This window comes from Ramlibacter rhizophilus, assembly GCF_004681965.1.
Classification (GTDB): domain Bacteria; phylum Pseudomonadota; class Gammaproteobacteria; order Burkholderiales; family Burkholderiaceae_C; genus Ramlibacter; species Ramlibacter rhizophilus.
In genome coordinates, this window is record NZ_SMLL01000003.1 from 218,961 (window position 1) to 328,094 (window position 109,134).

The window sequence follows — 109,134 nt, forward strand, 5'->3', positions numbered from 1 at the left end:
GGCAAGATGGGCCGCAGCGGCTGCACCGGTTCGGGCGGCCGCATCTGCGTCCGGGGTTCGGCGGCGCCGGCGCCCATGGCCGAGGACGACGCACCCGCGGGCTGCCCGGCTTCCGAAGCCGCCGGCGCGGGCACGAGGTACTCGTACTCGCGCAGCAGCCCGCCGCCGGTCACGCTACCGGTGATCTCGCCCAGGCCCATGACCCGGCCGCGGCAGGCCAGCACGTCCTCCTGTTCGCGGTAGATGTTGCATCGGGCCAGTGCGTTGGCCGCGTACTGCCCGTAGGTGTCGATGCGGCCCTGGCTGCGTGCAGCCTGCGCCGCCTGCACTTCGGCCATGCAGCGCTCGCGATCCTGGTAGGTTGCGCCACTGCGGCACGCGGCCATCTGCTCGCGATGCGTCATGGTGCCGCTGCTGGTGACCTGGGCCGTGGCGGCAACCGCCAGCAGGGCGGTCGCACCGAAGGCGATGAAGCCGCGATGCTTGGGGGTCAGGCGGAGGCGATTCATAGAGGAGCTCCCGGTTCGTTGCGCGGGCCGCGACCCGCTCGTCGTCAATGACCAGAGCTTAGGGATGCGCTGCCTGTGCGCTGCGACGGAGAGTGTTGTGGCCGCCCCTGCGAATCGGCCGATGCGCCCGTAGGACAAGGGCGACCGCTGGTGACAGGGGAGCGGGCCTCGAGGTTACAAGGCCCAACCGCGCGGCGGGTTGGCCGGCAGCTCCCAGAGCGATTCGCGCCAGGCTGCTCGAATGCTGCGCATGAGGTTCATGGCCGGCTCCACCAGTGGCGCGAGGGCGCGCACGACCAGCACGCGCGGCTGCGGCGCGGTCGCGCCGGCCAGCCCGCGCAGCGCGCTGGCCTCGATGAGCTCGCGGGCGCGGTCCAACGCCAGTTCGCGCCGTTCACGGGGAATGTCGCTGCCGCAGGCGAAGAACAAGGTGGCCAGGCAGCGGTGGCCCGCCAGGCCCAGCGGCCCGTCCATGAGGAGGCTGTCCTGCGCGTCGATGAGTCCACGCTCCAGCCAGTGGCCCTCCAGCGCCAGGTGCTGCTGCAGCCGGCCGCTGCGAAAAGGCTGCCCGGCTTCGGGCAGGCCCAGCGCGGCGACGTCCCAGCCGATCAGCTCTGCGCCCGGCGCGAGATCCATCACCAGCTGGTTGTGCGCCTGGCATCCGCTGTAGTAGAGGGCTTCCAGGGGCAGCCATTCGAGCCGGGCATCGGCTTCCAGGGCGATCCGCGTGCGCTGCGCGGCCAGGGCGCCCTCGCTGCGGTAGAAGCGCGTCGCGCCCGGCGTGGTGATGAGGCCGTGGGCGCCGGCGTCCACCCGCACCTGGATGTCCAGCACGTCGCCGCCCACCAGCCCGCTGGGCGGATGCACCAGCACGTTGTGGCACACGGACTCGCCTTCGGGCCAGAGGCTTTGCAGGATGCGCAAGGGACCTTCGTGGCGATGGCGCGCGACGGTGCGCGCGGATGCGCGCGAATAGTGCAGGTCGAGTCGGGCGTGCCAGCTCATGGGGCGTGGATGCGCGGGATTGGTGCGTTGGGTGTTTACTCCTCCCCCCTCTCAGGGGAGGCAGGGAGGGGGGCTGCGCGCACCGACCAACCATCGGCGCGCGTGGCCCCCACCCCAGCCCTCCCCCAGTGGGGGAGGGAGTTTTCTGCGCTCACACGTTCTGCGAACCCCGGTGGGCCCAGCCCGTGGTGTGCTTTTCCACGTAGCTGAAAAGCTCGTACATGGCCATGGCCATGGCGCCCACCACCACCAGGCCGGCGAAGGCCAGGCCCATCTGCATGGCCGAGCCGGCCGAGATGAGGAGGTAGCCGATGCCCTCGTTGGCGGCGGTCATCTCCGAGACCGTGGTGCCGACGAAGGCCAGGGTGATCGCCACCTTGAGCGAGCCGAAGAAGTAGGGCATGGACCGGGGCAGGCCCACCTTGACCAGCACGTCCCAGCGCTTGGCGCCCAGCACCCGCAGCACGTCCTCCAGCTCGGGCTCCAGCGTGGCCAGGCCGGTGGCGATGTTGACCATGATGGGGAAGAAGGAGATGAGGAAGGCCGTGAGGATGGCCGGGCCGATGCCGATGCCGAACCACACCACCAGGATCGGCACGAAGGCCGCCTTGGGCAGGGCGTTGAAGGCGGTCATGAGCGGGTACACCGCCGCATAGGCCAGGCGCGAGCTTCCGATGAGGAAGCCCAGGAGAACGCCCACCACGATCGCGATGCCGAAGCCCGCCATGGTCACCCAGTAGGTTCGCCACGCGTGCGCCGCGATGACGCCGCGGAACTCCACCAGCTGGCTCCAGATGCGCGCGGGGCTGGGGAAGATGAACTCCGAGACGTTCAGGGCGCTGCACAGCACCTGCCAGACGATGATCGTGAGCAGCAGCAGCACCCAGGGCGACCAGCGCTCCAGGTGCCGGCGCGAGGCCGCGGACGTCATTGGGCCACCTCCGCGCCCGTGCCGTGCCGCCGCAGGGCGCCGATGTGGCCGCGCAGCTCGTGGACGATGTCGGTGAATTCCTTGGTGTAGGTGATCTCCAGCTCGCGCGGCTGCGGCAGGTCGATCTCGCGCCGCACGACGAAGCGGCCCGGGCTCTTGCTCATGACGTAGATGGTGTCGGCCAGGAAGACGGATTCACGCAGGTCGTGCGTGACCAGGATGACGTTGAAGCGCTGCTCGGTCCAGAGGTCGCGCAGGATGCACCACAGCTCCTCGCGCGTGAAGGCGTCGAGCGCGCCGAAGGGCTCGTCCAGCAGCAGCATCTTGGGCTCGTGGATCAGGGCGCGGCAGATGCTGGCGCGCTGCTGCATGCCGCCCGAGAGCTGCCAGGGGAACTTGTCCTCGTAGCCGGCCAGGCCCACCTTGCGCAGCAGGGCGCAGGCACGCTCGCGGTACTCGGCCTTCTTCTGCTTGAACTGGCTGCGATAGGGCTCCACGATCTCCAGCGGCAGCAGCACGTTGTCAACCGTCGTGCGCCAGGGCAGGAGCGACGGCGCCTGGAACGCCATGCCCGAGATCTTCAGCGGCCCGGCGACCGGCTGGCCGTCGATCAGGATGCGTCCGTGCGATGGCATGCGCAGGCCCGTGGCCAGCTTCATGAAGGTGGACTTGCCGCAGCCCGAGGGGCCCACGATGGCGATGAACTCGCCCTGGCGCACCTGCAGGTCGATGGCCTCGACCGCGTACTGGCCCTGCTGCAGCAGCTCGTCGTTGTAGGCGAGCCAGACGTCCTTGAAGTCCACGAAAAGCGGGGGCTCGGCCCCCGCGGCGTCCCGCTCAGGCCTCATCGCTTGGCGGGGGGCAGCACGTTGAGTTCGGCCTTGGCGGGCAGGAAGGAGCCGTTCCACACCACGTCCGGGTTGACGCGGGTCTTGGTGCCGAAGGCATCCGACACCTGCGAGGCCATCAGCGACAGGCGGCCCGGATTGAGCTGGCCGAAGCCTTCGGCGCGCGCGTCGGGGCTGGCGATGACGGAGTCGATGGCCAGCTTCAGGCGGCGCGTCTCCAGCTCGGTGTTGATGATGCCGTCACGCTGCTTGACGTACTGGATGGCCGCCTCGGGGTTGGCCATGACGTCCTTGGCGCCCTTGGCGAAGGCCGAGAGGAAGGCTTTGACGGCCTGCGGCTTCTCCTGCAGGAACTTGGGGTTGGCAATGATGACGTTGCCGTACAGCTTCACGCCGTACTCGGGGTAGGGCAGCACCACCACGTCCTGCGGCTTGACGCCGCGCGCCTCCAGGTTCAGGAGCGAGGTGAAGGTGAAGCCAGTGATGGCGTCCACGTCGCCACGGGCCAGCATGGTCTCGCGCAGCGGCGGGTCCATGGCGGTCCAGGTCACGTTGCCGATGTTGTTGGCCTTCTGGAAGATGGGGAACGCGCGGCGGCCGGCGTCGAACACCGGCGCGCCCATCTTCTTGCCGGCCAGGTCGCCCGGCTTGGTGATGCCGGACTTCTTCAGCGCCATCACGGAGGCGGGCGTGTTGTTGTAGACCACCATGACGGCCACCGGCTTGTTCGGTGCGTCGGGGTTGTTGGCGTGGAACTCCATCAGCGCGGCCAGGTCCGCGAAGCCCATGTCGTAGGTGCCGGAGGCCACGCGCGTGACGGCGCCGCCCGAGCCGTTGCCGGCGTCCACCGTCACGTCCAGGCCGGCATCCTTGAAGTAGCCCTTGGCCACGGGGGTGAGGAACAAGGCCGCGGGACCCTCGAAGCGCCAGTCGAGCTGGAACTTCACGGGGGTGAGCGACTGGGCATGGGCCAGGCCCAGCCCGGTGGTGAGGGCCAGGGCGGCGGCGGTCTTGAGGAAGGTCCTCTTGGTCATGTAGGGATCTCCAGGGTGTCCAAAGTTGTACGGGGTGCCGGAAGCAAGATCGGTGCCGCCTGCGCGGCCGTAGAGCGGGCCGGCCGATTCTCGCCGCTGTGCCGCCAGGGCGCACCCGAGGAACCCCCGATCCCGTGCGCCGGGTCGGCAGCAGGCCGCTGCGCGCCGCAGCGGGCAGGTCCGCCGCAGAGGTAGGGCCTATCTGACGGTGCCACGAGCCAAGCGCGCACGGTGAGCCCTTGCCCCCGACTACGCCCGCGCTTGGACCGCAAAACCATATTGCTTCCACCGGCTGCCGGTTCAGGCGGCGGGGGGTCGGGGCGCCGGGCCCTGGCAGCTCTCAGCAACGACACGCCATTGGCGTAACAAGGAGTGTGACGATGAATTTTCTTATCTGGCTCATCATCGGTGGCATCGTGGGTTGGCTCGCCAGCCTCATCATGCGAACGGATGCCAATCAGGGCATCCTGCTGAACGTGGTCGTCGGCATCGTCGGCGCGTTCATCGGCGGCTTGGTCATCTCGCCGTTGGTGGGCGTGGGCACGATCAACGATGGCATCAGCATCGCCTCGGTGCTCGTGTCGCTGGTTGGCGCCATCATCCTGCTGGCCATCGTCAACCTGTTCCGCCGCGGTCGCGTCCGCTAAGACAGCGGACGCACGGCGCCCGCGCGCCGGGTGAGGCACGCGGGTCTGCCACCGCCTGCGCCCTCCCCCCGGGGCGCGGGCGTTTGCCTTGGTCCCGGTGACACAGGATCGGCGCCCTCGCGGGCGCCGATCCTGTTTTCAGCTTCGATTTCAGGAGAGCAGGTCCCGCAAGGCGCGCGCAATGACCCGGGTCGCGCGCCGCAGGTCGTCGAGTTCGAGCCGCTCGTCGGCGCGCTTGGCGTGCGACTCCAGCACCGTCCGTGGCCCGGCGCCGTAGATTACGCCGGGAATGCCCGCTTCCCCGTAGAGCCGAACGTCCGTGTAAAGCGGCGTCCCCATGGCGGGGATCGGCTGGCCGAAGACCTGCTGCCCGTGCCGCTGCAGCGCCTCCACCAGCGGCCGGTTGCCGTCCAGCGGCTTGAGGGCACGCGCCAGCAGCAGGCGCTTGACCTCCACCCGGATGCCCGCCTGCGCACCAGCGGCATCGTCGATGACGCGGCGGATCTCGGCCTCCACCTGCACCGGGTCCTCCTCGGGGATCATGCGGCGGTCCAGCTTGAACACGACCTTGCCCGGCACGACGTTGGTGTTGGTGCCGCCTTCGATGCGGCCCACGTTGAGGTAAGGGTGCTTGATACCCGGCACTTGCGAGAGCACCTGCCGGTAGCGCACGTTCTGCGCATACAGCGCGTTGAGGATGCCCACGGCGCCCTGCATCGCGTCGATGCCGGTGTCGGGCACCGCCGCGTGCGCCATGCGGCCGTGCACCGTCACCTCCATCTGCAGGCAGCCGTTGTGCGCGGTGACCACCTCGTAGCTGAAGCCGGCCGCGATCATCAGGTCGGGTTTCGTGAGGCCCTGGCGCAGCAGCCAGCCGGGACCGAGCTCGCCACCGAATTCCTCGTCGTAGGTGAAATGCAGTTCCACCCCGCCGCGCAGGGGCGCGCCCAGGGCGTCCAGCGCCCGCAGCGCGAAGGTGAAGCTGGCGAAGTCGCTCTTGCTCACGGCGGCGGCGCGGCCGTACAGGCGCCCGTCCTCGATGTCGGCGCCGTAGGGGTCGTGCGTCCAGCCTTCGCCGGGCGGCACCACGTCGCCGTGGGCATTGAGCGCGATGACGGGGCCCTCGCCCCAGCGGCGGCGCACGATCAGGTTGGTGATGGACTCCATGCCCGCGGCGCGCACCTCGGCCTCGGGCACGGGGTGCTTCTCGGCCACGAGGCCCATGCCTTCGAGCAGTTGCGCGGTGCGCTCGGCGTGCGGCGCGTTGTTGCCCGGAGGCGTGTCGGTGGGAACGCGCACCAGCTCCTGCAGGAAGCGCACTTCCTCGTCGAAATGGGCGTCGATCCAGGCGTCCAGGCGCTCGGGGTCGGGGGTGCTCGGGTTCACGCGGCCTTCTCCTCCAGGTGGTCCAGCAAGTGCGCGAAGGCGCGCACCGCCAGTTCGATGTCGTCGCTGGTGGTGCTCTCCAGCGGGTTGTGGCTGATGCCCGAGTTCTGCCCGCGCACGAAGAGCATGGCCTGCGGCATCACTTCGTGCAGCTTCATCGCGTCGTGCCCGGCCCCGCTGGGCATGCGGTGCAGCGGCACGCCCAGGGCCTGCACCGCGCGCTCCCAGCGCGCCTGCCAGGCGGGGGCGCTGGGCGCGGCGGCCGCGCGCATGCTTTCCTCGTGCGTGCAGCGCGTGCCGCGGCGGGCGCAGATGGCGCCGATCTCGGACAGCACGTCGGCCAGCAGCGCGTCGCGCTGCGCGTCCTTCGGCGCGCGCAGGTCGAGCGAAAAGCTGCAGCGCCCCGGCACCACGTTGATCGAGCCGCCCGGCACCTGCAGCAGGCCCACCGTGCCCACCGAGTCGCCGTCGCGCGCGGCGCGCCGTTCCACGTAGGTGATGACCTCGGCGACGGCGACGGCCGCGTCCTGGCGCCGGTCCATGGGCGTGGTGCCGGCGTGGCTGGCCATGCCGCGCATCTCGCACAGGAGCCGCACGCCGCCGTTGATGGAGGTGACCACGCCCAGCGGAACGTCCAGCTCGCTCAGCACCGGGCCCTGCTCGATGTGCACTTCCACGAAGCCCAGGTAGCGGGCCGGATCGCGCCGCAGCGCGCCGATGGCTTCCAGCGTGGCCGGCAGGCCCGCCGCGCGCATGGCCTCGCGCATGGTGATGCCGTCCGCGTCCTTCTGGTCCAGCCAGGCGGGGTCGAACTGCCCGATCAGCGAGCCCGAGCCGAGGAAGGTGGCCTTGTAGCGTTGGCCCTCTTCCTCCGCGAAGGCCACCACCTCGATGCCGTGGCGCAGGCGCCGGCCCGCGCGCGCGAGTTCGCCCACGCAGGCCATGGGCACGAAGATGCCCAGGCGGCCGTCGTAGCGGCCGCCGTTGCGCACGGTGTCGTAGTGCGAGCCGGTGAGAAGGCGGGGCGCGTCGGCGTCGCTGCCGTGGTAGATGCCCACGACGTTGCCGACCGCATCGATGCTCACTTCGTCGAAGCCGCAGGCGCGCATCTCGCGCTGGATGAAGGCAGCGGCCTGGCGGTGCGCCTCGGTCAGGTAGGTGACGGTGAGTTGTCCCTGCTCCTTGAAGCCCGGGTCGCTGAACTGCGCGAGCGCCTCCTGCCAGTCCCACACCCGCTCCCCCAGCGCAGGGGCGACGCCGAACTTGTCGTTCAGCCGGATCTCGGCGATGCGGTGGATGTTGCGCAGGCACTCGGCGCGTTCGAAGTCAGGCGGGTTCTCCAGCCGGCGCTCGAAGGCCTCGATGATCTGTGTGCGGGTCAGGCCCGTGCCGCGCGGGCCGCGCACGGCCAGGATGAAGGGGAAGCCGAACTTCGCGTTGTAGGCGGTGTTCAGCCGCTGCAGCGTGTCGAACTCCTCGGGCGTGCAGTTCGTCAGGCCCGCGCGGCTCTGTTCGTCGGTCGACTCGGCCGTGAGGCTCTTGCTCACCATCGCCTTGCCGGCCAGTTCCGGGTGGGCGCGGATCAGTGCCAGTTGCCGGTCCACGTCCGCCTCGGCCACCACCCGGGCGGCCGCGTGCTTGAGCGCGGCCAGCGAAGCGAAGGGCCGCTGCGCCATAGCGGTCTCCACGATCCAGGGCGAGTGCTCGTAGAGGCCATCGAGCAGGCGGGCCGCCTCCTCGGGCGGGGCGGCGTTGAGTTGCTCCAGGGTCAGGGGCATGGCGTTCATCCGGTGTAGGGGTGGACTTGCTTCCAGTGGCGCGCGATGTCGATGCGCCGGCACACCCACACGCGGTCGTGGCGAGCGATGTGGTCCAGGAAGCGCTGCAGCGCGACGATGCGGCCCGGCCGCCCGAGCAGGCGGCAATGCATGCCCACGCTCATCATCTTCGGGGCTTGGTCGCCTTCGGCGTAGAGCGCATCGAAGCTGTCGCGCAGGTACTCGAAGAAGGGATCGGCGTGCGAGAAGCCCTGGGGCAGGGAAAAGCGCATGTCGTTGCAGTCGAGCGTGTAGGGCACCACCAGGTGGGGCACGACCTGGCCGTCGGTGCGGCGCACCTTCATCCAGAAGGGGAGGTCGTCGCCGTAGTAGTCGCTGTCGTACTCGAAGCCGCCGTGGTCCACCACCAGGCGGCGCGTGTTGGGGCTGTCGCGGCCCGTGTACCAGCCCAGCGGCCGCTCGCCGGTGAGCTCCTCGATGATCTGCATGCCGATGCGCAGGTGCTCGCGCTCGGTGGCCTCGTCCATGTTCTGGTAGTGGATCCAGCGCCAGCCGTGGCAAGCGATCTCGTGGCCGGCTTCCTTGAACGCGGCGCTGAGTTCGGGATGGCGCTGCAGGGCCATGGACACGCCGAAGACGGTGAGCGGCAGGCCGCGCCGCTCGAACTCGCGCAGCAGGCGCCACACGCCCACGCGCGAGCCGTACTCGTAGATGCCTTCCATGCTCAGGTGCCGGTCCGGGTAGCTGGCCGGGTTGAACATCTCCGACAGGAACTGCTCGGATCCCGCGTCGCCGTGCAGGACGGCGTTCTCGCCGCCTTCCTCGTAATTGAGCACGAACTGGACCGCCACGCGGGCATTGCCGGGCCACTGCGCGTGGGGCGGATTGCGGCCGTAGCCGACGAGGTCGCGAGGGTAGGGGGCGGTGCTGTCGTAGGTCATGGTCTCAGGCGGCCAGGGCGTGGGCGATGTCGGAGGCGGGCTGGGGACGGTCGAAGTCCAGGCTGTCTTCCACGTGCCGCAGGTGCTCCACCATCAGGGCGGCGGCGCGCTCCTCGTCGCGCGCGGCCAGCGCACGCACGATCTGCGCGTGTTCCTCCTGGGAATGCTCGGCGGCGCCGGCGCGCTGGTACATGAGCGAGATGAGCGAGCTGCGCGACGCCAGCTCGCGCAGGATCTGCGCCAGCACCTCGTTGCCGAGCAACTCGGCCATGCGCACGTGGAAGTCGCCCAGGAGTTCGTTGCGCCCGGCCAGGTCACCCTCTTCGGCCGCCGCCTTCTCCCGGGCCATGTGCTCGCGCAGGGCCTTGATGCGCGACGGCGTGGCCTCGCGCGCGAAAGTGCGGGCCAGCTCCCCCTCCAGCATGCGGCGCACCGCGAAGACTTCGCGCGCCTCCTGCACCGTGGGGGCCGCGACGAAGGCGCCGCGCGCGGGCTCCAGGGTGACCAGCCGGTTCTGCGAGAGCTGGAACAGCGCCTGCCGCACCAGCGTGCGCGAGACGCCGAAATGGTCCGCCAGCTTCTGCTCGACCAGCTTGGTGCCCGGCAGCAGCCGGTGTGCCGCGATGGCCCGCGTCAGGGCCTGGGCGATCGTGCTGGTGGTGGACTCCATGCACGAAGTGTATACACTTCTGTCCACCAAACCACCACGGGAGAAGCCATGGGATTGAGCACGCACGTGCTGGACACGATGCACGGTACGCCGGCCGCGGGCATGGGCGTGGAACTCTGGGACCTCGGCGGGGCGCAGCCCCGCCAGCTCAAGCGCTTCACCCTCAACATGGACGGACGCAATCCCGACGGCCCGCTGTTCGACAACGCGAGCCTGCAGCGCGGGACCTACCGGCTGGTCTTCGACGTGGCGGCCTACTTCCGTTCGCGCGGCGTTGAGCTGCCCGATCCGCCCTTCCTCGACCGGGTCAGCCTGGACTTCGGCGTGGCGGACACCTCGCAGCACTACCACGTTCCGCTCCTGTGCACCCCGTGGAGCTATTCGACGTACCGGGGCTCTTAGGGACCCCCACCGAACTCCGTTCGGGCTGAGCCTGTCGAAGCCCCCGCGCGGTTTCCCTAATCCTGTCCCTCCGTCAACGTATCCAGCTGGAAGCGGCCGCTCTTGTCCCACAACCACGTGTCCGTGTACGTCACCCGCCCCAGCCGCAGCGGCGTGGGGAAGGGCGCGGCCGCGCGCACCATGCGCTCGATCTCGGCCACCACTTCGGGTGCGTGGCGTGGCGCGCGCAGCCAGTTCAGGCGCAGCGGCTGTCCGCGGGCATCCAGGTCCACCTCCAGCACGCCCACGGCATACAGCATGGGCGGCAGGCGGCCCTTGAAGATGCGCTCGGGCTGCAGGCTGTACAGATGCGTCGCCGCATCGCGGCGGTACTCGCGCGGCGTGCGGGCAACCGAAGGTCCGGGCGGGCCGGGACGCACGGGGGTGCCGGAAGGCGGTCCGACGGGCGCGACCTGGGCCGGGCTCGTCGGTGCCGGCGGGGGCGGGGGCACCGGTGTGGCCACGCTGCCACGCTGCACGGCGGGCGGGGCGCAGGCGGCCAGCAGGCTGGCCAGGGCGCTGGCCAGCAGGGTGTGGAGGCGCCTGGGTCGGCCGGCTTGTTCCATGATGTCTCCTGTTGGCCGCGAGCATAGCCGCGGCAACGCGTTCGCATGACCCCGCTGCATCTCTCCTTCGTCGCCGAGCGCCTCGCGCGCGAGCCCGCCGTGCTCGTCACCGTGGAGCGCAGCGAAGGCTCCGTTCCGCGCGAGGCCGGCACGCACATGGTCGTCTTCGCCGGCGAGGTCGTCGGCACCATCGGCGGCGGGCAGCTCGAATACCAGGCCATCGCGCAGGCGAAAAGCCGGATCGGCGCCGCCGACGCGCAGGTGCTGCGCTATCCGCTCGGCCCCACCCTGGGGCAATGCTGCGGAGGGGTGGTCTGGCTGCGCTTCGAGCGGCTGGATGCCGTGGCCCTCGGGGCCTTGTCCGCGCAACTGCGGGAGGCGTTGCAACCCCTGGCGCTCTTCGGCGGCGGCCATGTCGGCCGCGCCCTGGTGGATGCCCTCGCGCCGCTGCCGTACGCCGTCACCTGGATCGACAGCCGCGAGGCCATCTTCCCCGCCGAGGTGCCGGCGCACGTGGCCTGCGAACACTCCGACCCGGTGCAGGCGGCCGTGCCCCAGCTCGCGCCGGGCTCGCAGGTGCTGGTCATGAGCTTCAGCCACGCCGAGGACCTGGACATCGTCGCGGCCTGCCTGCGACGCCGGCGCGAACGCGCCGACCTGCCCTTCATCGGCCTGATCGGAAGCCGCACCAAATGGCAGACCTTCCGCCACCGGCTGGAGCAGCGCGGGTTCACGCCGGCCGAGCTCGCGCAGGTGACCTGCCCGATCGGCATCCTGGGCATCACCGGCAAGGAGCCGGCGGTGATCGCGGCCAGCGTGGCCGCGCAGTTGCTGCTGCTGCGGCCTGCGCGCTGAGGGCGGGCGCACAACTTGCATACACTTTCCTTCGTCGGTCGCAGCGGCGCCTCTTTCGGTTCGCGGCCTTTTCATTCTGCTCAGAGCGCCCGCCGTGGTGAGCAGGCCTGAGATCAGTGCATCCATGGAAAGCTACTTCCTCGACTGGGCCAACCTGCTGCTGCGGTGGCTGCACGTCATCACCGCCATCGCCTGGATCGGCTCGTCCTTCTACTTCGTCTTCCTGGATTCCAGCCTCACCCCGCCCGAGGACGAGGACCTGAAGAAGCAGGGCGTCTCCGGTGAACTCTGGGCCGTCCACGGCGGCGGCTTCTACCACCCGGTGAAGTTCGCCGTGGCGCCGCCCACGCTGCCCAAGCACCTGCACTGGTTCTACTGGGAGGCCTACACCACCTGGATGTCGGGCTTCGCGCTGCTGGTGGTGCTGTACTTCTGGAACGCGCGCGCCTACCTGATCGATCCGTCCCGCATGGACTGGTCACCCGGCGTGGCCATCACCGTGGCCCTGGGCTTCCTTGTGGTGTTCTGGGTGCTCTACGACCTCATCTGCCGTGTCTTCGAAAGCCACAAGAAGGCCGACACCATCGTCGGCGCGCTGGTGGCCGTGCTGGTGGTCGCGGCCTCGTGGCTGGCCTGCCAGTGGTTCGCCGGCCGCGCGGCCTTCCTGCTCGTGGGCGCCATGCTGGCCACCGCCATGAGCGCCAATGTGGCGCACTGGATCATCCCGGGCCAGCGCAAGATGGTCGCGGCCATGAAGGAAGGCAAGCCGGTGGACCCCATCCACGGCAAGCGTGGCAAGCAGCGCAGCGTGCACAACACCTACTTCACGCTGCCGGTGCTCTTTGCCATGCTGTCCAACCACTACAGCTTCCTCTGGAGCCGCGAGGACAATTGGCTGGTGCTGGTGCTGATGATGGCCGCCGGGGCGGCGATCCGGCAGTTCTTCGTGCTGCGCCACGGCTGGAAGCTGGGGCGCAACGGCAACCCGGCCCCCTACGCACTGGTGGGCGTGGCGGTGATCGCGGCCACGCTGGTGTGGATGCAGCCGGCGCCCCGCGCGCCGCTGGCTTCCACCCCGGCCGGCGCACCGGCCGCGCCTGCAGCAGCAGCTGCCACCGGCGCCGCGCCCACGATGGCCGCCGTGCAGCAGGTCATGGCGCAGCGCTGCGTGATGTGCCATGGCGAGCAGATGCAGATGAAGAACATCCGCCTGGATTCGCCCGAGGCGCTCAAGCAGCACGCGCAGTCGATCTACCAGCAGGCGGTGGTGACGCGGCTCATGCCGATGAACAACGCCACCGGCATGACCGACGAGGAGCGCGGGGTGGTGAAGGCGTGGTTTGAGGCGGGGGCGAACTGACCGGCGGCATGACCGCCGGTTCAGATGAGCGAACCCTCGATCACTCGCACAGGCGCCGGATCCGCTCCGGCACCTCGAAGGCGTACCAGCTGCCGTCTTCGCGGCGGCCGCCGAAGATGCGCACCTCCTCGCATTCCATGATCGGCGTGTCCCCGCGCCGGCAGTGGTAGCGCTGCACGAAGCTCTTGCGCCGCCACTCGGGCACGTGCACGTCGATCTGCAGCTCGTCGCCGTAGCTTGCGGTCTTCATGAAGCGGGCCTTCGTGTCCACGATCGGCGTGCCGACGATCCCCGTTTCCTTCTCGATCTCCCGCCAGGGCGGCACGCCGCACTGGATGAAGAAGTTGCGCGAGGCGGCATCGATCCAGCGGAAGAAATTGGGAAACCAGACGATGCCGGCCGGGTCGCAGTCGCCGAACTCGACGCGAAGGGAGTAGGTGATGGTCTTGTGGGGGGTGCTCATGGGAGAGTGGCGCGCTGCCGCTGGTTCACTCGGCGGCGATCTTGCGCTCGCGGATGATCGCACCGAAGCGCTTGGAGTCCTCGGCCGCGCGCGCGCCGAACTCGGCGGGGCTGAGCGGCAGGGCCTCGCCGCCCAGGGCCACGATGCGGTCCTGGATGGCCTTGGTGGCCAGGACCTTGTTGATCTCGCGGTTCAGGCGCTCCACCACCGCGGGCGGCGTGCCGGCGGGCGCGTAGAAGCCGAAGACGCTGTCGGCGTCGAAGCCCTTGAGGCCCGCTTCATGCAGCGTGGGCACGTCCGGGAACAGCGGCGAGCGCTTGGGGCTGCCCACGGCCAGGAGCTTCAGGCGGCCCGAGCGCGCGTGCTGCAGGCCGATGCCCGGATCGAAATGGAAGTCGATCTGCCCGGCCAGCAGGTCCTGCAGCGCGGGGGCCGCGCCCCGATAGGGAACGTGCACGGCGAAGAGGTTGGCCTGGCTCTTCATCATCTCGGCGGCCAGGTGCGGCGAGCTGCCGTTGCCCGGCGAACCGAAGGACAGCTTGCCAGGGTTGGCCTTGGCGTACTGGATGAATTCCTGCACGTTGCTCGCCGGCAGCTGCGGCTTGGCCATGAGGTACACCGCCACCCGCGCGGCCGAGGCCACGGGCACCAGGTCCTTGGCCGGGTCGAAGGACATCTTGGCGTACAGGTGCGGGTTGATCGACACCATGCCGCCCGAGCTCATGAGGAGGGTGTAGCCGTCGGCCGGCGCGCGCGCGACCGCCTCGCCGCCGATGTTGCCGTTGGCGCCGCCCCGGTTCTCGATCACGACCGGCTGGCCCAGCGCCTCCGACAGCGGCTGCCCGATGGCGCGGGCCAGCGTGTCGGCCGCGCCGCCGGCCGGGAAGTTCACGACCACGCGCACCGGCTTGTTCGGGTAGCCGTCCTGGGCGAAGGCGCCAAGGCTGGCCAGACCCGTGGCGGCCAGCGCGGCGGCCAGCAGGGTGCGGCGGAGAACGGAACGGTTGTGGGGATTCATGGCGTGGGTCTCCTGGGATGATTTCTTGTCGTCAAGCGGCCTGCCCGGCGGCGGCCTTGGGTTTGCGCACGAAGCGGATGGGTTGCTCCTTGACCGGTCGCGGCGGCGCGCCGTGGCGCACCAGCGCGGCATCGAGCTGCGTGCCCGCTTCGTCCGCCAGCGCGGCCTGGCGCGCCTCGGCGATGGCCGTGGCGCTCTCCTGCGGCGACGCGCCGCGCGCCAGATGGTCCAGCACGTGCAGCAGGTTTTCCTTGCCGCGCTCGTTGGTCGCGCCGTAGCCCTTGATGAGGCGGCCGCACAGGGCGATCTCGTGGCCCAGGCGCCAGTCGCGGCGCGTGCCCTCGACCACGCCCTGCAGCCAGCGCTCGATCATCTGCTGCTCCATCGCGAAGCGGCTGCCGCGCACGCGCAGCCACTTGCAGGAGGCGAGCGCGCGCAGCGACACCATGCCCATGACCGAATGCGTGCCCACCTTCAGCGGCAGCGCCCAGGGTAGCTTGCCGGCGGCAATGCGCTTGCGGTCCCATTGCGTCAGGCGCTGCGCCAGCGCGGGCGGCAGCAGGGCCGCGAACTCCGGAATGCCCGGCTTGAAGTGGTCCCACACCTGCAGCAGGTCCTCGTCCGTGGCCTTGACCTCGCCTCGCACGCGCGCCCAGCGGCTCGCGCGGCTCTTGAGGTCGGCCACGCGCACGATGTCGTCGAAGGCCATCCACAAGGCCAGCCAGCGGGCCATCTCGGTGGTGGTTTCGAAGCCGCGTTCGCCCGAGGGGTCGGCGATCCGCTCGGCTTCCAGCACCTGCGTCAGGCGGTGCACGTACAACTCGGCGTAGTCGCGGCCCTGGTAGTCCACGAGACGGGCATGGCCCAGCGCGAACATCTCGCGAACCGGCGCGGGGAAGCGCTGGACCAGTGCGGCGTCGGGCGCGCCGGGCGCGGACGCCTGCGGCCCGTCCCGGACCGGGGCGGGGGGTGACAGCAGCGCGTCCACGAACGCGGCCTGCTGCTGCGCCTGCCCCACGATCTCGAAGCCCCGCGCGAAGCCGCGCAGGCTGGCCTTGGCGGTGGCGGCGCCGCCTTCCTGGATGGCGGCCTCGTAGTCCTCGCGCTTGAACGGGAACAGGCCGCTGCCCGCGATGGCGCCCAGCATCACGGCGCTCACGATCGTGCCGCACTCCTTGGCCACGGCCGACATGTCGAACACATGGTGCTCGCGGCTGAAGGACTTCACCAGCGCGAGCAGCTCCTGCGCGTCCACGCGGCCGTCGCCCATCTGCATGCGCTCCATGGTGGTGAAGGCGCGGCTGGTGCTGGTGATCACGCGCGTGCGACCCGGCGCGGTCATGCCGTTGCCGATCTGGCGCGCCGTCTCCAGCAGTTCGGAGGAGACCAGCGCGTCCAGCGCCCCGGGCACCGGGTTCAGGCTGAAGATCGGACGGCGGCCGTTCAGCTCCGCGATGGAACGCGGGAACACTTCCAGGTAGTAGGTGGTCGCGCCGGTGCGCTGCGCGACGCCAGGGATGGACGTGCTCTGCGCCGGGTAGCCGGCGATGCGCGCGGTCTCGACCAGCCATTCGGTGAGCACGCCGCCGCCTTCGCCGCCTAGGGCGCAGACGAGGAGGGTGATCGCTTTGTCTTGGGGCATCTTGTCATCCTTCGGGTTTGTAGTCGGGCTCAGAGGGCGAGGAATGGGAGCGCCGATGAACAGGCCAGGGTCACCGCGGAACCGGCTTTGCCGGGCCGCTGGTGGCGCCCCCTGAGGGGGACGCGCCGAAGGCGCTTCGGGGGGGTCATTTACGCCGGCTGGAGTGCGCGGACGATGCCGCTGCGCACGCCGGCCCATAGCCGCTCGTGCCACTTGGGGTTCTGGATCACCTCGGCGCGGTAGAAGCTCGGGCACAGCGTGGCGGCGTGCGCGTTGGCGCCGCACAGGCCGCAGCCCACGCAGCCGTCGATGACCGTGGCCACCGGGTCGACCTTCAGCGGATCGGGGTTGTCCTTGAGCGTGAGCGTGGGACAGCCCGAGAGGCGGATGCAGGCGTGGTCGCCGTTGCACACGTCCTCGTCCACGCCGTACTTCACGCGCACCACGCGCTTGCCCTTCTTCAGGAGGCTGGAGATCCAGGGCTTGATGCGGCGCTGGCGCTCCAGCTGGCACTCGCCCTCGGCCACGATCACCTTCAGCCCGTCGAAGGGCGAGGTGAAGGCCTCCTTGAGCGTCTCGCGCATGGTGCTCACCTCGTAGGTGTGCACGGTGCGCAGCCACTGCACGCCCAGGCCCTTGAGCGTGGATTCGATGGTCTGGTTGGTGTGCACCAGGCTCTGCCCCTTGTCGGCAGCCGCTGCCCGCGCCTGGTCCTGCGGCGTGGAGATGATCTCCTGCGTGCCGGTGGCCGATGAGTAGCCGTTCTTGAAGATCAGCAGCACCGCGTCGTCGCCGTTGAAGAGGGCCGACTGCACGCCCGTGAGCAGGCCGTTGTGCCAGAAGCCGCCGTCGCCCATGATGGCCAGGGTGCGCCGCTGCATCATGGGCGAGACGCCCGCGCGGCTCGCCAGGCTCATGCCGTAGCCGAGGATGGAGTGCCCGGTGTGGAAAGGCTCGAAGGTGCCCAGCGCGTGGCAACCGATGTCCGCGGCCACGTGGACGGGGCCGATGTCCTGCTGCGCGAGCTTGAGCGCCGCGAACACCGGGCGCTCGGGGCAGCCGACGCAGAAGCTGGGCGGGCGGGCGGGGAGGGGCTTGTCCAGGGTGGCGGCGACGGTGCTGCGGCGCTGGCCGATGGCGTCGAGCCATTGGCGGGCCTGGGTGAGGGAGGAGGGTGGGCGGCGCCCTTCGACAGGCTCAGGGTGAACGGAGGGGCTTGGCACAGGGCGAACGGAGTTGATATCCGTTCGGGCTGAGCCTGTCGAAGCCCCTCCCCCGAGATACTGCTGCGCAAATCCCAGCATCGCTGTCGCCAGCACCTCCACGCTGTACTCCCCGCCCTGCGGCAGCAGGTCCTTGCCGTGCAGCCGCGTCTGGATGTCCCTGCGCCGAAGCAGCGTGGCGATCTCCTGCTCGATGTACTCCGGCTGGCCTTCCTCCACCACGATCACCGCGCGCTTGCCCACGCAGAAGTCCGCCACCTGCTCGGGCACCAGCGGGTAGGTGACGTTGAGCACCAGCAGCGGGATGTCGCTTTCGCCGAAGGCGTTGGCCAGGCCCAGCTCCTGCAGGCTGCGCAGCAGCGCGTTGTACAGGCCGCCCTGGACGATGATGCCCAGGTCCGCATGCTCACCATCCATCAGCTCGTTGAGCTGGTTCTCCAGGATGTAGCGCCGCGCGGCGGGGATGCGTTTCTCGTGCTTGAGCTTCTCGTGCGGGAAGGTGACCGGCGGGTGCGCCAGGCGCATGTAGTCGAACTTGGCCGGGTTGGCCATGAGCTGGCGCGTGGACACCGCGGGCGGCTGGTTGTCGCGGGTCTTGAAGCTGCCGCGCACGTGGCATGCGCGGATGCGCAGCTCCAGGATGGCCGGCATGTTGGAGGCCTCCGAGAGGCGGAAGGCGTGCTCCACCATGTCCACCATCACCGGCAGGTCGGGTCGCGGGTCCAGCAGGCACATGGTGGACTTGAGCGCGAACGCATGCGTGCGCTCCTGGATCACCGAGGCGCCCTCGCCGTAGTCCTCGCCCACCACGATCAGCGCGCCGCCCACCACGCCGGGCGAGGACAGGTTGGACAGCGCGTCCGAGGCGACGTTGGTGCCGACGATGGACTTCCAGGTCACGGCCCCGCGCAGCGGGTAGTGGATGGAGGCGCCCAGCATGGCGGCCGCGGACGCCTCGTTGGAGCAGGCCTCCACGTGCACGCCGAGCTCGTCCATGTAGGGCTTGGCCTGGACCATCACGTCCAGCAGGTGCGACACCGGCGCGCCCTGGTAGCCGCCCACGTAGGCCACGCCGGACTGCAGCAGCCCTTTGGTGATGGCGAGGATGCCTTCGCCGTGGAAGGTCTCGCCCTCCCCCTTGCGCAGCGCCTCGATCTCGCGGCTGAATGAAACTTCCACGGCTTGTCTCCCGGTCTGAATCGCCGGAGTGTCGGCTGCGCGGCGTCATCAATCAATAAAATGATCCGACTAAGCGAGATAAGAATCGTGCATATCAACGAGATCGACCTCAACCTGCTGCGGCTCTTCGACGCCGTGCACCGTCACCGCAGCGTCAGCCGCGCCGCCGAGCAGCTCGACCTGACCCAGCCCGCGGCCAGCCAGGGCCTCACGCGCCTGCGCGGCCTGCTGAACGATCCGCTCTTCATGCGCGCGCCCGGTGGCGTGCAGCCCACACCGCGCGCCGAGCGCCTGGCCGAGCCGGTGCGCCAGGCGCTGGCCACGCTGGAGGGGGCCCTGGCCGACTCGCGCGAGTTCGAGCCGCTGCGCTCGCGCCGCACCTTCCAGCTGCACATGAGCGACATCGGCGAAAGCCGCTTCCTGCCCCCGCTGATGGCCGCCCTGCGCGAGCAGGCGCCCGGCGTGCGGGTGGAGGTGCGGCCCTGGCCGCGCGACGAGATCTCCGACGCCCTGCACGCCGGCCGCATCGACTTCGCTTTCGGCTTCCTGCCCATGGTCAAGGACAGCCAGCGGCTGGCGCTGCTGGACGACCGCTACGTGCTGGTGCTGCGGCGCGACCATCCCTTCCTGCGCCGCCGCCGCAGCGCGAAGGCCCAGCTCGCGGCGCTGGGCGAACTGGACTTCGTGGCCGTGCGCACCCACACCGACACGCGCCGCATCCTGCAACTGCTGGAGCTGGAGGAGCGCCTGCGCCTGGTGACCGAGCACTTCCTGGTGCTGCCGGCCATCGTGCAGTCCAGCGACCTCGCGGCGCTGGTGCCGCGCGACATCGCCGAGGGCTTCGGCGAGGGCCACGCCATCGTCGAGCCCGAGTTCCCCCTGCGCGACTTCACCGTCTCGCTGCACTGGAGCCGCCGCTTCGAGGCCGAGCCCGGGCACCGGTGGCTGCGCGAGGTCATCGAGCAGGTTTTCCGGCGCAAACGCTGACAATCCCCCTTTTTCGACCGCAACCCGGAGGACCCCCGCGATGGCATCGCCCCGCCCGCTCGAACTCGTCGTCATCGACGTCAAACCCGGCGCCGCCATGGAAAGCCAGTCGGGCCTGGCCCTGCTGCGACCGCGCATCTACGGCGCCTGGATGCAGCCGGCCGGCCCGAAGAAGGTGGCCGCCATCGTCATGCACCCCACGAGCAACTTCATGGGCCACTACCTCATCGAGCCATTGGCGCGCCGGGGCGTGGCCTGCATGGGCCTGAACACGCGCTATGCCGGCAACGACACGCTCCTCGTCATGGAGCGCGCCATCCAGGACTTGGGCGCCGGCGTGAAATTCCTGCGCGGGCAGGGCTACGAGAAGGTGGTGCTGATCGGCAATTCCGGCGGCGCGGCGCTGGCCGCGCTCTACCAGGCGCAGGCCGAGGAACTCACCATCGACACGCTGCTGGACGGCGACCCGGCCAACCTGGTTGCGGGCGACCTGCCGCCCGTCCAGGGCCTGGCGCTGTGCGGCGCGCACGAGGGCCGCTCACGCCTCATGCGCCGCTGGATCGATCCGTCCGTCACCGACGAACATGACCCGCTGTCGGTCGACCCCGCGCTGGACATGTACGACCCGGCCAACGGCCCGCCGTACTCGGCGGAGTTCCTCGCGCGCTTCGACGCGGCGCAGGAAGCGCGGCTCGGACGCATCGACCGCTGGGTGCACGAGCGCCTCGCGCTGCTTCGCAGCCTGAAGGCGCCGGGCAGCCCGCGCGACCAGACCTTCATCATCCACCGCACGCATGCCGACCCGCGCTGCCTGGATCTCTCGCTCGATGCCAACGACCGCGCGGTCGGAAGCGTCTGGGGCAGCGGCGCCGCCGGAGCGCGGGCGGTGAACTACGCGGCCAGCCAGATGGGCCGCATCACCTCGCTCACCGCCTTTCTTTCGCAGTGGTCACCGCACAGCCGCGCCGACGGCCCGGACAACCTCGCGCGCACGAGCGTTCCGGTGCTGCTGTTCACGTACACCGCGGACCAGTCCACCTTCCCGAGCACGCGCGAGGCGTGGCTGGAAGCGGGCGGCGCGCGCATCCGCAACGTGGACGTGGTGGGGGGCAACCACTACCTGGCGGGGCAGCCGCAGCTGGTGGAGCAGGTGGCGGACGAGATGGCCGGCTGGATGCTGGGCTTGTAGTGTTCACTCCTTCCCCCTCTGGGGGAAGGCCGGGATGGGGGCCGCGCGGGAAGTGGCGTGGTCGGCGCGCGCAGCCCCCACCCCGACCCTCCCCCAGAGGGGGAGGGGGCGTCCGCTTCAAATGTTGTAGAAGTCCACCAAGGTCGGAATCAGGTCGTTCTGCAGGATGGTCTTCTTGCGCGCATACCGCCACGCGTCGCCGGCCTCCTGCACGATCTCGAATTCATAGCGCCCGAACAGCACGTCGTTGCGGCGCAGGCGCGGATGGTGCTCATGCACGATGAAGGACGCGGCCGCCACGATGCGGCCCGGCTCGGCCGACTCCACCAGCACGTTGCTCGTGCTGTGCGTGGTGCGCGGAAGCGGCATGGCCGTGACCGACTTGCGCGAGCGGATGCGCACCACCCGGTCGAGCAGCTCGTCACGCCGCGTATGCCACACCAGCGAGACCTGCCGGCGCACGTCGGTGGTGAGCGTGTCCTCGTCGATCCAGCCGGGCACCCAGTAAACCGCGTCCTCGCGGTACAGGTCCAGCCAGGCGTCCCAGTCCAGGCGGTCCAGCAGCAGGCCCTCGCGCGCGAGGTGGTCCTGGGCGATGAAGTGGGCTTCCGTGCGGTTCATCGCGCGGCTCCCTTCGCCAAACCCCGGTCCATCAGGCGCTTCCACTCGCGCCAGCCGGCCTGCAGGCAGGTCTCGTCGCCGAAGCTCACCGGGCCGTAGGCCCAGCCATCGGGCTGGATGCGCAGCTCCTGTGCGTACGGATCGCGGGGCGCCGCGGGCGCCATGCCGCGCAGGTAGCCCTGCGTCTCGCCGGCCGACGTGGCGGCGTAGCCGGCCTGGCAGTACTCGTAGATCACGTTGTCGTCGGAGCTTCCGAGCCCGGTGGGATTGAAGAAGTCCTCATAGTGGCGGATGCGCATCTCGCGCGCCTCGTCGCTCTCGCCGACGGGCGCCAGGCAGTGCGACTCCATCTCGGTGAGGTCGGGCGCGAGCGGGCGCCACACGCGCAGCTGCAGCGAGCTGATGTCCACCACCTGCAGGTTGGGGAAGATGGTGAGGTTGCGCTGGCGCAGCATCCACTTGTAGTCGTCGGGGCCGACCCGCGACTGCACCTCGGCGCGGCTGGCCGGGTCCTCCGCGATGGGGCGCACGTGCACGCGTCCCTGCTTGCGGATGGCATACATCAGCGCATGCCCGTGCGCGAAGGTGTAGCTGCCCACGGCCTCGGGCGTGGCCTCGTCCTCGTAGGTGCGGGGCACGGGCATCTGTCCGCTCTTCATGCGGTGGTTCAGCACGTCCACGTAGCCCGCGTGCGTGCTGGCGAAGTGGTAGAAGTCCAGCCCGTTCTCGAACTGGAACTTCCAGTTGGCGCCGAAGGTGTAGCGCACCTCGCCCGGCACGTACTCCATGCCCTGCGGGCCCTGGTCGGCCACGATGTCCAGCAGCCGCCGCGCGTCGCCCAGGTGCTCCTGGAGCGTGGGCACGTCGGGCGAGAGGCTGGCGAACACGAAGCCGCGGTAGCTGCCCAGGCGTGCCACCGGCTGCAGGTCGTGCGACATCTGCCCGAACTCGGGCCGGTACTGGCCGTCGCGCTCCTGGGACACGGCCACGTTGCGCCCGGCACTGTCATAGGTCCAGCCGTGATAGCGGCACACGTGCAGCTTGCGCGTGCCGGCGCGCTGCGGCGCCACAATGGCGCCGCGGTGCCGGCAGGAGTTGAAGAAGCAGTGCAGGCTGCCGTCGGCCGCGCGCGAGAGCACCACCGGCTGGCGGCCGATGTACGTCGTCACATAGTCGTGCGGATTGCGAACCTGGCTTTCCAGGCCGACGAACACCCAGGTGGATTCGAAGACGTGGCGCATCTCCAGCTCGAAGATCTCGGCGCTGGTGAAGGTTTCGCGGTGGATGCGGAAGACACCCTCCTCGGGGCGGTCGTCGACCCACCGGGCGGCGGGCGATTCGGTGGCAGCAGGCATGGGACTCCTCGGCTGGGCGTGAACCGCCAAGTCTCGTCCCGCGGCCCCGGCGGCACAATCCCCACCGTCGCGCGGATGGCTTTCGCGAACCGAGAAAGGCCGGCCTTGCGCCGGCTTTCAGGACACCAGCGCCAGATCCTTCACCATGGACACCCTCGACAACCTCCGCGCCTTCGCGCTCACCGCCCGCGCCGGCAGCTTCTCGGCCGCCGCCCGCCAGCTCGACGTGGCCACGTCGGTGGTGACCAAGCGCATCGGCCAGCTCGAGCACCGCGTGAAGGCGCGGCTCTTCAACCGTTCCACCCGCGGCCTGCAGCTCACCGAGGAAGGCCGGCAGCACCTGGCCGCCGTCGAGCGCCTGCTGGGCGAGGCCGAGGGCCTGCTCTCGGCCATGGGGCAGGCGCCGGCACGGCTGCAGGGGCGGCTGCGGATCAAGGTGCCCTCCACCTTCTCGGCGCTGGTGCTCGGCGACCTGCTGCTGCGCTTCCAGAAGAAGCACCCGGAACTGGCCCTGGAGGTCGCCGCCTTCGACCGCCCCGTCAATCCGCTGGAGGAGGGCTACGACCTTGCGCTCACCATGTCGCCGCTGAGCTATGCCGCCGTGGCCGAGCATCCGCTGGCCGCGCTGGAGCGCGTGATAGTCGCCGCGCCGCGGTACCTCCGAAAGCGCGGCACGCCACGCCACCCGCGCGACCTGCTGGGCCACGACATCCTCAACTACCAGCCCATGGGCAATGCCTGGTCCTTCGAAGGCCCGGAGGGCACTGTGTCGGTGGAGCTCTCGCCGCGCCTGGCCAGCAACGACGGCCAGCTGCTGCTGCGCGGCGCGATCGAAGGCCTGGGCATCACCGCCCTGTCCGGATTCCTGCCCGCCAGCGCGACGGCCGAGGGGCTGCTGCAGCCGCTGCTGCCGGCCTGGCGCGCGCCGGTGTTCACGCTCAAGGCGCTGGTGCCGCAGACCCGGGCCGACAGCCGCGCCGTGGCCGCGCTGGTGAGCTGGCTGCGCAGCGAACTGCCGGTCCGGCTGACGCAGGGCGCGTGAGCACTTTTGCCTGATCGAGAAAGCTGGCTGGGCACTTCCCCGGGTGTCCGGCGCGCGGGGGGCTGGTAGGCTCGGTGCTTCCGTGAGCGGTCCGGCTCCCTGCCGGCACGCTTCGAGCATCACCCGCATTCCAGGAGACTTCTTCATGCGCCAAGCCCAAGGATTCACCCGCCGCGCCACGCTCGCTGCCATCGCCTGCCTGTCGGCGGTCGCGCTGCCGGCCCTTGCCCAGCAAGGCGAAGGCAGCGGCTGGCCGCGCCAAGTGGTGAAGCTGATCGTCGGCTACCCGGCCGGCACCTCGCCCGACCTGGTCGCGCGCGCCATCTCCGATCCGCTGTCACAGCGCCTGGGCCAGCCGGTCATCATCGAGAACCGGCCGGGCGCCGGCGGCAACATCGGCGTGGACCTGGTCGCCAAGGCCCGCGACAACCACACCTTCGGCATCACCACCAACGGGCCGCTCACCACCGCGCCCAAGCTGTATCCCAACCTGCCGTACGACGTGAAGAAGGACATCCAGCCCTTGTCGCTCACGGCCACCAGCCCGCTGGTGCTGGTCACCGGCACGCAGGTGCCGGCGGACAACCTCAAGGACTTCATCGCCATGGCCAAGGCCAAGCCGGGGTCCGTCACCTACGGCTCCATCGGCGTGGGCTCGGGCTCGCACCTGACCATGGAGCTGTTCGCCAACCGCGCCGGCATCGAGGCGCTGCACGTGCCCTACCAGGGCTTCCCGGCGGTGACCAGCGCGATCCTGGGTGGGCAGATCCAGTCCGGCTTCATGGCCCCTTCCGGCGCCCTGGCGCAGGCCCGCGCCGGCAAGGTAAAGCTGCTGGGCATCACCTCGCCCTCGCGCTCCACGCTCGCGCCCGAGGTGCCGTCCATCGCCGAGGCCGGCAACATGCCCGGCTTCAGCGCCGAGCTGTGGACCGCCGCCATCGCCCCGGCCAGCATGCCGCGCCCGATCGCGCAGCGCCTGTCGCGCGAGATCACCGAGATCCTGCGCCTGCCCGAGGTGCGCCAGCGCCTCTTCGAGCAGGGCTGGCAACCGGTGGGCACGGCGCCCGAGGGCCTCACCAACCGCATCGCGGCCGACACCAAGGTCTGGAACGACGTCATCACCAAGGCCAACGTGAAGGTGAACTGAGCCTGGCAATCGGCACGCTTCTCCTTGCCGCGGCCAAGGCCTCGATGAACGGCATGCCGATCAAACACATCCGTTCGCCCTGAGCCTGTCGAAGGGCTCGCGTGGTGAGTCTCGCGCGATGGGCTTCGACAAGCTCAGCCCGAACGGTGGGACCCGACGGAGTCCGTGGATTCGCTGTTTGTTTGTTGAGAGCCCGAACGGTTGGGGCCCGCATGTCATGCCGTGCGATCGGCCACCGCTAAGCTCGCGCGCATGGACTCCCTCATCGTCGCCGCAGCGCGTGCCCTTGCGGGTGGCGACACCCTCGGTGCTCTCAAGCGCGTGGCGCTGCGCGGCGATCCGCCGGCGCTCGCGCTGCGGGGTGTTGCCATGGCGCGGCTCGGCGAGCATGGTCGCGCGCGCGAACTCCTGCGCGAGGCGGCGCGGGGCTTCGGGCGGCACGAGGCCCTGGCCTGTGCGCGCTGCGTGGTGGCCGAGGCCGAGATTGCGCTGGCGCAGCGCGAACTCGCACCGTCTACTGAGCTGGCAGCGGCAGGCGCCACGCTGCAGGCGGCGGGTGACAAGGTCAATGCGCTCCAGGCGCGGCTGATCGCGTTGCGGCGGCTCTTGCTGCTTGGCCGACTGGACGAGGCCGAAGCGGCCCTTGGCACGCTCGACACCGGCGGCGCCGCGGCCGACGCCTCCGCCCCATCCGACCTGCACGTCCCTCCTGCGCTCGCGGCCGTCGCGGCGCTCGGCGCCGCCGAGCTGGCCCTGCGCCGCCTGCGCATCGGCGCCGCGCAGGAGGCGATCGCCCGCGCGCAAGCGGCGGCCGAAGCGTCCCGGCTGCCGGAGCTCATCGCGGAGGTCGCGCAGGCACGCAGCGCCCTGGACGACCCCGCCGCGCGCTGCCTGCGCGAGGGGGACGAGCACGCGCTTCGCCTGGGCGAGGTCGCCGCGCTCCTGGAGTCGGGCGCCGTGGTCCTGGATGCCTGCCGGCGCGGACTGCGCGCCGGAGCTGCGTGGGTGCCGCTGGCGAGGCGACCCGTGCTGTTCGCCCTGGCGCTTGTGCTCGCGCGATCCTGGCCGCAGGAGGCGGGCCGCCGGGAGTTGATCGAGGTGGCCTTTCGCACCCGGCACCCGGACGAGACGCACCGCGCACGGCTGCGCGTCGAGATCGGCCGCCTGCGGCTGCTGGTGGCTGGCCTCGTCGGCATCGAGGCGACGTCCGCTGGGTTCACGCTGCGGCCCCGTGGCGGCCAGCAGATCGCGGTGCTGCTGCCGCCGGTGGAGGGCGACCCCGACGCGCTGCTCGCACTGCTGTCCGACGGTGCGGCCTGGTCCACCTCGTCGCTGGCGCTGGCACTGGGCGCGAGCCAGCGCAGCGTGCAACGGGCGCTGGCGGACCTCGAAGCCGCCGGCCGCGTGCGTTCACTGGGCCGGGCCCGCGCCCAGCGCTGGCTGGCGCCGCCGCTGGCGGGTTTCACGACGATCTTGTTACTCCCCGCTTCGCTGCCGCCTGCGTAGAAAGGCGACTGCGGCGCCGCTGTGGCGCCCCCAATCCAAGGAGCCAGCATGACACTCGCCAGCGCAGACACCCCCGCCGCACCCGCCGTCACGGCGGCGCAGGTGGTCCAGGAATGGGGTCCTTTCGAGGGCGCCGAACGCATCCACGGCATCACGCACGACGGCCGGCAGGTCTGGGCCGCCACGGGCGAGAGGCTGATCGCCATCGACCCGGCCACCGGGCGGCCCACGGGTGAACTCCCGTGTGCCTGCGACGCCGGTACGGCTTTCGACGGGCGCTACCTCTATCAGATCGCCGAGGCGCGCATCGACCGGATCGAACCGTCCACCGGCCGCGTGGTGGCCTCGATCCCCGCACCGGGCAAGGGGGGCGACTCCGGCCTGGCCTGGGCCGAGGGCAGTCTGTGGGTCGGCCAGTACCGCGACCGCCGCATCCACCAGGTGGATCCCGACACCGGCGCCGTCCTGCGCACCATCGAGTCGGATCGTTTCGTCACCGGCGTCACCTGGGTGGACGGTTCGCTCTGGCACGGCACCTGGGAAGGCGAGGACAGCGAGATCCGCCAGCTCGATCCGCGGGACGGCGCCGTGCTGCAGCGCCTGGCCATGCCGGCCGGCACCGGCGTGAGTGGCCTGGAGTCGGACGGGGAGGGCCTGTTCTATTGCGGAGGTGGCGCGAGCGGCAAGGTGCGGGTGGTGAGAAAGCCCCCGTCCGCACGCAAACACCCGTAACACCCCGCCCCGCGCGGCGCCGCGCCGGGGCAGACTGGGCCCGTCGGTTCCGCCCTGCACGCCCCATGGGAGACCCCCTTCGCCACACCCGCATCGCGCAGCTTGCCGGCTCGCCGCGCCGGCGCTACTACACCGGCGCGGACCTGCGCCGGGCGGTGGCCGTGGAGGACCTGCGGGCCATGGCGCACCGTCGCATGCCGCGCTTCGTCCTCGAGTACCTGGAGGGCGGTGCCGAGGAGGAGGCCAGCCTCGCGCGGGACCGCCTGGCCTTCGGCGACTGGCGATTCATGCCGCGCCAGCTGGTGGACGTGTCCGCGCGCAGCCTCGCGTGCGAGCTGCTGGGACGGCGCAGCGCGCTGCCGCTGGTCATCGCGCCCACGGGGCTGAACGGGCTTTTCCGCGAAGGCGGCGACCTGATGCTGGCGCGGGCCGCCGCCGCGGCCGGCGTCCCCTACGTGCAGAGCACCATGTCCAACGACCGCATGGAAGACGTGGCCCGCACGCCGGGCCTGCGCCACTGGTGGCAGCTGTACGTCTTCGGGGGCGAGGAGGTCTGGCAGTCGCTGGTGCAGCGCGCCGACGCCTGCGGCTGCGAAGCCCTGGTGCTCACCACCAATGCGCAGATCTTCGGCAACCGCGAATGGTCCCGGCGTACCCGCGCGGGCCCTGCGCGGCCCAGCGCCGCCACCGTGCTGGACGCCGCCCTGCATCCACGCTGGATCGCCGCGACGCTGCTGCGCAAGCGGGGCCTTCCGGTGTTCCGCAACGTGATCGACTTCGTGCCGCGCGAGCGCCGGGGCTTCTTCGAGACCGCGCACTGGATCCGCGAGCAGCAGCCCGAGTCGCTGGACTGGCGTTTGGTCGAGCGCATCCGCCTGCGCTGGCCACGCCCCTTTCTGCTCAAGGGCCTGCTGCATCCCGAGGACGTGCGCCGCGCCGTCGATGCGGGGGTGGACGGCATCGTCCTGAGCAGCCATGGCGGCAGGCAGCTCGACCAGACCATCGCGCCGCTGGACCTCCTTGCCGAGGCGGTCGGGATCGCGCGCGGCCGCGTGCCGATCCACCTCGCCGGCGGGGTGCGGCGCGGCACCGACCTGCTCAAGGCCCTGGCCCTGGGCGCCACCTCCGCCTGGGTTGCCCGAGCCCCGCTCTACGGCCTGTGCGCGGGCGGTGAAGCGGGCGTGCAGCGGGCGCTGGAGATCCTCGGCCAGGAGGCCTTCGACGCCATGGGGCTGTTGGGGGCGGCTTCGCTGGATGAGCTGGGGCCGGGATTGATCAGGCGGGTTTGATGGAGCCATTCGAACGAAACCCACCTTGTGCAGCGTATAGGTACGCTATACACTTCGGGCGTGCCGATCAAATCCTTCAGACACAAAGGGCTGGAAACGTTCTTCCACACCGGTTCGAAGGCGGGCATCCAGGCGGCGCACGCGAGCAAGCTGAGTCGACTTCTGGCGCGCCTGAATGCGTCCTCAAGGGCCGAGGACATGAACCTGCCCGGCTTTGGCCTCCACGGTCTGAAGGGCGACCAGGCGGGGCGTTTTTCGGTTTCCGTCAACGGGAACTGGCGCCTGACCTTCACGTTCGAAGGAGCCGACGCGATCCTGCTCGATTACGAGGACTACCACTGAGGCATTCCGGAGTTTCACCATGTCTATGCAGTTCAACCCCCCGCATCCCGGCGAAACCTTGCGCGATGACGTGCTGCCTGCGCTTGGCCTCAGTGTGACCGCCGCGGCTGAGGCGCTTCAGGTCACCCGTGCGGCGCTGTCTCGCGTCCTGAACGGGCGCGCCGCGATCTCACCCGAAATGGCCCTGCGCCTGGAGCAATGGCTCGGAACGGAGCGCGGCGGATCCGCGGCTGCCTGGCTCGCCCAGCAGGCCGCCTTCGACTTGTCGGCCGCCCGGAAGGAAGCGGCTCCGCGGATCAGGAAGATCAAGCGCCTGCCCATGTTCGAGGCCGGACACGGGCAGGCCGTGTGACTCGACCTTGGCGGGGTACCATCCGGGCATGAGGTTTATTGCATGTGTTCCGCTGCCACGGCGGGGCGTGGGTCTGGCAAAGAGACCTATTCCCCAGTAGGACTTCCGGGAACTGCCCCGCTTGCCCGATCCCGGTCGCCTGCACTATGATGCATGCCACTCACCCTGTGCATGCGATTTAATTCAGGAGACGCCGCGATGTCCTCGTCCATCAACTACAGCGAGAAGATCCCCAACAACGTGAACCTGAGCGAGGACCGCACCCTGCAGCGCGCCCTCGAGCAGTGGCAGCCGAACTACCTGCAGTGGTGGCAGGACGTGGGCCCCGAGGGTTCGCAGAATTTCGACGTGTACCTGCGCACCGCCGTGAGCGTGGACCCGCAGGGCTGGGCGCAATTCGATTACGTGAAGATGCCCGACTACCGCTGGGGCATTTTCCTGAACCCGGGCGACGCCGAGCGCAAGATCCACTTCGGCGACCACCTGGGCGAGAAGGCCTGGCAGGACGTGCCCGGCGAATACCGCGCCAACCTGCGCCGCATCATCGTCACCCAGGGGGATACCGAGCCCGCCTCGGTGGAGCAGCAGCGCCACCTGGGCCTCACGGCGCCCAGCCAGTACGATCTGCGCAACCTGTTCCAGGTCAACGTGGAAGAGGGGCGCCACCTCTGGGCCATGGTCTACCTGCTGCACAAGTACTTCGGCCGCGACGGCCGCGAGGAAGGCGAGGCGTTGCTGGAGCGGCGCAGCGGCCAGGCGGACAACCCGCGCATCCTCGAGGCCTTCAACGAGCCCACGCCGGACTGGCTGTCCTTCTTCATGTTCACCTACTTCACGGACCGCGACGGCAAGTTCCAGCTGTCCGCGCTGGCCGAGAGCGCCTTCGATCCGCTCGCGCGCACCACCAAGTTCATGCTGACCGAGGAAGCGCACCACATGTTCGTGGGCGAAAGCGGGATCAGCCGGATCATCCAGCGCACCTGCCAGGTGATGAACGAGCTCAAGACCGACGACCCGAAGAAGCTGCGCGAGGCCGGCGTGATCGACCTGCCCACCATGCAGCGCTACCTCAACTTCCACTTCAGCGTCACCATCGACCTCTTCGGCGCCGACGAGTCGAGCAACGCCGCGCTGTTCTATTCCTCGGGCCTCAAGGGCCGCTTCGACGAAGGCAAGCGCAACGACGACCACCAGCTCAAGGGCCAGACCTACCGCGTGCTGCAGGCCCGGGACGGCCAGCTCGTCGAGCGCGACGTGCCCATGCTCAACGCGCTCAACGAAGTGCTGCGCGACGACTACATCAAGGACAGCGTCGGCGGCGTCGAGCGCTGGAACAAGGTCATCGAAAAGGCCGGCATCCCCTTCCGCCTGAAGGTCCCGCACAAGGCCTTCCACCGCAACATCGGCGGCCTCGCGGGCCTGAAGGTCTCGCCCGAGGGCCGCGTGGTGAGCGAGGCCGAGTGGAACGCCAAGGTCGGCGAGTGGTTGCCCACCGACGAGGACCGCGCTTTCGTCGGCAGCCTCATGGGCCGCGTGGTGGAGCCGGGCAAGTTCGCCAACTGGATTTCCCCGCCGGCCATGGGCATCAACCGGCAGCCGGTGAATTTCGAATACGTGCGTTTCGGCTGACAAGCATGGACCAGTCCGAGATCACGCTGCTCAAGCAGCACCTGATCGACCCGGAGATCTGCATCCGCTGCAACACCTGCGAGGCCACGTGCCCCGTGGGTGCGATCACGCACGATTCGCGCAACTACGTGGTCGATCCGGACAAGTGCAACTACTGCATGGCCTGCGTGCCGCCCTGTCCCACGGGCAGCATCGACAACTGGCGCAACGTGCCGCGGGTGCAGGCCTACTCGCTGGAGGCGCAGCTCGGCTGGGACGAGCTGCCGCCCGAGCTGAGCGAGGCCGAACTGGCCGCCGCCGGTGCCTCGGCGGCCGACGTCGCCCTGGCCGAGCCGCAGGAGATGCCGCTGTCCGCCTCGGCCATGGAGCAGCCGTTCCGAAGCGCCGCCTACGGCGCCACGGTGCCGCCCTGGTCCGCCGCGCATGCCTTCACCAACCTCTACGGACCCAAGGCGGCCGAGCCCTTCGTCACCGCCACCGTCACCGGCAATGTCCGCGTGACGGAGGTGGGGCGTGATTACGACACGCACCACGTCGTGCTGGACTTCGGCCACACGCCCTTCCCGGTGCTGGAGGGCCAGAGCATCGGCATCGTGCCGCCGGGGGTGGATGGCAACGGGCGCGCGCACTTCCCGCGCCAGTACAGCGTGGCCAGCCCGCGCAACGGCGAGCGGGCCGGCTACAACAACCTGTCGCTGACCATCAAGCGCGTGCTGGAGGACCACGACGGCAAGCCCGTGCGCGGCGTCGCCAGCAACTACATGTGCGACCTGAGGGTCGGCGACAAGGTCCAGGTCACGGGGCCCTTCGGCGCCAGCTTCCTGATGCCCAACCACCCGCGCAGCCACATCGTGATGATCTGCACGGGCACCGGCTCGGCCCCCATGCGCGCCATGACCGAATGGCGCCGTCGCCTGCGCGCGAGCGGCAAGTTCGAGAGCGGCAAGCTCATGCTGTTCTTCGGCGCCCGCACGCCCGAGGAGCTGCCGTACTTCGGCCCGCTGCAGCGCCTGCCCAAGGACTTCATCGACGTGAACCTGGCCTTCAGCCGCGTGCCCGGCCAGCCCAAGCGTTACGTGCAGGACCTCATGCGCGAGCGCGCCGCCGACCTCGCGCCCCTGCTGGCCGACCCCGACGCCTGTTTCTTCGTCTGCGGCCTCAAGGCCATGGAGGAGGGCGTGGTGCTGACCCTGCGCGAGATCGCGCAGGAGGCGGGCATGGACTGGGAGGCCATCGGGCAGGGCCTGCGGCGCGACGGCCGGCTGCACCTCGAGACGTACTGAAGCGGCCTGCACTGCGAACCGGCGGTGGCTCACGCCACCGTCAGTCCGCACCCCACACGAGCGTCTCTCCTGGGCCGACCCCTGCCCCGGGCCGGGCCCACCACCATGGCGTCACTCAAACAAGGAGATGACCATGAAATTCCACCTTACCGCTGCCGCCGCCCTGCTGGCCATCGCTCCGCTCGCCCAGGCCCAGGTCACGAGCCCCAACCCGGACTCGCGCACGACGCCGGCCGAGATCTCCCGCGGCGTCCCCGCCGTGGACGTGGACACCCGCACCAGCGCCGGCTCGGCCACCAACGCCGTGCCGGGCGTGGACGTGGACGTGGGCAACCCCGCTCGCAACCGCGTTCCCCTGGTGGACGACACCCGCCGCGCCGGTGCCGCCGGCACCATGCGGGACGAGCAGCGCATGGGCGCCGGCGCCGACACGCAGCTCGGCGCCGACCAGCGCGCGGGGATGCGCGCCGACCGCAACTAAGCTGGGCGTTTCGCATTGATCAAGGCCCTCCCCGCCGGGGAGGGCTGCCTCAGCCCGCCGGCTTCCCCTCAGCCCCTCGGACGCCTGCCGCCACCAGCTCGCGGTACCTCGACGGCGTCTGCCCGACCTGCCTTGCAAAGAATTTGCTGAAGTACGCCGCGTCGTCGTAGCCCAGCTGCGCCGCCACCTCGGCCACCGGCATGGGTGTGTAGGCGAGCAGGCGCCGCGCCTCCAGCATCAACCGCTCGTGCAGCATCTGCTGCGCCGACAGGCCCGACACCTTGCGGCAGCTTCGGCTCAGGTGGTCGGGCGTCACCTGCAACGCCTCGGCGAAGAAGGCCAGCGAGTGCTGGCCCCGGTAGTGCGCCTCGACCAGCGCGAGGTAGCGCTGCACCAGCGTGTCGCGCACGCCCCGTCGGGTGCCTTCACCGCCCTGCTGGTCGCGCCGCCGCAGGCACTGCACCGCCAGCAGCGTGGCGCAGGCCAGCAGGGCGTGCACGCGGCCGGGCCGCTGCTCGCGGAACTCCTCGCCGATGCTCGCGAACAGGGGCCCGAACACCGCCGGGTCGCAGGCTGGGGACGGCAGCACGAACGAGGTGGCGAGGCCGCTGTCCGCGAGGTTCGATCCGCCCAGCAGCTGCAGCAGCGTGGCGCTCGGCAGCGTGACCTGGTGCCCGGTCGCGCCGGGGCTGTAGCGAAAGCCGTGCACCGTCCCCGGCGCCAGCACCAGCAGCGACGGGGCCACGGCCTCCAGGGGGTGGCCATCGACCGTGCCCGAGATCGCACCGTGCTCCAGCCACTGGAACTGATGCAGCCCCTCGTGCCGGTGGGCCGGAATCGTCCAGTCCAGCACCTGCGCGCGCACTGCCACCATCTCGTAGTGCAGGCAGTCGTCCGGCTGGAAGTGGCGCACCTCCCGGAACGGAACGAGCAGCAGCGGCGCATCGGTGGGTTTCACGGCGGCGTATTCTGCGCCTGCACGCTGATGCCGGAAAACTACCCGTCGTCGCACGATCCGTCCCTGGCAGGCGGCGCCGGGCTCGCGCACCATGCGCGGCACCCAGCGACCACCAGGAGACAAGACCATGGACAGGAGACAGTTCGTCGCCGCGGCCGCCGCCGTCGGCGCCTTCGGCATCACCCGCACGGCCGCCGCCCAGGCCTCCGGCAACGCGTTCATCTTCTCGGGCTTTCCCGCCGGCGGCATGGGCGACCAGGTGGCCCGTCCCCTGGCCGAGCGGCTGCGCGGCAAGTACGCGGCCAACGTGCTGGTGGAGGCCAAGGTGGGCGCGGGCGGGCGGATCGCCGTCGAGCACGTCAAGCGCGCCAGCCCCGACGGGCTCACCATCCTGCAGATCCCGAGCTCGCCCATGGCGCTGTACCCCAACACGTACCGGAAGCTCACCTACGACCCGCTGGCCGATTTCATCCCCGTGACCAGCACCGTCACCTACACCTTCGTGCTCACGGCCGGGCCGGGCCTGCCGGCGGAGGTCCGCACGCTGGCCGACTTCCTCAAGTGGGCCAAGGCGAATCCGAAGCAGGCGAGCTACGGCATCCCGGCCGCGGGCTCGGCGCTGCACTTCACGGGAATGATGCTGGAGAAGGCCTCGGGCGTGCCGCTGCAGGCGGTGCCGTACAAGGGCGGCGCGCCGCTCCTGGCGGACGTGCTGGGCGGGCAGATCCCCGTGAGCATCAGCGTGCTGGGCGAGGTGCTGCCGCACGTGCGCTCGGGGCGACTGCGCGCCCTGGCGGTCTCCAGCGGACAGCGTTCGCCCTTCCTGCCCGACGTGCCGACGATGGCCGAGCAGGGCTTCAAGGACATCGCGGTGCAGGAGTGGCTCGGCTGGTTCGTTCCGGCCCGCACGCCGGCCGAGACCGTGCAGCGCCTGAACACGCTGGTGCGCGAGGCCATGCAGGCGCCCGAGTTCGTCGAGGCGCTGGGCAGGAACGGCCTGCAGCCCCTGCACCAGTCGCCCGAGGAGTTCGCGCGCATGGTGCGCGCGGACCTGCAGCGCTGGGGCCCCATCGTCAAGGCCACCGGCTTCAGCGCCGAGGAGTGACATGGCCCTGCGACTGAACGGCGCCCAGGCGCTGGTGCGCCTGCTGCTGGCCGAGGACGTGCGGCAGGTCTATGGCGTCGTGGGCGGCAAGCTGGGGCCCTTGCTGCAGGCCATCGCGCAGCACCCACGGCTCGGCTTCCTCGGCCTGCGGCACGAAGCCGCGGGGCCGATGATGGCCGCCGCCTGCCACGCCGCCACCGGCCGCATGGCGGTGGCCCTCGCGGAGATGGGCCCGGGCGGGCTCAACCTCGCCTCGGGCCTGGGCGTCGCCTGGGCCAACCACCTGCCGCTGCTGGCCCTCACCACCAACCAGAACCGCGCCGCGTGCTATCCGCACAGCGGCATGTTCATGGACCTGGACACGGTGGCCGTCACGCGCCCCGTCACGAAATGGAATGCCGTGGTGCACGACGCGCGGCGCCTGCCGGAACTGGTGCGGCGCGCCTTCCGCGAAGCCCTCTCGGGCCGGCCGGGGCCGGTGCACCTGGACATCCCGAACGACGTCCTCACGCAGGACTGCGAGTTCGCGCACGACGAGTTCGAGCTCTCCCCGGAGCGCTACCGCGCGAGCGGCCGCATGCGGCCGGATGCCGGCGGCGTGGCGCAGGCGCTGGCCCTGCTGCGCGAGGCGCGCCGGCCGCTCGTGGTCGCCGGCGGCGGCGTGGTGGCGAGCGGGGCGGGCGAAGCCCTGCGCGAGATCGCGCGCCGGCTGCGCGCGCCGGTGGTACCCACGCAGATGGCGCTGGGCGTGGTGCCCAGCGACAGCCCGCACTTCATCGGCCACGGCGGGCTCATCGCGGGCCAGCCGGTGCGCAGCGCGTTCGAGGAGGCCGACGTGATCCTCGCCGTGGGCTGCCGCTGGTCGTCCTGGATGTGGGACGAACAGGGGCCGTTCGCGCGTCGTTCGCACCGCACCATCGCCATCAACCTCGACCCCTCGGCCCTCGGCCACCCGGCGGTGCACGAGGTGGGCCTGCAGGCGGACGCGCGTGCGGCGCTCGCGGACCTGCTCGCGGGCTGGGACGAGGGCGTGGGCGCAGGCGTCGATGCCGGCTGGCTCCTGGGCGCGCGCGCCGGGCGCATGGCCTACGAGGCGCGGCTCTCGGCCCTGGCCGACGAAGGCGACGACGGCGAGGCCATGCACCCGGCGGCACTGGCCCGCGCCATCGCGCGCGCGCTGCCGGCGGATGCGCTGGCGGTGTACGACGGCGGCCACACCAGCTTCTGGAGCAACGACTTCACGCCGGTGCGGGCCGAACGCACGCGACTGCATGAACCCGGCATGAGCCACCTGGGCTTCGGCACGCCCTATGCCCTGGCCTTGCAGCAGCTGAACCCGGAGCGGCCGGTGGTGCAGATCACCGGCGACGGCTCCTTCGGTTTCACGCTCGCCGAGCTGGACACTGCGCGCCGTTACAAGCTGCCGGTTCTCACCGTCGTCCACAACAACCAGGCCTGGGGCATCATCCGCCAGGGCCAGAAGGCGGCGCTGGACTTCGAGCTGGGCACCGCGCTGGAGGACACCGACTACGCCGCCATCGCGCGGGGTTTCGGCTGCCACGGCGAGCGCCTCACGCAGGTGGCGCAGGTCGCGCCGGCCATCGCCCGCGCGCTGGCCTCGGGCCTGCCTGCGGTGCTCGACTGCCGCACCCGCTTCGTGCCCCATCCCGCGATGCCGATGTTCGGCCGCATGAACCGCTTCGGCTTCGACGCCCTCACACGCCTTCCCTGAAGCCTCCTGGAGACCCATGTCATGAAGACCATCCGCATGCTGATCGGCGGCGAGTCCACGGACGCCGCCTCGGGCGCCTACTTCGAGCGCCGCAATCCGCTGGACGGCAGCGTCGCCACACGCGCGCCCGCCGCCTCGGCGCAGGATGCGCAGCGCGCCGTGCAGGCCGCCGCCAAGGCCTTTCCCGCCTGGGCCGCGATGGGTCCCGGCGAGCGCCGGGCCCTGTTGAACAAGGCCGCCGCCGCGCTGGAAGCGCGCACGCCGCAATTCGCCGAGGCCATGGCCGCCGAGACCGGCGCCTCGGCGGCCTGGGCCGGCTTCAACGCGCACCTGGCCGCAGGCATGCTGCAGGAGGCGGCGGCGCTGACGACCCAGGTGGGCGGCGAGGTCATTCCCTCGGACGTGCCGGGCAGCATCGCCATGGGCCTGCGCGTGCCGGCCGGCGTGGTGCTGGGCATCGCGCCCTGGAATGCGCCCGTCATCCTCGCGGTGCGTGCCCTCGCCACGCCGCTGGCCTGCGGCAACACCGTGGTGCTCAAGGCCTCGGAGCTGTGCCCGGCCACGCACGGGCTCATCGTCGAGGCGCTGCAGGAGGCGGGCCTGCCGCCGGGCGTGGTCAACTTCGTGACGCACGCGCCGGAGCATGCGGCGGAAATCGTGGAGGCCATGGTGGCCATGCCGGCGCTGCGGCGGGTCAACTTCACGGGCTCCACCCGCGTGGGCAAGCTCATCGCGCAGACCTGCGCCAGGTACCTCAAGCCCGCCGTGCTGGAGCTGGGCGGCAAGGCACCCTTCCTGGTGCTGGCCGACGCCGACGTGGAGGCGGCCGTGAACGCCGCCATCTTCGGCGCCTTCGCCAACTCGGGGCAGATCTGCATGTCCACCGAGCGCCTCATCGTGGACGAGGCCATCGCCGACGCCTTCGTCGCCCGCCTGGCCGAGCGCGCCAAGGCGCTGCCGCTGGGCGACCCGCGCCGCGGGCCGGTGGTGCTGGGTTCGGTGGTGGACCGTGGCACGGTGGACCGCTGCAACGCGCTGATCGACGACGCCCTGGCCAAGGGCGCCAAGCTGGTGTGCGGCGGCAAGGCCGACAGCACGCTGATGCCCGCCACCGTGCTGGACCACGTCACCGCCGACATGCGCATCTACCACGAGGAGAGCTTCGGGCCGGTCAAGCCGGTGGTGCGGGTGCGCGGCGTCGATGCGGCCGTGGCCTGCGCAAACGACAACCCCTACGGCCTGTCCTCGGCGGTGTTCAGCCGGGACCTGGGCGCTGCCTTCCAGGTCGCGCGGCAGATCGAGTCCGGGATCTGCCACGTCAACGGCCCGACGGTGCACGACGAGGCGCAGATGCCCTTCGGCGGCGTCAAGGAGTCCGGCTACGGACGCTTCGGCGGCCGCGCCGGCATCGACGCCTTCACCGAGCTGCGCTGGATCACGCTGCAGACCACGCCGCGGCACTATCCGTTCTGAGCGATGCTCGGGCTTCTTCCACCATCCGTCATCCAGGAGCTTTCGTGACCCTCACCCTGCAGCAAGCCAACCAGATCATCGCCGGCGCCCTCGCCAAGTCGAAGGCCAGCGGCTTCAAGCCCATGGGCGTGGCCGTGATCGACGCGGCCGGCAACCTCAAGGCCTTCCAGAGCGAGGACGGCGCGAGCATGTTCCGCTTCGAGATCGCGCGGGCCAAGGCCTGGGGCTCGGTGGGCATGGGCGTCAACAGCCGCGTGCTGGCCCAGCGTGCCAAGGACAATGCCACCTTCATGGTCTCGCTGGCCGCCGTGGGTGAAGGCCGCTTCGTCGCCCAGCCCGGCGCGGTCCTGATCAAGGACGCCGAAGGGAATGTCCTCGGGGCCGTGGGCGCGAGCGGCGGCACGGGCGACGAGGACGAGGCGATCTGCCAGGCGGGCGTGGAATCGGCCGGCCTGGTCGCGGGCTGATTCGAGGCGCGCCAGCAGGGGGACTGCTGCGCGCTTAGCATGTCGGGTCCTCGTTCATCCGACCATCACCCGACATGAAGCCCGTCCTCCAGACCCTGATCTGCAGCACCCGTCCCGGCCGCGCCGGCCCCGCGGTGGCCCGCTGGTTCCACCAGGCCGCCAGCGACATCGGCAGCTTCGAGACCGAACTCGTCGACCTCGACGAGTTCAAGCTGCCGGTCTTCGACGAGCCCGAGCACCCGCGGCTTCGCAAGTACCACCATGAGCACACCCGCCGCTGGTCCGCCTCGGTGGGCCGGGCCGACGCCTTCGTGTTCGTGCTGCCCGAGTACAACTACAGCCCGCCGCCCTCGCTGCTCAACGCCATGGACTACCTGGTGGCCGAGTGGAGCTACAAGCCGGTGGCCTTCGTGAGCTATGGCGGCGTGGGCGGGGGCCTGCGCGCCATGCAGGCCGCGCGCCTCATGACCGCCAACTTCCGCATGGTCCCGATCCAGGAGGCGGTGCCGGTCTTCAACTTCCGCGAACAGATCGGCGCCGACGGCGTGTTCACTCCCAGCGAGCCGCAGCGCAAGGCGGTCGGCCCGCTGGTGGCTGAACTGCACAAGCTGGTCGGCGCGCTCAAGCCGCTTTACGCCCCGCCGAGCGCATAGCCTCCTGGCGCGCGAACTGGTCGGCGGCGAACGCCCAGGCCAGGCGCGAGGCGTCGGGTCCGCTCGGGTCGCTGTGGGTCACGCGGCTGCCGCCGCTCCAGGCGTGGCCGAGCCCGGTGATTTCCACCAGCCGGGCGACGGTGCGCGAGCGTGCTGCCTTGTAATCGGTCACGGTCATGGGGTAGCGCTTGCCGCGCTGCACTTTCCGACCGGTGCCCGGGCGGGCACCCGCGGCCTGCGCCCAGCCCTGCACCGCAGCCAGCGCATTGCGCGTGTCCACGATGCGGTCGCTGCTGCCATGGATCACGAGCAGCGGCGGCCAGGCCGCCGCTGCCTGCACGGGTGCCTCGATGCCTTCGTTGACCGAGCCGCGCATCGCGCGCAGCGCGCCCATCGTCGAGTCGGCGCTCCCCGGTGGCACGCCCGAATGCATGACGACCGCGCGCACGCGAGCGGGGTGGCGCGTGGCCAGCAGCGCCGCCAGGCTGGCGCCGGCCGACAGACCCGCCACCGCCACCTGTTCGCGGTCGCCTCCGTGCAGCAGGCAGGCCTGGTCGATCGCGTTCAGCACCAGATCGACCTCGCCGAAGGCACGGCCGTTGCGCGTGTCGAACCAGTTCCAGCATCGCTGCTGGTTGGCCATGCGGTCCTGCTCCGGGTAGAGGACCAGGAAGCGCTCGCGCGCCGCGAGCTGGTTCATGCGCGTGGCGATGGCGAAGCTCTCGGCATCCTGGCCGCAGCCATGCAGCATGACCATGAGCGGAAGGCGTTCGCCCGCGGCCATGCCTGACGGGCGGAACAGGCGAAAGCGCCGCATCCCGGCCATGCCCATGCTCACGCCGGCGATCCAGGCGCCGTCACCGGGTACCGCACGGGCGCGTGTGCGGGCGGGCGGCGAAAAAGCTGCCGTGACGCTCGGCGCCGCCAGGCGCGAGAGGGTCAGGAAGTTGCGTTCGAGCGTCTTGGCCCAGGTGTGTCGTCGGCGTGGCATGGCGTGCCGACGCATTCTGGGGGCCGCAGGGGCGCGGGCCTGTCGGACCGAAGCGCGTGCTGGGAAGTTGCAGATAGCACGCGGGCTCCGTTCGCCCGAGGCTGGCGAATGGCTTCGACAGGCTCAGCCCGAACGGTTCGGGATGGGCTCGCCTGCAGCCCGCCTCCGTTCGCCCTGAGCTTGTCGAAGGGCTTCTGCAGCGACGGCCCGGACGGGGCGGTACGGTTATTCCGCCTTCGCGCCGGTGTCCTTGATCACCTTGCCCCAGCGCGGGATCTCCGAGCGGATCCAGGCGCCGAACTGCTCGGGCGTGGTGGCGACCACGTCGAACTCCATCTCGCGCAGGCGCTGGGTGACTTCCGGACTGCGCAGGATCTTCACCAGCTCGCGGTGATAGCGGTCCACGATGGGCCGGGGCGTGCCGGCCGGCGCGAGGAAGCCGATCCAGGACGTGGCCTCGAAGTCCTTGTAGCCCAGCTCGTTCAGCGTGGGCACGTTGGGCGTACTCGGAAACCGCTGCAGGCCGCTGGAGGCCAGGAGCTTGAGCTTGCCTTCCTTCACGAACTGCTGCACGTTGCCCGGCACCAGGAAGGCTGCCTGCACGTTGCCGGCAAGCAGGTCGGTCACGGCCGGCCCCGCGCCCTTGTACGGCACGTGCGTGATGTTGAAGCCCGCCGCCGACTTGAGCATCTCCATGGTCAGGTGCGAGGCGCTGCCCACGGCCACCGAGGCGTAGGAGTACTTGTTCGGATCGGCCTTGGCCTTGGCCACCAGGTCCTGGACGCTGTCGATGCCCGCGTTGGGGTTGACGACCAGGTACTGCGGTGCCTTCACGGCCAGCGTGATCGGCTGCAGGTCCTTCACCGGGTCGTAGGGCATCTTCTCGAACAGGGTCGGGTTGATGGCCAGCGGGCCGTTGTAGCCCACGAGCAGTGTCAGGCCGTCCGGCGCCGACTTGGCCACCTGGTCGGCGCCGATGTTTCCGCCCGCGCCGGGCTTGTTCTCCACCACCACCGGCTGCCCCAGGGCCTCCTGCAGCTTGGGCGCCACCAGTCGGGCCAGCACGTCGTTGGTGCTGCCGACGATGGGCACGACGATGCGCACCGGGCGGCTGGGCGCCCACTCGGCGGCGTTGCCCGGTGCGGGCGCCTGGGCCAGGGCGCCCGTGGCCAGCGCGCCGGCGGCCAGGGCGAGGAGGGTGCGTCGTTGGACCTTGTTCATGCTGTCTCCTTTTGAAGTGTTCGTCTGCGAGGGGGTGGCTTCAGTCGCGGCGTTCCAGCACCACCAGCGGCGCTCGCTCGCCCTCGGCCTTGCCGGTGATGGGCGCGGGCGGCAGGCTGTCGTCGCCGGGGGCGATGGTGAAGCGGTGCTCCAGCGTCCACCAGCGGCCCTGCACGTCGGCGTCGGGCGCGGGCTCGTTGTCGTGCGGCACGTAGCGGCCCACGAGGGTGCGGGTCACGCCGAACTGCACGTCGGTCTCCAGGTGCGGGTCGTCGTGCGAATACAGCTGCGAGAACTGCGTCTTGAAGCCCGGCTTGTGGATCATGAAGTGGATGTGCGCCGGCCGCAGGTTGTGGCGGCCCTGCGCGCGGATGAGGCCACCCACCGGGCCGTTCACCGGGATGGGATAGCCCGAGGGCTTGACGGTGCGAAAGCGGATGGTGCCCTGCGCGTCGGTGGTGAAGCGGCCGCGCAGGTTCATGTCGGCCTGCTGCGGGTCCTGGTTCTCGTAGTAGCCCTCGCCCGAGGCCTGCCACACGTCCACCTCGGCATCGGCCACCGGGCGGCCTTCGCGGTCCTGCACCCAGGCGGTCACGAAGACCGCATCGCCCGGCGTGGGCGAGCGCACGATGGAGCCGCCCTGCGGCGTGGCCGGCGAGCCCTGGCGCCAGAACGGGCCCATGAGGTTGGCCGTGGTCTCGCGGCGCTCGCCCTCGCCGTTGTTCATGAGGCATACGAGTGCCGACACGCCCAGGGAACCGGCCGCGAGCACCACCTCGTTGTGCGAGGGCGTGGTGAGCTGGCCGGCCTGCGCGATGAGGCCGCACAGGCGCCGGAACTCCGGCTCGGTGAGCTCGGTCTCCCGCACGAAGCCGTGCAGGTGCTTCACCGCCGAGGCGAGCAGCCGGCGCAGGCGCTCGTCGGGCGTGCGCTCCACCTCGGCCAGCACGGCGCGGGTGAGGTCGTCGGGGGATTCGATGATCACGGGGTCTTCCTCACTTCACGTGCAGCCCGCCGTCCACCACCAGCGTGGTGCCGGTGATGAAGGAGCCCTCGTCCGAGGCCAGCCACAGGATGGGGTAGGCGATCTCCATCGGCTCGGCCCAGCGCCCGAGGAGCGACGTGTCCTGCCGCTGGGTTTTCAGGTCCTCCACGCTCCTGCCCGCCGCGCGGGTGCGGTTCACGTGGAAGTCGGTGAGCGTGGAGCCGGGGCAGACCACGTTCACGCGCACGCCGTGGTCGGCTTCCTCGAAGGCCAGCGTGCGGGTCATGGCCAGCATGGCCGACTTGGTGGCGTCGTACAGGGCCATGCCCTTGCGGCCCTTGACCGCGTAGCAGGACGACACGTTCACGATGGCACCGCGGCCCGCGCGCCGCAAGAGCGGCAGCGCCGCGCGGCAGAACTGGGCGTTGCCCAGCATGTTCACGCCGATGACGGCCTGCCACTCCTCGGGCGTGGCCTCGGCGAACGAACTGTAGTTGCGCATGGCGGCGTTGTTCACCAGCACGTCCAGTTGCCCGAAGGCCTGCTCGCAGGCCCTCACCGCCGCGGTGGCGACGCCGGGGTCGGCCACATCGCCGGCCAGCACCTCGATGCGGGCTTCGGGCCGCTCGGCGCGGACGGCCTGCGCCGTACGCTCCAGCGCGGCGGGGTCCAGGTCCACCAGCATCACGGCCGCGCCCTGCTCACAGAAGAGGCGCGTCGTGGCGGCGCCGATGCCGCCGCCGCCGCCCGTGACCAGGGCGACCTTGCCGGCCAGGCGGCCGGCGGGGGTGGCCGCGCTCATACCGAGTACACCGGTTCGTCCTTGTCGTACACCAGGTGCACCTTGGCCCATTCCTGCGGCTTCTGCTCGCGCGGCAGCAGCACCCCGGCGGCGCGCACGTGCTGGGACTGCGCCGACAGCGCGGGTGGCTGCTGGCCCTGCGCGAGGCCGACGGTGGCGTCCCAGAGCATGCGGCGGGCCATCACGATGGCGCGGTCCGAGGGCAGCAGCTTCTCGGCCGAGTGGTCCTGGATGGGACCCATGCTTTCCTGCAGCGAGGCGTCCTGCGCGGCGAAGCCGAAGACGCCGCTGAAGGAGCGCCGCTCCTTCTGCGCCTTGCGGTCGATCAGGTAGTCGTTGTCCTTGTTCTGCACCGGCCGGAAGGTGCCGCCGGGCACGTTGGTGCCGGGCTCGTAGGCGCAGTGCACGCCCTTGCCTTCCTCCAGGTGGCGGCGCTCCTCGGCCGACAGCGGCTTGTCCGGGTGGAAGTTGATGCTCCAGGCCCAGCAGTTCTCGTCGTCGATGGGCACCCACACATGGCCGCCCAGGGCGTGGTCGCCGAAGGGGGGGATCAGGTTGTACCAGGGGAAGATCCACTGCGTGACGCGCCAGTAGAAGGAGTCGGGCTCGCCCATGCGCTTGCCGAAGAGGGTCAGGCCCCCGTCGTGCTTTTCGATCTCGAAGGTGACGTTGCCGTCCTTCTTGATGTACTCGTTGGCCTTGGTGCCCTGGTGGAAGGGGTCGTCGTCCACCTCGAACTTGTGCACGAAGGACACGTGGCTGGTGTCGATGCCGCCTTCCATGGCCTGCAGGAAGTTGCACTCCTGCCAGCGCTTGGAGACGAAGACGTGGCTCTCGGGCAGGTTGGCCCATTCCACGCCGGGGGGCTCGGGCTGCTGGTCGGGCGGGCCCATGTAGGCCCAGAGCATGCCGGCGCGCTCCACGCAGGGATAGGCGGTGATGCCCATCTTGTCGCAGGCCTGCGGTGCCTGCGGCACGTCCACGCACTTGCCATGGATGTCGAACTTCAGGCCGTGGTAGGCGCAGCGCACGCCGCCTTCCTCGTTGCGGCCGAAATAGAGCGAGGCGCCGCGGTGCGAGCAGAACTCGCTGATCAGGCCCGGGCGGCCCTGCGTGTCGCGAAAGGCGAGCAGCTTCTCGCCCAGGATCTTCACGCGCACCTGGGGACCGTCCGGTTCGGCGATCTCGCTGGAAAGGAGGATGGGCACCCAGTAGCGGCGCAACAGGTTTCCGGTGGGCGTGCCGGGGCCCGTGCGCACCAGCGTCTTCATCATGTCGTTCATGGCAGCAGTGTCCGTAGTGCGATTTGCGTGTTCATTCTACGGACATGCCGTGCCGAGGGTCAAGCCGGTGGCGCGGCGCCGCCCAGGGCTTCGGTCAGGCGGTGAGCCTGGGTGCGGAGGTACAGCCCGATCTCGTGCACCCGCTCCTCGGTCAGCCGCACGTCGGGGCCGAACACGCCCAGCGATCCGGCCACCTGCCCCTGCCCGTCAAAGAAAGGCGCCGCCACGGCGTAGGCGCCCTGGATCAGCTCGTTGTGGCCCATGGCGTAACCGCGCTCGCGCGTGAGCGCCATCTGCTCGCGCAGCCACCCCAGGTCGGTGGCCGTGCCGGCAGCCCAGGACTCCAGCTGCCCGGGCGCGAGCGACTGGTGCGCCAGGATGGCCCGGCCGCTGGCACCGCGCACCAGCCGCTCGCTGTAGCCGACCCCGCGCCGGAAGCTCAGGGGCTGCGGGCTGGGCATCTCGGCCAGGCACAGTCGCATCGGCCCGCGCGGCACGAACAGGGCCACCGTCTCCGAGGTGTGGGCCCAGGCCGCCTGCATGACCGGGCGGGCCAGGGCGCTCAGGTCCAGGCTGCTGGTCCACACGTGCGACAGCCGTGCGACGGCCGGCCCCAGGCGGAAGCGCTGCGGCTCGCCCGAGGAAGTCACGAAGCCGCGCTTTTCCAGGGTGTGCAGCAGGCGATAGAGGGTGGGGCGGCTGAGGCCCACGCGCTGCACCAGGTCCGACACCAGCAGCTCGGTGTCGCCGGGGCCGAACGCGGCCAGCAGGTCCAGTGCACGCTCCACCGCGCGCACGCCTTCGGCGGATTTCTCCTGCACCGGGTTTTTCTCTTCAGTTGCTTGTTCCATGGGGAGGGGGGGTGAATGCCCTGGGTTGACACCGTGCCCAGAGCCTGCCAAAAATCGCAAAGCCTGTCCACTCTACGGACAGCTGGCTGGTTCCATCTTGATCCAGCTCAAACCAATCTCAGGAGACTACATGCTCAAACGCGCGTTCCTGCGGCGCCTGGTGCTCGGCGCCGGCGCGGCCGCCTGCGCCCTGTCGCTCACGCCGGCTGCCCTGGCCCAGGGCGACTATCCCAACAAGCCGGTGCGCATCATCGTGAGCTTCGCGCCGGGCGGCCTCACCGACCTGATCGCCCGCGCCATCCAGCCCAAGCTGCAGGAGGGCCTGGGCCAGCCGGTGGTGGTGGAGAACCGGCCCGGCGCCGGCGGCACCGTGGCCGAAGCGCAGCTGGTGCGCGCCGCGCCCGACGGCTACACGCTGCTGCTGAGCGCGGACAGCGTGCCGGCCAACCCGCACCTGGTGCCCAACCTGCCCTACGACGCGCTGAAGGACATGACCCCGGTGGCGCTGCTCACGCGCATTCCGCTGGTCATGCTGGTCAACAACAACGTACCGGCCAAGAACCTCAAGGAGTTCGTCGCCTACGCCAAGGCCAACCCCGGCAAGCTGAGCTTCGCCAGCCCCGGCATCGGCACCAGCAACCACCTGTACTCGGAAGTCTTCAAGGACATGGTGGGCATCGAGATGCCGCACGTCGCCTACAAGGGCGGCGGTCCGGCCATGACCGACCTCTTGGGCGGGCACGTGCAGGCGCTCCTCATCTCCAGCACGCTGGCCGCGCCGCAGGTGGCCGCCGGCAAGGTCAAGGCCCTGGCCGTCACCAGCGACAAGCGCCTGGCCAAGCTGCCCGACGTGCCCACCTTCGCCGAGGCGGGCTACGCCGACTTCAAGCCGCAGCAGTGGAACGGCCTCTTCGTTCCCGCGGGCACGCCCGCGCCGGTGGTCGAACGCATCCGCAGCGAGTTCACCAAGGCCATCCAGTCGCCGGAGGTGCAGACCCGTCTGGCCGAGCTGAACGCCGAGCCGGTGATGAGCTCGCAGGCCGAGTTCGCCAGCATGCTCAAGCGCGAGACCGAGAGCCTGGGCAAGGTGATCAAGGACCGCGGCATCAAGGTGCAGTAAGGCCGAGGCTCCTCGTCACTGGACTTTCAACCCCGCCAGCGCGGGGTCGTCCGGATAGCGCAGGTCCAGCCCCTGAAGCACCTGCCGCAGCAGCCGCGCGATCATGAGGTTGCGGTGGGTCTTGGAGTCGGCCGGCACGACGGTCCACGGCGCCCAGTCCGTGCCCGTCGCGCCGATGGCGCGGGCATAGGCCTGCTGGTAGGCGCCCCACTGGTTGCGCACGTGCAGGTCCTCGGGCTGGAACTTCCAGCGCTTGTCCGGGTTGTCCACGCGCTCCTGCAGCCGCTTGCGCTGCTCCTCGCGCGAGATGTGCAGCATGAACTTCACGATGACCGTGCCCGACTCGCAGAGCATGCGCTCGAAGTCGTTGATGTGGGCGTAGCGCCGCGCGAGCGTCTGCTCGGTCAGGTGGCCGTTGACCAGCGGCACCAGCACGTCCTCGTAGTGGCTTCGGTTGAAGACCACGATCTCGCCGCGACGCGGCGCCTGCGCGTGGATGCGCCAGAGCACGTCGTGCGCACGCTCCTCTTCGCTGGGCGCGCGCCAGCCCACGGTGCGCACGCCCAGCGGGCTCATGCGTCCGAACACTGAACGCAGCGTGCCGTCCTTGCCGCTGGTGTCGGTGCCCTGCAGCACGACCAGGATGGCGTAGCGGCGGTCGGCGAAGAGGCGGTTCTGCAGCTCGTCGAGTTCCAGGGCCAGCGCTTCGACCGCCGCCTTGTCCCGCTGCTTGTCGCCGCTGCCGAAGGGCGTCGCCGCCGGATCGACGGCCGAGAGGTCGAAGGGCGTGCCCGCCGCCGCGTGGCGCAGGCCGCTCAACAGGGGCGTGGTGTCGTCGGCGTCGTACGCGGCCATGTGCATCCTTCAAGTGGGGCGGCTGGTGCACGCGTTGTACCGCGCGCCGCGTCGGCGGTGGGGCCCGGGTTTCAATTCATGCGCAGGATGGTGCGGCACTGCAGGGCCACCAGCGCGGCCAGCGCGCGCACCGGCGGCCCGGGCGGCGTGTCCGAGCGGGTGTAGAGGCTCACCGTCATCAGCGGGAACGGCGGCTCGATCGGAATTTCTTCCAGCAGCGCGCGCACCGACGCTTCGCCGAGCATGGGCCGGCCCACCAGTCCGAGTGCGTCGCTCCCGGCCAGCAGGGCGATCTTGATGGCGTGCGAATCGCACTCCGTGGCCGACGCGGGCAGCGCCAGCCCCGCCGCGCGGAAGGCATGCTCCAGCGCGCCCCCGGCGCCGCGCGGGCGCGTCATGATCCAGTGCGCTTCGCGCAGTTCCTCCAGGCGGCGGGCCTGCCGCAACGGGTGGCCTTTGCGGCCCACCACGGTCAGGCGGAAGCGCGCGAGGTTGCGGACCGTGAAGCCCCGCGTCGACTCGGGTTCGAGCCGCAGGCACACGGCGAAATCGATCGCACCTTCGCGCAGCATCGGCAGCAGGCTCTCCTGCGTGCCTTCCAGCACCCGTACGGCGCTCTCCGGGCTGCGCGCGCGTTGCGCGGCCAGCACGGGCGGCACCAGCCAGGCGCCCACGATGGAGGCCACCCCCATGGTGACGGACTCCCGGGCCCGGCCGGCGAGTTCGTCGATCTCCGCGCGTGCCTTCTGCAGTTCGGCCTGGGCGGCGCGGGCGTGGGCGAGCAGCGCCTTGCCGGCCGGCGTGAGCGCGATGCCGCGGCTGTGACGCTGCACCAGCTGGGTGTCCAGGTCCTGCTCCAGCGCGCGCAGGCTCTTGGTGGCCGACGGCTGGGACACGCCGAGCCGCCGCGCCGCCGCCCGGATGCTGCCGGTCTCGACGATGGCGGTGAAGGTCCTGAGCTGGTTGAGCTGCATCGCGGTGATGCCCTGGGGTTATCGCCGACAAGCCTGGCGCATCTTATGCCGCAGGCGCCCGGGGTGGTTCACTCCACGGCATCGAAACCGCCGTGGAGGAATCCGAGATGAAGCAGCTCAACACGCTGGTGGCCGGCCTGCTGGCCGGCACGCTGGCGCTCGCGCAGGCGCCGGGCGCCGTCGGTCCGCTCACCGTGCTGGTGGGTGGCCCGCCGGGGACTCCGGGCGACACCGTCGCGCGAGCCCTCAGCGAACCGCTGGCCGCGGAACTCGGGCGCCCCGTGGTGGTGGAGAACCGGCCCGGTGCGGCCGGGACGATCGCGATCGCCGCCGTGAGCCGCGCCCCGCGCGACGGCAGCACGCTCGGCGTCTTCGCCTTGCAGGCCGCGGCCGCGCCCAGCCTGCTCAAGAGCGTCGGCTACGACACGGCGGCCCTGCAGCCGGTGCGGCAGCTCTCGCAGGTGAGCAACGTGCTGGTGGTGCGGCACGACCATCCGGCGCGCACGCTGGCCGAGGTGCTCGAGGGGGCACGCGCCGGCGCGCTCACCTACGCTTCGGGTGGCAATGGCACGCCGGCGCACCTGGCCGCCGAGCTGTTCAGGCAGCGCGCCGGCGTGGCGCTGCGGCACGTGCCGTTCAACGGACCGGTCGCCGGCCTGGCGGCGCTGGCCGGCGGCCATGTGGACCTGATGTTCGCCACCGTGCCGGCGGCGCTGCCGCTGCTGCGGGCCGGCAAGGTGCGCGCGCTCGCCACCACGGCGTCGCAGCGCCTGCCGCAGCTGCCCGAGGTGCCGACGCTCGCTGAGTCGGGCATGGCCGAAGCGAGCCTGCGCGACTGGCATGGGCTGGTTGCGCCCATGGGTACGCCCGCGGCCGAGGTGGAGCACCTGGCGGCGGCGGTCGGCCGGGCCCTGGCTCGGCCGGCCGTGCGCGAGCGGCTCGTCGCGGCGGGACTCGAGCCGGTGGCCGACTCGGGACCGGTGCCGTTCAGGCGCTTCGTGGACGCAGAGATGCTGCGCTGGTCCGAGGTGATCCGGCAGGCGGGGATCACGGCGCAGTGAGCGCGGCCTTGTCGCCGAACAGGTCCGCCACCACCCCGCGCAGCCAGCGCTTGGCGGTGTCGTCGTGCAGGCGCTGGTTCTTCGAGGCAAGCGAGCGGACGGTCATTGCGGCGCGTAGCGCCGCAGCATGTCGCAGAAGTACTCCGCCGCCGGCGTGAGCGGCAGGTCGCCGCGCCGCACGAACACGATGGACGGCGCCGCCAGCTTCTCGCGCACCGGGATCACCTGCAGCGCGCCCTGCGTGAGCGGGAACTCGTTCCATTGCTTGGGCAGCATGGCCAGCAGGTCGGTGCTGGCCAGGGCCACCAGCACGGTCATCGCCGAGTGCGCCTGCAGCGTGATGCGTGGCGCGGGCAGCTTGAAGGCGGCGAAGAGGGCGTTCAGGTCTTCGGCCGCGTCGTAGCTGAGGGAGGGGGTGAGCCATTCGGCCTGCGCGAGCGCCTTGAGCGATCGCGCTGTGGCGAGCGGATGGCCCTTTCGCCCCACCACCAAACGCGTATTGTCGAAGAGCCGCTCGGCCACCAGCCCGGGCGCGGGCGGGGCCGGCGTGGCAGCGCCCAGGTAGAAGTCGATGGTGCCGTCGCGCAGGCCGGGCTCGACCGTGGGGTAGAGCCCCTCGATCAGCTTCAGCACCACGCCGGGAAAGCGCTTGCGGAACTGCGTGAGCGCACCGGGCAGCATGCCCACGTGCGGCATGATGGACAGCGCCGCCACCACCGTGCCGCCCGTGCCGCCCCGGGCCTGCTCCACCTCCTCGCGCGCCCGGCGCAACTCGTTCATCGCCGAGCTGGCCCGCTGGAAGAAGAGGCGCCCCAGGGGCGTGAGCAGCATCCCCTTGGCGTCGCGCTCGAAAAGCGTTCCGCCCAGCTCGCGCTCCAGTTCGCGGATGCTGCGCGTGAGCGCCGATTGCGCGATGTCCAGGTGCCGCGCCGCGCCGCGCAGGCTGCCTCGCTCGACGATGGCGACCATGTCGCGCAGTTGGTTGAGCTTCATGCGGGGTGTTCTCTATAAGTGAACGGCCAGTGGATTCTGTCATCTTCCGGAGAACATGCTTCCCGCCTAGAGTGGTCCACCGAACGAACCCCAGGAAGCATCCCCATGACCCAACGCAAGAAAGCCCTCGTCACCGGCGGCGCCACCGGCATCGGCCGCAGCGCCGTGCTCGCCCTCGCGCGCGCCGGCTACGACGTCGCCATCAACTACGGCTCCAGCGCCAAGGCGGCGCAGGAGGTCGCCTCCGAAGTGGAGAAGCTCGGCGGCAAGGCCCTGCTGCTGCAGTGCGACGTGAGCGACGAGCCCGCGGTGCGCCGCATGATGGGCGAGATCGAGGCCGCCTTCGGCCACCTCGACGCGCTCGTGAACAACGCGGGCACCACGGCAAAGTGGAAGGTCAAGGACCTGGAGAGCCTGGACCTGGCCGAGTGGGACCGCACCTTCGCCGTCAACGTGCGGGGCCTCTTCCAGGTCACGCGCGCCGCCGTGCCGCTGCTGAAGAAAGGCACGCAGCCGGCCATCGTCAACACCGCCAGCATCGTGGGCCTGCGCCCCGGGCCGCAGCCTTTGCCCTATGCGGCGAGCAAGGCGGCCGTGGTCAACATGACCAAGACCCTGGCCTGGAACCTGGGCCCCGACATCCGCGTGAACGCCGTCGCCCCCGGCTGGATGGAAGGCGACTGGATGGAGCGCATGCTGGGCGACAAGTACGAGTCGCTCATGGGCGCGCGCGCCAAGGCCACCCCGCTCAAGCGCTGCGTGACGGCCGACGACGTGGCCGAGGCCATGATGGGCCTGATCGAGGGCATGCGCTTCGTCACCGGCGAGATCGTCGTCATCGACGGCGGCTTCACCAGCTCCACCTGAAGGAGGCTCGCATGCTCGAAGGATTCGTTCCCTTCCCGCCGGAGTACGTCGAGCGCTATCGCGCCAGGGGCTACTGGCAGGACAAGTCGCTGGCCCAGGAGTTCGACGCGGTGTTCAAGCGCTTCGCCGACCGCGTGGCCCTGGTCGATGGCGAGCGTGAGTTCACCTATGCCGAACTCGACCGCGTCACCACCAACCTCGCGCTGAACCTGCTGGAGGTCGGCCTGAAGCCCCTGGACCGCGTGGTGCCCACGCTGCCCAACGTGCACGAGTTCGTGGTCCTGTACTTCGCGCTGCAGAAGATCGGGGCCATTCCCATCGCAGCGCTTGTCACGCACCGCTTCGCCGAGATCAGCCAGTTCGTGCAGCTCTCGGGCGCGACCTGCTGCGTCTATCCCAAGACCGCCGGCGACTTCGCCTTCTCGCCCATGATCGAGCGGATGCAGGCCGAGCAGCCTTCGCTCAAGTTCCGGCTGGTGCTGGGCGAGGCGGGACCGGGCGAGCATTCGCTGCGCGAGCTGATCGAGCGCCCGGCGCGCCTGCCGGCCTCCCGCCTGGCGGAGATCCGCATCGACCCCATGGACCCGTGCATCTTCCAGCTCTCGGGTGGCACCACCGGCATCCCGAAGCTGATCCCGCGCACCAACAACGATTACGCCTACAACTCCAAGGTCGCGGCCGACGTGACCGAGATCGACGCCGAGTCGGTGCTGCTGCTGGTGCTGCCCATCGCGCACAACCTGCCGCTCGCCTGCCCGGGCATCCAGGGCTTCATGTTCAAGGGGGCCAAGGTGGTGCTGCATGCGAACACGCGCCCCACCGAGATGTTCGCGCTGATCCAGAAGCACGGGGTCACGCACCTGAAGGTGGTGCCGGCGCTTTTGATCCGCCTCATCAACGACCCCAGCGCCTACGACTTCGAGCTCTCCAGCTTGAAAGTGATCCAGAGCGGCGGCCAGCGCATGCAGCCCGAGGTGCGGGCCCGCACGCGCGCGCTGATCCCGGGGGTGTTCGTGCAGGAGAACTTCGGCATGTCCGAGGGCACGCTGATGTTCGTGCGCGCGAGCGACCCCGAGGAAGTGAAGCTGGAGACCTGCGGCCGCCCGGTCTGCCCGGACGACGAGGTGCTGCTGCTGGACGACGAGGGCCGCGAGGTGCCCGACGGCGAGGTGGGGGAGTTCACCGTGCGCGGGCCCTACACGCTGCGCGGCTACTTCGGCGTTCCCGAGTACAACGCGCGCCAGTTCACGCCCGACGGCTTCTACCGCTCGGGCGACCTGATGCGCAAGCACCCCTCGGGCAACTACGTCGTCGAGGGGCGCAAGAAGGACCTGATCAACCGCGGCGGCGAGAAGATCAGCGCCGAGGAGGTGGAGAACCTGATCCTCATGCACCCGTCCGTGCAGAACGTGGCCTGCGTGCCCATGCCCGATCCGAACATGGGCGAGCGCATGTGCGCCTTCGTCATCCCCAAGGCAGGCCGCACCCTGACCCTGGCCGAGCTGGTGGCTTTCCTGGCCACCAAGGAGATCGCCAAGTTCAAGTTGCCCGAGCGGCTGGAGCTGCTGGCGGATTTTCCCGTCTCCACCTTCGGCAAGGTCTCCAAGAAGGCACTGGGCGAGCTCATCGCCGGCAAGCTGCAGGAAGAAGAGGCGGCGCGGGCGGCGGCTTGAGTGCGGAGTCGTTCGGGTCGGGGCCCTTCGACAGGCTCAGGGCGAACGGGAAGGGGTGGGCTTCTGCCGCCACCAAACCGTTCGGGCCGAGCCTGTCGCCTGCACACCGTTCGGGCTGAGCCTGCCACACCGTTCGGGCTGAGCCTGTCGAAGCCCATCGCCAGCCAACAACCATTGCGAGAAAACACCATGCGAATCATCGACCTTCACTGCTACCCCGGCACCGACACCTGGATCCAATCGCAGGGCCCGTACCCCGGCGAGCTCGCGCGCTACTGGAAGCGCGACTGGGTCGGCAAGACCGAAGACGAGGTGATCCAGGAATTCACTGACGCGGGTGTCGAGGCCTGCCTGGTGGCGCTGGACCTGGAGACCACCGTGGCCGCGCCGCCCTGCACCAACGAGTACGTGCATGCCATGTGGAAGCGCCACCCCGACCGCATCCTGCAGTGCTGGGGCGCGGTGGAGCCGGCCAAGGGCGAGATCGCGATCCGCCAGGTGCGCAAGGCCGTGACCGAGCTGGGCTTCATCGGCTTCCACTTCCATCCCATCATGCAGCACTTCGGCGTGAGCGAGCGCCGCTACTACCCGCTCTTCGAGGAGATCGCCTCGCTGGGGGCGGCGGTGATGATCGACGTGGGCACCACGGGCATGGGCGCCGGCATGCCGGGCGGCAATGGCGCGGTCATCCGCCACGCGCACCCCAAGCACATCGACCAGCTCGCGGCCGACTTCCCGCAGCTGAAGATCATCATGGCCCACCCCGGCTGGCCCTGGGTCGACGAGACCACCGCCGTCGCCCTGCACAAGGGCAACGTGTTCTGGGAGATGTCGGGTTGGGCGCCGAAGCACTTCCCCGGCAACCTCAAGGTGGACATCCGCGGGCGGCTGCAGGACAAGATCATGTTCGGCAGCGACTACCCGAGCCTTCCCTACGAGCGCATCCTGCGCGAGTGGCAGGAGCTGGGCTACAAGGAGGAGGTGATGGAGAAGATCATGCACGGCAACGCCGAGCGGGTCCTGGGCCTGTGACGGGCATGAGCGAGCCCTTCCTCACCGTCGAGCGCCACGGCGCCGTGGCGCTGCTCACGATGAACCGGCCGGCCACGCGCAACGCCTTGAGCGGCGAGGACTGCTTCGCCGATTTCGAGCGCGTGTTCGCCGAGCTGGACGCGGACCTGTCCCTCGGCGCCGCCGTCCTCACCGGCGCCGGCTCGGCCTTCTGCTCGGGCGGGAACGTCGCCGAGATGCGCGATCGCACGGGGATGTTCGCCGGCTCCGCGGAGGACATCGCGGCGAACTACCGCGCGGGCATCCAGCGCATCCCGCGCGCGTTCCAGCGGCTGCGGCTTCCGATCATCGCGGCGGTGAACGGCCCGGCCATCGGCGCGGGCAACGACCTCGCCTGCATGTGCGACATCCGCATCGCGTCCGAGGCGGCGCGCTTCGCCGAGAGCTTCGTGAAGGTCGGCATCGTGCCGGGCGACGGCGGCTGCTGGCTGCTGCCGCGCGTGGTCGGCTTCGCGCGGGCCGCCGAACTCGCGCTCACCGGCGAGACGATCGACGCCGCGGAGGCGCTTCGCATCGGCCTGGTCTCGCGGATCGTTCCGGCCGAGCGCCTGCTGCCGGAATCGATGGCCCTGGCCGGGCGCATCGCGGCCAACCCGCCTCAGGTGCTGCGCTGGACCAAGCAACTGCTGCAGCAGGCCCGCGAGGGCACGCTGGACGAGGCGCTGGACGCGGCCGGCCGCCTGCAGGGCCTGGCGCACCACACGCGCGACCATGCGGAAGCGGTGGCCGCCTTCTTCGACAAGCGCGCGCCGGTATTCGAGGGGCGGTGATGGAAGCCGTCCTGATCGAGGAACGTCCCGCCGAGGGCGTGATCGTCCTGCGCCTGAACCGGCCCGAGGTGCTCAACGCGCTGAACCTCGCGCTGCGCCGCGCCCTGGCCGAGGCCTTCACGCGGGCCGACGCCGACGACTCCGTCAAAGCCGTCGTGCTCGCCGGCGGCGAGCGTGCCTTCTGCGCCGGCGCCGACCTGAACGAGTACGTGGACGCCACGCCCGCCGAGGTCATGGAGCGGCAGATGGACCGGCTCTGGGGCGCCATCGCCGGCTGCCGCAAGCCGGTGATCGCCGCCGTTCGCGGGCATGCGCTCGGCGGCGGCTGCGAGCTGGCCATGCACGCGGACATCATCGTCGCGGGCACGGGCGCACGCTTCGGCCAGCCCGAGGTGAAGATCGGCATCATGCCCGGCGGCGGCGCCACGCAGCGCCTGGTGCAGGCGGTGGGCAAGTTCGCGGCCATGAACATCCTGCTGCGCGGCGAACCCTTCGGCGCGCCGGCGGCGCAGGCCCTGGGCCTGGTCAGCGAGGTGGTGGAGGACGCGCAGGTCGAGCCGCACGCGATCCGCATCGCGGGCGAGCTGGCGCAGCTGCCGGTGCTGTCCCTGCGGCTGATCAAGGAGGCGGTGCTGGAGGGCCTGAGCAGCGGCTTGGAGAGCGGCCTGCGCTTCGAGCGCCGTTCCTTCCAGGCGCTGTTCGCGACCGAGGACAAGACCGAGGGCATGCGGGCGCGGCTGGAGAAAAGGGCGCCGGTGTTCGTGGGGAGGTGAGTCGCGTGGATTCGCCCACAACGCACCGCTCGGGCTGAGCCACGCACCGTTCGGGCTGAGCCTGTCGAAGCCCCTTGTCCCGCGTGCCCTTCGCCATGCCCAGGGCAGGCCTGTCGAAGCACCGCCCAAGCTCAGGATGGCAACGGTGCCCCCGCCTCTCGCCGGTTCACCGCATGGAACACGCCGCGCAGCCACTTGTGCGCGGCGTCCTGCTGCATGCGCCGGTGCCAGAACTGCTGAACGTCCAGCCGCGGGGGCCGAAAGGGCAGCTCGATGGTCTTGAGCGGCACGTGCCGGCCCACCACGGTGGCGATGTCCTCGGGCACCGTGGCGATCAGGTCCGTGCCGGGTAGCAGCGCCAGCAGGCTCATGAAGTGCGACAGCTCCAGCGTCACGTGCCGTCGCCATCCCTTGTCGGCAAGAAACCGGTCCAGCAGGTGCTCGCGTCCATTGGGCAGCACGACGATGTGGCGCGCCTCCAGGAACTGCCGCATCGTGAGCCGCGCGGGCGCGGCCTCGTTCTTCGCGCAGGCGATGCACACATAGCTGGTGCGAAAGAGGTTCTGCTGGAAGAAGCCCGCCTTCTGCAGGTCGGGAAAGAAGCCCACCGCCAGGTCCGCCTCGCCCGATTCCAGCGCCGAGGCCGCGGCCTCGCGCGGACGCGCGATGGCCTTGAGCTGCACCTGCGGCGCTTCCTGCCGCAGCCGGCGCAGCACCCCCGGCAGGAAGCTCACCTCGCCGATGTCGGGCGTGACGATGGTGAAGCTGCGCTGCGCGGTGGCCGGATCGAACGCGGCTGGCGAAAGGATCTCCGTGCTCACCGTCTCGATGACCCGGCGCACCGCCGGCGCGAGCGCCTGCGCGCGCGGCGTGGGCTCCATCTGCGCGCCGGCGCGCACGAAGAGGGGGTCGTCGAACAGCAGGCGCAGCCGGGCGAGGGCGGCGCTGGTGGCCGGCTGGCTCAGGCCCACCGCCTGCGCGGTGCGGTTGACGCTGCGGTGCCGGGCCATGGCGTCCAGGATCACCAGCAGGTTGAGATCGATGCCTCGAATATCCATGGCGTGGATTTTATGTATCCACGTCATCGTCTTTTCAATAGGCGGCCCGCTTCCTACGATGCCCTCCTCACACGCCCTCTGCAGGGCCAGAAACCCAGGAGACAAGCATGCAACGCAGAGACCTCGTCCGCGCCGCCGCACTGGCGCCCCTCGCCCTTTCGCTGCCGTCCTTGCGCGCCCAGGGCGCGTGGCCGCAGCGGCCGGTGAAGTTCATCCTCTCGCAGCCGGCCGGCTCGGGCCCGGACATCCTGGCGCGCTACGTGGGCGAACAGGTCGCGCGCGGCTGGAGCCAGCCGGTGGTGGTGGAGAACAAGCCGGGCGGCCAGAACGTGATCGGCGCGCAGGCGGCGGCGCGCTCGCCGGCGGACGGCTACACCTTCTATTACGCGACCACGGCGGCCATGGTCACCAATGCCTACACCTTCAAGGCGCTGCCCTACGACCCCGTGAAGGACTTCGTGCCGGTGCGCCTGGTGGGCCGCAGCGCGTTCGTGATCGCCGCGGGGCCCGCCTTCCAGGGCACGAGCCTGGCCGACGCGTTCGCGCAGGCCAAGGCGCAGCCGGGCAAGCTCACCATCGCCTCCGAAGGGCCCAAGACCTTCTCCGGCATGCTGGCCGACGCCGTGGCCGGCATGGCGGGCGCGACGTTCAACCACGTGCCCTACACCAAGGCGCCCGACGCCTTGCAGGACGTGCTGGGCGGCCGCGTGGAACTGGTGTGCCTGCCCGAGGCCGCGCTCAAGGCCTACCTGCAGGGCGGCCAGGTGCGGGCCCTGGCGGTGAGCTCGCCGCAGCGCCTGCCGCAGCTGCCCAACGTGCCCGCGCTCGCCGAGACCTTCAAGGGCTTCGAGTACACCGGCTGGAACGCGCTGTTCGCGCCGGCCGGAACGCCCGCCGAGGTGGTCGAGCGCGTCAACCGCGACCTCGAAGCCGCCCTCAAGCAGCCAGAGGTGGCGCAACGCCTGCAGGCGCTCGGCTCCCTGCCCGAGCAGCGCATGACGGTGGCCGAATTCGACGCCTTCATGAAGTCCGAGCGGGAGCGCTGGGGCACGCTGGTCAAGACGCTGAAGATCGAGGCGCAGTAGGAAGCCGCGACCGTGGGCCACGTCCATCACGCCGGCTGCGGCTGCGGCATCGACACCCACGCGCACGTGGTGCCGGAGCACTTCCCCGCCTACCTCGGGTCGGCCATTCCCGCGGACTGGCCCTCCATGGCGCCGGCGGCCCAGGCCTGCCACCGCAACGTGATGATCTCGGGCAAGGTGTACCGCACCGTGTCCGACCGGTGCTGGGACGTGGGCCGGCGCCTGGCCGACTTCGCCGACATGGGCCTGTCGCTCCAGGTGGTCTCGCCCATGCCGGAGCTGCTGTCCTACTGGATGCGGCCGCAGGACGGCCAGCAGCTCGCGCGCTTCCTCAACGAGCAGATCGCCGCCATGGTGGCCGAGTCGGGCGGGGCCCTCGCCGGCCTCGGCGCCGTGCCGCTGCAGGACATGGACCTGGCGATCCGCGAACTGGAATACCTGGTCAAGGGCCTGGGCATGCCCGGCGTGGAACTGGGCAGCAACATCAACGGCACGCCCATCGGCGCGCCTGCGCTCGACCCCTTCTTCGAAGCCTGCGAGGCGCTGGGCGCCTGCGTCTTCGTGCATGCGATCCGCCCCGCGGGCATGGACCGGCTGGTGGGCCCGCCGGCCCTGCAGCAGGTGCTGGGCTACCCCGGCGACGTGGGGCTGGCGGCTGCCTCGTGCATCACCGGCAACCTGCCGCTGCGCCGGCCGGGGCTGCGCATCGCGTTCAGCCACGGCGGCGGCACGCTGGCTTCGCTGCTGCCCCGCCTGCAGCAGGGCTGGCAGGTGTTTCCCGCCTTGCGGGAGGCCGTGCAGGCCGCGCCGGCCGAACAGGCGCGCCGCCTCTTCTACGACACGCTGGTCTTCGACGCGCCGACGCTCAAGCACCTGGCCGCCACCTTCGGCGTCACGCAGCTCCTGATCGGCACCGACTACCCCTTCAACTTCCACGAGCCGCGCCCGCTCGAGCGCATCGCCGCCTGCGGCTTCGACACCGACACCATGCACCGGCTGGTGCGCGGCAACGCCGAGCGCTTCCTCGGCCTGCCTCTTCACGAAACGACGACATGAGTTCACCCTGGATCGCGGCGCTGCGCAGCGTCGCCCTGAACATCCCCGACCTGGCCCGTGCCGAAGCCTTCTACACGCAGGTGTGGAAGCTGGAGGTCGCGCATCGCACCGACGGCGCGATCTACCTGCGCGGCACCGGCGCCGACGACCACCTGCTGGCGCTGCACGCCGCGCCGGTGGATCAGCCCCAGATCCGCAAGGTGACGCTGCGCGCGCGCAGCGCCGATGCCCTGTGGGAGATCGCCGAGGCCGCGCGGCGCGCGGGCGCGCAGGTGCTGCGCGAACCCGGCCCGCTGGCGGAAGACCCGTCCGGCGGCGTGGGCCTCGTGCTGCGCGACCCGCACGGGCGCGTGTTCGAGATCGTGCATGGCGATGCGCAGAGCGAGCCCGCCACGCCGCGCCGCGACCACCCGGTGCGGCTCACGCACGTGGTCCTCAACAGCCACGCCGTGGACGACACGCAGCGCTTCCTCACCGAGGCCCTGGGCTTCCGCCTGGCGGACCGCACGGTGGCCATCGCCTTCATGAACTGCAACAGCGACCATCACACGCTGGCCGTGGGCGTGGCCGACAACGACGCGCTGAACCACATCGCCTTCCTCATGCCCGACGGCGAGTCCGTGATGCGCGGCGGCGGCCGCATGAAGGACGCGGGCTTTCCCATCCAGTGGGGACCGGGCCGCCACGGACCGGGTGACAACCTCTTCAACTACTTCATCGACCCCTTCGGCGTCGTCATCGAGTACACGGCCGAAGTGCAGCAGGTGGACGAGAGCTACGTCACACGCTTTCCCGAGGACTGGAAATGGCCGCCGGGCCGCGTGGACCAGTGGGGCATCTCGCCGCCGCCGGGCGCATCGCTGAAGGAGGCGCAGCGGCGGGTGATGTTCGCGCCTGGGGGACAGGATGCGTGAGAGCGCTGCGAGTGGGCGAAGCCCTTCGACAGGCTCAGGGCGAACGGGATGGGAGGGCGGCACTACCCACACCCTGGCTCTCCCCGCTCCGTCCCACTCCCGCCGTTCGACGCACTCCCGCCGTTCGACCCACCCCCTCCGTTCGGGCTGAGCCTGTCGAAGCCCCTGCCCACCCAGCCACTTCACCAGACACCCTGACCCCACCATGAAACTCACCACTTACCTCCGCGGCACCACCCCGCGCCTCGCCCTCGTCGACGGCGATGACCTCATCGACCTCCACGACGCGCAGCCCGGCGTCCCCGCGGACCTGCGCCAGGCGCTGAAGGCCGGCGTCGACCTGCACGCCGCCGCGCGCCAGGCCCTGGCCGACAAGCCCCGCCGCATCCCGCGCACGAGCGTGAAGCTCGCCCCCCTGGTCCCCGAGCCCGGCAAGATCGTCTGCCTCGGCCTGAACTACTTCGACCACGCCAAGGAAGGCGGCCGCGACAAGCCCGAGTACCCCTGGTTCTTCTTTCGCGCGGCCAGTTCGCTCATCGCGCACGGCGAAGCGGGCCAGGTGCCGCGCGTGTCGGGCAAGTTCGACTACGAGGCCGAGCTCGCGGTCGTCATCGGACAGCGCGTTCCGCGCCACACGAAGCAGGCCCAGGCCCTGCAGTACGTCTTCGGCTACAGCTGCTTCAACGACATGAGCGTGCGCGACTACCAGAAGCGCACGCCGCAGTGGACCATCGGCAAGAACTTCGACGCCACCGGCGCCTTCGGCCCGGTGCTGGTCACGGCCGACGAACTCCCGCCGGGCGCCACGGGCCTGCGCATCCAGGGCCGCCTGAACGGCCAGGTCATGCAGGACGCCGACACCAGCGACATGATCTTCAGCGTCACCGAAACCATCGAGCTGCTGGCCGACGTGCTCACGCTGGAGCCGGGCGACGTGATCGTCATGGGCACGCCGGCCGGCGTGGGCCAGGCGCGCACGCCGCCGGTGTGGATGAAGCCCGGCGACAGCTTCGAGGTGGAGATCGAGCGCGTCGGCCTGCTGTCCAACCCCATCGAGGCGCAGCGCGCATGAGCCCCCCCGTGTACGACGTCGCCATCGTCGGCCTGGGGCCGGCCGGCGTGGTCGCCGCGGGCCTGCTGGGGCAGGCGGGGCTGGCGGTCTACGCCTGCGACCGGCTCCAGGACGTCTACGAGATCCCGCGCGCCATCGCGCTGGACCACGAGATCATGCGTGTGTTCCAGCAGCTGGGCGTGGTGGAGGCGGTGCAGCCCTACTGCGAGCCCTTCACCCCGTCCGAGTACTTCGGCGTGGACGGCCAATTGATCCGCCGCATGACCATGGTGGAGCCGCCCTATCCGCAGGGCTACACGCCCTCGATCGTGTTCACGCAGCCGCCCGTGGAACGTGCGCTGCGCGAGCGCGTGGCGCAGATGCCCAACGTGACCCTGGCGCTCGGCACGGAAGTGCGCAGCCTCGAACAGGACGCCGAGGGCGTCACGCTGCAGGCCGCCGGCCCCGCCGGCGCGAGGACCGTGCGGGCGCGCTACGCCATCGCCTGCGACGGGGGCTCCAGTGGCGTGCGCACGCAGCTGGGCATGCCGCTCGAGGACCTGGATTTCGACGAGCCCTGGCTCGTGGTGGACGTGCTGGTCAACGACAAGGGCCTGGCCAGGCTGCCGCCGGTGAGCGTGCAGTACTGCGAGCCCGATCGGCCCTGCACGCTGGTGATCGGGCCGAAGAACCACCGCCGCTGGGAGATCTCGCTCAAGCCCGGCGAGGACCCGAAGGAGGTCGCCACCGACGAGGCCACCTGGCGCCTGCTCTCGCGTTGGATCACGCCCGAGGACGGCAGGCTGTGGCGCCAGGCGGCGTACCGCTTCCATGCGCTGGTGGCGGAGAAATGGCGCCAGGGCCGCGTGTTTCTTGCGGGTGATGCCGCGCACATGCAGCCGCCCTTCCTCGGCCAGGGCATGTGCCAGGGCGTGCGCGACGTGGCCAACCTGTCGTGGAAGCTCGCTGCGGTGCTGCGCGGGGAGGTGCGCGGCCCGGCGGCCGAGGCGCTCCTGGACAGCTACGGCGCCGAGCGCAAGGCGCACGTGCGCGAGCTGACCAGCCGCATCAAGAACGTGGGCGCCGTGATCTGCGAACGGGACGTCGCACGCGCCCGCGAACGCGACGCCCGCCTGCTCGCCGAGTGCGGCGGCGTGGTGCAGGACACCCCGCGCCAGGACATCCTGCCGCGCCTGGAGCCCGGCCTGCTGTCCGTGCAGGCTCATCCCGCGCGCGGCGCCCTGTTCCCGCAGCCCTGGCTGCAGGCGCAGGGACAGCGCCGCCGCATGGACGAGGTGCTGGGCAACGGCTGGCGCCTGGTCCTCGCCCCCGGCGCGGGCACACCTGCGGCGCTGCCCCTGCGGGGCCTGCGCGTGCTCGCCCTGGACGCCGTTCCCGAAGCCGAGGGCGTCGCCCAGGCCTGGCTGCGACGGCACGAGTGCGTGGCCGCGCTGCTGCGGCCGGACCACTACGTCTTCGGCGTCGCGGCGGGCGCGGCCGACATCGATGCGCTGCTCGAGGAAGCCGCGCAGGCGCTGGGCCACGCGGCGGTGGCGGAGGCGGCATGAACATCACCCTGCACCACGCCCCGGGCGCCTGCTCGCGCACGCCCCTCATCCTGCTGGAGCAGGCCGGGGCCGACTACGCACTGCGCATCGTGCGCCTCGCGTCCGGCGAGAACCACACCGAGGACTTCCGTCGCCTCAACCCGCGCGGCAAGGTGCCGGTGCTGGTGCACGACGGGCGCGTCTTGAGCGAAAACGTGGCCATTGCGGGCTACCTGGCGCGCCTGTTCCCGCAGGCACGGCTCATGCCCGCGGCGCAGGATGCGTGGGAGCAGGCGCAGGCGCTGTCGTGGCTCTCCTGGGTGGCCAGCGGCGTGCACCCGCTGATCTTTCGCGCCCGCATGGCAGGGCGCGTGGTCGAAGGCGAGGGCGCCCAGGCCAGCGTCAAGGCGCGTGCGCTGGAGGCGCTCGGCGAGCAGCTGCGCACCGCCGACAAGCACCTGGCCGAGAACGAATGGCTGGCTGCATCGCACTGGACCGCGCCGGATGCCTACCTCTTCTGGGCCACCGGGCGAGCGGCCGACTCGGGCCTGTCGCTGTCGGACCTGCCGCACCTGCGTGCCCACGCAGAGCGCATGGCGGCCCAGCCTGCCGTGCAGCGGGCCATCGCGCGTGAGAAAAGCGCGCTCGAGACCGGAGCGCCGGCATGAGCGACGCCATCCGGCTGATCGTCCCCTACGTGCAAGGCGGTGGCAGCGACCAGCGCGCGCGCCTCGTGGCCCGCCACCTCGCCACGGTGCTCGGCGAGCCGGTGGAGGTGGTCAACCGCACCGGTGCCATCGTCGGCCACACCGCGATCGCCCAGGCCGCGCCCGACGGGCGCACGCTCGGGCAGATCAGCGGCGAGGTCGGGATGATGCACTGGACCCCGGGCCTGACAACACTGACCCCGGCCGACTACACGCCGCTGGCGGTGCCCTTCGTGGAAGCGGCCGCCGTCATCGTGCGGCAGGACGCGCCCTGGGCGACGCTGGCCGAGTTCGTCGAGCATTGCCGCACGCACGGCATCCGTGGCTCGGGCGGCCCCCACTTCGGCGTCTGGAAGTTCGCACTCGCGGGCCTGCTCGACCGGCTCGGGGTGGACCTGGCGCGGCTCGACTGGGTGGAGACCTACAGCGGCGAGCAGGGCCTGGCCAAGGTGCTGGACGGGCACGCCGAGGTCGCGCCCATCACGCTGACCGATGCGCGCGGGCCGCTGCAGGCCGGCCAGGCGCGCGCGCTGGCGAACCTGGACACGCGCCGACACGCCCGCTTCGCCGACGTGCCGACCGCGCGCGAGGCGCTGGCGGTGGACTGGGCCGTGGGCCACTGGCGCGGCATCGTCGCGCCGGCCGGCCTGCCGCCCGAGATCACCCGGCACTACGTGCAGGCGCTGCAGCAGGTCGCCGCCGACTCCGCCTTCCAGGAGGCGGCGCGCGCGTCGTCCTTCACGCTGGACTGGCGCTTCGGCGACGACTTCGCCCGCTACATGGACGAGGACGACGCGATGTTCGGCCGCGTGATCCGCGCCCTCGGCCCGCGCGCGGGCAGCGCCTCGTCCCTGCACTGACGCTTCTTCACCCACGACAGGAGACATGCCCATGAAACCCACACATCCCTACATGCACCTGCTGCGCGCCGGCCTCGCCGCCGCGCTGCTGGGCGCGGCAACCCTGGCCGCAGCCCAGGCGGACTGGCCCACGCGGCCCGTGCGCGTCATCGTGCCGCTGGCGGCGGGCAGCGTCACCGACGTGGTGCTGCGCGCCGCGGCGCAGGAGCTGCAGCCGCGCCTGGGTCATCCGATCGTGATCGACAACAAGCCCGGGGCGAGCGGCGTGGTGGGCACGGATGCCTGCGCCAAGGCGCCGGCCGACGGCTACACCTTCTGCGCGGTGTACCTCGCGTCCATGTCCATCAACCCGCACACCATCGCCAAGCTGCCCTACGACCCCGATAAGGACCTGGTGCCCGTCGGGAAGCTGTTCTACGTAACCGAGGGCCTGTTCGTGCCGGCGACGCTCCCGGTGGGCAGCGTCGCCGAACTGCGCAGCTACGCGGCGGCCAAGGGCAACGCCGTGAACTTCGGGACCCTGGGCGAGGGCTCGCTGCAGGACCTGATGGTGGCGTGGCTGAACAACGAGTGGAAGACGCGCATCGCAGGCATCCCCTACAAGGGCGGCGGCCCGATCAGCAGCGCCCTGGGCGCCGGCGAGATCCAGGTCGGCATGATGGGCGTGGGCAACTTCACCGGCCTGATGCAGGCGGGGAAGGTCAAGCCGCTGGCCGTGTCCTCGCAGCAGCGCTCGCCGCTATTGCCGCAGGTGCCCACCATGCAGGAAGCGGGGCTGGGCGGCTTCACGGCGCACGTGTGGTGGGGCCTCGCGGCGCCCGCCGGCACGCCGCCCGCGGCCGTGGAGCGCCTGAACGCCGAGTTCAACCGCCTGTTGAAGGATCCGAAGTTCGCCGAGTTCCTGCAAGGCCGTTACCTGGTGCCTGCCGGTGGCACGTCCCAGGAGTTCGCCGCCTTCCTGCGCACGGACCGCGAGCAGGCGGCCACGCTGGTGAAACTGGCGGCAAGACAGTCTGCCCGCTGATGCACGCGGCCGCGCGCTGCGATCGGGCCTGGTCCATCGACGAGCTGCGGCGCCTGGCCCGCGCGCGCCTGCCCCGGCCGGTCTTCGATTTCTACGACGGCGGCGCCGAGGACGAGGAGACCTTGCGCGCCGAGCGCGAAGCGTTTGCGCGCACGGCCCTTGTGCCCCGGCGCCTGGTCGACGTGAGGCAGGTGCGCACGGACGGGATGCTGCTGGGTGCACCGGCGAGCCTGCCGTTGGCCGTCGCGCCCATGGGCGCCGTGGCCTACGGCTGGCCCGACGGCGACATCGCCATCGCGCGCGCAGCCGCGGCGGCTGGCATTCCCTACACGCTCTCGACCATGGCCGCCGCCTCGCTGGAGCGGGTCGCCGACGAGGCACCTGGCCGCCTGTGGTTCCAGGCCCACCTGCTCTGGCCCCGGGAGCGCACGCTGGCGCTGGTGGAGCGGGCGCGCGTGGCCGGCTACGAGGCCCTGGTCGTCACTGCCGACCTTCCGGTGGGCGGCAAGCGCGAACGCGACCTGCGGCACGCGCTCGCGATGCCCTTTCGCCTGAGGCCCCGGCACCTCCCCGCGTTCGCGGCGCGGCCCGGCTGGTGCCTGGACCTGCTGCGCCATGGCCTGCCCCAGATGCCGAACATGCAGGCCGGCACGGGCGCGTCCTCGATCGGCGCCGGTTTCGACGCGGGCTTCGACGGAGCCGCCTTGCGTGCACTGCGCGAGGCCTGGCCGCGACGCCTGGTCGTGAAGGGCCTGCTGCATCCGCAGGACGCCGCCCTTGCCGTGAAAGCCGGGGCGGATGCGATCGTCGTCTCCACGCACGGCGGCAGGCAGCTCGACGGCTGCATGACGGCGCTGGACGCGCTGCCCACCGTGGTCCAGGCCGTGGCCGGGCGCGCCGAGGTGCTGCTCGATGGCGGCGTGCGGCGCGGCCGCGATGTGCTCAAGGCCCTGGCCTGCGGCGCCGACGGCGTCATGCTGGGACGCGCCATCCTGTGGGGCGCCTGCGCCGGCGGCGAAGCCGGCGCCGCGCGGGCGATCACGCTGATCGCGCAGGAACTGGTGCGCACCATGCAGCTGTGCGGCATCACGTCCTTGCAGGACCACGGCCGCCTGCGGGACCTGTGCCTCAGTCCCGCCGCGCCAGCATCCGCAGCGGATTGAACCCCGTCACCAGCGCGCAGGCCACCAGCACCAGCGCCACCCCCGGCACCATGCCGGCGGTGACGGGTTCGCCCAGGAACAGGCCGCCCCAGGCCACGCCGAACATGGGGATGAGGAAGGCCGAGGAGGTGGCGGCGCTGGCCGGGATCTCGCGCATCAGCCGCATGCTCAGGAGGTACATGAAGCCCGAGGTGAAGGTACCCAGGATGGCGAGCGCGATGACCGCGCCCGCGCGCAGTTCGACCCCTGGCGCGGCGGCGGCAGACGGCAGCAGCAGGATCGCCGCGCCCGCGATGTGGACCGCGGCCGAGGCCGGCAGCGGCTGGTGGGCGAGGGTGGCGCGCTTCATCAGGATGGCGCCGAAGCCGTAGCTGGCCGATGCCGTGATGCAGGCCAGCACGCCCAGCACCACTGGCCCGCTGGGCGTCACCGGGCCGAGCTGCACCAGGAGCGCCACGCCGGCCAGGCCCACCGCGCAGCCGGCGAGCTTGCGCCCGGTCAGCGCCTCGCTCGCGAACAGCGCGCCCGCCACCACGCCGAAGAGCGGCGCCGTGGCGTTGAGCACCGCCGAATAGCCGGCCGGCAGCACCAGCCCGGCCGCGTTGAAGAGGACGAAGGGGGCCACCACCGTGAGCAGGCCCAGCAGGGCCAGCGAGCGCCAGTGCACCCGCGCGGGCCAGTGCTGGCGGGTGACGCGCATGAGGGCCGCGAGCACCACCGCCGCCAGCGCGCAGCGCAGGAAGGCCATGGGCAGCGGCCCGAAGGCCGGCGCGGCGATGCGGATGAGGGGAAAGGACGCTCCCCAGACAGCGGAGAGCAGAAGGAGCTGGAGGAAGTGGCGGCCCTGCATCGAGGCCGCCATTGTCGGGCCTGCGCGCGCAGGCCCGGCAGGCCGAGATCAGTTGGACGCGAAGCAGTAGAAGCGGCCCGAGCCGCCGGTGCGCACCAGCGCTTCCTGGTTGCAACCTGCCGACTGGTGCGAGAAGTTCCAGGACTTGGCCCAGTTCTCCGGCATGGGGCCGGCGCGGTCATGGTGTCCGACGATGGCCGAGCCGTCCGCACCCGAGTGCGTCCAGGCCTTGCAGGTGGTGTCGGTCTGCGGCGCGAAGGCCGTGCCGTCGGCACGCGAGCCGGTGAGGATGTCGTGCTCGTTGGGCTGGTCGCCGCGACCGCGCACGAGGTTGCCGCGCTCGTCCAGGGCCGTTTCCTTGCTGATGTTGTTGCCGCTGTGCAGGTGGGCCACGTCACGGGCGATCAGCGCCCCGCGCGCGTTGTGCCACGGGCCAGAGCCGATGCGGTCGCGTGCGTTCACCGCGGCGATGCCCTGCGGGTTGGCGGCGGAAGGAAACGTCGGGGGCGTGCTGAGGTAGGCGCGCCACGTGCGCGCGCCGGCACCGGCTGCCGTGGCCAGGCGCTGGCAGTGCGCGTCCGCGCCGGACAGGCCGCCCAGGTCGGCACCGCGGCCACTGCCCGCGCTGGTGATGAAGAAGCCCATGGGCCCGCTGGCCGGCACCTGCTGCGCCATGGGGCCCGGGCCCTGGCCCTGGCCGTGCATGGGGTGGGAACAAGCGCCCAGCAGGGCAAGGCCGGCGAGGGCGGCGAGGACGGGGACACGGGTCATGGACGGCGACTCCTGGGTTGGGGATGCCGTATTACGGCTCAAGCCCGACCTGACGCGCCTTGGGGGCTACCCTGAAGCGCAAGCGGGGCCGAAGCCCCGCCGCGTGACCGTCCCGACGTCGTGGTCAGCCCATCTGGATCTGCTTCTTCAGGCCCGAGGCTTCGGCGTGCGCCTTTTGCACGGCTTGCTGCAACTGCGGGCTCACGCTGCTGCCGGCCTGCCGGCAGGCCTGCATGGCACGGTCGGCCGTCTGCTCCAGCTGCTCGATCGTGCTGCGCACGTTCTGGTCCATCTGGCCCTGCCCCTGCCCCTGGCTCTGGGACTGCTGGCCCTGGCTCTGGGAGGACGAGCCACCCACCATCTGCTTGGCCTGGCGGGCCTGCTGGTGCATCTGCTCCACGCATTCGCGCAGATCATTGGGGGTCGAACCGGCCTGCAGGGCATTCTTGGCCTCGTCCGCGCATTCCTCGACCTTGTCGATCCGCTGCTTCAACTGGTCCATTTGCATGTGCTTACTCCTGGATGAGGCGCCCGGAGTGGGCGCCGGACTCACGGAAGGGCAATCAGCGTGCCTGGCCTGCCTCAGCGGCTGCTACATTGGCCGCGATCCCCACGCCTTGCGACGAGTCTGCAGAAGCTGTGAACGAATCCGCCACGCCCGCCTCGGCCGCCAGAACGCGGCCCCTCCGCGTTGCAAATGCTCGCCATAGCCCGAGCTATGGCTGTGCTTTGCGCCTTGATGGACCACCTTCTGGCGACCGCTTCGGACGCGCCGGATTCATTCGCAGCTTCTGAAACCATGAGCTCCCCCGACCTTGCCTCCCCGCCCACCAAGCCCGCCGGCACCGAGCCGACCATCGTCACCTTCGGCATCAACGACCCCGAAGTCCTGCTGGCCATGGCCGACTACGCCGACGGCCCGCCCCGCACGCAATTCCTCACGACCGCGCTCAAGATCGGCGTGCTGTCCCTCAAGGCGGCGCGCGGCACGCTGGACAGCGACACGGTGCGCCGCGAGGGCGACCGCCTCATGGAGCAGCTCGGCGAACGCCTGAATGCCTGGCGCGGCAAGTTCGAGGAGCGCGTGACCGGGTCGCTCTCGCACTACTTCGATCCGCAACAGGGCCTCTTCGTGGAGCGGGTGGACCGCCTCACGCGAGCCGATGGCGAACTGGCCACCGTGGTGCGCCAGCAGGTGAAGGATGCCGAGCAGAGCCTGAACCGCGTGTTCGAGCAGTTCATCGGCGAGAACAGCCAGCTGCTCAAGGCGCTGGACCCCGGTGGCGACAACCAGCTCGTCGCCGGCCTGCAGCGCACGCTGGATGCCGTGGTGCAAAGCCAGAACGGCGCCATCCTGTCGCAGTTCTCCCTGGACAACAAGGACGGCGCACTGGTGCGTTTCCTGGGCGAACTGACCGCGCGCCACGGCGACCTGAACCAGGCGCTGTCGCGGAACATGCAGGCGGTGGTGGGCGAATTCAGCCTGGACCGGCCCGACTCCGCGCTCTCGCGCCTGGTGGGCCGGGTGGAGGCCGCGCAGCGCAGCCTCACCAGCGAGCTGTCGCTGGACAACGAGCACTCGGCGCTGCGCCGCATGGTCACCATGCTGCAGGAGCACCAGCGCATCAACGTGGAGCACAACACCCGCCTGGCCGAGACCCTGCAGGCGGCCGTGCAGGCCCTGCAGGCCCGGCGCGAGGAAGCCGCGCGCGGCACGCGCCACGGCCTGGAATTCGAGGCCGCCCTGGGCGAACACCTGCGCGGCATGGTGGCCGGCGCCGGCGACATCGTCGAGGACACCGGCGCCACCACGGGCCTCATTCCCAACTGCAAGGTGGGCGACCACGTCATCACCATCGGCCCGGAGAAAACCGCCGCCGGCGCGCGCATCGTGGTCGAGGCCAAGGAGAGCGCCAGCTACGACCTGCGGCGCTCGCTGGAAGAAGCCGACGTCGCGCGGCGCAACCGCGCGGCCGGCGTGTGCGTCTTCGTGCACTCGTCCCGCACCGCGCCTGACAGCATTCCCGCCTTCGCGCGCTACGGGCACGACCTGGTGATCCGCTGGAGCGCCGAGGACCCGGGCTGCGATGTCTGGCTGCAGGCCGCGCTCATGGTGGCCACCGCGCTCTCAGTGCGCGCGGTGCAGCACGGCAAGCAGGACGCGGCCAGCTTCGCGCGCATCGACAAGGCCGTGGAACGCATCCGCAAGCACCTGGAGGGCTTCGAGGAAATCAGCACCTCGGCGCGCACCGTCAGCCGCGCGGCGGAGAAGATCCTGGCGCGCAGCAAGCTGATGGAGGACGGCCTGGCCGAACACGTCACGGCCATCGGCGAGGAGTTTCTCAAGCTCAAGGCGCGCAGCGAGGAAGACGAGGCGTAGCAGCGGCCGTCGCCAGGCGCCGGGGCCGCGGCGCTGTCAGCGTCCCGCAATCCTTCACGCGCCATCCGTAGGAAAGTTCGCCCCTTTTGCCTCGTTGCGAAGGGGGACCATGACGGCGGAGGAACTCTCGGCAAGGCAGCTGGTGTGGGCGCTCGGTTCGTGCTGCGCGATGGCCGGCAAGCCCTACGACCCCGAGCTCGTCTTGCGGCAGCACCCGCCGCCCTGCAAGGTGGCCACCCTGGTCACCGCGGCCCGCAGCCTGGGCTTCGCGGCGCACCTGCAGACCGTCAAGCCCAGGCGGCTCGCGGCGGGGCCCGGCCAGGTTCTGCTGGTCATGCGCGGCAGGGAAGGCGGGGTGCAACTCGGCGTCCTGGTCGCGGTCACTCATACCGGCGTCACCTGGATTCCTGCCTGCGAGCACGAGCCGCGATGCGACGACCCGAAGGCCTTCGCCGCGCGGTTCACCGGCCTCGTCGTTCACCTCAAGGCGCAGCTCGATGCGCCGCCGGATGCCGACGACGCCGCGCCGGTCCGTCGCTTCGGCTTCCGCTGGTTCGCCCCCGAGCTTCTTCGCCACCGCAAGGTATGGCGCGACGTGCTGGCCGCCAGCCTCGTGCTGCAGCTGCTGGCCCTGGGGCTGCCCCTGTTCACGCAGGCCATCGTGGACAAGGTCGTCGTCCACCAGACCGAAAGCACGCTGATCGCCATTGCGGTGGGCATGGCCATCTTCGTCGTCGCGAGCGCCGTCCTGGGCTGGGTGCGGCAGTACCTGGTGCTGCACACCGGCAACCGGGTGGACGCGGTGCTGGCGGCCACGGTGTTCCAGCACCTGTTCCGCCTGCCGCTGCGCTACTTCCAGCATCGGCCCACCGGCGTCGTCGCCGCGCGGCTGCAGGGCGTGGAGACCATCCGCGAGTTCGTGAGCTCGGCTGCCGTCACCCTGGTCCTGGACATCCCCTTCCTGCTGATCGCGGTGGCGGTCATGCTGCATTACTCCGTGGCGCTCACCTTCATTGCGCTGGGCGTGCTGGCGGTCATTGCGCTGCTGTCGGCGCTGGTGGCGCCGGTCTTCCAGCGCCGGCTGAACGAACAGTTCCTCCTCGGCGCGCGCAACCAGGCCTTCCTCACCGAATACATCGCCGGCTACGAGACGGTCAAGAGCCTGCAACTGGAGCCGCAGCTCCAGAAGCGCTATGGCGACTTCCTGGCCAGCTACCTGCAGTCGAGCTTTCGCACGCAGCAGATCGGCAATACGTATGTCGTCGATTCGGCGGGTGACGAGGTCGTGGAGCTTGACGGTGAAGGTGAAGACACCGTGTGGTCCAGCGTGGATCACTCCCTGGCACGGAACGTGGAGAACCTCGTCCTGACTGGCTCCGCCACGGCCGCCACCGGCAACGCGCTGGACAACCGCCTCACCGGCAACGCCGGCGCCAACGCGCTGGACGGCGGCGCGGGCGGCGATGTGATGGCTGGCGACGAGGGGAACGACACCTATGTCGTGGACGACGCACGCGACCTCGTCATCGAGTGGAGCAACCAAGGCCTGGACGAAGTGCTTGCCGGCATCGACTACGTGCTGCCGGCCCATGTGGAGAACCTGCGCCTCACTGGCACGGCGAACATCACGGGCCGCGGCAACGAACTCGACAACTTCCTCTTCGGCAACAGCGGCAACAACCTGCTGGATGCGGGCGCCGGCGACGACACCTACCACCACGAGATCGGCGGCGGGCTGGACACCGTGAGCGACAGCAGCGGCACCGACACGATCCGCTTCGGCGCGGGCCTCACGCTGGAACGCGTGAGCCTGCGCATCGTCACGCACGGGCGCGAGGCCATCGCGCAGGTCCGCATCCTGGACGAAGCCGGCCAGGAGCAGCCCGGGCAGGGCATCGACTTCGCGATGGAGGTGGACGCCCTGGGCCGCCTCAGCGCCCCCATCGAGCGCTTCGCCTTCGAAGGCGGCAGCGTGCACACCTGGGACGAGCTGCTGGTGCCCTCCACGCCGCTGGTGGGAAGCGCCAGGGCGGACCGGCTGCTCGGCGGGCGGGGGGACGAACGCATGGACGGTGGCGCGGGGGACGATGTGCTGTACGGCGGCTCGGGCCGAGACACGCTGCACGGCGCCGCCGGAAACGACGTGCTCTTCGGCGGGCGCGGCAACGACGTGCTGTGGGGAGGCACCGGCGCCGACCTGCTGTACGGGCACCACGGCGACGACCAGCTTCACGGAGAAGACGGCGACGACTACCTGCTCGATCGCTCCGGGAACAACCTGTTCTCCGGCGGCTACGGGCGCGACATTGCGCAGGCCGGTCCAGGCGCCGACCGCCTGGACCTGGGCGCGCAGGCGGACCTGGCCGACGCGGGCGGGGGCGACGATGTGATCCTCGCGCGCAGCGGCGACGACTGGGTGGCGGCCGGCCGCGGCAATGACCTCATCGACCTCGGCAGCGGCTGCAACCTCCTGGCCTTCAATCGCGGCGACGGTGCCGACGTGCTCACCGGCGGCGGCCGCGACACCCTGAGCCTGGGCGCGGGCATCCGGCTGGCGGACCTGTCGCTCGCCCGCAGCGGCCACGACCTGGTGCTGGGCCTGGGCGAGGGCGACAGCCTCACCCTGCGCGACTGGTACTGCGGCAGCGCCTGGCAGACGGTCGAGCGCCTGCAGGTGCTCACCGACCCGGCCGACCGGGACCCGGCGGGCCAGGACCGCTTGCGCAACCACGCCGTGGAGGTCTTCGACTTCGGGCGGCTGGTGCGCAGCTTCGACCGCGCCCGCGCAGCGGACCTCGGACGGGCTGGCGGGTACGGCGGGTATGACGGGTATGGCGGCCATGGTGGCCAGCCGGCAGTCACCGACGCGGCCGCCGGCTGGGCCGCGATGAACAGCCTGCTCGATGCGCACCTGGGCGGCAGCGACAGCGCGGCGTATGGTGGCGACCTGAGCGCCCAGTACCACGCACGTGGGTCCCTGTCGGGCCTGGACCTGGGTGCGGCGCAGCGCGTGCTGGCGCAGGGCGGCGCCGACTGGCAGGCGCTGCGGCCGCGCAGCGAGCTCGCGCAGGGCGCGCTCGTCACGCTGGCCTGACCCCATGCCTGAAGCCATCGCAGCAGCTTCGCCGCGACCCGCGGCCGCATTGCAGGATGCCGGGGCCGAGGGCCTGTCCGCGTCGCTCGAGCGGGCGGGTGAGGTCGCGGCGGACTTCGCCCCGGACCTCCTGGCCCTCCAGGAGCAGCCGCCCGCGCGCCTGCCGCGCGCCGTCGGCTACCTGACCATGCTCCTCTTCGCGGCCCTGCTCGGCTGGGCGGCCTTCGGTCGCCTGGACATCGTCGCCTCGGCCGAAGGGCGCCTGGTGCCCCGCGACTACAGCCGCGTGGTCCAGCCCGCGGAGGCCGGCATCGTGCGCGAGGTGCTGGTGCGCGACGGCGACGCCGTGCGCGCCGGGCAGGTGTTGCTGCGCATGGATGCAACCAGCGCGGGCGCGGACCTGGGCACCCTGCAGGCGGACGCGGCCCTGCGCGCGCTGAGCGTGCGGCGCATCGACGCGGAGCTGCGCGACGCGCCGTTCCAGCCGGCCGCGGACGCACCCCCCGAGCTCGCGGCCCAGGTGCTCGCGCAGTACCGCGCGCGCCGGCAGGGCCTGCAGGACACGCAGGCGCAGGAGGAGGCCCGCTTGCAGCGGGCCCGGCACGAGCTGGCGGCCGCCCGCCAGCAGCTCGCGAAGCTGCGCGAGACCGTGCCGCTGGTGCGGCAGTCGGCGCAGTCGTACGAGAAGCTGCTCAAGGACGGCTTCGTCTCCGAGCTGGGGGCCAACGAGAAGCTGCGCGAGCGCATCGAGAAGGAACAGGAGCTCAAGGCGCAGGAGGCCAGCGTGTCGGCCCTGGCCGCGGCGGTGGAGCAGTCGCGCCAGCAGCTCGCGGCCATCCGCAGCAGCTATGACACGCAGCTGCTGGCCGAACGCACGGAGCTCATGGCGCAGCAGCAGCGCACGTCCGGCGAACTGCAGAAGCAGGCCTACCGCTCGGGCCTGCTGGCGCTGCGGGCGCCGGTGGACGGCGTCGTCCGGGACATCGCCCCCTACACGCCCGGGAGCGTGGTGCAGCCCGGCGCCGTGCTGATGAACCTGGTTCCGCTGCACGAGCCGCTCTTTGCGCAGGTGGCCGTGCGCAACGAGGACGTGGGCTTCGTGGCCCCGGGGCAGCCGGCCCGCCTCAAGCTGCAGGCCTACCCCTTCCAGAAGTACGGCATGCTCACCGGAACCGTCGAACGCGTGAGTGCCGACTCCTCGGCCGACGAGCCGCAGGCCGCCGCCGCGCAGGGCCGCAGCCCCCAGAGCTACAAGGCCCTCGTGCGGCTCGACGCCCAGCAACTCGCCGCCCCGGACGGCGAAGCGCTGAGGCTGGCGCCGGGCATGGTGGTGCAGGCGGAGATCCACCTCGGGCGGCGCACGGTGCTGGAGTACCTGCTGTCGCCGGTGCAGAAGGTGGCGGGCGAGGCAGGGCGGGAGCGGTAGGCCGACGCGCCTACGCGGCAGGGGGGCCGAGTTGCCCCGGCTCGTCCCGGGTCCGGCCCGCAATTCCCCGCACCAGCAGGTGCAGCGACAGCGCCACCAGCAGCAGGAACAGCATCCCCAGCCCCCACACCAGCCACACGCCCAGGCTCAGCCAGTCGGCCGCCGGTCCGAGGTAGGGCAGGGCATCGCGCGCGAGGGTCAGCATCCAGCCGGCGGCTTCGCGCAGGGGCTCCAACCAGGCGGGGTCGACGGACTCCACCAGCCACGGCGGCAGCGGGACGGACGCGAGGTCGCGCCCCTCGGCGGCGGCCGCGCCGGACTGCACGGCGGCCACGCCCCATTGCAGGCTCTGCGCCAGCAGCGCCGCCGCGCCTGTCCACAGCAGCGCGAACAACGTGAAGATCACCCAGACCAGCGTCAGCACCGACGGTTCTCCCTAATCGCTTCGATCAACCAACAGCCGACCCTCTTGCGGCGGGGCGCCGCGAGCGTCGATGCCGCACAGTCTGGCCCGATGCCGCGGGTCGCGTGTAGCCGCAGGCGATACTTGACGCCTTGTTTTTCGCAACCGTTTGTCAACGCTTCCTCCTGGAGAACGCTTCATGCTCGAAGGCAAAACCGCGCTGGTCACCGGATCGACCAGCGGCATCGGACTCGGCATCGCCAAATCGCTGGCCCGTCAGGGCGCCAAGCTGGTCCTCAATGGCTTCGGCGACGCCGAGGCTGCGCGCGCCGAAGTGGCCGCGCTGGGCGTGGAGGTGGTGCACCACGGCGCCGACATGAGCCGGCCGGACGAGATCGCGCAGATGATGGCCTTCGCGGCCGAGCGCTTCGGCCGGGTGGACGTGCTGGTGAACAACGCCGGCATCCAGCATGTCTCGCCCATCGAGCACTTCGACCCCGCCCGCTGGGACGCGGTGATCGCCATCAACCTCAGCAGCGCCTTCCACACCATGCGCCTGGCCATCCCGGCCATGCGGCAGGCCAACTGGGGCCGCATCATCAACATCGCCTCCGCCCACGGGCTGGTGGCCTCGCCCGACAAGGGCGCCTACGTGGCCGCCAAGCACGGCCTGGTGGGCCTGACTAAGACGGTGGCGCTGGAGACGGCCACCACCGGTGTCACCTGCAACGCCATCTGCCCCGGCTGGGTGCTCACGCCCCTGGTGCAAAAGCAGATCGACGCGCGCGCCGAGAAGGAAGGCCTGTCCCCCGAGCAGGCGCGCCGCGAGCTGCTGGAGGAAAAGCAGCCCTCGCTGGAATTCACCACGCCCGAGGAGCTGGGCGAGCTCGCGGTGTTCCTGTGCTCCAAGGCGGCGAACAACGTGCGCGGCGTGGCGTGGAACGTGGACGGGGGCTGGGTGGCGCGCTAAGCCCGTCAATAATGCGGCGGTGACGAAGAAGTCCCTGTCCGTCCGCGCGCGGCTGATCCTGCTGGTGCTCGCCACCGCGCTGCCCGTGGCGACGGTGCTCGCTGCGGTCGGGCTGTGGGCCTACGCGGAAGAGCGCCAGCGCTTCAAGGACAGCCTCGCCGAATCGGCCCGCGCCCTGGCCTTGCTGGTGGAGCGGGAGATCGGCGCGCGCGAGGTGCTGCTGCGCACCCTGGCGCAGTCGCCGACCCTGGACCAGCCCGACCTGGCTGCCTTCCACGAGTTCGCGACCGCCGCGGTTAAGTACCCGGAGGCCGTCATCACGGTGTGGGACCGGTCGGGGCAGCAGCTCGTGAACACGCGCAGGCCCTACGGGACGACGGGCCTGCCCAGGACCATCTTCGGCGAGCGGCGCAGCGCGCAGCCCGAGGGCACGCTGGTGTCCGGCCTCTACATGGCTCCCATCGGCCAGCAGTGGTCCTTCGCGGTGGACGTCCCGGTGATGCGCGAAGGCAAGGTGGTCTATTACCTGTCCATGGGCGGATTCGCCGACAGGCTGCAGGCGATCTTCGATCAGCAGGTGCTGCGGCCCACCTGGATCGGCTCCATCGTCGACAGCGACGGGACCGTGGTGGCGCGCAGCATCGGCGCGGACCGGGTCGTCGGCCGCAAGGTCACACCCGACATGCTGGAGAAGCTGTCCGCCAGTCCGCGCGGCGCCTTCGAGACCACCGCCGTGGACGGCCGCCGCGTGTACTCCACCTACAGCCGCGCCGCCAACTACGGGTGGACGTTCGTCATCGGCGTTCCGGTCGAGGAGATCAACGTCTCCTGGACCGCGCGTCTGGCCTTCGCCGCCGTTGGCCTGATGTTGGTCGGCCTGTGCCTGCTGGGCGCTCTCTACGCCGGCCGCGGGATTTCGGGGCCGGTGCTCCAGCTCGCCCGGTCCTCGCGGCAACTGCGCGAAGGCAGCCCCGTCGCGGTGGCGCCCACCGGCCTCATCGAAGCCGACGAAGTGCAGTCCGCGCTGGCGCAGGCCAGCATGGGACTGCGGGACGCGGCACGGCAGCAGGAATCGCGCGTGCAGGCGGCCCTGGGCGAGGCAGCGCGGGCGCAGCAGGCCATCATCCAGAACCAGCGCCTGGAGGCGGTCGGCCACCTCACCGGGGGCGTGGCGCACGACTTCAACAACCTGCTCATGGTCGTGAGCAACAGCGTTCACCTGCTCAAGCTGCAGCACCCGGACCTGCGCAGTGCGGCCGCGCTGGCGGGAATCGAGCGGGCCGTCGCCACCGGGACCAAGCTCACGCGCCAGCTGCTCACCTTCGCGGCGCGCCAGCACGTCCAGCCCGAGCCCGTGCACCTGCAGCGGCAACTGCGCGAGCTCATGGAGCTTTTGCGCCCGACGCTGCGCGGCAATGTCCTGACGCGCTGCGAGGTGGCGCCCGACACGCAGCCGGTGTTCGTGGACGTGTCGGAACTCGAACTCGCGCTGATCAACCTCGCGGTGAACGCGCGCGACGCCATGCCCGAAGGCGGCGAGCTGAGCCTGCGTGCCCACAACGCGCCGGACGGCTCGCCTTTCGTGCACATCGAGGTGGCGGACACCGGCGTGGGCATCACCGAGGCGCAATTGCAGAAGGTCTTCGAACCCTTCTACACCACCAAGCCGGTCGGCCACGGCACGGGCCTGGGCCTGAGCCAGGTGTACGGCTTCGCGACCCAGGCGGGCGGCAGTGCGACCATCGACAGCCGGATGGGCGAGGGCACCACCGTGCGCCTGGTGCTGCCCTTCGCGCGCGAAGACGGCCCCGCGCACCGGCCGGCGGCCGACGATGCGCTGGGCGGGCAGGCGCAGGGGCTGCGCATCCTGCTGGTCGAGGACAACGCCGACCTCGCGGCGATCACCCGCGAGGTGCTCCAAGCGGCCGGCTGCGCGGTCGAATCGGCGGCGTCCGCGGACGGCGCGCGGCAGAGGCTCGAAGCCGGCGGCGCGGACTACGACCTCGTCCTGAGCGACATCCGCATGCCCGGCGAACTCAGCGGCCTGGGCCTGGCCCGCTGGATGCAGGCGGCGCGCCTGGACCTGCCGATCCTGCTGATGACGGGCTACAGCGACGAGCTGCAGCAGGCGTCCGAAAGCGGCTTCGAGGTGCTGCAGAAGCCCTGTCCGCCGGACCGGCTGCTTGCGGCCATCGTCGCAGCCAGCCGCCGGCCGCCCGAGTCGCTCAGCCCATCGCGACAGCGCGCCTGACCGGCTCGCCTTCGCGCGGCGCGAGCTCCGCGCGCCGTGCGTGGATCAGGTCGCACAGCGTCTGGGCCGCCGGCGAGAGCGAACGGTCCGGATGGAACAGCAGCGACACCTCGCGCTCGATGGTGGGCGCGGTGACCGGCCGCAGGACCAGGTCCAGCGCCTGCGCCACCTTGGCGATGGAGATGGTCATCACGCCGATGCCCAGGCCGCCCTCGACCATGCCGACCATGGTCAGCGGCAGGGAGACCTCGTAGAGGCGCGAGAGGCTGATGCCCTCGCGGGCCAGGGCGAAGTCGAGCTGCTCGCGCACGGGGTTGTCGCTGCTCGGGCCGATCACGGGCGCGTCCTGCAGGTCGCGCCAGGTCAGGCGCGGCTGGCGGGTCAGCGGGTGGCCCGGCGGCAGCACGGCGACGAAGACCTCGCCCCAGAGGCGGCGCACGCCCAGGTCGTGCCGGCTGCCGGAGGCCGTGCCCAGGCCGAAGTCGACCTCGCCGGCGCGCACCATGGTCAGCACCACGTCCTGCGGCACGTCGTGAATCACGACCTTGATCCCGGGGTTGGCGTCGGTGAACTCACGCACGACCCGCGGCACGACCAGCGCCGCCTGCACCGACGCCACGGCCATGGACACGCGACCGCGGCGCAGCGTCTTGATCTGCGCCGAGCTGCCGATCACGCTTTCCAGGTCGGCCACGGCCTTGCGCGCGAGCGGCAGGATCTCCGAGCCCGCCTCGGTCAGGCGCAGCATGCGCGTGTGGCGGTCGAACAGGCGAAAGCCCAGGCATTCCTCCAGCTCCCGGATCTGCGTGCTCACCGAGGACTGCGACAGGTGCAGCGAATCCGCGGCCCGCGTGAAGTGCAGGGTGTCCGAGACGGCGACGAACACCTGCAGCTGGCGCAGGGTGACATTCATCATGATTCGAGATGGATTTATACGGCGGACGCCGTTTTCACGATCGTGGTGCGATGCGAGCATGCCATCCAGGCACGGGCCTGCAGCCTGGGCCTTTCCCTCACAACAGGAGACAGACCGATGCTTGCTTACCGATCGTTGCAGTCCCTGGCCCGTCGCGGGGCCGTGGGACTGTTGTTCAGCCTGGCGGCGGCGCTACCCGCGGCGGCCCAGGACAAGGTGACCGTCATCACCACCTGGTTCGCCCAGGCCGAGCACGGCGGGCTCTACCAGGCCGTGGCCAAGGACATCTACAAGAAGCACGGCCTGGACGTGACGATCAAGATGGGCGGGCCGCAGGTCAACGGCGTGCAGCTGCTGCTGGCGGGGCAGGCCGACGTCATCATGAACTACGACTTCGCGGTGCTGCAGGGCGTGGAGAAGGGCTTCCCGCTGGTGACCATCGCCGCGCCCTTCCAGTTCGACATCCAGGGCATCATGACCCGCGAGGACGTCAAGAGCCTGGCGGACCTCAAGGACAAGACGATCCTGGTAGCGGGCACCGGCACCACCTACTGGTGGCCCTGGGTCAAGAAGAAGTACGGCTACACCGACGCGCAGATGCGGCCCTACACCTTCAACATGCAGCCCTTCTTCGCGGACCCCAACATCGTCCAGCAGGCCTTCCCGTCCTCGGAGCCCTACCAGGCCGAGCAGAAGGGGATGAAGACGAACTTCTTCCTGCTCTCGGACAACGGCTATCCCCCGTACACCCAGGCGCTGACGACCACCCGCAAGATGGTCCAGGAGCGTCCGGACGTGCTCAAGCGCTTCGTGCGCGCCTCGGTGGAAGGCTGGAAGAGCTACCTGGAGGATCCCGCGCCCGGCAACGCGCTGATCAAGAAGGACAACCCCAACATGACCGACGGCCAGCTCGCCTTCGGCCTCAAGAAACTCAAGGAGATGAAGGTGGTCACCGGTGGCGATGCGGCCACCAAGGGCATCGGCACCATGTCCGACGAGCGCTGGCAGAAGACTGCGGACTTCATGAAGGAGTGGGGCCTGCTCAAGCCCGACACCGACCACCGCAAGGCCTACACCTTGGAGTTCATCAAGGACGTGAAGGTCATGCCCTGAAGAGGTAGTGGTCGAGCCACACGCAGAGCAGCTCGAGCTGGGCGCGTTCGGCCTCCAGTTCGGCCTGCTTGAGGCGCTCGCGGACGGTCCGCGCGGAGTCCGCGCCGGTGGCCGCCGCGTGCAGGCAGGGCTCGGCCGTGCGGCGCCGCAGCGCGCGCAGGGGCTGGACCACGCCCTCGCGCCAGGGCCGCACTCGTGCTTCGGCCTGCGCGCGCGCCTGCGCATCCAGCGTGATGCCGTGGCATTCCTCGGCCCAGCGCTCGAAGAGATGAAACATCACGTCCAAGCCGTTCGCGTCCTGCTCGCGCAGCAGGCGCTCGGCTTCGCCGGGACGGGCCCAGGCCTGTTCGCACCAGGTCCAGGCGGCTTGCGGATCGATGGCGGGATTCATCTGCGTTGCCGATCAATTTATCCGAACGACCATGTTTACTGATGATTCGGCGGCTGACAGCATGACTGCCAGACGTCCGGACGAAAGGGTGACCCAGCCATGATGTCCGAGGCGACCACAGGAGACAAGCGAGTGAAGCGTGACGATGACACAGCCGTCGCCCTGCCGGGCGCCGGGGCCGTGGATCTCTCATCGCCCGTCGTGCTGCAGGCCGACGGTGTCGAGAAGGTCTATCCCAATGGCACGCACGCGCTGGACCGCGCCGACGTGGCCGTGCGCCGGGGCGAATTCGTCTCCCTGCTGGGCCCCTCGGGCTGCGGCAAGAGCACGCTGCTCAAGATGTTCGCCGGCCTGGAGGAACCATCGTCGGGCCGCATCGTGCGGCCCGAGGCCGCGGCCAAGGGCCGGCGCGACATGGCCATGGTGTTCCAGGAAGCCACGCTCATGCCCTGGGCCCGCGTGACCGAGAACGCGCGCCTGCCGCTGGACCTGGCGGGCGTTCCCAAGGCCGAGGGCAATGCCCGCGTGGCCGAGGCGCTGCAGCTGGTGGGCCTGGGCGAATTCGGCCGGTGCTATCCGCGCGAACTCTCGGGCGGCATGCAGATGCGCGCGTCCATCGCGCGGGCCCTGGCCGTCAAGCCCAACGTGCTGCTGATGGACGAGCCCTTCGGCGCGCTGGACGAATTCACGCGCAACCGGCTGGACGCCGATCTGCGCGGCCTCTGGGAGGAGCAGAAGGAGCTCACCGTGGTCTTCGTCACGCACAGCATCTACGAAGCGGTGTTCCTCTCCAGCCGCGTGGTGGTGATGGCGGCGCGGCCGGGCCGCGTGATCGCCGACGTGAAGATCGACACCGACGCACCGCGCGACGAAGCCTTCCGCGTCAGCACGCAGTTCATCGACTACTGCCGCGTGCTGTCCGAGCACCTGGTGCGCGCCAACCGCGGCGAGCGCGGCGTGCATTGACATCGAAGGGACCCGCCATGAGCAACGTGATGAACTCGCCCGCCGCGCGCTTTGCCGCCCCCGTGCTGCTGGGGGTGCTGATGCTCGCCGCATGGCAGCTGCTGGTGCGCGCGCTGGAGGTTCCGGTGTACCTGGTGCCCGCGCCCACCGACATCGCCTACACGCTCTACGAGGACTGGGCGCTGCTCAGCTCCTCGCTGATGATCACCCTCAAGATCACCTTCTTCGCCTTCGTGCTGGCGGTGGTGCTGGGCGTGCTCGCGGCCTTCCTGTTCGTGCAGAGCCGCATGATGGAGGTGAGCCTGTTCCCCTACGCCATCGTGCTGCAGGTCACGCCCATCGTGGCCATCGCGCCGCTGATCATCATCTGGGTCAAGAGCCCGATCCCGGCCATGGTGATCTGCGCCACGCTGGTCGCGCTGTTTCCCATCATCTCCAACACCATCCTGGGCCTGCGCAGCGTGAACCCGGGCCTGTTGAACCTGTTCCGCCTCAACCAGGCCACGCGCTGGCAGACCCTGCGCCGCCTGCGCGTGCCCAGCGCGCTGCCTTACTTCTTCGGCGGCCTGCGCATCTCCAGCGGCCTGGCCCTCATCGGCGCCGTGGTGGCGGAGTTCGTCGCCGGCACCGGCGGCACCTCGGCGGGCCTGGCCTACCAGATCCTGCAGGCCGGCTTCCAGCTCAACGTGCCGCGCCTCTTCGCCTCGCTGGTGCTGATCACGCTGACCGGCATCGCGCTCTTCAGCCTCATGGCGCTCTTCACGAAGATGGCGCTGGGCGGCTGGCACGAAAGCGAGATGACCCAATGAGCGGCACGAGCGAAGGCGCCTTCCTGGTGCGGAGCGCACACGCCATCCTCACCGGCGAGGCGGGCGAGGCCGCGCGCAGCAGCGCCACCGACATCCGCGTGGCGGGCGGCGGCATCACCGAGATGGGCCGCGACCTGCAGGCCCGTCCCGGCGAGCGCGTGCTGGACGCGAGCGACTGCGTGATCTATCCCGGCTGGGTCAACACGCACCACCACCTGTTCCAGTCGCTCCTGAAGGGCGTGCCCTCGGCCATCAACGCCACGCTCACGCCCTGGCTCAAGGCCGTGCCCTACGCGCACCGCGGCGGCTTCGACGAGGACACCATGCGCCTGGCCGCGCGCGTCGGCCTGGTGGAGCTGCTGCTGTCCGGAAGCACGACGGTGGGCGACCACCACTACATCTACTACCCCGGCATGGGCTTCGATCCCTCGGCCGCGCTGTTCGAGGAAGCCGCGCGCCTGGGCCAGCGCTTCATGCTGCTGCGCGGCGGCGCCACGCAGACGCGGGACGCCGAGGCGGGCGCGCCCGCGCACCTGCGCCCGGAGAGCCTGGACCAGATGGTCGGCGGGGTCGAGCGCGACGTGGGCCGCTGGCACCAGCGCGGCCCCCGGGCCATGTCCCGCGTGGCGATGGCGCCCACCACCGTCACCATCTCCATCCGCACGGAGGAGGCGCGCGAGATCGCCCGCGCCGCGCGCCGCCTCGGCGTGCCCATGCACTCGCACCTGTCCGAGACCGTGAGCTACATGGAGCACTGCGGATCGGCCTTCGGCTGCCTGCCCGTGGAGTACGCCGAGCGCGTGGAGTGGCTGGGCCCGGACGTGTGGTTCGCGCACCTGGTACACCTGAGCGAATCCGAGCGCGCCCTGCTGGCGCAGACCGGCACCGGCATGGCCCACTGCCCGCAGAGCAATGGCCGCCTGGGCAGCGGCGTCGCGCCCGCGCCGGACCTCGCGCGGCGGGGCGTTCCGGTGTCCATCGGCGTCGATGGCGCGGCCTCCAACGAGGCCGCCGACATGCTCAGCGAAGTGCACCAGTGCTGGCTGCTGCACCGAGCTCATGCCGGCGCGGCCTCGCGTCCGCGCGAGGGCGGCGGCGGCGAGGCCGGCGCGGACGCGGTGACGGTGGAGGACATCGTGCACTGGGGCACGGCCGGCGGTGCGCGGGTCATGGGTTTCGAGGGCGTGGGCACGCTGGCCGTCGGCCAGGCCGCCGACTTCGCCGTGTACGACCTGGACGATCCCCGCTACATGGGCCTGCACGACCTCGCGCTGGGCCCCGTGGTCAGCGGCGGGCGCCCGCGCCTGCGCTGGCTGATGGGGGCCGGCCGCGTGCTGGTGGAGGACGACACGGTGCCGGGGCTGGACCTGCACGAGCTTCGCGTCCAGGCACGCGCGGCCGTCAAGCGCCTCGCCGAGAAGGCCGTGCGCCCATGACCCAGCCGCGGCGCCTCATCGTCGGCATCACCGGCGCTTCGGGCTTCGCCTACGGGCACCGCCTGCTGGAGCTGCTGCGCGAGGTGCCCGAGGTCGAGACGCACCTGGTGGTGAGCCGCTCGGCGCAGCTCACCATGGCCTACGAGACCGAGCTGAAGCTGTCCGACGTGACGGCGCTGGCCCACCATGTCCATCGCAACGAGGACGTGGCCGCCTGCGTCTCCAGCGGCTCCTGGAGGACGCTGGGCATGGTGATCGCGCCCTGCTCCATGAAAACCCTGGGCGAGATCGCCTGCGGCACCGGCAGCACGCTCATCGCGCGCGCGGCCGACGTGGTGCTCAAGGAGCGGCGCCGCCTGGTGCTGCTGGCGCGCGAGACGCCGCTGACGCTCACGCACCTTCGCAACATGGTCACCGTGACCGAGATGGGCGCCATCGTCGCGCCCCCGGTGCCCGCCTTCTATGCCCGGCCCGAGAGCCTGGCGCAGATGGTGGACCACACGCTCGGCCGCGTGCTGGATCTCTTCGATATCGACGTCGGCGCGGTCAGGCGCTGGACGGGGCCTCAGTCCGGGCGGTCCACGGACGACATTCCTTCCCGAGACGACGACCCCCATGCGAGCCTTTGAGTACGCGCGCCCGGCCACGCTGCAGGACGCGATCGCCCTGCTGCAGGCCGGGCCGGATCCGGCCATCCTGGCCGGCGGCACCGACCTGCTGGTGCAGATCAAGGAACACGTGCGCCAGCCCGCGCGCGTGATCGACATCAAGCGCATCCCGGGCATGGACGAGTTCGCCTTCGATGCGAAGGAGGGCCTGCGCCTGGGCGCGCTGGTCACCACGCGCGCCGTGGAGACCTCGCCGCTCGCGCAGCGCCACTACGCGAGCCTCGCGCGGGCGGCCACGGACTTCGCGTCCATCCAGGTGCGCCACCGCGCCACGGTGGTCGGCAACGTCTGCCGCGCGTCGCCCTCGGCCGACACGTTGCCGCCCCTGGTCGCCGACGGCGCCGAGCTGGTGATCCACGGCCCTGGCGGCGAGCGCCGCTGCCGCGTGGAGGACTTCTGCCTCGGCCCGGGCCGCACCGCGCTGCAGGCCGGCGAGATCGTGACGCAGCTGCGCGTGCCCGCGCCGCCGCCGGGCACCGGCAAGGTCTACATCAAGCACGGCCGGCGGGCGCAGATGGAGCTGGCCACCGTGGGCGTGGCCGTCACGCTCACGCTGCGCGAAGGCTGCTGCGAGCGCGTGTCCATCGTGCTCGCGGCGGTGGCGCCCACGCCGCTGCGCGCCCGCGCGGCCGAGGCGCTGCTGCAGGGAAAGGCGCCGACGCCGGAACGGTTCGAGCGGGCCGCCGAAGCCGCGGCCGCTGAATCCCGTCCCATCGCGGACGTGCGCGCCAGCGCCGAGTACCGCCGCGACATGGTGCGCGTGCTCACGCGGCGTGCGCTCGAACAGGCCCTGCGCAGGGCCCAGGAGGAAGTTCGATGAAGAAGGACATCATCACGGTCACCCTCAACGGCGAGGAGCGCGAACTCGCGGTCCTGCCGCACCGCAGCCTGCTGGACACCTTGCGCACCGACGCGGGCCTGACCGGCACCAAGAAAGGCTGCGACGTGGGCGAATGCGGCTCCTGCACCGTCATGCTCGACGGCGAGCCCGTCAACAGCTGCCTGGTGCTGGCCATGGAAGTGGACGGGCGCAGCGTCACCACCATCGAGGGCCTGCAGCCCTCGCCCGACCAGGTGCACGTGCTGCAGGAGAAGTTCATGCAGTGCGGCGCGGCCCAGTGCGGCTTCTGCACGCCGGGCATCCTCATGGCGGCCCAGGACCTGCTGGCGCGCAACCCGCATCCCACGCGCGAGGAGATCCGCTTCGCCATCGCCGGCAACATCTGCCGCTGCACGGGCTACAGCAAGATCATCGACGCCATCCACCAGGCCGGCCAGGAGGGTGCGCGATGAGCGAGGCCGCCACCCACGACGTCGTCGGCCGCAGCGTCAAGCGCGGCGACCTGCTGGCCAAGGTGACGGGCAGCGCGCAGTTCACCGCCGACTTCGCCTGGCCGGGCCTGCTGTACGGACGCATCAAGCGCTGCAACGTGGCGCATGCCCGCATCCGCCGCATCGACGCGAGCCGCGCGCTGGCCCTGCCCGGCGTGAAGGCCGTGCTCACGCACGAGAACGTGCCGCGCGTGCTGCACGCCGGCTCGCCCCATCCACGCTCGGCCTCGGTCACGCCCGACCAGTACATCCTGGACGACCGGGTGCGGTACTGGGGCGAAGGCGTGGCCGCCGTGGCCGCGACCAGCGAGGAGATCGCCGAGGAGGCGCTGGAGCTGATCGAGGTGGAGTACGAGCCGCTGCCGGCGGTCTTCACCGTCGAGGAAGCGGCCGATCCGTCCTCGCCCGCCATCCACGACCGCGGCTTCGGCCACAACCTGGTCCTGGCGCCGCAGGTCTTCACGCGTGGCGACATCGAGCAGGGCTTCGCCGATGCCGACCTGGTGATCGAGGGCGAGTACGAATGCGGCCGGCCCACGCCCGCCTACATGGAGCCCAACGCCTGCGCGTGCCTCTGGGACGGCAATGGCGGCCTCACGGTGTGGAGCAGCACGCAGACCGCCTTCATGGTGCGCGGCATCCTGGCCGAGGTGCTGGGGCTGCCGCTGTCCAAGGTGCGCGTGCTGGTGGACCACATGGGCGGCGGCTTCGGCGCCAAGCAGGACCTGTTCCAGCACGAGTTCCTCTGTGCACTGCTCGCGAAGCAGACGCGCCGGCCGGTGCGCATGGAGTTCACGCGCGAGGAGACCTTCCTCGGCGGGCGCACGCGCCACCCCGCGAAGATCTGGCTCAAGCAGGGCTTCAAACGCGACGGCACGCTCACCGCGCGCCAGGCCCGCGTGGTGTTCAACTCCGGCGCCTACGGCTCGCACGGGCCGGGCGTGACCATCGTCGGGACCTCGGCGCTGGTCTCGCTCTTTCGCTGCGACAACATCCACCTGGAGGGCCGCTGCGTCTACACCAACAGCCCCATCGCCGGCGCCTACCGCGGCTACGGCGTGGTGCAGACCTACTACGCGCTGGACCTGCAGATGGACGAGGCCGCCGAGCGCCTGGGGATGGACCCGCTGGCGCTGAAGCTGAAGAACGCGGTGCGCGAAGGCGACATCGCGCCCTCGGGCCACCCCATCGTCGGCCACGGCCTGGAAGACTGCATCCGCCACGGGCGCGAGCTCGTCGGCTGGCCGGGCGTGCGGCGCCAGGGGCGTGACGAAGGCGTGGTCAGGACCGGCTGGGGCATGGGCTGCGAGATGCACGGCAGCAGCGCCTACCCCGGCATCAAGGAGCAGGGCAACGCCATCGTGAAGATGAACGAGGACGGCAGCGCCGTGCTGCTCACCGGCACCGCCGGCCTGGGCACGGGCGCGCACACGGCGCTCGCGCAGATCGTGGCCGAGGAACTGGGTGTGTCCTTCGAGCGCGTCTCCTGCATCCACGGCGACACCGACGTCGTGCCCTGGGACATCGGCGCCTTCGCGAGCCACACCACCTACATGGGCGGACGCGCGGCGCAGATGGCCGCGGCCAAGGTCAAGGAGCAGCTTCTCGAGCGCGCGGCGAAGCTGCTGGAGTGCGACGCCGCGCAGCTGGACGTGCGCCAGGACCACGTGTTCCTGCGCGGGGACCCGGCGCGGCGCCTGTCCATCGCCGAGGTCGTGGGACCGCGCAAGGGCATCCCGGCGGCGCAGTTCGTGGGCAGCGCGACCTACCACCCGACCAAGTCCTATTCATTCGCCGCGCACTTCGCGCAGGTGCAGGTGGACACGGAGACCGGCGAGGTGCGGGTGCTGCAGGTGGTGCCGGTGCACGAGATCGGCAAGGTGATCCACCCGGTGGGCGCGGCCGGGCAGATCGAAGGCGGGATCCAGCAGGGCATCGGCCACACGCTGTACGAGGACTATCAGATCGACACGAAGACAGGACGATCGCTCAACGCGAACTTCGTGGACTACAAGATGCCGCTGTCCATGGACATGCCGGAGATCCACACCGTGCTGCTGGAGACCGCGCCGGACCCGGGCGGGCCGTACGGCGCCAAGGGCGTGGGGGAGGACCCGATCATCGCCATCGGGCCGGCGATCTGCAACGCGATCTTCGACGCCATCGGCGTGCGCTTCCGGCATTTCCCGATCAAGCCGGAGCAGGTGCTGCAGAGGTTGCGGGAGAAGCGGGTGCGGGAAGGGGAGGCGGCATGAGCGAGTTTTCACGGACCGGACGCCAGGACTTGGGCGATGGGCTTCGACAGGCTCAGCCCGAACGGAGTGGGTTGGCTCGCGCTGAGCCCATCCCTGATCCCACGTCCGTTCGCCCAGGCTCCCCCCCCGTTCGCACTGGCTTTCACCCCGTTCGCACTGGCTCTCACCCCGTTCGCCCTGACCCCGCCTCCGTTCGCCCTGAGCTTGTCGAAGGGCTTCGACAGGCTCAGCCCGAACGGGAAGGGATGGTTCGCCCTGAGCCCACCCCCGTCAGCCCTGAGCCCACCCCCGTCAGCCCTGAGCCCACCCCCGTTCGCCCTGAGCCTGTCGAAGGGCATCGCCAACCCCACCCCGACCGCCCCGTCCCCGTCACCATCCTCACCGGCTTCCTCGGCGCCGGCAAGACCACGCTTCTCAACTACATCCTCACCGAGCGCCACGGCCACCGCATCGCGGTGATCGAGAACGAGTTCGGCGAGGTAGACGTGGACTCGGACCTCGTCATGGCCTCCGAGGAGGAGATCTTCTCGGTCGAGAACGGGTGCATCTGCTGCGTGGTGGACGTGCGCAACGACCTGGTCGAGATCCTGCAGAAATTGCTGGCCCGACCCGAGCCCTTCGACCACATCCTCATCGAGACCAGCGGCCTGGCCGATCCCACGCCGGTCGCCGCCACCTTCTTCATGGACAACGAGGTGGCGAAGCGCGTGGTGCTCGACGGCGTGGTCACGCTGGTCGACGCCGTCAACGTGGCGCCGCACCTGCAGGAAGATGCCCAGGCCGACTACGACAACCAGGCCGTGCAGCAGATCGTGGTGGCCGACCGCTTGCTCCTGAACAAGGTGGACCTGGTCACTCCTGCCCAGCTCGCCGACGTGGAGTCGCGCATCCGGCGCCTGAACGCCAGCGCGCCCATCCTGCGGACCGTGCAGGCGAAGGTGGACCTGCGGCAGATCCTGGGACTGCAGTCCTTCGAGTCGGACGCGCTCGCCATGACGGACCCGCACTTCCTGCACGAACACGAGGACGATCACGTCTGCGACGCGCACTGCGGGCACGAGCATGAGCACGGCGACCACGCGGCGCATTCCCACAGCCACGACCCCGAGGTCGGCTCGCTCTCGCTGGTCTTCGACCGGCCCGTCGATGCAGATCGCCTCATGCAGCGCCTGCGCCTGTTGCTGCAGGCCGAGGGGGACGATCTCTACCGCATCAAGGGCATCCTGGCCGTGGCCGGCGACGACCGGCGGCACGTGCTGCAGGGCGTGCACCGCCTGCTGGAGCTCAAGCCCTCCACGCCCTGGGCGGCGCACGAGCGGCCGGTGACCAAGATCGTCTTCATCGGCCGGCGCCTGCACCACGACAAGTTGCGCGCGCTGGTCACGGGCTGCCTCGCCGGCGCGCCCGCCATCGCCTGACCCATTCCATCTCGAAAGCAGACACAAGGAGACCCCATGATCATCGACATCGGCTGCTATCCCACCGACCAGGTGGACCTGGCCTGGTGGCACGACGGCGAACCGTATTCCGGCGAGCGCCTGCTGGAAACCATGGACGGGCCGTACTACGTCAACGGCAAGCCGCGGCGCATCGACAAGGCCGTGATCCAGCCGCCGCAGGGCAACACCATCTACACCTGGACCGACGGCGAGAAGTCGGGGCGCGAGTCCATCGACGCCTACATGGCCTACACGCTGGAGATGACGCGCAAGTACCCGGACCGCTTCATCGGCTGCTTCGTCTACAACCCGCGCTGCGGCGTGAAGAACGGCGTGGAGGCCATCGAGCGCTACGTGAAGGAACACGGCTTCAGGATGGTGCAGATGCAGGCCAATATGCATGCCTACCGGCCCGACCGCGCGCTGGACTGGGTGCGCCCGGCCTTCGAGAAATGCGCCGAGCTGGGCGTGCCGGTGAAGCTGCACACCGGCGACGGCCCCTACAGCATTCCCACCGAGTGGGTGCCCATGATCAAGGAGTTCCCCACGGTGGACTTCATCATGGCCCACTTCGGCGTGCAGACCGGCGGGGTCTATTGCTTCGAGCCCTTCCAGTGGGCCATGGAGCTGCCCAATGTGTACTGCGAATCGGGCTGGTGCCTGCAGTCGCGCATCGTCGAATTCGCCAAGGTGCTGCCCAAGCACAAGATCCTCTTCGGCACCGACACGCCGCCCAACGAGCCGGGCATGTGGATCCGCCTGCTGGAGGTGCTGTGCACCAACCCGCCGCAGGGCCTGAACCTGGACGAGGCCACGCTGGAGGACTACCTGGGCAACAACTTCGCGCGGATGATCGGACTGGAGCCCACGCCGCATCCGAAGACCTTCGAGGAAGCCGAAAAGCAACTGGGGCGCAAGGCCGAAGCGCAGCCCGTGATCCCGCTGTACTGAAGCACGCCAGAGCCTGGAGACACCATGATCATCGACACCCACCTGCACCCCACCAACCTGGTCGACGAAGCCTGGCGCCACACCGGCACGCCCTTCAACGGCGAGCGCATGCTCAAGCTGATGGACGGCCCCTACATGATCAACGGCAAGCCGCGCCGCATCGACATGGGCTTCATCCAGCCGCCGCCGGGCAACACCGGCTACCGCGACGGCAACCGGCGCGGGCGCGAGGGCATCCGCGACTACATGGCCTACATCGCGGAGCTCACGCAGAAGTACCCGGACCGATTCATCGGCAACTTCACCTACAACCCCCGCTGGGGCCCCGAGAACGGCGCGGCGGAACTGGAGTTCCACATCAAGGAGTACGGCTTCAAGATGGTCAAGCTGCACGCCAACATGCATGGCTACCGGCCGGACCGCGCGCTGGACTGGCTGCGCCCGGCGATGAAGGTCTGCGCCAAGTACAACACCATCGTGTTGATCCACACGGGGGACGGTCCCTTCACCATCCCGACGATGTTCTATCCCATCATCCGCGAGTTCCCGATGGTGAACTTCGTCATCGCGCACTTCGGCATCCAGACCGGCGGCAACTACTCCTTCGAGACCTTCTGGATGTCCATGGACACGCCCAATGTGTACGTGGAGTCGGGCTGGTGCTTCCAGGCGCGCATCGCCGAATTCGCGCAGCAGCTGCCGCGCCACAAGCTGGTCTTCGGTACCGACAGCCCGCCCAACGAGCCGGGAATGTGGCTGCGCGAGCTGGAGATGCTGTGCCGGCCCGCCCCGCACGGCATCGGCATCGACGAGGACACGCTGGAGGACTACCTGGGCAACAACATCGCCCGCCTGGCCGGCATCCGCACCTCGCCGCCACCGCGCAACCAGGAGGAGGCGCAGCTGCGCCTGAAGGATTCCTACGCCGGCCTCGGCGAGACCGCGTCCGCCTGAACAAGCCCATGAACCCCGACTTCCAGGCCTTCTTCGCCGCCTACCGCGAGCGCCATCCCGAGGACGTGCTCGTGATCCGCGAGCCCATCTCCGGCAACCAGGTCCTCACCGCGCTGGTGCAGGAGCTGGCGCGCGAGGGCCGGCGCCCCGTGGTGCTGGCCGAGCGCGTCGAGGGCCTGGACGTTCCGGTGGTCACCAACCTCTTCGGCTCGCGCGAGCGGGTGGCGCGCATGCTGGGCGTGGAGGTGGGCGCTTTGCACGCCACCTACCAGGCCAGGTCGCGCGAGCGCCTGCCGCCCCGGCGCGTGGAGCGCGGCCCGGTCATGGACATCGTGCAGGAGGGCGACTCGGTGGATCTGCACGCCTTGCCTCTCTTGCGCCACTTCCAGACCGACCGCGGCCCCTACATCACCAACGCGGTCATGGTCGGTCAGCACCCGGACACGGGTGCTGGCAACCTGAGCTACCACCGCTCCATGGTGCACGCGAAGAACCAGATCGCCACCAGCCTGCATTCGCGCGGCGACCTGTGGCGGCTGCTGCAGCTGGCCGCCGAGCGCGGGCAGCCGCTGCCGGTGGCCATGGTCATCGGTGCGCACCCGCTGTTCATGCTCGCGGCCTCGGCCCGCGTGCCCTTCGGCACCGACGAGCGCGAGGTGGCCGGCGGCCTGATGGGTGCGCCGCTGGACATGGTCGCCACGCCGCGGCACGGCATCCTGGTGCCGGCCGATGCGCAGTTCGTGCTGGAGGGCACCATCGACCCGAGCGAGAAGGCCGAGGAGGGCCCCTTCGGCGAGTTCACCGGCTACTCCTCCGACCGCTCCACCCACAACCTGCTGCGCGTGGACACGCTCATGCGCCGCAAGGACGCGGTCCTGATCGACGTGCTGGGCGGCCAGTCGGACGAGCACCTGAACCTCGGGCGCATCCCGCGCGAGGCGGAGATGGCCGAAAAGCTCATGCAGCGCTTTCCCGGCGTCACGGGCCTGCACTATCCCAACTCGGGCACGCACTTCCACGCCTACGTGGCCGTGCGGCAGATGCGCCCGGGCGAGGCGCGGCAGGTCATGCTGGGCCTGCTCGGCTGGGACCCGTACCTCAAGACCGTGGTCGCGGTGGACCCGGACGTGGACATCACGCGCGACGAGCAGGTGCTGTGGGCGCTCGCTGCGCACTTCCAGCCGCACCGCGACCTGCTGGTGATCGACGGACTGCCAGGCTCGGCGCTGGACCCCTCGGCCTCCGGGCAGGGGACCACCTCGCGCATGGGGCTGGACGCCACGCGTGGGCCGCAGTTCGAGGGCGTCAAGGCGCAGGTCGCGCCCGAGGCGCTGGAGCGGGCGCGGCAGCTGCTGCGAAAAGTGTAGCAAGCACGTGGGGAACTAAGCCGGCTTGTAAAAGATGTAGTCGGCCTGGTAGTTCACCACCTGCCGCGCGCCCACATTGGCGCCGCCGCATGGCGCTGCCGGCGCCACGCCGCCGCGCGTGTCCACGCGCTGCACGTAGCTCACGCCGGTCATCGCGCCCATGCCCATGGCGGGGTCTGCCTTGACCAGCTGGAAGGGGATGCTGCCTGCCGAGGCGGGCGCCACTGCTACCTGCGTGCCGGTGATCTTCGATCCGTCGGCGTTCTCCCAGGTGGCCGGTGGGCCCCAGTAGCGGCCCACGCGCTTGCCGCCGCGGTCCATCAGCTCGGCCTTCGGGCCGGCGAACACCCATTCATGGCCGCCGGCTGCCCGCACGCGGCATTCGTAGGTGATCTCGCCCACGCCGCGGGTCTCCATGGCCACGCGGTGCCCGGCCGGTACCTGGACCGATGCGGGAAGGCGGCTCTGGTCATAGGCCTGCATGGGCATGGCGGTGTCCATGGTTTTCATGCCACTGCAGGCGGCGAGCAGGGCAGCCGTGGACAGCGCGAAGGTCAAGCGGATCATGGAAGCGACTCCAGTCAGTGAGGGTTCCGGGGGTACGCAGCCGCCCTTCTGAAGGATGCACATGTCCCAGGGCCACGGTTGGACATCGGCAATGTTCTGCATCCATGTGGCGTCGCGATGCGTAGTACGGTGGCCAGTCCACACGATGCACCTCTTCCAGGAGACCTCATGAACACACCGAACGTCCCTCGCCGCCGCGTCGCCTGCGCGGCACTTGCCTTCCTGGCCGCCACGGCCAGCTGGGCTGCCAGCCACCGCGAGGCGCCCTTCATCGCCACGGTCCCCAAGGTGGATGCCACGGACTTCTACCTGTTCCGCAGCTACGAGGGCGTGGCCGCGAACGGAACGGGCGGGCGCAGCGACTACGTGACCCTCATCGCCAACTACCAGCCGCTGCAGGCCCCCTACGGCGGGCCCAACTACTTCGCGCTCGACCCCAACGCGCTGTACGAGATCCACATCGACAACAACGGCGATGCCAACGAGGACCTGAGCTTCCAGTTCCGCTTCAACAACACGCTGGCCAACACGGCGCTGGCCATCGGCGGCAAGCAAATCGCGATCCCGCTGATCCAGTCCGGTGCGGTGTCCGCGCCGGCCGACCCCAACCTGAACCTGAGCGAGAGCTATAGCGTGAGCGTGGTGCGCGGCGACCGCCGCAAGGGCAACGTTCAATCCGTGACCAAGGCCTCGGGCGCAAGCCGCTTCGAGAAGCCGGTGGACTACATCGGCACCAAGACGCTCGGCGACGCGGCCGCCTACGCCAGCTACGCCGCCAAGCACGTCCACGAGGTCCGCATCCCCGGCTGTCCGGCGGGCAAGGACATGGGCAAGGTCTTCGTGGGCCAGCGGCAGGAGGGTTTCGCGGTCAACCTCGGCACCATCTTCGACCTGGTGAACGCACCGCTGGAGGTGATCACCAACCCGGCCAACATCAACGCCGCCGCCGCCAACTCCATCCAGAACGCCAACGTGACCTCGATCGCCATGGAGGTCCACAAGGACTGCCTGGCCACGGGGACCGATCCCGTCATCGGCGGCTGGACCACCGCCAGCCTGCGCCAGGGGCGCCTGATCGATCCGACGCCGCCAGCGGGCCACCAGACCGCCGAGAAGCCCGGCGGCGCATGGGTGCAGGTCTCGCGCCTGGGCCAGCCGCTGGTCAACGAAGTGGTCATCGGCCTGAAGGACAAGGACCGCTTCAACAGCGCCCGCCCGAAGGACGACACGCAGTTCCTGGACTACGTCACCCATCCCAGCCTGCCGCCGCTGCTCGGACAGGTGCTGGCCGGCAGTGCCGCGGCGCTCGCGCCCACCAACCTGCCGCGCACCGACCTGGCCACGGTGTTCCTCACCGGCATTCCCGGCGTGAACAAGCCTGCCACGGTCACGCCTTCCGAGATGCTGCGCCTGAACACCAGCATCGCGCCCCTGCCTTTCGCGAGCCAGAACCGGCTGGCGATCGTCGGCAGCCTGAAGATGAACGGCAGCGACTTCGCGGGCTTCCCGAACGGCCGGCGCCCCAAGGACGACGTGGTGGACATCGCGCTGGTCGCCATGCTGGGCGGCCTGTGCGTGGCCAACGGCGACAACGACGCCCTGAAGCTCAACACCGTCCCGGGCACCACCATCACCTCGGCCTGCCGCCCCTCCAGCGTGCCGGCCGGTGCGACCTCGCTCGACGTGCACGATGCGGTGGACCAGGCGGTCGTGACCTTCCTGCCCGGCTTCCCCTACCTGAACACGCCGCTGCCGGGCGCGCGCTGAACGATGCTGCAAGGAGAATCCATGAGAACCCTTCTTCGCCTCAAGGCGCGGCCCGCCTGGCTGTACACCCTCCCTCTGGCGCTGGCCCTGGCCGCCTGCGGTGGCGGTGGCGACGGCGGGCCCGTCGACAACGTGGTCACGCCCACGCCGCCGCCGGATCCCTTCGTCGCCGGCAGCGAGGTGCCGCAGTCGGCCACCACATCGGTCGATGGCGCCATCGCCTTCATCCGCAGCGTCATCGCGAGCATGAGCGAGACGGCCGAAGGCCTGGCGCTGGGCAACGCCGCACTCGCCACCAGCGAGACGGCCGATCCGCAGCCGCTGTGAGCAGCCGTGCGTCGGCGCGCAGGCCAGGCCCCGCACGCCGGTGGCTGGCCGGCGCGCTGACCGCCTGCGCCCTCGCGCCGGCGGCCGCTCACGACACCTGGCTGCAGGTGCTGGACGCGCCGGCGGCCGGACTGCTGGAGCTGGCGGCGTCCACCGGACCTCACTTCCCGGCCGCGGAGTCCGCTCCTTCGATGGACGGCCTTGCGGCCAGCGGCTGCATCGACGCGCAGGGGCGGGCCATCGCCCTGCGAGCGCGCCTGGAGCGGCCCACCGCCCTGATCCTGCGCACGCGCGCCGAGCCGCAGGCGGCGCTCAGCTGCTGGATCGAGACCCGCCCCCAGCGCGTCACGCTGGGCGAGGCCGAGGTGGAGACCTACCTGCGCGAGATCCAGGCGCCGGCCGAACTGCGCGAGCGCTGGCAGCAGCAGCGGCGGGCCGGCGCGCCTTGGCAGGAAAGCTTCGTCAAGCAGGCGAGGCTCGAACACACACCGCAGGCACCGGCCGATCCGGCCGCCCTGCGCATGCCGCGCTCGCGCGGCCTGGAGATCCGCCTGCTGGGCGATGCGCCCGTGCAGGTGGGGCAGGCCCTGCGCGCCGAAGTCCTGCTGGACGGCCAGCCGCTGGCCGGACAAGCGGTCCAGCTCCTCGGCGAGCGCTTGCCGCTCGGCCCCTGGCGGCGCAGCGATGCGCGCGGCCAGCTCGAATTCCCGCCCTTGCCCCTGGCCGGACACTGGCTCCTGCGCAGCACGCGCCTGCTGCCGCCCGAGACACCCGAAGGCGAATGGCGCAGCCGTTTTTCCACCCTCCTGGTTCTTGCCCCATGACAGCCGACCTCACGCCCGCCACCTCCCGGTCCGTCCTGGCCGCCTTGCTGCTGCTGGCCGCCAGCGCGCCGCTGCAGGCCCACGAACTGGCCGCGGGAAGCGCGGGCGGCTTCCTGGCCGGCCTCTCGCACCCGGTGCTCGGGCCGGACCACCTGCTGGCCATGGTGGCCGTGGGCCTCTGGGGCGCCGTCCTCGGCAGGCCCCTGGTCTTCGCGCTGCCGGTGGTCTTTCCGGGCTTGATGCTGCTCGGCGCGGCGCTGGGCATGGCGGGCGTGCCGCTGCCGCAGGTGGAGCGCGGCATCGCGCTGTCGGTGCTGGCCCTGGGCCTTGCCATCGCGGCCGCGTGGCGCGCGCCGATGGCGGCGGCGCTGGCGCTGGTGGCCATCTTCGGCGTCTTCCACGGGCATGCGCACGGCATGGAGCTGCCGGGCAGCGCGGACCCGGTGGCCTATGCCTGCGGCTTCCTGCTGGCCACCGGCGGGCTGCACCTGGCGGGCATCCTGGTGGGCAGCCTCTGGCACCGGCGCAGCGGCGCATGGCTGGTGCGCGGTGCCGGGGCGGCCATCGGCGTGGCCGGCGCCGCCTTCCTCCTGCTGCCGGTTCTGGCTGCCTGAATACGTCGTGGAGCCGGCACTGGGACAAGACTTCTGGGCCGGCGCGGCGTTCCTCCTGGCCTCTCCGCTGGCCTGGGCCGCCTTGCTCGCCGGGGTGATTGCCACCGCCGGGCGGGCGCGGCTTTCGGTGCTGCTGGGCGCGGCGGCTGCGGGTGCGGCGTTGACCGCCTGGCTGCCCGAGCCGGCCGCGGTGGCGGCGCCCGCCGGCGTGATGCTGCTCGGAACCCTGGCCGCGAGCCGGCTGCGCCTTCACACGGTAGCCGCGGCGGCGGTCGCGGCGCTGGCCGGTGCCGTGGCCGGCACGGCGGCCGACTTCCATTGGGCCACGCGCTTCGAGTGGCTGGGGGGCCTGGCCGCAGTCATGGCCATCGTGGCCACCGGCGGCGGCTTGCTGCGCCTGCTGGCGCAGGGACCGTGGTCGGCCTGGCTGCGCCTGGGCGGTGCCGTCCTGGGGGCCTGGATCGCGGCCCTGGGCGGCCTGATCTGGCTGCTGCGCGCGCTGCTATGAGGTCGGCAGCAGCGGGCCCTTGAACAGCACCGGCCCGGTGGGCCCGCGCTCGCTGGGGACACCCCCGCGCGGCTCCAGGCTGATGGCCAGCGCGGGGGCGTCGCGCACCTGGGCCTCGGGCGCGCTCAGGCGCACCACCTGGTCGCGACCCAGCACGCCCAGGGAGCGCGGCGCCTCGCCGGGCGGCAGGGCCCACAGCTGCAGCGAGCGCTCGCTGCCTTCCTGGAAGTCACCCAGCCGCTTGAGCGTGAGCGTGTTGGCCCGCGGATCGAAGGTCACCAGCACCGAGGGTGCGGAGCGATCGTCCTCCAGCACGGCGACGTAGCGCACCAGCGGCTGCGACTCCAGCTGCGAGACCACCTGTGCGTGCCGCTGCACCGAAGCGATCTGGTCGGCGCGGACCTGGGCGAGCTGGATCTGTTCGCGATCGAGTTCCCGCAGCAGCCAGGCGCTGGCCACCAGGCCCGCCAGGGCCAGGCTCACGCCGCCCAGGGCCAGGCCGCGCCACCATGCGCCCGCGGCCGCGCCGCGCTGCGTGCGCTGCGCCTGGCTGGCGAGGGCGCGCTCGGCTTGGCGTTCGCGCGCGAGCTCCATCTCGATGCGCTTCCAGACGTTGGGGCTCGGGCCTTCGACCGGCTGCAGCTCGGTCATGGCGGCCAGGCGCTCCTGCCACTGGAGGGCGTTGGCGCGCAGGCCTGGATGGCGGCGCGCCAGCGTCTCGAAGCGGCGGCGGGCGGGGCCGCGCAAGGTGCCCAGGGCGTAGGCGGCAGCGAGCCGCTGCGCGAGTTCGGGATGGCGGGTGAGGTCCATGCGTGCGTTCCTGCCCTAGGCGAAATGGGCCATGCACTGGCGAAGTTGGTCGATGCCGCGCCGGATCCAGCTCTTAACCGTGCCAAGCGGCAGGCGCAGCTGCGTGGCCAGCTCGCTCTGGCTCAGGTCACGCAGGTAGGCCAGGCTCAGCACCTCGCGCTGGCGCGCTTCCAGCTTGCGCAGGCACTCGTGCAGCGCCCAGGCCGATTCGCTCGCCTGCGAGGCGTCCAGCGGCGACGGCTGCTCCATGGGCAGCGTGCCCTCCAGCGCTTCGTCCAGCGGCACGGAGGCGTCCACCCGCTGGCTGCCGCGCCGGCGCAGGAAGTCCAGCGCGCGGCTGCGCACCACCAGGCCCAGCCAGGCCATGGGCGGGCTCAGGCTGGCGCTGTAGTCGCGCGCGGTGCGCCAGACGTAGAGGAAGGCATCCTGCAGGACGTCCTCGGCCCACTCGCGGTTGCCGACGACGCGCAGGGCCAGGCCATGCAGGCGCGGGGCGGTGAGCTCGTACAGCGTGCGGAAGGCGGCCTCGCCGGCGCGCCGCGCCTGCGGCGTGTCGGCCTGGCGGGCGACGCATTCGATGAGTTCGATCAGGTGGCGCTCGTGGGTGTCGGATTCCATGGAGACATGCGTTGTTTGCTGCAGGTACGCGGCAAACCGCCGCCCGGATGTGCCGGAGCTTATGCGCTGCGGCGGCCGCGCGGGTGGCCTGCGCGTCTCGGCACAATGGGCGGCATGGAAAACCTCGACGTCATCGTCCTGCGCAGCCTGCGCGACTGGCGCCTGGCCGGGCGGCGGGCGCTGCTGGCCACGGTGGTGCGCACCTGGGGCTCTTCGCCGCGGCCGGTCGGCTCCATCATGGCCCTGTGCGAGGACGGCTCGGTGGTCGGTTCGGTCTCCGGCGGCTGCATCGAGGACGACCTGATCCACCGCCATGCGCACGGCAATGCCATCCCCGACGGTCCGCCGGCCTTCGTCAAGTACGGCGTTTCCGCCGACGAGGCGCATCGCTTCGGCCTGCCCTGCGGCGGCACGCTGGAGCTGCTGCTGGAATACCAGCCCGATGCGCAGCACCTGCGCGCGCTGGTGGAGATGCTGGATGCCGGGCGCCTGGTGCGGCGGGCCACCCGCCTGGTCGACGGCGCGGCCACCCTTGCGCCCATCGACCGGCCCGAACCCCTGCGCCTGGACAGCGGCGAACTCGTGAACCACTTCGGCCCCGAGTACCGCATGCTCCTCATCGGCGCCGGCCAGCTCACCGAATACCTGGCGACCATGGCGCTCTTCAGCGGCTTCGCCGTCACGGTGTGCGACCCGCGCGAGGAGTACCACCGTGCCTGGCAGGTGCCCGCAGCGCGCCTGGTGACCGGGATGCCCGACGATGCGGTGACCGCCTTCCGCCCCGACGCGCGCAGCTGCGTGGTCGCCCTCACGCACGACCCCAAGCTGGACGACCTCGCGCTGCTGGAGGCCTTGGAAAGCGAGGCCTTCTACGTCGGCGCCATCGGCAGCCGCCGCAACAACCAGGCGCGGCGCGAGCGGCTCATCGAGCATTTCGGCCAGACCGAGGCTTCGCTTGCGCGCCTGCGCGGCCCCATCGGCATCTACATCGGCAGCAAGACGCCGCCGGAGATCGCGGTGAGCGTCATGGCCGAGATCCTGGCCGTGAAGAACGGCGTGCCGCTGCCGCGCGAGATGTCCGTGGCCGCAGCCAAGGCGGCCAGCGGCATCGGGGAATGAGCATGCCGGATCTGCCCGTGGTGCTGGTGCTGGCCTCCGGCCGGGGCACGCGCTTTCTCGCCTCCGGCGGCGAGGGCTCCAAGCTCCAGGCGCTGCTGGCTGGCCGGCCGGTCCTGGAGTGGACGGTGGATGCCGTGCGCCGCAGCGGCCTGCCGATGCACGTGGAGCAGGGCGCCCATGCCGGCATGGGAGACAGCATCGCCGCGGCGGTGCGTACCCACGCGACGGCGCCCGGATGGCTCATCCTTCCCGGCGACCTGCCGCTGGTCGCGCCGCAGACGCTGCGCCTGATCGCCGGGCAGCTCGCCTCGCATGCGCTGGTCGCACCCGTGTTCCAGGGGCGGCGAGGCCATCCGGTGGGGTTCTCGCGGCTTTTCGGCGAGCGGCTGATGGCCCTGCAGGGGCCGCAAGGGGCGGGCGCGCTCCTGGCCGGCGTGGCCCCGCTGCACCGGGTGGCGGTGGAGGATGCGGGCGTGGTGACGGACATCGACACCGTGTCCGATCTGCAGGAAGCAGAACGCGCGATGAGGTCAAAACTACGTGATCCGATCGAATAAGTAGTCTCAAGCGGTTAAAGTTCGCCCTGATTTCGATCTCGGGGAGGCTTCATCGTGGGCGAGGAATGGCTGCGCCGGCTGGGCGCGGAGCTGGGTGGGGCCGCGCTGGTCCCCAACGCCGAGGGGCTGTGCGCCCTCACGTTCGAGGGGGTCGCCATCACGCTCAACCTCCATCCGCACGCGGGCGCACTCACCCTTCGCAGCGTCGTGGGTGGACTGCCCGAGGAGGGGTTCGAAGCGCTGGCGCTCCAGTTGCTCGCCGCCAGCCTCGGCCCGCAGGGCCTGGCGATGGACGCCCGGGGCGTGGTGTACCTCACCCGGCACCTGTCCGGCGCGGCGAGCCGGCAGCATCCCTGGCACGAGGTGTTCACCCGCTTTGCGCGGCAGGCGGCCGCATGGCAGCGGCGGCTCCCGCAGCCTTGGGAGCACTAGGTGCACGCGCCCGACTTTCTCCACGAACTGGCCGCCACCCTGGGCCTGCCGGCGCTCCAACCCGACGCGCACGGCGCCTGCAGCCTGCGCTGGCGCGGGGTGCACCTGGACCTGCAGGCCAGCGAAGCCACGGGGCAGCTGTGCGTGACCGCGCGCGTGGGCCATGCCGTGCTGTCCAACCGGCGCACCCTCTGCGCCGGCCTGCTGCTGGCCAACCTGTACCTCACCGAGAACGGACGCCCGCATGCGGTCATGGACCCGCTGGGCGAACAGGTCGGCCTGTGCCACGCCCTGCCGCTGTCGGACTGCAGCGGCGCGGTGCTCGTGGACCGGGTCGAGCGCCTCGCCATCGCCTGCCGCGAACTGCGGGAGCGACTGGTGGCGCAGCAGCTGATCGTGGCCTGAACGTCCTGGAGATCGCCAATGGCTGAAGTCTCATCACCCCGACGCCCTTCGCTCGCGCCCTTGCAGCTCGAGGGCAAGCCGATCATGGAGGCCGAACCCGTGGTCTTCCACGTGCCCGTGCAGGACGCGGTGGACGTGGCCCCCACCGCGCTGCCCATGCAGGTGGCGCCGCTCACGCGGGCACCCCAGCCGAGCCCCGACTCCACCGCCTCGCCCACCGTGCAGTCCATGGAGGACCCGCCGGACCCCGAGACCTTCGCGCGCCACAGCGCCGAAGCCCTGGCCCAGGCCGTCGCCGCGCCCGAGGAGGCACGGCCCGGCGCCCTCCTGGCCTGCCTGGACCGCTGGTGCGTGACGCCCGTGTGCTGTGGCGACCGTGAACTCGCCTGCTGCTGCTGCGTGCTGCTGACCGTCGGCGCCGTCGTTGGCGCGGTGCTGGGGGAGGGCGGGGCTTATTGAGCGGCCATCACCTGCGCGGCGATCTCATAGGAGCGCAGCCGCGCCGCGTGGTCATGGATCTGCGCCGCGATCATGAGTTCGTCGGCCTGCGTGCGCTCGATGAACTCCTGCAGGCGCTGGCGCACGGTCTGGGGTGAGCCGATGGCGGTGCAGGACAGCACCTCGTCGAGCATGGCGCGCGGCCCGGGCGGCAGGGTGTCCAGGAAGCCCGCGCGCGGCGGCGGCAGCTTGGAGGGGCGGCCCGTGCGCAGGTTCACGAAGGCCTGCTGGGCCGAGGTGGCCAGCAGCGCGGCCTCCTCGTCGGTGGGCGCGGCAAAGACGTTGAAGCCCAGCATGACGTGAGGTTTCGCCAGCTGCGCCGAGGGCTTGAAGCCCGAGCGGTACAGGTGGACAGCCTGCATCATCAGCGCCGGTGCGAAGTGCGAGGCGAAGGCGAAGGGCAGGCCCAGCATGGCCGCGAGCTGCGCCCCGAAGAGGCTGGACCCGAGGATCCACACCGGCACCTTGGCGCCGCGCCCCGGCACCGCGCGCACGGCCTGGCGCGGCTCGTCCGAGAGGAAGTCCATCAGCTCGACCACGTCCTGCGGAAACTGGTCGGGGTCCGAGGCCAGGTCGCGCCGCAGCGCGCGGGCGGTCTGCGGGTCCGAGCCCGGTGCGCGGCCCAGGCCCAGGTCGATGCGGCCGGGGTAGAGCGCCTCCAGGGTGGCGAACTGCTCGGCGATCACGAGCGGCGAATGGTTCGGCAGCATGATGCCGCCGGCCCCGACGCGGATGCTGCGGGTTGCACCGGCCACGTGGCCGATCAGCACGGCGGTGGCGGCGCTGGCGATCCCGGGCATGCCATGGTGCTCGGCGAGCCAGAAGCGGCGAAAGCCCAGCGACTCGGCATGCTGGGCGAGCGAGACGCTGTTGCGGAACGATTGCGCGGCATCGCTGCCTTCGGCGATGGGCGCGAGGTCGAGGACGGAGAGGACGGTCATGAGGGATCGTATTGTGCGGACGCACTACCATGCCCGTTTTCCGAGCCGGAATTCACCCCATGCAGTTCGAAGCCGCCTACATTCCCGCGCCCCTCATGTGGTCCTCACCGTTCGTGCGCTGGCAGGGCGCCACCGCCGACGTCTCCAGCCTCGATCTGGCCGTGCAGGTCACCCGCGACGCCCTGGCCGCACGCCGCTTCGACGGCGGGCGCGTGGGCCAGCTGGTCTATGGCAGCACCGTGCCGCAGGCCGGCAGCTTCTATGCCGCGCCGCTGATCGCGGCGCGCCTGGGCCTGGCGGGCGTGGGTGGCCCGACCGTGGCCCAGGCCTGCGCGACTTCGGTGGCCTGCGTGGCCCAGGCCGCGGCGGCCTCGCAGCTGGCCGCAGGCGAGCTGCAGCTGGTGGTGACCGCCGACCGCATCAGCAACGGACCGCTGCTGGTCTATCCGCGCTCCGCCGGCATGGGCGGCGCGCCGCAGACCGAGCACTGGGTGCTCGACTCCTTCGCGGCCGATCCCTGGACCGGCGAGTCCATGGTCCACACCGCCGAAGCCACGGCCAGCGACGGCGGCTTCACGCGCGCGCAGTGCGACGAGCTCACGCTGCTGCGCTTCAGCCAGTACCAGCGGGCGCTGGCGGACGACCGCCGCGCGCAGCGCGCCTACTTCCAGCCCATCGTGATCCGCCAGCGCAAGGGCGAGCGGGTGATCGAGGCCGACGAGGGCGTGGCCGACTACAGCGCCGAGGGCCTCGCCGCCCTCAAGCCGTCGCTGCCCGGCGGCGTGACCACGCCCGGCACGCAGACGCACCCGGCCGATGGCGCGGCCGGCCTCGTGGTGTGCGGGCGGGAGGATGCGCGCGCGCTCGCGGGCGGCGAGGGCGTGGTGCGCCTGCTGGCGGCGGGCTTCGCGCGGGCCGAGAAGGGCCGCATGCCCAAGGCGCCGGCGCTGGCCGCGCAGCGCGCGCTGGCGAGCGCCGGGCGCAATGCGGGCGAGCTGGCGGCCGTGGTCACGCACAACCCGTTCGCGGTCAACGACCTGTGGCTCTCGCAGCAGCTGGGGATTCCGCTGGAGCGCATGAACGCGCTGGGCTGCAGCCTGATCTACGGGCATCCGCAGGGCCCCACCGGCATGCGCGGCATCGTGGAGCTGGTGCAGGCCCTGCGCGCGCAGGGCGGCGGCCTGGGCCTGTTCACTGGCTGCGCGGCCGGCGACATGGGCGCCGCGCTGCTGCTGTCGGTGCAATGAGTTCGCCGCCGCTCGGCGACCTGGCCATCGCCCGCGCGCGCATCGCGAACCTGCAGGCCCGGCTCTCGGCGGCGCAGGTGGCCTTCCGCGCGCCGCCGCCCGAGCCGGACACCTGCTGCGGTCGCGGCTGCAACGGCTGCGTGTGGGAGGGCTTCTACGAAGCCCTGGACCGCTGGCTGGAGGAGGGCGCCGCGCGGGTGGACGACGTCGCCCGGGAGCGTGGGCGCGCCTAGCCGAAGCGCCCTTCGATCTGCGCCTTGGCCAGCGTTCGATGGCCGTAGGCGCGCTCGAAGTCGTCGATGGTCCAGGCCTTGCCGGTCTCCACGTTCAGGGGGTCGCTGGAGGCGAAGACCGCGAAGCGGTAGGTGTGCGTGCCGTCGGGCGGCGCCATGCCCTCGTAGGCCTGCGCGCCGCTGGTGGTGCGGCCCGTCACACCGTCCAAGGCCTCGCCGGCGCGGATGTCCACCACCTCGCCCGCGCGCGGCACGTCGAAGACGTTCCAGTGCACCCAGACCTTGCCGGTGGGCTTCACGGCGTCCGGGTCGTCGGCCACGATGGCGAGATAGCGGGCGCCCGCGGGAACGCCGTGCAGCGTGAGCGACAGCGGCTGGTCCTCGCCGCCCTTGGAGCGGCTGGCGTGCACCTGCTGGATCTGGCCGTCGGCGATGCTGGCGGAAGTCAGTTGCATGGCGGGGGCTCCTGGGCGCTGTCCGTTCACGCGGCCTGCGGTGCCTCGACCGGGGGCGTGCCCTGCTTGAAGGCCTGCCGCAGCTGGCTGCGGAACTCCGGCGTGTCCTCGTGCCCGTGAACGGCCGAGGCATGCTGCACGGCGGCTTCGAGCAGTTCGTCGTCCGAGTCCGCCGCGATGGCGACCGTGCAGTGCGAATCGCTCGGGATCTCACGGCAGTCGATGTACTTGCGGGTCATGGCAGTCTCCTTCCGATCGGCGCGGCGAATGCCGCCACCCAATCTAGGCCGCATCGCGGGGCGGGTGCAAGCACAGCGGGCCGGGCCGCTGCCGCGCCGGCCTGCCGACCGTGGCTGTCGTCGCGGCGTCGTGGGCGAGGCGCGGGTCCTGTGCGATGCTTGGCGACTCTGCGCGGCGCAGCATTCGCCGCCGCGGCAGCTTGCACATCGATAGGACAGCACGAGATGGAAACCCCTCCCGACGAGGTCCTCGCGTTCTGGCGCGAGGCCGGGCCCGAGCGCTGGTTCAAGAAGGACGAACAGTTCGACGCGCAGTTGCGCACCCGCTTCCTGGCCGCGCACGAGGCCGCCGCGCGCGGCGAACTCGAGGGCTGGAGCGGCTCGGCCGACGGTGCGCTGGCGCTCCTCATCCTGCTGGACCAGTTCCCGCGCAATGCCTTCCGCGGCACGCCGCGCATGTTCGCCACCGACGCGCAGGCGCGCGCCATCGCCGACCGCGCCATCGCGGCCGGGCTCGACGCGGCGGTGGAGCCTGCGCTGCGCGCCTTCTTCTACCTGCCCTTCGAGCATTCGGAGTCGCTGGCCGACCAGCACCGCGCGGTGGAACTCACGCAAGCGCTGGACGCCGAGACGCACCGCTGGGCGGTGATCCACCGGGACATCATCGAGCGCTTCGGGCGCTTTCCGCATCGCAACACGCTGCTCGGGCGCGTGACGACGCCTGACGAGCAACGCTTCCTGGACGAAGGCGGGTTCGCGGGATGAAGCCGCTGGCCGTGGGCGCCGTCGGTGTCGCGGTGGCGGTGGTCGGCGCCTTGTGGTTCTTCACGCCCCGCGGGCAGCCAGAGGGCGTCGTGCTGCGCACCGACGACGCCGCGGTGCTCGCGCGCGGACAGGCCCTGTATGCGCAGCACTGCGCCGCCTGCCATGGCGCGCAGCTGCAGGGTCAGCCGAACTGGCGCGAGCGCAACGCGCAGGGCCTGCTGCCCGCGCCGCCGCACGACGCGAGCGGCCACACCTGGCACCACCCGGACGCCGTGCTCTTCGACATCACCAAGCACGGGGTGGCCAAGGCCGCCCGCATGCCGGACTACGTCTCGGCCATGCCGGCTTATGCCGGTGTGCTGAGCGACGAGGAGATCGTCGCGGTGCTGTCCTGGATCCGATCGACCTGGCCTTCGCACATCCAGCGACAGCACGAGGCGGTGAACGCGTCGGCGCGGTCGCGGTAGAGGTCGCCATTCGTCAGTGGCGGGCGCGGTGCCCGATCAAACACATCCGTTCGCCCTGAGCGTTTATTCACCGCGGCCAGGCCCGCGTGAAAGACATTCCCAATCAAACACATCCGTTCGCCCTGAGCCTGTCGAAGGGCTCGCGTGGTGGTCTCGCGCAATGGGCTTCGACAGGCTCAGCCCGAACGGTTGGGACCCGAACGGGTTTGGGGTTCGCTGTTTATTGAGAGCCTGTCGAAGGACTCGCGAATGGTCTCGCGCGATGGGCTTCGACAGGCCTGTCCTGAGCATCGTCGAAGGGCTCAGCCCGAACGGTTGGGGGTGGGTCGGCTGCTCGTCCGTGCAGGACTTCAAATAGCTTTTCCTACGCTCCGTCGAAGCGCCCTGCCTCAAGGCCGCCGCGGCAACACGCGCACCCCGCCGCGGTCCAGCGGATGGCTTCCCCCTGCCGCGCTGCCGCTCCAGCCCTCGGCGGCCCACTGGCGGCTGCGCTCGTCCACGTCCACCGCGTCCGACTCGTGCAGCACCGAGGCGGCCAGCTCGGCTTGCCGCTCGTCACGCGCATGCACCACGAGCACGGTGCTGCCGCGCCGTGCGGCTTCCTCGTAGGTGTGGGCGTGGCCGGTGTTGGCCTGGTCCTCGGACGTGAAGATGCTGGCGAGAAAACCCGCGATGCCCTTGCGCCGGGGTGCGGATTCGTCCAGGCCGCGGTTGCCGCTGGCGAGCTCCGCCTCATGCTGCTCCAAGTGGATGTCGCTTCGCGCGATGCCGGCTTCCACCAGCCGGTCGAGCGCGCGCTGGGCGTCCGCGCGCTGGTCGAATGCTCCGATCACTGCTTGCATGGTGTCGCTCCTCGAACGAGTGGCGCCTGCCACCTCGGCAGGCGCGTCACCCCATGCTTGGGCGTCTCGGCGGGGCGGCTGTCGGCGCGCTCCGATGGTTCGGGTAGGCCGGGTACCCGCGCCTGGATCAGCTGGTCGCGCGCTCCACGGGGCGGTCCGAAAAGCGCATGGAGAAATCGACCGCCTGGATGTCCTTGATCAGCGCGCCGACGGAAATGCGGTCCACCCCGGTCTCGGCCAGGGCGCGCAGGCTCTCCAAGGTGACGCCACCGGAGATCTCCAGGCTGCAGCGGCCGGCCGCCATGCGCACGGCCTCGCGCAAGGTCGGCAGGGGCATGTTGTCCAGCAACACCATGGTCACGCCCGCGTCCAGCGCTTCCTGCAGCTGCGCCAGCGTCTCGACCTCCACCTGGATGAATGCCACCGGCTGCGTGAGCTGCTGCGCGGCACGGAATGCGGCGGTGAGCCCGCCGGCCGCTGCAATGTGGTTTTCCTTGATCAGGACGGCGTCGTACAGGCCCATGCGGTGGTTGCGGCCCCCGCCGCAGCGCACGGCGTACTTCTGGGCCATGCGCAGGCCCGGCACGGTCTTGCGTGTGTCCAGGATGGCGGCGCGTGTGCCGCGCACTTCCTGCACGTAGCGCGCGGTCTTGGTCGCCACGCCGCTGAGGGTCTGCAGGAAGTTGAGGCAGGTACGCTCGGCCGTGAGCAGTTCCCGCGCGATGCCCTCGATTTCGACCACGCGACCGCCTGGCCTGCAGCGCTCGCCGTCGTTCACGTGCCAGCGGACCTTGGCCGTGGGCGCGAGCTGGCGCAGCACCTCGTTCACCCAGGGCTGGCCGCACAGCACCGCGTCCTCGCGGCAGATGATGGTGGCGGTGACGCGGCGGCCGTCCGGGACCAGCGAGGCGGTGAGGTCGCCGGCGCCCACGTCCTCGTCCAGCGCGCGGCGCACGTCGGCCTGCACCTGTTCGGCCGGCAGGCCGGCCTGGAGTTCAGCGGGCGTGCTCATTCGCCCACCTGCCCGGTTTCGGTGGAACGCAGGTCCAGCTTGCGGCGGATCACCACCGGCTTGCCACCGTGCGTGCGCTTGCACATCCACGCGGCCAAGGCCGAGTCGAGGTAGTCGGCGTGGCCGGGGAACCAGTCCGCCAGCGCTTGCGCCAGGCGGCGGCATTCGGAAAGGTCACCGGCCTCGGCCAGCGCGCGCACGTCGCGCACGGACTTGAGCACCGCGGCGTGCTCGTCGATGTGGCAGTCGCGCGCGGGGAACTCGGTGCTGACCATCCAGTGGTTTTCTTCCTCGAAGTGCTGGACGGCGTGGCGCTCCAGCGCCGCCATCAGGCCGGCAAGCTCGGCGTCGGTGCCGCGCTGGATGGCGGCGATGCACTGCACGAATTCCTCGTGCACGGCGTCCATGGGCGTGTACCCCAGCAGCAGGCCGTCGTGCCAGTGCATGGGATCGGGGGAAAGGCTTGGGTTCATGGGAAGGCGTATTTGACCAGCCGCGCGAAGCCGGCCGGCGCGCGGGCCGTCAAGAAGCGGGCGGGCCCTTGCGGAACATGGAAAGATCCAGCGGCCACTCGCGGCCGAGCCAGTAGGCGTGCGTGGTGTGGTCGGCCAGCTCATCGCCGGACAGGCCGTGGACGAACACGTCCAGGCCCCCGCGCTGCGCGTCCAGCCAGGGAATGAGCGCGTCGAACTGCCGGCTCTCGAAGGCGAGCTGGCAGCTCCAGCGCGGATGCGGGCCCACGAGGCGTTCGTGCACGCGGCCCACCTGAACGCCGAAGCGGCGGCCCGCCTCCTCGCACAGCTCGCGCGCCTGCGCGACGGTCTGCGCGTCGAAATAGACGTGGGCGTGGTAGGCGGCGTGGACGTTGACGGGGCGACGCATGGCCCGATTGTGCGCGCGTGGCGCCCGATCAGGCCGCTGCACCGGCGCGCCGGCCGTTCGCCCTGCGCTCGAAGAGCTCGAACAGCGCCATGCCCGCGACCATGGCCACCACGAAGACCAGCGCCTTCGCCTCGCCCATGCCCAGGGCCACCAGCGCCGGGCCCGGGCAGAAGCCCGCCAGGCCCCAGCCGATGCCGAACATCAGCGAGCCGCCGACCAGCCGCCGGTCGATCTGCCGCGCCGTGGGCAGCTGCATGGGCTGCCCCAGGAAGCTGCGGGCGCGCCGGCCGGCGATGGCGAAGGCCACCGCACCGACTGCGATGGCGCCGGCCATCACCAGCGCGAGCGAGGGGTCCCAGGGGCCGGCGAGGTCCAGGAAGCCCAGCACCTTGGCCGGGTTGGCCATGCCGGAGAGGATGAGGCCGAGTCCGAAGACCAGGCCAGCAAGCAGTGAGAACACGAGGGTCATGGAAGTCTCCCGGTGAGGGACCGAATCACGCGCCCAGCAGGTGGCGCACGACGAAGACGGTGGCGAAGCCGGCCGCCATGAAAAGGACGGTGGCGACCAGCGAACGCGGCGACAGGCGCGACAGGCCGCACACGCCGTGGCCGCTGGTGCAGCCGGCGCCGTAGCGCGTCCCCACGCCGACCAGCAGGCCGGCGGCCACC

Annotated in this window: 113 protein-coding genes (2 of these 113 running past the window's edge); 68 read left to right on the forward strand and 45 right to left on the reverse strand. The window is 70.9% G+C overall.

Annotated elements, in window-relative coordinates; genetic code table 11:
• The 5 genes from EZ242_RS07500 to EZ242_RS07520 all read right to left on the reverse strand — a co-directional run.
• On the reverse strand, positions 1–509 hold the 5' portion of the coding sequence (locus tag EZ242_RS07500; RefSeq protein ID WP_135284517.1) for a hypothetical protein. 49 nt of this gene lie to the left of the window's left edge; only the first 509 of its 558 coding nucleotides appear in the window; the start codon lies at positions 507–509; the stop codon falls past the left edge of the window.
• A gap of 174 nt (positions 510–683) precedes the next feature.
• A complete protein-coding gene (locus tag EZ242_RS07505; protein ID WP_135284518.1) occupies positions 684–1,514 on the reverse strand; it encodes an urease accessory protein UreD in 831 nt (276 codons plus the stop codon).
• A 151-nt stretch (positions 1,515–1,665) separates the two neighbouring features.
• Entirely contained in the window at positions 1,666–2,445 is a 780-nt protein-coding gene (locus EZ242_RS07510; RefSeq protein WP_135284519.1) for an ABC transporter permease, read from the reverse strand.
• Entirely contained in the window at positions 2,442–3,293 is an 852-nt protein-coding gene (locus EZ242_RS07515; RefSeq protein WP_135284520.1) for an ABC transporter ATP-binding protein, read from the reverse strand. Before EZ242_RS07515 ends, EZ242_RS07510 begins: the two co-directional genes overlap by 4 nt.
• Positions 3,290–4,327, reverse strand: coding sequence for an ABC transporter substrate-binding protein (locus EZ242_RS07520; protein ID WP_135284521.1), 1,038 nt, complete (start codon positions 4,325–4,327; stop codon positions 3,290–3,292). The genes EZ242_RS07515 and EZ242_RS07520 overlap by 4 nt, the downstream gene beginning before the upstream one ends.
• 380 nt (positions 4,328–4,707) lie before the next feature.
• On the opposite strand from EZ242_RS07520, the gene EZ242_RS07525 reads away from it, so the two are divergent.
• Positions 4,708–4,974 carry a GlsB/YeaQ/YmgE family stress response membrane protein gene (locus EZ242_RS07525; RefSeq protein WP_135284522.1) on the forward strand — a complete coding sequence of 89 codons (267 nt, stop codon included), beginning with the start codon at positions 4,708–4,710 and terminating at the stop codon, positions 4,972–4,974.
• 150 nt (positions 4,975–5,124) lie between these two features.
• Here EZ242_RS07525 and EZ242_RS07530 read toward each other — a convergent pair whose 3' ends face one another.
• From EZ242_RS07530 to EZ242_RS07545, 4 genes are read right to left on the reverse strand one after another with little or no spacing between them, the layout of a single operon-like run.
• Positions 5,125–6,360, reverse strand: coding sequence for a M20 family metallopeptidase (locus tag EZ242_RS07530; protein WP_135284523.1), 1,236 nt, complete (start codon positions 6,358–6,360; stop codon positions 5,125–5,127).
• Positions 6,357–8,138: a 2-oxo-4-hydroxy-4-carboxy-5-ureidoimidazoline decarboxylase gene (gene uraD / locus EZ242_RS07535; protein WP_135284524.1), complete on the reverse strand. Its 1,782-nt coding sequence runs from the start codon at positions 8,136–8,138 to the stop codon at positions 6,357–6,359. The genes EZ242_RS07530 and uraD overlap by 4 nt, the downstream gene beginning before the upstream one ends.
• Before the next feature lie 5 nt (positions 8,139–8,143).
• Positions 8,144–9,079, reverse strand: a complete 936-nt coding sequence (puuE, locus tag EZ242_RS07540; protein WP_135284525.1) for an allantoinase PuuE — start codon at positions 9,077–9,079, stop codon at positions 8,144–8,146.
• Between the two features lie 4 nt (positions 9,080–9,083).
• Positions 9,084–9,749: a GntR family transcriptional regulator gene (locus tag EZ242_RS07545; RefSeq protein WP_135284526.1), complete on the reverse strand. Its 666-nt coding sequence runs from the start codon at positions 9,747–9,749 to the stop codon at positions 9,084–9,086.
• Between the two features lie 48 nt (positions 9,750–9,797).
• Between EZ242_RS07545 and uraH the strand changes: the two genes are divergently transcribed.
• Positions 9,798–10,151: a hydroxyisourate hydrolase gene (gene uraH, locus EZ242_RS07550; protein ID WP_135284527.1), complete on the forward strand. Its 354-nt coding sequence runs from the start codon at positions 9,798–9,800 to the stop codon at positions 10,149–10,151.
• Between the two features lie 56 nt (positions 10,152–10,207).
• Here the strand turns inward: uraH and EZ242_RS07555 are convergent, their stop codons facing one another.
• The gene (locus tag EZ242_RS07555; RefSeq protein WP_135284528.1) at positions 10,208–10,756 is read right to left on the reverse strand and encodes a hypothetical protein; all 549 of its coding nucleotides are present in this window, start codon (positions 10,754–10,756) and stop codon (positions 10,208–10,210) included.
• Positions 10,757–10,801: 45 nt separating this feature from the next.
• On the opposite strand from EZ242_RS07555, the gene xdhC reads away from it, so the two are divergent.
• Together xdhC and EZ242_RS07565 are read left to right on the forward strand one after the other, a co-directional pair.
• Positions 10,802–11,611: a xanthine dehydrogenase accessory protein XdhC gene (gene xdhC / locus EZ242_RS07560; RefSeq protein ID WP_135284529.1), complete on the forward strand. Its 810-nt coding sequence runs from the start codon at positions 10,802–10,804 to the stop codon at positions 11,609–11,611.
• Positions 11,612–11,735: 124 nt separating this feature from the next.
• Positions 11,736–12,971, forward strand: coding sequence for a urate hydroxylase PuuD (locus tag EZ242_RS07565; protein ID WP_135284530.1), 1,236 nt, complete (start codon positions 11,736–11,738; stop codon positions 12,969–12,971).
• Between the two features lie 40 nt (positions 12,972–13,011).
• Here EZ242_RS07565 and EZ242_RS07570 read toward each other — a convergent pair whose 3' ends face one another.
• The 4 genes from EZ242_RS07570 to EZ242_RS07585 all read right to left on the reverse strand — a co-directional run bounded on the left by EZ242_RS07570 (position 13,012) and on the right by EZ242_RS07585 (position 18,496).
• Positions 13,012–13,434: an acyl-CoA thioesterase gene (locus EZ242_RS07570; protein ID WP_135284531.1), complete on the reverse strand. Its 423-nt coding sequence runs from the start codon at positions 13,432–13,434 to the stop codon at positions 13,012–13,014.
• A 25-nt stretch (positions 13,435–13,459) separates the two neighbouring features.
• On the reverse strand, positions 13,460–14,452 hold the full coding sequence (locus tag EZ242_RS07575; protein ID WP_135284532.1) for a Bug family tripartite tricarboxylate transporter substrate binding protein: 993 nt from the start codon (positions 14,450–14,452) through the stop codon (positions 13,460–13,462).
• Positions 14,453–14,483: 31 nt separating this feature from the next.
• Positions 14,484–16,094 carry an indolepyruvate oxidoreductase subunit beta family protein gene (locus tag EZ242_RS07580; protein ID WP_135284533.1) on the reverse strand — a complete coding sequence of 537 codons (1,611 nt, stop codon included), beginning with the start codon at positions 16,092–16,094 and terminating at the stop codon, positions 14,484–14,486.
• A gap of 149 nt (positions 16,095–16,243) precedes the next feature.
• Positions 16,244–18,496: a thiamine pyrophosphate-dependent enzyme gene (locus EZ242_RS07585; protein WP_135284534.1), complete on the reverse strand. Its 2,253-nt coding sequence runs from the start codon at positions 18,494–18,496 to the stop codon at positions 16,244–16,246.
• Positions 18,497–18,583: 87 nt separating this feature from the next.
• Here EZ242_RS07585 and EZ242_RS07590 point away from each other — a divergent pair, with 87 nt between their 5' ends.
• Together EZ242_RS07590 and EZ242_RS07595 are read left to right on the forward strand one after the other, a co-directional pair.
• The gene (locus tag EZ242_RS07590; RefSeq protein ID WP_205960616.1) at positions 18,584–19,483 is read left to right on the forward strand and encodes a LysR family transcriptional regulator; all 900 of its coding nucleotides are present in this window, start codon (positions 18,584–18,586) and stop codon (positions 19,481–19,483) included.
• Positions 19,484–19,523: 40 nt separating this feature from the next.
• Positions 19,524–20,672, forward strand: coding sequence for an alpha/beta hydrolase family protein (locus EZ242_RS07595; protein ID WP_135284535.1), 1,149 nt, complete (start codon positions 19,524–19,526; stop codon positions 20,670–20,672).
• Positions 20,673–20,789: 117 nt separating this feature from the next.
• Here EZ242_RS07595 and EZ242_RS07600 read toward each other — a convergent pair whose 3' ends face one another.
• Together EZ242_RS07600 and EZ242_RS07605 are read right to left on the reverse strand one after the other, a co-directional pair.
• Positions 20,790–21,293: an aromatic-ring-hydroxylating dioxygenase subunit beta gene (locus EZ242_RS07600; protein ID WP_135284536.1), complete on the reverse strand. Its 504-nt coding sequence runs from the start codon at positions 21,291–21,293 to the stop codon at positions 20,790–20,792.
• Positions 21,290–22,648 (reverse strand): aromatic ring-hydroxylating oxygenase subunit alpha, encoded by a 1,359-nt coding sequence (locus EZ242_RS07605; RefSeq protein WP_135284537.1) that lies wholly within the window; start codon positions 22,646–22,648, stop codon positions 21,290–21,292. Before EZ242_RS07605 ends, EZ242_RS07600 begins: the two co-directional genes overlap by 4 nt.
• 145 nt (positions 22,649–22,793) lie before the next feature.
• Here EZ242_RS07605 and EZ242_RS07610 point away from each other — a divergent pair, with 145 nt between their 5' ends.
• The 10 genes from EZ242_RS07610 to EZ242_RS07655 all read left to right on the forward strand — a co-directional run bounded on the left by EZ242_RS07610 (position 22,794) and on the right by EZ242_RS07655 (position 32,451).
• Positions 22,794–23,690, forward strand: a complete 897-nt coding sequence (locus EZ242_RS07610; protein WP_135284538.1) for a LysR family transcriptional regulator — start codon at positions 22,794–22,796, stop codon at positions 23,688–23,690.
• Between the two features lie 145 nt (positions 23,691–23,835).
• Positions 23,836–24,837, forward strand: coding sequence for a Bug family tripartite tricarboxylate transporter substrate binding protein (locus EZ242_RS07615; protein ID WP_135284539.1), 1,002 nt, complete (start codon positions 23,836–23,838; stop codon positions 24,835–24,837).
• A 252-nt stretch (positions 24,838–25,089) separates the two neighbouring features.
• On the forward strand, positions 25,090–26,343 hold the full coding sequence (locus EZ242_RS07620) for a helix-turn-helix domain-containing protein (RefSeq protein WP_135284540.1): 1,254 nt from the start codon (positions 25,090–25,092) through the stop codon (positions 26,341–26,343).
• A gap of 48 nt (positions 26,344–26,391) precedes the next feature.
• Positions 26,392–27,075, forward strand: a complete 684-nt coding sequence (locus EZ242_RS07625; protein ID WP_135284541.1) for a Vgb family protein — start codon at positions 26,392–26,394, stop codon at positions 27,073–27,075.
• 65 nt (positions 27,076–27,140) lie between these two features.
• Entirely contained in the window at positions 27,141–28,364 is a 1,224-nt protein-coding gene (locus EZ242_RS07630; protein WP_135284542.1) for an alpha-hydroxy acid oxidase, read from the forward strand.
• A 60-nt stretch (positions 28,365–28,424) separates the two neighbouring features.
• Positions 28,425–28,706 carry a type II toxin-antitoxin system RelE/ParE family toxin gene (locus EZ242_RS07635; RefSeq protein WP_205960617.1) on the forward strand — a complete coding sequence of 94 codons (282 nt, stop codon included), beginning with the start codon at positions 28,425–28,427 and terminating at the stop codon, positions 28,704–28,706.
• 19 nt (positions 28,707–28,725) lie between these two features.
• Positions 28,726–29,058: a HigA family addiction module antitoxin gene (locus EZ242_RS07640; protein ID WP_135284543.1), complete on the forward strand. Its 333-nt coding sequence runs from the start codon at positions 28,726–28,728 to the stop codon at positions 29,056–29,058.
• 198 nt (positions 29,059–29,256) lie between these two features.
• Complete coding sequence (boxB, locus tag EZ242_RS07645; RefSeq protein WP_135284544.1) at positions 29,257–30,687, forward strand: benzoyl-CoA 2,3-epoxidase subunit BoxB; 1,431 nt, start codon at positions 29,257–29,259, stop codon at positions 30,685–30,687.
• A gap of 5 nt (positions 30,688–30,692) precedes the next feature.
• Positions 30,693–31,970 (forward strand): benzoyl-CoA 2,3-epoxidase subunit BoxA, encoded by a 1,278-nt coding sequence (gene boxA, locus EZ242_RS07650; RefSeq protein WP_135284545.1) that lies wholly within the window; start codon positions 30,693–30,695, stop codon positions 31,968–31,970.
• Positions 31,971–32,103: 133 nt separating this feature from the next.
• Positions 32,104–32,451: a hypothetical protein gene (locus tag EZ242_RS07655; RefSeq protein ID WP_135284546.1), complete on the forward strand. Its 348-nt coding sequence runs from the start codon at positions 32,104–32,106 to the stop codon at positions 32,449–32,451.
• 49 nt (positions 32,452–32,500) lie between these two features.
• On the opposite strand, the gene EZ242_RS07660 is transcribed toward EZ242_RS07655, so the two are convergent.
• Positions 32,501–33,409 (reverse strand): helix-turn-helix domain-containing protein, encoded by a 909-nt coding sequence (locus EZ242_RS07660; protein WP_167784687.1) that lies wholly within the window; start codon positions 33,407–33,409, stop codon positions 32,501–32,503.
• Between the two features lie 127 nt (positions 33,410–33,536).
• Between EZ242_RS07660 and EZ242_RS07665 the strand changes: the two genes are divergently transcribed.
• The 5 genes from EZ242_RS07665 (at position 33,537) to EZ242_RS07685 (ending at position 38,839) form a co-directional block, all read left to right on the forward strand.
• Entirely contained in the window at positions 33,537–34,514 is a 978-nt protein-coding gene (locus EZ242_RS07665) for a Bug family tripartite tricarboxylate transporter substrate binding protein (RefSeq protein WP_167784688.1), read from the forward strand.
• A 1-nt stretch (position 34,515) separates the two neighbouring features.
• Entirely contained in the window at positions 34,516–36,246 is a 1,731-nt protein-coding gene (locus EZ242_RS07670) for a thiamine pyrophosphate-binding protein (protein WP_135284549.1), read from the forward strand.
• 21 nt (positions 36,247–36,267) lie between these two features.
• Positions 36,268–37,719: an aldehyde dehydrogenase gene (locus EZ242_RS07675; protein WP_135284550.1), complete on the forward strand. Its 1,452-nt coding sequence runs from the start codon at positions 36,268–36,270 to the stop codon at positions 37,717–37,719.
• A gap of 44 nt (positions 37,720–37,763) precedes the next feature.
• Positions 37,764–38,186 (forward strand): GlcG/HbpS family heme-binding protein, encoded by a 423-nt coding sequence (locus EZ242_RS07680; RefSeq protein WP_135284551.1) that lies wholly within the window; start codon positions 37,764–37,766, stop codon positions 38,184–38,186.
• A gap of 74 nt (positions 38,187–38,260) precedes the next feature.
• The gene (locus EZ242_RS07685) at positions 38,261–38,839 is read left to right on the forward strand and encodes an NADPH-dependent FMN reductase (protein ID WP_135284552.1); all 579 of its coding nucleotides are present in this window, start codon (positions 38,261–38,263) and stop codon (positions 38,837–38,839) included.
• Here the strand turns inward: EZ242_RS07685 and EZ242_RS07690 are convergent.
• From EZ242_RS07690 to EZ242_RS07715, 6 genes are all read right to left on the reverse strand, one after another.
• Entirely contained in the window at positions 38,808–39,830 is a 1,023-nt protein-coding gene (locus tag EZ242_RS07690; protein ID WP_205960618.1) for an extracellular catalytic domain type 1 short-chain-length polyhydroxyalkanoate depolymerase, read from the reverse strand. The genes EZ242_RS07685 and EZ242_RS07690 overlap by 32 nt on opposite strands.
• 225 nt (positions 39,831–40,055) lie before the next feature.
• On the reverse strand, positions 40,056–41,051 hold the full coding sequence (locus EZ242_RS07695) for a Bug family tripartite tricarboxylate transporter substrate binding protein (protein WP_135284554.1): 996 nt from the start codon (positions 41,049–41,051) through the stop codon (positions 40,056–40,058).
• A 40-nt stretch (positions 41,052–41,091) separates the two neighbouring features.
• Positions 41,092–42,036, reverse strand: coding sequence for a dioxygenase family protein (locus tag EZ242_RS07700; protein ID WP_135284555.1), 945 nt, complete (start codon positions 42,034–42,036; stop codon positions 41,092–41,094).
• Between the two features lie 10 nt (positions 42,037–42,046).
• The gene (locus tag EZ242_RS07705; RefSeq protein ID WP_135284556.1) at positions 42,047–42,838 is read right to left on the reverse strand and encodes an SDR family NAD(P)-dependent oxidoreductase; all 792 of its coding nucleotides are present in this window, start codon (positions 42,836–42,838) and stop codon (positions 42,047–42,049) included.
• Positions 42,835–44,121, reverse strand: a complete 1,287-nt coding sequence (locus tag EZ242_RS07710) for a Rieske 2Fe-2S domain-containing protein (RefSeq protein ID WP_135284557.1) — start codon at positions 44,119–44,121, stop codon at positions 42,835–42,837. The genes EZ242_RS07705 and EZ242_RS07710 overlap by 4 nt, the downstream gene beginning before the upstream one ends.
• A gap of 59 nt (positions 44,122–44,180) precedes the next feature.
• Entirely contained in the window at positions 44,181–44,972 is a 792-nt protein-coding gene (locus tag EZ242_RS07715) for an IclR family transcriptional regulator (protein WP_135284558.1), read from the reverse strand.
• Between the two features lie 130 nt (positions 44,973–45,102).
• On the opposite strand from EZ242_RS07715, the gene EZ242_RS07720 reads away from it, so the two are divergent.
• Complete coding sequence (locus EZ242_RS07720; protein WP_167784689.1) at positions 45,103–46,092, forward strand: Bug family tripartite tricarboxylate transporter substrate binding protein; 990 nt, start codon at positions 45,103–45,105, stop codon at positions 46,090–46,092.
• A gap of 15 nt (positions 46,093–46,107) precedes the next feature.
• Here the strand turns inward: EZ242_RS07720 and EZ242_RS07725 are convergent, their stop codons facing one another.
• Together EZ242_RS07725 and EZ242_RS07730 are read right to left on the reverse strand one after the other, a co-directional pair.
• Entirely contained in the window at positions 46,108–46,947 is an 840-nt protein-coding gene (locus tag EZ242_RS07725; protein WP_240787022.1) for a PPK2 family polyphosphate kinase, read from the reverse strand.
• Positions 46,948–47,018: 71 nt separating this feature from the next.
• Positions 47,019–47,921, reverse strand: a complete 903-nt coding sequence (locus EZ242_RS07730; RefSeq protein ID WP_135284561.1) for a LysR family transcriptional regulator — start codon at positions 47,919–47,921, stop codon at positions 47,019–47,021.
• 107 nt (positions 47,922–48,028) lie between these two features.
• Here EZ242_RS07730 and EZ242_RS07735 point away from each other — a divergent pair, with 107 nt between their 5' ends.
• Positions 48,029–48,982 carry a Bug family tripartite tricarboxylate transporter substrate binding protein gene (locus EZ242_RS07735; RefSeq protein ID WP_135284562.1) on the forward strand — a complete coding sequence of 318 codons (954 nt, stop codon included), beginning with the start codon at positions 48,029–48,031 and terminating at the stop codon, positions 48,980–48,982.
• 102 nt (positions 48,983–49,084) lie between these two features.
• Here EZ242_RS07735 and EZ242_RS07740 read toward each other — a convergent pair whose 3' ends face one another.
• Positions 49,085–49,975 (reverse strand): LysR substrate-binding domain-containing protein, encoded by an 891-nt coding sequence (locus EZ242_RS07740; protein ID WP_135284563.1) that lies wholly within the window; start codon positions 49,973–49,975, stop codon positions 49,085–49,087.
• A gap of 105 nt (positions 49,976–50,080) precedes the next feature.
• On the opposite strand from EZ242_RS07740, the gene EZ242_RS07745 reads away from it, so the two are divergent.
• From EZ242_RS07745 to EZ242_RS07765, 5 genes are all read left to right on the forward strand, one after another.
• Positions 50,081–50,842, forward strand: coding sequence for an SDR family NAD(P)-dependent oxidoreductase (locus tag EZ242_RS07745; protein ID WP_135284564.1), 762 nt, complete (start codon positions 50,081–50,083; stop codon positions 50,840–50,842).
• A gap of 11 nt (positions 50,843–50,853) precedes the next feature.
• Positions 50,854–52,515, forward strand: a complete 1,662-nt coding sequence (locus EZ242_RS07750; RefSeq protein ID WP_135284565.1) for a (2,3-dihydroxybenzoyl)adenylate synthase — start codon at positions 50,854–50,856, stop codon at positions 52,513–52,515.
• Positions 52,516–52,704: 189 nt separating this feature from the next.
• Positions 52,705–53,547 carry an amidohydrolase family protein gene (locus tag EZ242_RS07755; protein WP_135284566.1) on the forward strand — a complete coding sequence of 281 codons (843 nt, stop codon included), beginning with the start codon at positions 52,705–52,707 and terminating at the stop codon, positions 53,545–53,547.
• 5 nt (positions 53,548–53,552) lie between these two features.
• On the forward strand, positions 53,553–54,356 hold the full coding sequence (locus EZ242_RS07760; protein ID WP_135284567.1) for a crotonase/enoyl-CoA hydratase family protein: 804 nt from the start codon (positions 53,553–53,555) through the stop codon (positions 54,354–54,356).
• Complete coding sequence (locus EZ242_RS07765; protein WP_135284568.1) at positions 54,356–55,129, forward strand: enoyl-CoA hydratase-related protein; 774 nt, start codon at positions 54,356–54,358, stop codon at positions 55,127–55,129. The genes EZ242_RS07760 and EZ242_RS07765 overlap by 1 nt, the downstream gene beginning before the upstream one ends.
• Positions 55,130–55,260: 131 nt before the next feature.
• Here EZ242_RS07765 and EZ242_RS07770 read toward each other — a convergent pair whose 3' ends face one another.
• A complete protein-coding gene (locus EZ242_RS07770) occupies positions 55,261–56,187 on the reverse strand; it encodes a LysR family transcriptional regulator (protein WP_135284569.1) in 927 nt (308 codons plus the stop codon).
• Between the two features lie 107 nt (positions 56,188–56,294).
• Between EZ242_RS07770 and EZ242_RS07775 the strand changes: the two genes are divergently transcribed.
• The 9 genes from EZ242_RS07775 (at position 56,295) to EZ242_RS07815 (ending at position 65,594) form a co-directional block, all read left to right on the forward strand.
• Positions 56,295–57,272, forward strand: coding sequence for a Bug family tripartite tricarboxylate transporter substrate binding protein (locus EZ242_RS07775; protein ID WP_135284570.1), 978 nt, complete (start codon positions 56,295–56,297; stop codon positions 57,270–57,272).
• Between the two features lie 12 nt (positions 57,273–57,284).
• Positions 57,285–58,328 (forward strand): amidohydrolase family protein, encoded by a 1,044-nt coding sequence (locus EZ242_RS07780; RefSeq protein ID WP_135284571.1) that lies wholly within the window; start codon positions 57,285–57,287, stop codon positions 58,326–58,328.
• Entirely contained in the window at positions 58,325–59,242 is a 918-nt protein-coding gene (locus EZ242_RS07785) for a VOC family protein (protein WP_135284572.1), read from the forward strand. Before EZ242_RS07780 ends, EZ242_RS07785 begins: the two co-directional genes overlap by 4 nt.
• A gap of 205 nt (positions 59,243–59,447) precedes the next feature.
• Complete coding sequence (locus EZ242_RS07790) at positions 59,448–60,314, forward strand: fumarylacetoacetate hydrolase family protein (protein ID WP_135284573.1); 867 nt, start codon at positions 59,448–59,450, stop codon at positions 60,312–60,314.
• Positions 60,311–61,861, forward strand: a complete 1,551-nt coding sequence (locus tag EZ242_RS07795) for a bifunctional 3-(3-hydroxy-phenyl)propionate/3-hydroxycinnamic acid hydroxylase (RefSeq protein WP_135284574.1) — start codon at positions 60,311–60,313, stop codon at positions 61,859–61,861. Before EZ242_RS07790 ends, EZ242_RS07795 begins: the two co-directional genes overlap by 4 nt.
• Positions 61,858–62,508: a glutathione S-transferase family protein gene (locus tag EZ242_RS07800; RefSeq protein WP_135284575.1), complete on the forward strand. Its 651-nt coding sequence runs from the start codon at positions 61,858–61,860 to the stop codon at positions 62,506–62,508. The genes EZ242_RS07795 and EZ242_RS07800 overlap by 4 nt, the downstream gene beginning before the upstream one ends.
• Entirely contained in the window at positions 62,505–63,407 is a 903-nt protein-coding gene (locus EZ242_RS07805) for a tripartite tricarboxylate transporter substrate binding protein (protein ID WP_135284576.1), read from the forward strand. The genes EZ242_RS07800 and EZ242_RS07805 overlap by 4 nt, the downstream gene beginning before the upstream one ends.
• Before the next feature lie 31 nt (positions 63,408–63,438).
• A complete protein-coding gene (locus EZ242_RS07810; protein WP_167784690.1) occupies positions 63,439–64,431 on the forward strand; it encodes a Bug family tripartite tricarboxylate transporter substrate binding protein in 993 nt (330 codons plus the stop codon).
• Complete coding sequence (locus tag EZ242_RS07815) at positions 64,431–65,594, forward strand: alpha-hydroxy acid oxidase (RefSeq protein WP_135284578.1); 1,164 nt, start codon at positions 64,431–64,433, stop codon at positions 65,592–65,594. Before EZ242_RS07810 ends, EZ242_RS07815 begins: the two co-directional genes overlap by 1 nt.
• Here the strand turns inward: EZ242_RS07815 and EZ242_RS07820 are convergent.
• From EZ242_RS07820 to EZ242_RS07830, 3 genes are all read right to left on the reverse strand, one after another.
• Positions 65,560–66,456, reverse strand: coding sequence for a DMT family transporter (locus tag EZ242_RS07820; protein WP_338101458.1), 897 nt, complete (start codon positions 66,454–66,456; stop codon positions 65,560–65,562). The genes EZ242_RS07815 and EZ242_RS07820 overlap by 35 nt on opposite strands.
• A 36-nt stretch (positions 66,457–66,492) precedes the next feature.
• Positions 66,493–67,215, reverse strand: a complete 723-nt coding sequence (locus EZ242_RS07825; RefSeq protein WP_135284580.1) for a hypothetical protein — start codon at positions 67,213–67,215, stop codon at positions 66,493–66,495.
• 124 nt (positions 67,216–67,339) lie between these two features.
• Positions 67,340–67,723 (reverse strand): hypothetical protein, encoded by a 384-nt coding sequence (locus tag EZ242_RS07830; RefSeq protein ID WP_167784691.1) that lies wholly within the window; start codon positions 67,721–67,723, stop codon positions 67,340–67,342.
• A 291-nt stretch (positions 67,724–68,014) separates the two neighbouring features.
• Between EZ242_RS07830 and EZ242_RS07835 the strand changes: the two genes are divergently transcribed.
• The 3 genes from EZ242_RS07835 to EZ242_RS07845 all read left to right on the forward strand — a co-directional run bounded on the left by EZ242_RS07835 (position 68,015) and on the right by EZ242_RS07845 (position 74,115).
• Complete coding sequence (locus tag EZ242_RS07835) at positions 68,015–69,595, forward strand: hypothetical protein (RefSeq protein ID WP_135284582.1); 1,581 nt, start codon at positions 68,015–68,017, stop codon at positions 69,593–69,595.
• 109 nt (positions 69,596–69,704) lie between these two features.
• Complete coding sequence (locus tag EZ242_RS07840) at positions 69,705–72,689, forward strand: ABC transporter transmembrane domain-containing protein (RefSeq protein WP_135284583.1); 2,985 nt, start codon at positions 69,705–69,707, stop codon at positions 72,687–72,689.
• Between the two features lie 4 nt (positions 72,690–72,693).
• Complete coding sequence (locus EZ242_RS07845) at positions 72,694–74,115, forward strand: HlyD family type I secretion periplasmic adaptor subunit (protein WP_135284584.1); 1,422 nt, start codon at positions 72,694–72,696, stop codon at positions 74,113–74,115.
• A 10-nt stretch (positions 74,116–74,125) separates the two neighbouring features.
• Here the strand turns inward: EZ242_RS07845 and EZ242_RS07850 are convergent, their stop codons facing one another.
• A complete protein-coding gene (locus EZ242_RS07850; RefSeq protein ID WP_135284585.1) occupies positions 74,126–74,539 on the reverse strand; it encodes a hypothetical protein in 414 nt (137 codons plus the stop codon).
• Between the two features lie 178 nt (positions 74,540–74,717).
• Here EZ242_RS07850 and EZ242_RS07855 point away from each other — a divergent pair, with 178 nt between their 5' ends.
• Both EZ242_RS07855 and EZ242_RS07860 read left to right on the forward strand, forming a co-directional pair.
• On the forward strand, positions 74,718–75,488 hold the full coding sequence (locus EZ242_RS07855; protein ID WP_135284586.1) for a 3-hydroxybutyrate dehydrogenase: 771 nt from the start codon (positions 74,718–74,720) through the stop codon (positions 75,486–75,488).
• Between the two features lie 19 nt (positions 75,489–75,507).
• Positions 75,508–77,739, forward strand: a complete 2,232-nt coding sequence (locus EZ242_RS07860) for an ATP-binding protein (RefSeq protein WP_135284587.1) — start codon at positions 75,508–75,510, stop codon at positions 77,737–77,739.
• Here EZ242_RS07860 and EZ242_RS07865 read toward each other — a convergent pair.
• Positions 77,714–78,655: a LysR family transcriptional regulator gene (locus EZ242_RS07865; protein WP_338101459.1), complete on the reverse strand. Its 942-nt coding sequence runs from the start codon at positions 78,653–78,655 to the stop codon at positions 77,714–77,716. The two genes, EZ242_RS07860 and EZ242_RS07865, sit on opposite strands and share 26 nt — an antisense overlap.
• A gap of 117 nt (positions 78,656–78,772) precedes the next feature.
• Here EZ242_RS07865 and EZ242_RS07870 point away from each other — a divergent pair, with 117 nt between their 5' ends.
• Complete coding sequence (locus EZ242_RS07870; RefSeq protein WP_135284588.1) at positions 78,773–79,768, forward strand: ABC transporter substrate-binding protein; 996 nt, start codon at positions 78,773–78,775, stop codon at positions 79,766–79,768.
• On the opposite strand, the gene EZ242_RS07875 is transcribed toward EZ242_RS07870, so the two are convergent.
• Entirely contained in the window at positions 79,758–80,159 is a 402-nt protein-coding gene (locus tag EZ242_RS07875) for a TIGR02444 family protein (protein ID WP_135284589.1), read from the reverse strand. The genes EZ242_RS07870 and EZ242_RS07875 overlap by 11 nt on opposite strands.
• A 132-nt stretch (positions 80,160–80,291) precedes the next feature.
• Here EZ242_RS07875 and EZ242_RS07880 point away from each other — a divergent pair, with 132 nt between their 5' ends.
• The 11 genes from EZ242_RS07880 (at position 80,292) to EZ242_RS07930 (ending at position 92,336) form a co-directional block, all read left to right on the forward strand.
• Complete coding sequence (locus EZ242_RS07880; protein WP_420821239.1) at positions 80,292–81,125, forward strand: ABC transporter ATP-binding protein; 834 nt, start codon at positions 80,292–80,294, stop codon at positions 81,123–81,125.
• Positions 81,126–81,142: 17 nt separating this feature from the next.
• A complete protein-coding gene (locus tag EZ242_RS07885) occupies positions 81,143–81,934 on the forward strand; it encodes an ABC transporter permease (RefSeq protein WP_135284590.1) in 792 nt (263 codons plus the stop codon).
• The gene (locus EZ242_RS07890) at positions 81,931–83,370 is read left to right on the forward strand and encodes an amidohydrolase family protein (protein ID WP_135284591.1); all 1,440 of its coding nucleotides are present in this window, start codon (positions 81,931–81,933) and stop codon (positions 83,368–83,370) included. Before EZ242_RS07885 ends, EZ242_RS07890 begins: the two co-directional genes overlap by 4 nt.
• Complete coding sequence (locus EZ242_RS07895; protein WP_135284592.1) at positions 83,367–83,999, forward strand: UbiX family flavin prenyltransferase; 633 nt, start codon at positions 83,367–83,369, stop codon at positions 83,997–83,999. Before EZ242_RS07890 ends, EZ242_RS07895 begins: the two co-directional genes overlap by 4 nt.
• Complete coding sequence (locus EZ242_RS07900; RefSeq protein WP_135284593.1) at positions 83,986–84,858, forward strand: FAD binding domain-containing protein; 873 nt, start codon at positions 83,986–83,988, stop codon at positions 84,856–84,858. Before EZ242_RS07895 ends, EZ242_RS07900 begins: the two co-directional genes overlap by 14 nt.
• Positions 84,855–85,331 (forward strand): (2Fe-2S)-binding protein, encoded by a 477-nt coding sequence (locus EZ242_RS07905; RefSeq protein WP_135284594.1) that lies wholly within the window; start codon positions 84,855–84,857, stop codon positions 85,329–85,331. Before EZ242_RS07900 ends, EZ242_RS07905 begins: the two co-directional genes overlap by 4 nt.
• Positions 85,328–87,625, forward strand: coding sequence for a xanthine dehydrogenase family protein molybdopterin-binding subunit (locus EZ242_RS07910; protein WP_135284595.1), 2,298 nt, complete (start codon positions 85,328–85,330; stop codon positions 87,623–87,625). Before EZ242_RS07905 ends, EZ242_RS07910 begins: the two co-directional genes overlap by 4 nt.
• A gap of 245 nt (positions 87,626–87,870) precedes the next feature.
• Complete coding sequence (locus tag EZ242_RS07915; protein ID WP_135284596.1) at positions 87,871–89,043, forward strand: CobW family GTP-binding protein; 1,173 nt, start codon at positions 87,871–87,873, stop codon at positions 89,041–89,043.
• A gap of 36 nt (positions 89,044–89,079) precedes the next feature.
• Positions 89,080–90,015, forward strand: a complete 936-nt coding sequence (locus EZ242_RS07920; protein WP_135284597.1) for an amidohydrolase family protein — start codon at positions 89,080–89,082, stop codon at positions 90,013–90,015.
• 24 nt (positions 90,016–90,039) lie between these two features.
• Positions 90,040–90,969 carry an amidohydrolase family protein gene (locus EZ242_RS07925; protein ID WP_135284598.1) on the forward strand — a complete coding sequence of 310 codons (930 nt, stop codon included), beginning with the start codon at positions 90,040–90,042 and terminating at the stop codon, positions 90,967–90,969.
• A gap of 8 nt (positions 90,970–90,977) precedes the next feature.
• Positions 90,978–92,336, forward strand: a complete 1,359-nt coding sequence (locus tag EZ242_RS07930; protein WP_135284599.1) for a UbiD family decarboxylase — start codon at positions 90,978–90,980, stop codon at positions 92,334–92,336.
• Positions 92,337–92,351: 15 nt separating this feature from the next.
• Here EZ242_RS07930 and EZ242_RS07935 read toward each other — a convergent pair whose 3' ends face one another.
• The gene (locus EZ242_RS07935) at positions 92,352–92,903 is read right to left on the reverse strand and encodes a DUF3455 domain-containing protein (RefSeq protein ID WP_135284600.1); all 552 of its coding nucleotides are present in this window, start codon (positions 92,901–92,903) and stop codon (positions 92,352–92,354) included.
• A gap of 168 nt (positions 92,904–93,071) precedes the next feature.
• Between EZ242_RS07935 and EZ242_RS07940 the strand changes: the two genes are divergently transcribed.
• The 5 genes from EZ242_RS07940 to EZ242_RS07960 are packed head-to-tail and all read left to right on the forward strand — an operon-like array spanning position 93,072 to position 96,943.
• Complete coding sequence (locus tag EZ242_RS07940) at positions 93,072–94,670, forward strand: DUF4331 domain-containing protein (protein WP_135284601.1); 1,599 nt, start codon at positions 93,072–93,074, stop codon at positions 94,668–94,670.
• Between the two features lie 21 nt (positions 94,671–94,691).
• Positions 94,692–94,997, forward strand: coding sequence for a hypothetical protein (locus tag EZ242_RS07945; RefSeq protein ID WP_135284602.1), 306 nt, complete (start codon positions 94,692–94,694; stop codon positions 94,995–94,997).
• Entirely contained in the window at positions 94,994–95,821 is an 828-nt protein-coding gene (locus tag EZ242_RS07950) for a DUF4198 domain-containing protein (RefSeq protein WP_135284603.1), read from the forward strand. Before EZ242_RS07945 ends, EZ242_RS07950 begins: the two co-directional genes overlap by 4 nt.
• Complete coding sequence (locus EZ242_RS07955; protein ID WP_135284604.1) at positions 95,818–96,435, forward strand: HupE/UreJ family protein; 618 nt, start codon at positions 95,818–95,820, stop codon at positions 96,433–96,435. The genes EZ242_RS07950 and EZ242_RS07955 overlap by 4 nt, the downstream gene beginning before the upstream one ends.
• A gap of 7 nt (positions 96,436–96,442) precedes the next feature.
• Entirely contained in the window at positions 96,443–96,943 is a 501-nt protein-coding gene (locus EZ242_RS07960) for a hypothetical protein (RefSeq protein WP_135284605.1), read from the forward strand.
• On the opposite strand, the gene EZ242_RS07965 is transcribed toward EZ242_RS07960, so the two are convergent.
• Together EZ242_RS07965 and EZ242_RS07970 are read right to left on the reverse strand one after the other, a co-directional pair.
• Positions 96,938–97,753 (reverse strand): anti-sigma factor, encoded by an 816-nt coding sequence (locus EZ242_RS07965; RefSeq protein WP_135284606.1) that lies wholly within the window; start codon positions 97,751–97,753, stop codon positions 96,938–96,940. The two genes, EZ242_RS07960 and EZ242_RS07965, sit on opposite strands and share 6 nt — an antisense overlap.
• A gap of 15 nt (positions 97,754–97,768) precedes the next feature.
• Entirely contained in the window at positions 97,769–98,371 is a 603-nt protein-coding gene (locus EZ242_RS07970; RefSeq protein ID WP_135284607.1) for a sigma-70 family RNA polymerase sigma factor, read from the reverse strand.
• A 114-nt stretch (positions 98,372–98,485) separates the two neighbouring features.
• Here EZ242_RS07970 and EZ242_RS07975 point away from each other — a divergent pair, with 114 nt between their 5' ends.
• Genes EZ242_RS07975 through EZ242_RS07995 form a run of 5 tightly spaced genes read left to right on the forward strand, consistent with a single transcriptional unit; the run spans position 98,486 to position 101,343 of the window.
• Positions 98,486–99,490, forward strand: coding sequence for an XdhC family protein (locus EZ242_RS07975; protein WP_135284608.1), 1,005 nt, complete (start codon positions 98,486–98,488; stop codon positions 99,488–99,490).
• A 2-nt stretch (positions 99,491–99,492) separates the two neighbouring features.
• On the forward strand, positions 99,493–100,047 hold the full coding sequence (locus EZ242_RS07980) for a nucleotidyltransferase family protein (protein ID WP_338101460.1): 555 nt from the start codon (positions 99,493–99,495) through the stop codon (positions 100,045–100,047).
• Positions 100,048–100,101: 54 nt separating this feature from the next.
• The gene (locus tag EZ242_RS07985) at positions 100,102–100,479 is read left to right on the forward strand and encodes a type III secretion system chaperone (RefSeq protein WP_167784692.1); all 378 of its coding nucleotides are present in this window, start codon (positions 100,102–100,104) and stop codon (positions 100,477–100,479) included.
• Positions 100,480–100,884 (forward strand): type III secretion system chaperone, encoded by a 405-nt coding sequence (locus tag EZ242_RS07990; protein WP_135284611.1) that lies wholly within the window; start codon positions 100,480–100,482, stop codon positions 100,882–100,884. It begins immediately after the preceding gene.
• An 18-nt stretch (positions 100,885–100,902) separates the two neighbouring features.
• Positions 100,903–101,343 carry a hypothetical protein gene (locus tag EZ242_RS07995; RefSeq protein WP_135284612.1) on the forward strand — a complete coding sequence of 147 codons (441 nt, stop codon included), beginning with the start codon at positions 100,903–100,905 and terminating at the stop codon, positions 101,341–101,343.
• Here EZ242_RS07995 and EZ242_RS08000 read toward each other — a convergent pair.
• Positions 101,337–102,323: an LLM class flavin-dependent oxidoreductase gene (locus EZ242_RS08000; protein WP_135284613.1), complete on the reverse strand. Its 987-nt coding sequence runs from the start codon at positions 102,321–102,323 to the stop codon at positions 101,337–101,339. The genes EZ242_RS07995 and EZ242_RS08000 overlap by 7 nt on opposite strands.
• A gap of 59 nt (positions 102,324–102,382) precedes the next feature.
• On the opposite strand from EZ242_RS08000, the gene EZ242_RS08005 reads away from it, so the two are divergent.
• Together EZ242_RS08005 and EZ242_RS08010 are read left to right on the forward strand one after the other, a co-directional pair.
• On the forward strand, positions 102,383–103,570 hold the full coding sequence (locus EZ242_RS08005) for a thiolase family protein (protein WP_135284614.1): 1,188 nt from the start codon (positions 102,383–102,385) through the stop codon (positions 103,568–103,570).
• On the forward strand, positions 103,567–103,803 hold the full coding sequence (locus EZ242_RS08010) for an oxidoreductase-like domain-containing protein (protein ID WP_135284615.1): 237 nt from the start codon (positions 103,567–103,569) through the stop codon (positions 103,801–103,803). The genes EZ242_RS08005 and EZ242_RS08010 overlap by 4 nt, the downstream gene beginning before the upstream one ends.
• Here the strand turns inward: EZ242_RS08010 and EZ242_RS08015 are convergent.
• Together EZ242_RS08015 and EZ242_RS08020 are read right to left on the reverse strand one after the other, a co-directional pair.
• Complete coding sequence (locus EZ242_RS08015; protein ID WP_135284616.1) at positions 103,800–104,258, reverse strand: YbhB/YbcL family Raf kinase inhibitor-like protein; 459 nt, start codon at positions 104,256–104,258, stop codon at positions 103,800–103,802. The two genes, EZ242_RS08010 and EZ242_RS08015, sit on opposite strands and share 4 nt — an antisense overlap.
• 26 nt (positions 104,259–104,284) lie before the next feature.
• Entirely contained in the window at positions 104,285–104,497 is a 213-nt protein-coding gene (locus tag EZ242_RS08020) for a DUF1059 domain-containing protein (RefSeq protein ID WP_135284617.1), read from the reverse strand.
• Positions 104,498–104,722: 225 nt separating this feature from the next.
• Between EZ242_RS08020 and EZ242_RS08025 the strand changes: the two genes are divergently transcribed.
• Positions 104,723–105,262, forward strand: a complete 540-nt coding sequence (locus EZ242_RS08025; RefSeq protein ID WP_135284618.1) for a DUF924 family protein — start codon at positions 104,723–104,725, stop codon at positions 105,260–105,262.
• Positions 105,259–105,729 (forward strand): c-type cytochrome, encoded by a 471-nt coding sequence (locus tag EZ242_RS08030; protein ID WP_135284619.1) that lies wholly within the window; start codon positions 105,259–105,261, stop codon positions 105,727–105,729. Before EZ242_RS08025 ends, EZ242_RS08030 begins: the two co-directional genes overlap by 4 nt.
• 389 nt (positions 105,730–106,118) lie before the next feature.
• Here the strand turns inward: EZ242_RS08030 and EZ242_RS08035 are convergent, their stop codons facing one another.
• The 6 genes from EZ242_RS08035 to EZ242_RS08060 form a co-directional block, all read right to left on the reverse strand.
• Positions 106,119–106,571 carry a hypothetical protein gene (locus EZ242_RS08035; protein WP_135284620.1) on the reverse strand — a complete coding sequence of 151 codons (453 nt, stop codon included), beginning with the start codon at positions 106,569–106,571 and terminating at the stop codon, positions 106,119–106,121.
• Between the two features lie 127 nt (positions 106,572–106,698).
• Positions 106,699–107,583 (reverse strand): carboxylating nicotinate-nucleotide diphosphorylase, encoded by an 885-nt coding sequence (nadC, locus tag EZ242_RS08040; protein ID WP_135284621.1) that lies wholly within the window; start codon positions 107,581–107,583, stop codon positions 106,699–106,701.
• Positions 107,580–108,056: a bacteriohemerythrin gene (locus EZ242_RS08045; RefSeq protein ID WP_205960619.1), complete on the reverse strand. Its 477-nt coding sequence runs from the start codon at positions 108,054–108,056 to the stop codon at positions 107,580–107,582. Before EZ242_RS08045 ends, nadC begins: the two co-directional genes overlap by 4 nt.
• A 49-nt stretch (positions 108,057–108,105) precedes the next feature.
• Positions 108,106–108,465 (reverse strand): DOPA 4,5-dioxygenase family protein, encoded by a 360-nt coding sequence (locus EZ242_RS08050; RefSeq protein WP_135284622.1) that lies wholly within the window; start codon positions 108,463–108,465, stop codon positions 108,106–108,108.
• A gap of 28 nt (positions 108,466–108,493) precedes the next feature.
• Complete coding sequence (locus EZ242_RS08055; protein ID WP_135284623.1) at positions 108,494–108,934, reverse strand: DUF6691 family protein; 441 nt, start codon at positions 108,932–108,934, stop codon at positions 108,494–108,496.
• A gap of 25 nt (positions 108,935–108,959) precedes the next feature.
• Positions 108,960–109,134, reverse strand: partial view of a YeeE/YedE family protein gene (locus tag EZ242_RS08060; RefSeq protein ID WP_135284624.1) — the 3' end only. Its footprint extends 260 nt past the window's final position; only the last 175 of its 435 coding nucleotides appear in the window; its start codon lies off the right edge, out of view; the stop codon is at positions 108,960–108,962.

Excerpts from the sequence above, each read along its gene's own strand:
- EZ242_RS07505 (WP_135284518.1), bottom strand. The coding sequence starts at position 1,514 with ATGAGCTGGCACGCCCGACTCGACCTGCACTATTCGCGCGCATCCGCG.
- EZ242_RS07510 (WP_135284519.1), bottom strand. The coding sequence starts at position 2,445 with ATGACGTCCGCGGCCTCGCGCCGGCACCTGGAGCGCTGGTCGCCCTGG.
- EZ242_RS07515 (WP_135284520.1), bottom strand. The coding sequence starts at position 3,293 with ATGAGGCCTGAGCGGGACGCCGCGGGGGCCGAGCCCCCGCTTTTCGTG.
- EZ242_RS07520 (WP_135284521.1), bottom strand. The coding sequence starts at position 4,327 with ATGACCAAGAGGACCTTCCTCAAGACCGCCGCCGCCCTGGCCCTCACC.
- EZ242_RS07525 (WP_135284522.1), top strand. The coding sequence starts at position 4,708 with ATGAATTTTCTTATCTGGCTCATCATCGGTGGCATCGTGGGTTGGCTC.
- uraD (WP_135284524.1), bottom strand. The coding sequence starts at position 8,138 with ATGCCCCTGACCCTGGAGCAACTCAACGCCGCCCCGCCCGAGGAGGCG.
- puuE (WP_135284525.1), bottom strand. The coding sequence starts at position 9,079 with ATGACCTACGACAGCACCGCCCCCTACCCTCGCGACCTCGTCGGCTAC.
- EZ242_RS07545 (WP_135284526.1), bottom strand. The coding sequence starts at position 9,749 with ATGGAGTCCACCACCAGCACGATCGCCCAGGCCCTGACGCGGGCCATC.
- uraH (WP_135284527.1), top strand. The coding sequence starts at position 9,798 with ATGGGATTGAGCACGCACGTGCTGGACACGATGCACGGTACGCCGGCC.
- EZ242_RS07555 (WP_135284528.1), bottom strand. The coding sequence starts at position 10,756 with ATGGAACAAGCCGGCCGACCCAGGCGCCTCCACACCCTGCTGGCCAGC.
- xdhC (WP_135284529.1), top strand. The coding sequence starts at position 10,802 with ATGACCCCGCTGCATCTCTCCTTCGTCGCCGAGCGCCTCGCGCGCGAG.
- EZ242_RS07565 (WP_135284530.1), top strand. The coding sequence starts at position 11,736 with ATGGAAAGCTACTTCCTCGACTGGGCCAACCTGCTGCTGCGGTGGCTG.
- EZ242_RS07570 (WP_135284531.1), bottom strand. The coding sequence starts at position 13,434 with ATGAGCACCCCCCACAAGACCATCACCTACTCCCTTCGCGTCGAGTTC.
- EZ242_RS07575 (WP_135284532.1), bottom strand. The coding sequence starts at position 14,452 with ATGAATCCCCACAACCGTTCCGTTCTCCGCCGCACCCTGCTGGCCGCC.
- EZ242_RS07580 (WP_135284533.1), bottom strand. The coding sequence starts at position 16,094 with ATGCCCCAAGACAAAGCGATCACCCTCCTCGTCTGCGCCCTAGGCGGC.
- EZ242_RS07595 (WP_135284535.1), top strand. The coding sequence starts at position 19,524 with ATGGCATCGCCCCGCCCGCTCGAACTCGTCGTCATCGACGTCAAACCC.
- EZ242_RS07600 (WP_135284536.1), bottom strand. The coding sequence starts at position 21,293 with ATGAACCGCACGGAAGCCCACTTCATCGCCCAGGACCACCTCGCGCGC.
- EZ242_RS07605 (WP_135284537.1), bottom strand. The coding sequence starts at position 22,648 with ATGCCTGCTGCCACCGAATCGCCCGCCGCCCGGTGGGTCGACGACCGC.
- EZ242_RS07610 (WP_135284538.1), top strand. The coding sequence starts at position 22,794 with ATGGACACCCTCGACAACCTCCGCGCCTTCGCGCTCACCGCCCGCGCC.
- EZ242_RS07615 (WP_135284539.1), top strand. The coding sequence starts at position 23,836 with ATGCGCCAAGCCCAAGGATTCACCCGCCGCGCCACGCTCGCTGCCATC.
- EZ242_RS07620 (WP_135284540.1), top strand. The coding sequence starts at position 25,090 with ATGGACTCCCTCATCGTCGCCGCAGCGCGTGCCCTTGCGGGTGGCGAC.
- EZ242_RS07625 (WP_135284541.1), top strand. The coding sequence starts at position 26,392 with ATGACACTCGCCAGCGCAGACACCCCCGCCGCACCCGCCGTCACGGCG.
- EZ242_RS07630 (WP_135284542.1), top strand. The coding sequence starts at position 27,141 with ATGGGAGACCCCCTTCGCCACACCCGCATCGCGCAGCTTGCCGGCTCG.
- EZ242_RS07640 (WP_135284543.1), top strand. The coding sequence starts at position 28,726 with ATGTCTATGCAGTTCAACCCCCCGCATCCCGGCGAAACCTTGCGCGAT.
- boxB (WP_135284544.1), top strand. The coding sequence starts at position 29,257 with ATGTCCTCGTCCATCAACTACAGCGAGAAGATCCCCAACAACGTGAAC.
- boxA (WP_135284545.1), top strand. The coding sequence starts at position 30,693 with ATGGACCAGTCCGAGATCACGCTGCTCAAGCAGCACCTGATCGACCCG.
- EZ242_RS07655 (WP_135284546.1), top strand. The coding sequence starts at position 32,104 with ATGAAATTCCACCTTACCGCTGCCGCCGCCCTGCTGGCCATCGCTCCG.
- EZ242_RS07665 (WP_167784688.1), top strand. The coding sequence starts at position 33,537 with ATGGACAGGAGACAGTTCGTCGCCGCGGCCGCCGCCGTCGGCGCCTTC.
- EZ242_RS07670 (WP_135284549.1), top strand. The coding sequence starts at position 34,516 with ATGGCCCTGCGACTGAACGGCGCCCAGGCGCTGGTGCGCCTGCTGCTG.
- EZ242_RS07675 (WP_135284550.1), top strand. The coding sequence starts at position 36,268 with ATGAAGACCATCCGCATGCTGATCGGCGGCGAGTCCACGGACGCCGCC.
- EZ242_RS07685 (WP_135284552.1), top strand. The coding sequence starts at position 38,261 with ATGAAGCCCGTCCTCCAGACCCTGATCTGCAGCACCCGTCCCGGCCGC.
- EZ242_RS07690 (WP_205960618.1), bottom strand. The coding sequence starts at position 39,830 with ATGCCACGCCGACGACACACCTGGGCCAAGACGCTCGAACGCAACTTC.
- EZ242_RS07695 (WP_135284554.1), bottom strand. The coding sequence starts at position 41,051 with ATGAACAAGGTCCAACGACGCACCCTCCTCGCCCTGGCCGCCGGCGCG.
- EZ242_RS07705 (WP_135284556.1), bottom strand. The coding sequence starts at position 42,838 with ATGAGCGCGGCCACCCCCGCCGGCCGCCTGGCCGGCAAGGTCGCCCTG.
- EZ242_RS07710 (WP_135284557.1), bottom strand. The coding sequence starts at position 44,121 with ATGAACGACATGATGAAGACGCTGGTGCGCACGGGCCCCGGCACGCCC.
- EZ242_RS07715 (WP_135284558.1), bottom strand. The coding sequence starts at position 44,972 with ATGGAACAAGCAACTGAAGAGAAAAACCCGGTGCAGGAGAAATCCGCC.
- EZ242_RS07720 (WP_167784689.1), top strand. The coding sequence starts at position 45,103 with ATGCTCAAACGCGCGTTCCTGCGGCGCCTGGTGCTCGGCGCCGGCGCG.
- EZ242_RS07725 (WP_240787022.1), bottom strand. The coding sequence starts at position 46,947 with ATGGCCGCGTACGACGCCGACGACACCACGCCCCTGTTGAGCGGCCTG.
- EZ242_RS07730 (WP_135284561.1), bottom strand. The coding sequence starts at position 47,921 with ATGCAGCTCAACCAGCTCAGGACCTTCACCGCCATCGTCGAGACCGGC.
- EZ242_RS07735 (WP_135284562.1), top strand. The coding sequence starts at position 48,029 with ATGAAGCAGCTCAACACGCTGGTGGCCGGCCTGCTGGCCGGCACGCTG.
- EZ242_RS07740 (WP_135284563.1), bottom strand. The coding sequence starts at position 49,975 with ATGAAGCTCAACCAACTGCGCGACATGGTCGCCATCGTCGAGCGAGGC.
- EZ242_RS07745 (WP_135284564.1), top strand. The coding sequence starts at position 50,081 with ATGACCCAACGCAAGAAAGCCCTCGTCACCGGCGGCGCCACCGGCATC.
- EZ242_RS07750 (WP_135284565.1), top strand. The coding sequence starts at position 50,854 with ATGCTCGAAGGATTCGTTCCCTTCCCGCCGGAGTACGTCGAGCGCTAT.
- EZ242_RS07755 (WP_135284566.1), top strand. The coding sequence starts at position 52,705 with ATGCGAATCATCGACCTTCACTGCTACCCCGGCACCGACACCTGGATC.
- EZ242_RS07760 (WP_135284567.1), top strand. The coding sequence starts at position 53,553 with ATGAGCGAGCCCTTCCTCACCGTCGAGCGCCACGGCGCCGTGGCGCTG.
- EZ242_RS07765 (WP_135284568.1), top strand. The coding sequence starts at position 54,356 with ATGGAAGCCGTCCTGATCGAGGAACGTCCCGCCGAGGGCGTGATCGTC.
- EZ242_RS07770 (WP_135284569.1), bottom strand. The coding sequence starts at position 56,187 with ATGGATATTCGAGGCATCGATCTCAACCTGCTGGTGATCCTGGACGCC.
- EZ242_RS07775 (WP_135284570.1), top strand. The coding sequence starts at position 56,295 with ATGCAACGCAGAGACCTCGTCCGCGCCGCCGCACTGGCGCCCCTCGCC.
- EZ242_RS07785 (WP_135284572.1), top strand. The coding sequence starts at position 58,325 with ATGAGTTCACCCTGGATCGCGGCGCTGCGCAGCGTCGCCCTGAACATC.
- EZ242_RS07790 (WP_135284573.1), top strand. The coding sequence starts at position 59,448 with ATGAAACTCACCACTTACCTCCGCGGCACCACCCCGCGCCTCGCCCTC.
- EZ242_RS07795 (WP_135284574.1), top strand. The coding sequence starts at position 60,311 with ATGAGCCCCCCCGTGTACGACGTCGCCATCGTCGGCCTGGGGCCGGCC.
- EZ242_RS07800 (WP_135284575.1), top strand. The coding sequence starts at position 61,858 with ATGAACATCACCCTGCACCACGCCCCGGGCGCCTGCTCGCGCACGCCC.
- EZ242_RS07805 (WP_135284576.1), top strand. The coding sequence starts at position 62,505 with ATGAGCGACGCCATCCGGCTGATCGTCCCCTACGTGCAAGGCGGTGGC.
- EZ242_RS07810 (WP_167784690.1), top strand. The coding sequence starts at position 63,439 with ATGAAACCCACACATCCCTACATGCACCTGCTGCGCGCCGGCCTCGCC.
- EZ242_RS07815 (WP_135284578.1), top strand. The coding sequence starts at position 64,431 with ATGCACGCGGCCGCGCGCTGCGATCGGGCCTGGTCCATCGACGAGCTG.
- EZ242_RS07820 (WP_338101458.1), bottom strand. The coding sequence starts at position 66,456 with ATGGCGGCCTCGATGCAGGGCCGCCACTTCCTCCAGCTCCTTCTGCTC.
- EZ242_RS07825 (WP_135284580.1), bottom strand. The coding sequence starts at position 67,215 with ATGACCCGTGTCCCCGTCCTCGCCGCCCTCGCCGGCCTTGCCCTGCTG.
- EZ242_RS07830 (WP_167784691.1), bottom strand. The coding sequence starts at position 67,723 with ATGCAAATGGACCAGTTGAAGCAGCGGATCGACAAGGTCGAGGAATGC.
- EZ242_RS07835 (WP_135284582.1), top strand. The coding sequence starts at position 68,015 with ATGAGCTCCCCCGACCTTGCCTCCCCGCCCACCAAGCCCGCCGGCACC.
- EZ242_RS07840 (WP_135284583.1), top strand. The coding sequence starts at position 69,705 with ATGACGGCGGAGGAACTCTCGGCAAGGCAGCTGGTGTGGGCGCTCGGT.
- EZ242_RS07845 (WP_135284584.1), top strand. The coding sequence starts at position 72,694 with ATGCCTGAAGCCATCGCAGCAGCTTCGCCGCGACCCGCGGCCGCATTG.
- EZ242_RS07855 (WP_135284586.1), top strand. The coding sequence starts at position 74,718 with ATGCTCGAAGGCAAAACCGCGCTGGTCACCGGATCGACCAGCGGCATC.
- EZ242_RS07865 (WP_338101459.1), bottom strand. The coding sequence starts at position 78,655 with ATGATGAATGTCACCCTGCGCCAGCTGCAGGTGTTCGTCGCCGTCTCG.
- EZ242_RS07870 (WP_135284588.1), top strand. The coding sequence starts at position 78,773 with ATGCTTGCTTACCGATCGTTGCAGTCCCTGGCCCGTCGCGGGGCCGTG.
- EZ242_RS07875 (WP_135284589.1), bottom strand. The coding sequence starts at position 80,159 with ATGAATCCCGCCATCGATCCGCAAGCCGCCTGGACCTGGTGCGAACAG.
- EZ242_RS07885 (WP_135284590.1), top strand. The coding sequence starts at position 81,143 with ATGAGCAACGTGATGAACTCGCCCGCCGCGCGCTTTGCCGCCCCCGTG.
- EZ242_RS07890 (WP_135284591.1), top strand. The coding sequence starts at position 81,931 with ATGAGCGGCACGAGCGAAGGCGCCTTCCTGGTGCGGAGCGCACACGCC.
- EZ242_RS07895 (WP_135284592.1), top strand. The coding sequence starts at position 83,367 with ATGACCCAGCCGCGGCGCCTCATCGTCGGCATCACCGGCGCTTCGGGC.
- EZ242_RS07900 (WP_135284593.1), top strand. The coding sequence starts at position 83,986 with ATGCGAGCCTTTGAGTACGCGCGCCCGGCCACGCTGCAGGACGCGATC.
- EZ242_RS07905 (WP_135284594.1), top strand. The coding sequence starts at position 84,855 with ATGAAGAAGGACATCATCACGGTCACCCTCAACGGCGAGGAGCGCGAA.
- EZ242_RS07910 (WP_135284595.1), top strand. The coding sequence starts at position 85,328 with ATGAGCGAGGCCGCCACCCACGACGTCGTCGGCCGCAGCGTCAAGCGC.
- EZ242_RS07915 (WP_135284596.1), top strand. The coding sequence starts at position 87,871 with ATGGTTCGCCCTGAGCCCACCCCCGTCAGCCCTGAGCCCACCCCCGTC.
- EZ242_RS07920 (WP_135284597.1), top strand. The coding sequence starts at position 89,080 with ATGATCATCGACATCGGCTGCTATCCCACCGACCAGGTGGACCTGGCC.
- EZ242_RS07925 (WP_135284598.1), top strand. The coding sequence starts at position 90,040 with ATGATCATCGACACCCACCTGCACCCCACCAACCTGGTCGACGAAGCC.
- EZ242_RS07930 (WP_135284599.1), top strand. The coding sequence starts at position 90,978 with ATGAACCCCGACTTCCAGGCCTTCTTCGCCGCCTACCGCGAGCGCCAT.
- EZ242_RS07935 (WP_135284600.1), bottom strand. The coding sequence starts at position 92,903 with ATGATCCGCTTGACCTTCGCGCTGTCCACGGCTGCCCTGCTCGCCGCC.
- EZ242_RS07940 (WP_135284601.1), top strand. The coding sequence starts at position 93,072 with ATGAACACACCGAACGTCCCTCGCCGCCGCGTCGCCTGCGCGGCACTT.
- EZ242_RS07945 (WP_135284602.1), top strand. The coding sequence starts at position 94,692 with ATGAGAACCCTTCTTCGCCTCAAGGCGCGGCCCGCCTGGCTGTACACC.
- EZ242_RS07955 (WP_135284604.1), top strand. The coding sequence starts at position 95,818 with ATGACAGCCGACCTCACGCCCGCCACCTCCCGGTCCGTCCTGGCCGCC.
- EZ242_RS07965 (WP_135284606.1), bottom strand. The coding sequence starts at position 97,753 with ATGGACCTCACCCGCCATCCCGAACTCGCGCAGCGGCTCGCTGCCGCC.
- EZ242_RS07970 (WP_135284607.1), bottom strand. The coding sequence starts at position 98,371 with ATGGAATCCGACACCCACGAGCGCCACCTGATCGAACTCATCGAATGC.
- EZ242_RS07975 (WP_135284608.1), top strand. The coding sequence starts at position 98,486 with ATGGAAAACCTCGACGTCATCGTCCTGCGCAGCCTGCGCGACTGGCGC.
- EZ242_RS07980 (WP_338101460.1), top strand. The coding sequence starts at position 99,493 with ATGCCGGATCTGCCCGTGGTGCTGGTGCTGGCCTCCGGCCGGGGCACG.
- EZ242_RS07995 (WP_135284612.1), top strand. The coding sequence starts at position 100,903 with ATGGCTGAAGTCTCATCACCCCGACGCCCTTCGCTCGCGCCCTTGCAG.
- EZ242_RS08000 (WP_135284613.1), bottom strand. The coding sequence starts at position 102,323 with ATGACCGTCCTCTCCGTCCTCGACCTCGCGCCCATCGCCGAAGGCAGC.
- EZ242_RS08005 (WP_135284614.1), top strand. The coding sequence starts at position 102,383 with ATGCAGTTCGAAGCCGCCTACATTCCCGCGCCCCTCATGTGGTCCTCA.
- EZ242_RS08010 (WP_135284615.1), top strand. The coding sequence starts at position 103,567 with ATGAGTTCGCCGCCGCTCGGCGACCTGGCCATCGCCCGCGCGCGCATC.
- EZ242_RS08015 (WP_135284616.1), bottom strand. The coding sequence starts at position 104,258 with ATGCAACTGACTTCCGCCAGCATCGCCGACGGCCAGATCCAGCAGGTG.
- EZ242_RS08020 (WP_135284617.1), bottom strand. The coding sequence starts at position 104,497 with ATGACCCGCAAGTACATCGACTGCCGTGAGATCCCGAGCGATTCGCAC.
- EZ242_RS08025 (WP_135284618.1), top strand. The coding sequence starts at position 104,723 with ATGGAAACCCCTCCCGACGAGGTCCTCGCGTTCTGGCGCGAGGCCGGG.
- EZ242_RS08030 (WP_135284619.1), top strand. The coding sequence starts at position 105,259 with ATGAAGCCGCTGGCCGTGGGCGCCGTCGGTGTCGCGGTGGCGGTGGTC.
- EZ242_RS08035 (WP_135284620.1), bottom strand. The coding sequence starts at position 106,571 with ATGCAAGCAGTGATCGGAGCATTCGACCAGCGCGCGGACGCCCAGCGC.
- nadC (WP_135284621.1), bottom strand. The coding sequence starts at position 107,583 with ATGAGCACGCCCGCTGAACTCCAGGCCGGCCTGCCGGCCGAACAGGTG.
- EZ242_RS08045 (WP_205960619.1), bottom strand. The coding sequence starts at position 108,056 with ATGAACCCAAGCCTTTCCCCCGATCCCATGCACTGGCACGACGGCCTG.
- EZ242_RS08050 (WP_135284622.1), bottom strand. The coding sequence starts at position 108,465 with ATGCGTCGCCCCGTCAACGTCCACGCCGCCTACCACGCCCACGTCTAT.
- EZ242_RS08055 (WP_135284623.1), bottom strand. The coding sequence starts at position 108,934 with ATGACCCTCGTGTTCTCACTGCTTGCTGGCCTGGTCTTCGGACTCGGC.